The sequence below is a fragment of the Curtobacterium sp. VKM Ac-2861 genome (assembly GCF_013204965.1).
Taxonomy (GTDB): domain Bacteria; phylum Actinomycetota; class Actinomycetes; order Actinomycetales; family Microbacteriaceae; genus Curtobacterium.
This window is the reverse complement of record NZ_JABMLA010000001.1, coordinates 972638-1061656: the sequence shown is the minus strand read 5'-3', so window position 1 is coordinate 1061656 and position 89019 is coordinate 972638. Positions and strand designations below refer to the sequence as shown.

General features: G+C 71.4%; 81 protein-coding genes and 3 tRNA genes (1 of these 84 running past the window's edge). 68 read left to right on the top strand and 16 right to left on the bottom strand.

Annotation, left to right across the window (positions count from 1 at the left end; genetic code table 11):
* Window positions 1-171: 171 nt before the first annotated feature.
* The 9 genes from gltX to HQQ88_RS19800 all read left to right on the top strand — a co-directional run bounded on the left by gltX (window position 172) and on the right by HQQ88_RS19800 (window position 14762).
* Window positions 172-1659 carry a glutamate--tRNA ligase gene (gene gltX / locus HQQ88_RS04785; protein WP_123937652.1) on the top strand — a complete coding sequence of 496 codons (1488 nt, stop codon included), beginning with the start codon at window positions 172-174 and terminating at the stop codon, window positions 1657-1659.
* A 10-nt stretch (window positions 1660-1669) separates the two neighbouring features.
* A complete protein-coding gene (locus tag HQQ88_RS04780) occupies window positions 1670-2668 on the top strand; it encodes an NAD(P)/FAD-dependent oxidoreductase (RefSeq protein WP_173168748.1) in 999 nt (332 codons plus the stop codon).
* A gap of 45 nt (window positions 2669-2713) precedes the next feature.
* A tRNA-Gln gene (locus HQQ88_RS04775) sits at window positions 2714-2785 on the top strand.
* 339 nt (window positions 2786-3124) lie between these two features.
* The gene (locus HQQ88_RS04770; RefSeq protein ID WP_173168747.1) at window positions 3125-5935 is read left to right on the top strand and encodes an alpha/beta fold hydrolase; all 2811 of its coding nucleotides are present in this window, start codon (window positions 3125-3127) and stop codon (window positions 5933-5935) included.
* 399 nt (window positions 5936-6334) lie between these two features.
* A complete protein-coding gene (locus tag HQQ88_RS04765) occupies window positions 6335-7276 on the top strand; it encodes a glycosyltransferase family 2 protein (RefSeq protein ID WP_173168746.1) in 942 nt (313 codons plus the stop codon).
* On the top strand, window positions 7273-8235 hold the full coding sequence (locus HQQ88_RS04760) for a glycosyltransferase family 2 protein (RefSeq protein WP_123294830.1): 963 nt from the start codon (window positions 7273-7275) through the stop codon (window positions 8233-8235). The genes HQQ88_RS04765 and HQQ88_RS04760 overlap by 4 nt, the downstream gene beginning before the upstream one ends.
* Complete coding sequence (locus HQQ88_RS04755) at window positions 8232-11783, top strand: glycosyltransferase (protein ID WP_173168745.1); 3552 nt, start codon at window positions 8232-8234, stop codon at window positions 11781-11783. The genes HQQ88_RS04760 and HQQ88_RS04755 overlap by 4 nt, the downstream gene beginning before the upstream one ends.
* Window positions 11770-13758 carry a PIG-L family deacetylase gene (locus HQQ88_RS04750; protein WP_173168744.1) on the top strand — a complete coding sequence of 663 codons (1989 nt, stop codon included), beginning with the start codon at window positions 11770-11772 and terminating at the stop codon, window positions 13756-13758. The genes HQQ88_RS04755 and HQQ88_RS04750 overlap by 14 nt, the downstream gene beginning before the upstream one ends.
* A complete protein-coding gene (locus tag HQQ88_RS19800) occupies window positions 13755-14762 on the top strand; it encodes a glycoside hydrolase family 16 protein (RefSeq protein ID WP_173168743.1) in 1008 nt (335 codons plus the stop codon). Before HQQ88_RS04750 ends, HQQ88_RS19800 begins: the two co-directional genes overlap by 4 nt.
* A 42-nt stretch (window positions 14763-14804) precedes the next feature.
* Here the strand turns inward: HQQ88_RS19800 and HQQ88_RS04740 are convergent, their stop codons facing one another.
* The 4 genes from HQQ88_RS04740 to HQQ88_RS04725 form a co-directional block, all read right to left on the bottom strand.
* Window positions 14805-15986 carry a glycosyltransferase family 4 protein gene (locus tag HQQ88_RS04740; protein WP_133937172.1) on the bottom strand — a complete coding sequence of 394 codons (1182 nt, stop codon included), beginning with the start codon at window positions 15984-15986 and terminating at the stop codon, window positions 14805-14807.
* Entirely contained in the window at window positions 15983-17527 is a 1545-nt protein-coding gene (locus HQQ88_RS04735; protein WP_173168742.1) for an oligosaccharide flippase family protein, read from the bottom strand. Before HQQ88_RS04735 ends, HQQ88_RS04740 begins: the two co-directional genes overlap by 4 nt.
* Entirely contained in the window at window positions 17524-18438 is a 915-nt protein-coding gene (locus HQQ88_RS04730; RefSeq protein ID WP_111086034.1) for a beta-1,6-N-acetylglucosaminyltransferase, read from the bottom strand. The genes HQQ88_RS04735 and HQQ88_RS04730 overlap by 4 nt, the downstream gene beginning before the upstream one ends.
* A 130-nt stretch (window positions 18439-18568) precedes the next feature.
* The gene (locus tag HQQ88_RS04725) at window positions 18569-18793 is read right to left on the bottom strand and encodes a hypothetical protein (protein WP_133937168.1); all 225 of its coding nucleotides are present in this window, start codon (window positions 18791-18793) and stop codon (window positions 18569-18571) included.
* 182 nt (window positions 18794-18975) lie between these two features.
* Here HQQ88_RS04725 and HQQ88_RS04720 point away from each other — a divergent pair, with 182 nt between their 5' ends.
* Window positions 18976-20268, top strand: coding sequence for a glycosyltransferase family 2 protein (locus tag HQQ88_RS04720; protein WP_173168741.1), 1293 nt, complete (start codon window positions 18976-18978; stop codon window positions 20266-20268).
* A 161-nt stretch (window positions 20269-20429) separates the two neighbouring features.
* Here the strand turns inward: HQQ88_RS04720 and HQQ88_RS04715 are convergent, their stop codons facing one another.
* Complete coding sequence (locus tag HQQ88_RS04715; RefSeq protein WP_173168740.1) at window positions 20430-21749, bottom strand: glycosyltransferase; 1320 nt, start codon at window positions 21747-21749, stop codon at window positions 20430-20432.
* Window positions 21750-22044: 295 nt separating this feature from the next.
* On the opposite strand from HQQ88_RS04715, the gene HQQ88_RS04710 reads away from it, so the two are divergent.
* The 12 genes from HQQ88_RS04710 (at window position 22045) to HQQ88_RS04655 (ending at window position 30344) form a co-directional block, all read left to right on the top strand.
* Window positions 22045-23328: an ABC transporter substrate-binding protein gene (locus tag HQQ88_RS04710; protein WP_123937663.1), complete on the top strand. Its 1284-nt coding sequence runs from the start codon at window positions 22045-22047 to the stop codon at window positions 23326-23328.
* A gap of 156 nt (window positions 23329-23484) precedes the next feature.
* Window positions 23485-24462, top strand: coding sequence for a carbohydrate ABC transporter permease (locus tag HQQ88_RS04705; protein ID WP_123294820.1), 978 nt, complete (start codon window positions 23485-23487; stop codon window positions 24460-24462).
* A 95-nt stretch (window positions 24463-24557) separates the two neighbouring features.
* Window positions 24558-25370, top strand: coding sequence for a carbohydrate ABC transporter permease (locus HQQ88_RS04700; RefSeq protein ID WP_248705126.1), 813 nt, complete (start codon window positions 24558-24560; stop codon window positions 25368-25370).
* Between the two features lie 5 nt (window positions 25371-25375).
* On the top strand, window positions 25376-25846 hold the full coding sequence (locus HQQ88_RS19180; protein ID WP_216833970.1) for a hypothetical protein: 471 nt from the start codon (window positions 25376-25378) through the stop codon (window positions 25844-25846).
* Window positions 25847-25867: 21 nt separating this feature from the next.
* Entirely contained in the window at window positions 25868-26908 is a 1041-nt protein-coding gene (locus HQQ88_RS04690) for a LacI family DNA-binding transcriptional regulator (RefSeq protein ID WP_173168738.1), read from the top strand.
* A 139-nt stretch (window positions 26909-27047) separates the two neighbouring features.
* On the top strand, window positions 27048-27683 hold the full coding sequence (locus HQQ88_RS04685) for an MBL fold metallo-hydrolase (protein ID WP_173168737.1): 636 nt from the start codon (window positions 27048-27050) through the stop codon (window positions 27681-27683).
* 433 nt (window positions 27684-28116) lie between these two features.
* A tRNA-Glu gene (locus tag HQQ88_RS04680) sits at window positions 28117-28192 on the top strand.
* A 33-nt stretch (window positions 28193-28225) separates the two neighbouring features.
* A tRNA-Glu gene (locus HQQ88_RS04675) sits at window positions 28226-28301 on the top strand.
* Window positions 28302-28368: 67 nt separating this feature from the next.
* On the top strand, window positions 28369-28776 hold the full coding sequence (locus tag HQQ88_RS04670) for a RidA family protein (protein WP_123937667.1): 408 nt from the start codon (window positions 28369-28371) through the stop codon (window positions 28774-28776).
* A 136-nt stretch (window positions 28777-28912) separates the two neighbouring features.
* Complete coding sequence (locus HQQ88_RS04665) at window positions 28913-29356, top strand: CrcB family protein (RefSeq protein ID WP_131879853.1); 444 nt, start codon at window positions 28913-28915, stop codon at window positions 29354-29356.
* The gene (gene crcB, locus HQQ88_RS04660; RefSeq protein WP_173168736.1) at window positions 29353-29742 is read left to right on the top strand and encodes a fluoride efflux transporter CrcB; all 390 of its coding nucleotides are present in this window, start codon (window positions 29353-29355) and stop codon (window positions 29740-29742) included. Before HQQ88_RS04665 ends, crcB begins: the two co-directional genes overlap by 4 nt.
* Window positions 29739-30344 (top strand): histidine phosphatase family protein, encoded by a 606-nt coding sequence (locus tag HQQ88_RS04655; RefSeq protein ID WP_123937670.1) that lies wholly within the window; start codon window positions 29739-29741, stop codon window positions 30342-30344. The genes crcB and HQQ88_RS04655 overlap by 4 nt, the downstream gene beginning before the upstream one ends.
* Window positions 30345-30528: 184 nt before the next feature.
* On the opposite strand, the gene HQQ88_RS04650 is transcribed toward HQQ88_RS04655, so the two are convergent.
* Window positions 30529-31596: an FUSC family protein gene (locus HQQ88_RS04650; RefSeq protein ID WP_131846386.1), complete on the bottom strand. Its 1068-nt coding sequence runs from the start codon at window positions 31594-31596 to the stop codon at window positions 30529-30531.
* A 167-nt stretch (window positions 31597-31763) separates the two neighbouring features.
* On the opposite strand from HQQ88_RS04650, the gene leuC reads away from it, so the two are divergent.
* The 6 genes from leuC to HQQ88_RS04620 all read left to right on the top strand — a co-directional run bounded on the left by leuC (window position 31764) and on the right by HQQ88_RS04620 (window position 38294).
* Window positions 31764-33224, top strand: a complete 1461-nt coding sequence (gene leuC, locus HQQ88_RS04645) for a 3-isopropylmalate dehydratase large subunit (protein WP_173168735.1) — start codon at window positions 31764-31766, stop codon at window positions 33222-33224.
* The gene (gene leuD, locus HQQ88_RS04640) at window positions 33224-33820 is read left to right on the top strand and encodes a 3-isopropylmalate dehydratase small subunit (protein WP_111086049.1); all 597 of its coding nucleotides are present in this window, start codon (window positions 33224-33226) and stop codon (window positions 33818-33820) included. Before leuC ends, leuD begins: the two co-directional genes overlap by 1 nt.
* Window positions 33820-35187 carry a UDP-N-acetylglucosamine 1-carboxyvinyltransferase gene (gene murA, locus HQQ88_RS04635; RefSeq protein ID WP_123294811.1) on the top strand — a complete coding sequence of 456 codons (1368 nt, stop codon included), beginning with the start codon at window positions 33820-33822 and terminating at the stop codon, window positions 35185-35187. Before leuD ends, murA begins: the two co-directional genes overlap by 1 nt.
* A gap of 98 nt (window positions 35188-35285) precedes the next feature.
* Entirely contained in the window at window positions 35286-36059 is a 774-nt protein-coding gene (locus HQQ88_RS04630; protein ID WP_131846547.1) for a 1-acyl-sn-glycerol-3-phosphate acyltransferase, read from the top strand.
* Window positions 36060-36138: 79 nt separating this feature from the next.
* Window positions 36139-37152 (top strand): NAD(P)H-dependent glycerol-3-phosphate dehydrogenase, encoded by a 1014-nt coding sequence (locus tag HQQ88_RS04625; RefSeq protein WP_111086095.1) that lies wholly within the window; start codon window positions 36139-36141, stop codon window positions 37150-37152.
* 32 nt (window positions 37153-37184) lie between these two features.
* Window positions 37185-38294: a D-alanine--D-alanine ligase family protein gene (locus tag HQQ88_RS04620; protein WP_367916976.1), complete on the top strand. Its 1110-nt coding sequence runs from the start codon at window positions 37185-37187 to the stop codon at window positions 38292-38294.
* Between the two features lie 16 nt (window positions 38295-38310).
* Here the strand turns inward: HQQ88_RS04620 and HQQ88_RS04615 are convergent, their stop codons facing one another.
* A complete protein-coding gene (locus HQQ88_RS04615) occupies window positions 38311-38796 on the bottom strand; it encodes a DUF3515 family protein (RefSeq protein WP_123937673.1) in 486 nt (161 codons plus the stop codon).
* Window positions 38797-38820: 24 nt separating this feature from the next.
* Between HQQ88_RS04615 and thiL the strand changes: the two genes are divergently transcribed.
* Entirely contained in the window at window positions 38821-39816 is a 996-nt protein-coding gene (gene thiL / locus HQQ88_RS04610) for a thiamine-phosphate kinase (protein ID WP_173168734.1), read from the top strand.
* Between the two features lie 84 nt (window positions 39817-39900).
* Here the strand turns inward: thiL and HQQ88_RS04605 are convergent, their stop codons facing one another.
* Window positions 39901-40464 carry an RsmD family RNA methyltransferase gene (locus tag HQQ88_RS04605; protein WP_123937675.1) on the bottom strand — a complete coding sequence of 188 codons (564 nt, stop codon included), beginning with the start codon at window positions 40462-40464 and terminating at the stop codon, window positions 39901-39903.
* 86 nt (window positions 40465-40550) lie between these two features.
* Between HQQ88_RS04605 and HQQ88_RS04600 the strand changes: the two genes are divergently transcribed.
* From HQQ88_RS04600 to HQQ88_RS04570, 7 genes are all read left to right on the top strand, one after another.
* Window positions 40551-42779 (top strand): ATP-dependent DNA helicase RecG, encoded by a 2229-nt coding sequence (locus HQQ88_RS04600; protein WP_173168733.1) that lies wholly within the window; start codon window positions 40551-40553, stop codon window positions 42777-42779.
* Window positions 42780-42822: 43 nt separating this feature from the next.
* A complete protein-coding gene (coaD, locus tag HQQ88_RS04595; RefSeq protein WP_173168732.1) occupies window positions 42823-43308 on the top strand; it encodes a pantetheine-phosphate adenylyltransferase in 486 nt (161 codons plus the stop codon).
* A 154-nt stretch (window positions 43309-43462) separates the two neighbouring features.
* Complete coding sequence (locus HQQ88_RS04590) at window positions 43463-44020, top strand: DUF177 domain-containing protein (protein WP_308222030.1); 558 nt, start codon at window positions 43463-43465, stop codon at window positions 44018-44020.
* Window positions 44021-44075: 55 nt separating this feature from the next.
* On the top strand, window positions 44076-44279 hold the full coding sequence (rpmF, locus tag HQQ88_RS04585) for a 50S ribosomal protein L32 (RefSeq protein ID WP_017888273.1): 204 nt from the start codon (window positions 44076-44078) through the stop codon (window positions 44277-44279).
* Between the two features lie 13 nt (window positions 44280-44292).
* Window positions 44293-45018 (top strand): ribonuclease III, encoded by a 726-nt coding sequence (gene rnc / locus HQQ88_RS04580; protein WP_254066829.1) that lies wholly within the window; start codon window positions 44293-44295, stop codon window positions 45016-45018.
* 4 nt (window positions 45019-45022) lie between these two features.
* Window positions 45023-45994 (top strand): bifunctional DNA-formamidopyrimidine glycosylase/DNA-(apurinic or apyrimidinic site) lyase, encoded by a 972-nt coding sequence (mutM, locus tag HQQ88_RS04575; protein ID WP_131879837.1) that lies wholly within the window; start codon window positions 45023-45025, stop codon window positions 45992-45994.
* 68 nt (window positions 45995-46062) lie between these two features.
* On the top strand, window positions 46063-49869 hold the full coding sequence (locus HQQ88_RS04570) for an AAA family ATPase (RefSeq protein WP_173168731.1): 3807 nt from the start codon (window positions 46063-46065) through the stop codon (window positions 49867-49869).
* 205 nt (window positions 49870-50074) lie between these two features.
* Here the strand turns inward: HQQ88_RS04570 and HQQ88_RS04565 are convergent, their stop codons facing one another.
* Window positions 50075-51103, bottom strand: a complete 1029-nt coding sequence (locus HQQ88_RS04565) for a TerC family protein (protein WP_111086101.1) — start codon at window positions 51101-51103, stop codon at window positions 50075-50077.
* Window positions 51104-51320: 217 nt separating this feature from the next.
* Between HQQ88_RS04565 and ftsY the strand changes: the two genes are divergently transcribed.
* Entirely contained in the window at window positions 51321-52190 is an 870-nt protein-coding gene (ftsY, locus tag HQQ88_RS04560) for a signal recognition particle-docking protein FtsY (RefSeq protein WP_173168730.1), read from the top strand.
* A gap of 59 nt (window positions 52191-52249) precedes the next feature.
* A complete protein-coding gene (locus HQQ88_RS04555; RefSeq protein ID WP_139199230.1) occupies window positions 52250-52408 on the top strand; it encodes a DUF4175 domain-containing protein in 159 nt (52 codons plus the stop codon).
* Window positions 52409-52570: 162 nt separating this feature from the next.
* Here the strand turns inward: HQQ88_RS04555 and lipA are convergent, their stop codons facing one another.
* Both lipA and lipB read right to left on the bottom strand, forming a co-directional pair.
* Window positions 52571-53554 (bottom strand): lipoyl synthase, encoded by a 984-nt coding sequence (lipA, locus tag HQQ88_RS04550; RefSeq protein ID WP_173168729.1) that lies wholly within the window; start codon window positions 53552-53554, stop codon window positions 52571-52573.
* On the bottom strand, window positions 53551-54297 hold the full coding sequence (gene lipB, locus HQQ88_RS04545; RefSeq protein WP_173168728.1) for a lipoyl(octanoyl) transferase LipB: 747 nt from the start codon (window positions 54295-54297) through the stop codon (window positions 53551-53553). The genes lipA and lipB overlap by 4 nt, the downstream gene beginning before the upstream one ends.
* Window positions 54298-54386: 89 nt before the next feature.
* Between lipB and HQQ88_RS04540 the strand changes: the two genes are divergently transcribed.
* A complete protein-coding gene (locus HQQ88_RS04540) occupies window positions 54387-55037 on the top strand; it encodes a hypothetical protein (RefSeq protein WP_173168727.1) in 651 nt (216 codons plus the stop codon).
* Window positions 55038-55086: 49 nt separating this feature from the next.
* Here the strand turns inward: HQQ88_RS04540 and HQQ88_RS04535 are convergent, their stop codons facing one another.
* Window positions 55087-55881, bottom strand: a complete 795-nt coding sequence (locus HQQ88_RS04535; protein WP_173168726.1) for a nucleotidyltransferase domain-containing protein — start codon at window positions 55879-55881, stop codon at window positions 55087-55089.
* 70 nt (window positions 55882-55951) lie between these two features.
* Between HQQ88_RS04535 and ffh the strand changes: the two genes are divergently transcribed.
* Complete coding sequence (gene ffh / locus HQQ88_RS04530) at window positions 55952-57505, top strand: signal recognition particle protein (protein ID WP_111086061.1); 1554 nt, start codon at window positions 55952-55954, stop codon at window positions 57503-57505.
* A gap of 181 nt (window positions 57506-57686) precedes the next feature.
* On the opposite strand, the gene HQQ88_RS04525 is transcribed toward ffh, so the two are convergent.
* Entirely contained in the window at window positions 57687-58826 is a 1140-nt protein-coding gene (locus tag HQQ88_RS04525; RefSeq protein ID WP_173168725.1) for a glutamate--cysteine ligase, read from the bottom strand.
* A gap of 119 nt (window positions 58827-58945) precedes the next feature.
* On the opposite strand from HQQ88_RS04525, the gene aroA reads away from it, so the two are divergent.
* From aroA to trmD, 8 genes are all read left to right on the top strand, one after another.
* Window positions 58946-62206: a 3-phosphoshikimate 1-carboxyvinyltransferase gene (gene aroA / locus HQQ88_RS04520; RefSeq protein ID WP_173168724.1), complete on the top strand. Its 3261-nt coding sequence runs from the start codon at window positions 58946-58948 to the stop codon at window positions 62204-62206.
* Window positions 62207-62214: 8 nt separating this feature from the next.
* Complete coding sequence (locus tag HQQ88_RS04515) at window positions 62215-63372, top strand: acyl-CoA dehydrogenase family protein (protein ID WP_173168723.1); 1158 nt, start codon at window positions 62215-62217, stop codon at window positions 63370-63372.
* An 83-nt stretch (window positions 63373-63455) separates the two neighbouring features.
* Window positions 63456-64301 (top strand): SDR family oxidoreductase, encoded by an 846-nt coding sequence (locus HQQ88_RS04510; protein WP_173168722.1) that lies wholly within the window; start codon window positions 63456-63458, stop codon window positions 64299-64301.
* A 4-nt stretch (window positions 64302-64305) separates the two neighbouring features.
* Window positions 64306-66426: an FAD-dependent oxidoreductase gene (locus HQQ88_RS04505; protein WP_173168721.1), complete on the top strand. Its 2121-nt coding sequence runs from the start codon at window positions 64306-64308 to the stop codon at window positions 66424-66426.
* Window positions 66427-66590: 164 nt separating this feature from the next.
* Window positions 66591-67004 carry a 30S ribosomal protein S16 gene (gene rpsP / locus HQQ88_RS04500; protein ID WP_111086066.1) on the top strand — a complete coding sequence of 138 codons (414 nt, stop codon included), beginning with the start codon at window positions 66591-66593 and terminating at the stop codon, window positions 67002-67004.
* 3 nt (window positions 67005-67007) lie between these two features.
* Window positions 67008-67244 carry an RNA-binding protein gene (locus tag HQQ88_RS04495; RefSeq protein WP_111086067.1) on the top strand — a complete coding sequence of 79 codons (237 nt, stop codon included), beginning with the start codon at window positions 67008-67010 and terminating at the stop codon, window positions 67242-67244.
* A 19-nt stretch (window positions 67245-67263) separates the two neighbouring features.
* On the top strand, window positions 67264-67809 hold the full coding sequence (gene rimM, locus HQQ88_RS04490) for a ribosome maturation factor RimM (protein ID WP_123294799.1): 546 nt from the start codon (window positions 67264-67266) through the stop codon (window positions 67807-67809).
* A 5-nt stretch (window positions 67810-67814) separates the two neighbouring features.
* Complete coding sequence (gene trmD / locus HQQ88_RS04485) at window positions 67815-68507, top strand: tRNA (guanosine(37)-N1)-methyltransferase TrmD (RefSeq protein WP_173168720.1); 693 nt, start codon at window positions 67815-67817, stop codon at window positions 68505-68507.
* A 142-nt stretch (window positions 68508-68649) separates the two neighbouring features.
* Here the strand turns inward: trmD and map are convergent, their stop codons facing one another.
* Window positions 68650-69441, bottom strand: a complete 792-nt coding sequence (map, locus tag HQQ88_RS04480) for a type I methionyl aminopeptidase (protein ID WP_173168719.1) — start codon at window positions 69439-69441, stop codon at window positions 68650-68652.
* A 167-nt stretch (window positions 69442-69608) separates the two neighbouring features.
* On the opposite strand from map, the gene rplS reads away from it, so the two are divergent.
* The 9 genes from rplS (at window position 69609) to HQQ88_RS04435 (ending at window position 76829) form a co-directional block, all read left to right on the top strand.
* The gene (gene rplS, locus HQQ88_RS04475) at window positions 69609-69965 is read left to right on the top strand and encodes a 50S ribosomal protein L19 (protein ID WP_123294796.1); all 357 of its coding nucleotides are present in this window, start codon (window positions 69609-69611) and stop codon (window positions 69963-69965) included.
* 133 nt (window positions 69966-70098) lie between these two features.
* Window positions 70099-70842 carry a signal peptidase I gene (lepB, locus tag HQQ88_RS04470; RefSeq protein WP_173168718.1) on the top strand — a complete coding sequence of 248 codons (744 nt, stop codon included), beginning with the start codon at window positions 70099-70101 and terminating at the stop codon, window positions 70840-70842.
* Window positions 70839-71537 (top strand): ribonuclease HII, encoded by a 699-nt coding sequence (locus tag HQQ88_RS04465; RefSeq protein ID WP_123294794.1) that lies wholly within the window; start codon window positions 70839-70841, stop codon window positions 71535-71537. Before lepB ends, HQQ88_RS04465 begins: the two co-directional genes overlap by 4 nt.
* Before the next feature lie 248 nt (window positions 71538-71785).
* On the top strand, window positions 71786-72109 hold the full coding sequence (locus HQQ88_RS04460; RefSeq protein WP_111086072.1) for a DUF2469 family protein: 324 nt from the start codon (window positions 71786-71788) through the stop codon (window positions 72107-72109).
* 105 nt (window positions 72110-72214) lie between these two features.
* Window positions 72215-72562, top strand: coding sequence for an Lsr2 family protein (locus tag HQQ88_RS04455; protein WP_111086073.1), 348 nt, complete (start codon window positions 72215-72217; stop codon window positions 72560-72562).
* 152 nt (window positions 72563-72714) lie between these two features.
* Window positions 72715-73104, top strand: coding sequence for a YraN family protein (locus HQQ88_RS04450; protein WP_123294793.1), 390 nt, complete (start codon window positions 72715-72717; stop codon window positions 73102-73104).
* Window positions 73101-74624, top strand: coding sequence for a YifB family Mg chelatase-like AAA ATPase (locus HQQ88_RS04445; protein ID WP_173168717.1), 1524 nt, complete (start codon window positions 73101-73103; stop codon window positions 74622-74624). The genes HQQ88_RS04450 and HQQ88_RS04445 overlap by 4 nt, the downstream gene beginning before the upstream one ends.
* Entirely contained in the window at window positions 74621-75865 is a 1245-nt protein-coding gene (dprA, locus tag HQQ88_RS04440) for a DNA-processing protein DprA (RefSeq protein ID WP_173168716.1), read from the top strand. The genes HQQ88_RS04445 and dprA overlap by 4 nt, the downstream gene beginning before the upstream one ends.
* A 25-nt stretch (window positions 75866-75890) precedes the next feature.
* Window positions 75891-76829 (top strand): tyrosine recombinase XerC, encoded by a 939-nt coding sequence (locus HQQ88_RS04435; RefSeq protein WP_367916975.1) that lies wholly within the window; start codon window positions 75891-75893, stop codon window positions 76827-76829.
* Between the two features lie 175 nt (window positions 76830-77004).
* Here the strand turns inward: HQQ88_RS04435 and HQQ88_RS04430 are convergent, their stop codons facing one another.
* Window positions 77005-77595 (bottom strand): M23 family metallopeptidase, encoded by a 591-nt coding sequence (locus HQQ88_RS04430; protein WP_173168714.1) that lies wholly within the window; start codon window positions 77593-77595, stop codon window positions 77005-77007.
* Window positions 77596-77962: 367 nt separating this feature from the next.
* Between HQQ88_RS04430 and HQQ88_RS04425 the strand changes: the two genes are divergently transcribed.
* The 10 genes from HQQ88_RS04425 to HQQ88_RS04380 all read left to right on the top strand — a co-directional run bounded on the left by HQQ88_RS04425 (window position 77963) and on the right by HQQ88_RS04380 (window position 86747).
* Complete coding sequence (locus HQQ88_RS04425; protein WP_111086085.1) at window positions 77963-79405, top strand: sugar porter family MFS transporter; 1443 nt, start codon at window positions 77963-77965, stop codon at window positions 79403-79405.
* Between the two features lie 312 nt (window positions 79406-79717).
* Window positions 79718-80644: a 30S ribosomal protein S2 gene (gene rpsB / locus HQQ88_RS04420; RefSeq protein WP_111086086.1), complete on the top strand. Its 927-nt coding sequence runs from the start codon at window positions 79718-79720 to the stop codon at window positions 80642-80644.
* 82 nt (window positions 80645-80726) lie between these two features.
* On the top strand, window positions 80727-81554 hold the full coding sequence (gene tsf, locus HQQ88_RS04415; RefSeq protein WP_111086087.1) for a translation elongation factor Ts: 828 nt from the start codon (window positions 80727-80729) through the stop codon (window positions 81552-81554).
* A gap of 126 nt (window positions 81555-81680) precedes the next feature.
* Window positions 81681-82400: a UMP kinase gene (pyrH, locus tag HQQ88_RS04410; RefSeq protein ID WP_111086088.1), complete on the top strand. Its 720-nt coding sequence runs from the start codon at window positions 81681-81683 to the stop codon at window positions 82398-82400.
* Window positions 82401-82447: 47 nt separating this feature from the next.
* Window positions 82448-83002, top strand: coding sequence for a ribosome recycling factor (gene frr / locus HQQ88_RS04405; protein WP_111086089.1), 555 nt, complete (start codon window positions 82448-82450; stop codon window positions 83000-83002).
* 65 nt (window positions 83003-83067) lie between these two features.
* Window positions 83068-84012, top strand: coding sequence for a phosphatidate cytidylyltransferase (locus HQQ88_RS04400; RefSeq protein ID WP_123294841.1), 945 nt, complete (start codon window positions 83068-83070; stop codon window positions 84010-84012).
* Window positions 84013-84102: 90 nt separating this feature from the next.
* Window positions 84103-84651, top strand: a complete 549-nt coding sequence (locus tag HQQ88_RS04395; RefSeq protein WP_111086090.1) for a DivIVA domain-containing protein — start codon at window positions 84103-84105, stop codon at window positions 84649-84651.
* 60 nt (window positions 84652-84711) lie between these two features.
* A complete protein-coding gene (locus tag HQQ88_RS19385; RefSeq protein ID WP_254066828.1) occupies window positions 84712-85689 on the top strand; it encodes a lytic transglycosylase domain-containing protein in 978 nt (325 codons plus the stop codon).
* Window positions 85690-85701: 12 nt separating this feature from the next.
* A complete protein-coding gene (locus tag HQQ88_RS04385; protein ID WP_235035894.1) occupies window positions 85702-86004 on the top strand; it encodes a hypothetical protein in 303 nt (100 codons plus the stop codon).
* On the top strand, window positions 86001-86747 hold the full coding sequence (locus HQQ88_RS04380; RefSeq protein WP_173168713.1) for an alpha/beta family hydrolase: 747 nt from the start codon (window positions 86001-86003) through the stop codon (window positions 86745-86747). The genes HQQ88_RS04385 and HQQ88_RS04380 overlap by 4 nt, the downstream gene beginning before the upstream one ends.
* A 91-nt stretch (window positions 86748-86838) precedes the next feature.
* Here HQQ88_RS04380 and HQQ88_RS04375 read toward each other — a convergent pair whose 3' ends face one another.
* Window positions 86839-88677: a hypothetical protein gene (locus HQQ88_RS04375; RefSeq protein WP_173168712.1), complete on the bottom strand. Its 1839-nt coding sequence runs from the start codon at window positions 88675-88677 to the stop codon at window positions 86839-86841.
* 184 nt (window positions 88678-88861) lie between these two features.
* On the opposite strand from HQQ88_RS04375, the gene HQQ88_RS04370 reads away from it, so the two are divergent.
* Window positions 88862-89019 carry the 5' end (the start) of a hypothetical protein gene (locus HQQ88_RS04370; protein ID WP_173168711.1) on the top strand. Its footprint extends 1585 nt past the window's final position, so the window shows 158 of its 1743 coding nt (coding positions 1-158); it begins with the start codon at window positions 88862-88864; its stop codon lies beyond the right edge, outside the window.

Here is an 89019-nt window from a genome sequence, read left to right as displayed (position 1 = left end):
GGAAGCTAAGCCTCTCAGCGCCGATGGTACTGCAAGGGGGACCTTGTGGGAGAGTAGGACGCCGCCGGACTTAACGTTGCAACACCAGGGAACCCCTGACCAGCACTGGTCAGGGGTTTTCTGCGTTCACGGGGGCTCTCGAGCAGGGCGTGACGGTAGCATTGGCGGGTCATGACTGCGCCATTCACCACTGCTTCCGGGTCCGAGATCCGCGTCCGTTTCTGCCCGAGCCCGACGGGGACCCCGCACGTGGGGCTCATCCGCACGGCGCTCTTCAACTGGGCGTACGCACGCCACACCGGCGGCAAGCTCGTGTTCCGCATCGAGGACACCGACGCCGCGCGGGACAGCGAAGAGTCCTACGCGCAGATCCTCGACGGCCTGCGCTGGCTCCGGCTGGACTGGGACGAGGGCGTCGACGCCGGCGGTGAGCACGGACCGTACCGGCAGTCGGAGCGGACCGCGATCTACGACGACGTCATCGCGAAGCTCAAGGCGTCCGGGCACATCTACGAGTCCTTCGTCACGCCCGAGGAGATGGAGGCCCGCAACAAGGCTGCCGGGCGCGATCCGAAGCAGGGCTACGACAACCACGAGCGGGACCTGTCCGACGACGAGCGTCAGGCGTTCCGCGACCAGGGCCGCGAGCCGGCGCTGCGACTCCGGGTCCCGGACCGTGACCTGAGCTTCGACGACCTCGTCCGTGGCGAGATCACCTTCAAGCAGGGGACGTTCCCGGACTTCGTGGTCGTCCGGCCGAACGGCAAGCCGCTGTACACGTTCACGAACCCGGTGGACGACGCCCTGATGGGCATCACGCACGTCCTGCGCGGCGAGGACCTGCTGTCGTCGACCCCGCGGCAGATCGCCCTGTACGAGGCGCTGTACGAGATCGGGCTCGCACCGGCGATCCCGGTGTTCGGTCACCTGCCGTACGTCATGGGCGAGGGCAACAAGAAGCTCTCGAAGCGCGACCCCGAGGCGAACCTGTTCCACCACCGCGACGCCGGCATGATCCCCGAGGGGCTCGTCAACTACCTGGCCCTGCTGGGGTGGTCGATCGGCGCCGACCGCGACGTCTTCTCGATCGACGAGATGGTGGCGGCGTTCGACGTCACCGACGTCAACCCGAACCCGGCGCGCTTCGACCACAAGAAGGCCGAGGCGATCAACGGCGACCACATCCGGTTGCTCGAGCCGTCGGACTTCCGCTCCCGGCTCCTGCCGTACCTGACCGACCTCGTGGCCGACCCGCCGACCGCGGAGCAGACCGAGGTCCTGACGAAGGCGGCGCCGCTCGTCCAGGAGCGCATGCAGCTGCTCGGTGAGGCCCCGGCGATGCTCGGGTTCCTGTTCACCGCCGACGCCGACCTGGTGGTCGAGGACGACGCACTGGCATCGCTCAAGGGCGACACCGGCGCCGTGCTCACGGCCGGCATCGCGGCGCTCGAGCAGCTCGACGACTGGCGGACCGAGGCGATCGAGGGTGCCCTCCGCACGGCGCTCATCGACGACCTCGGGCTGAAGCCCCGGGTCGCCTTCGGTCCGCTGCGCGTGGGGGTCTCCGGACGCCGGATCAGCCCGCCGCTCTTCGAGTCGATGGAGATCCTCGGCAAGGAGTCCACCCTGACGCGGCTCCGCGCCCTCGCGGCCCGCTGAACGGCGAACGATGAGCACCGCGGGAAGCGCTGCAGGACCCACGGACGCAACGAGCACCCCGGTCGTCCACGACGTCGCGGTCATCGGTGCCGGACCGGCCGGCTTGAGCGCTGCGCTCAACCTGGTGCGGGCGAAGCGCACGGTGCTCCTCGTCGACGCCAACCGGCCACGCAACGCCGCGACCCTGCGGTCGCACGGCTTCCTGACGCGTGACGGGATCTCCCCGCTCGAGCTCCGGAAGCTCGGTCGCGCCGAGGTCGAGGAGTACCCCGAGGCGACGATCGTGCAGGCCGTCGTCGACCTGGTGACCCCCGACGCCGACGGGTGGCGGCTGCACGGGACCTGGCGTGGTGCCGAGGTGGACGCGCGGGCGCGGACCGTCGTCGTCGCCACGGGGCTGCGCGAGGAGTTCCCGGCACTGCCGATGCTCCGTGCGTTCTACGGCACCGCGGTGCACAGCTGCGTCGAGTGCGATGCGTACGAGAAGGCGGGGGAGCCCCTCGCGTTCATCTGCGAGACCGACGACGTCGTGGACCGGGCACTGCTCATCGCGGCGTGGGCCGACGACCTCATCGTGTACACGAACGGTGTCGCCCCGCTCGACGACGCGGGGCGAGCACGGCTGGTGCGTGCCGGTGTCGTGGTCGACGAACGGGTGATCGAGGACCTCGAGGGCGACCGGACCGGCATGACCGGGGTCCGGTTGGTCGACGGCCACGTGGAGCCGCGGACCGGCGGGTTCGTCCGGCCGACGTGGCACGCCGACCTCGACTGGCTGCGCTCCGACACGCCCGGTGCGCCGACAGCCCCGGAGCGCGATGCCCACGGACTCCTCGTCGTCGACCGGGTCGGCCGGACCACGGTTCCCGGGCTGTACGCCGTGGGGGACGTGACCCCTCCCGGGCCGGAGCAGCTCATCGTCGCCGCCGGGCACGGTGCCACGACGGCCGCGGCAGTGCACCGAGACCTCGTGGGTGGTCTCGTGGACCTCCGGGATGCTGTACAGTAGTTGATCGTGCCCCGGACAACGGGGACAGAAGGCCAGCAGGCCTTTTGGGGTATGGTGTAATTGGCAACACAGCGGTTTCTGGTACCGTCGTTCTTGGTTCGAGTCCAGGTACCCCAGCACTCGAAGAACAGCCCCCGGGATCCCCGGGGGCTGTTCTCGTCTCCGGACTCGTGCGCCGCCATCGCCTCCATCGGCGATCCACAGGCTCCGGACTGCGCATTCCGAGGTTGCGCGGAACCGCACGATGCTCCGCGCCCACCCGGGCCACCCGCTGCCCTGGACCGTCCCCGTACGGGGGCCGGGCACGCTGGCGGAGGTGCACCGGGCCTCCCGGTCGGGTTGCGTGACCCCGCACCCCGCGCGACACGGCTCGTGGGCCGTACCGCGTCGGACGTACCGTCGCAGGACCGGCGCGGGACCCGCGGCGGCCCGCCGACGAGCATCCGAGGTGTCATCGTGACCTCCGCCGACCCGCTGACGACGACCGAGCACTGGACCCACCGCGCCGCGATCCCGCTGGCCGACGACCACTCCGTGCTGGACCGCTGGGACCGTGTGGTCGCGCTCCACGGCGACGCCGCTGCTCTTGCCGGGGACGGCCGTCCCTACACGTTCACCGAGGCGGACCGGGCGGCGCGCGACCTCGCGTCGGTGCTCGGGGCCGAGCTCGGACCCGACGACCACAGTGGTGCCGGCGTCGGCGCCGTGGCCGGTGGGGCATCGAAGCCGGTCGGCGTCATGGCGGGCCAGACCACCGAGGCCGTCGTCGCGATCCTGGCGCTCGTCCGGGCGGGGCGCACCGTGGTGGTGCTCGACGAGCACCTGCCAGCCGTCCGCCTCGGACACGTCGCACAGCTCGCCGGGGTCGACCAGATCGTGGCGGACACCGCGCGCGCCGACCTGGCGGCGACCGTCGTCGCCGACCGTGACGGCCGGGTGCACGCACTCGACGAGCTGATCGAACGACGCGGCGAGACCGCGGGCAGCGAGACCGCGGGCAGCGAGACAGCGGGCAGCGAAACAGCCGGCGGCGAGACAGCGGGCAGCGAAACGCCGACGGACACAGCGGCCGACGCGCCCGACACCCGCCCGGGCGGCCACGACGCGTTCGCGATCGTGTTCACCTCCGGCTCGACGGGCATGCCGAAGGGTGTCGTGCTGACGCACCGGCAGCAGCTCGCGAACGCCGAGCAGGACGCCGTCGCCCTCGGCACCGGACCCGGTGACCGCCTCGGCGTGGTCCTGCCGCTGTCGTTCGCCGCCGGTCTGCTGTTCTCGTTCGACACCCTGCTGAGCGGCGGCAGCGTCGTGCTCCTCGAACCCCGCGAGCTCGGGGTCGAACGCCTGCTCGCACGGTTCGCCGCCGACGGCGTCAACGTCCTCGTCTGCACCCCGCACCTGCTGCGCTCGATCGTCGGCTCGCAGACGGCACCCGGGGCGCAGGCGTCCGGGGCGGGTCCCGCGCTCGGCGGCCTCCGCTTCCTGATGACCACCGGCGAGGCGGTGACCGGTGCCGACATCGCCGCCGCCCGACCGCACCTCGACCCGACGACGCTGCTACTGAACGCCTTCGGGTCGAGCGAGACCGGCTGCGTGGCGTACTGCCCCGTGGAGCCCGGTGCCCCGGTGCCCGAGGGCGTGGTGCCCGCTGGGTGGCCGCTGCCCGGCAAGCAGGTGCTCGTGCTGCGCGAGGACGGCAGCCCCGCCGGCCCGGGGGAGACCGGCGAACTCGTCATCGTCTCCCAGGGCTTGACCGCCGGGTACTGGGGTGCCCCGGAGAAGACCGCCGAGCGCGCCGGACGCACCGACGACGGTACGCCGACCTGGCGCCAGGGCGACCTGGCCCGGATCGAGCCGGACGGCCGGCTCGTGCTGCTCGGACGCTCCGACGACGCCGTCAAGGTCCGCGGGTACCTCGTGGAACCGAGCGAGGTCGAGGCGGCGCTCCGCGCGATCCCCGAGGTGCACGACGCCGTCGTCACCGCGCAGGTCGACCCGCCCGCCGTCACCCGCCTCGTCGCGTACGTCGTCGGCCGTCCGGGCCAGCGCACGCCCGCGCCCGCGGCCCTGCGCCTGGCCCTGCGGGACCGCCTGCCGGAGTACATGGTGCCGGCGTCGATCGTGCCGATGACCGAGCTGCCGCGGAACGAACGCGGCAAGGTCGACCGGGCCGAGCTGCCGGGTGCACCGAGCATCGAGACCGAGATGGTCGAGGGCGAGTACGACCAGTGGGAGCTCGTGGTCGGGCAGATCTGGGCCGAGGTGCTGGGCCTGCGCGGCGTCCACCTCGACGAGGACTTCTCGGCCCTCGGCGGCGACTCGTTGTCGGCGGAGGAGATGCTCGCGCTCGTGCAGAGCCGTCTCGGCATCGACCTGCGCTCGTCGGACGTCCTGCAGCACCCCACGCTCCGGGCGTTCGCCCGACGGGTGCGGAGCGGCACGACGGCGCTGCCGAGCCACCCCGACGTGGTCAAGGTGTCCGGCGCGCGCGAGTCCGGCCGTCCGCCGGTGTTCTGCTTCGCCGGCGGTGGTGCGCTCGCCCTGACGTTCCTGCCGTTGTCCCGCTACCTGCCCGAGCACGACGTGTACGCGTTCCAGCAGCACGGCCTCGAGCGGCGGGGCATGCCGGACTGGAGCATCCAGGCCAGCGCCCGCCGGTACGTCGCCCTGATGCGCATCGTGCAGCCGCGCGGACCGTACCTGCTGGTCGGCCACTCGCTCGGCGGACTGATCGCGCTCGAGATCGCCCGGCTGCTCACCGAGAGCGGCGAGCAGGTCGAGCACGTCGCGCTGCTGGACACCTACCTGCCGCGGACCGGGGCCGAGGGGGTCCGGAAGCACTTCGGACGGCTCGAGCCCCGCGAACACCGCAACCCCGCCGTCCGTGTCGTCGGCCAGCGCCTCGCCGGGGCCGTCCGGCGGGTCATGCCGTCCGGCATGTCGTGGGGCGAGCACGTCGCGAAGCGCGCGCGGGCCTACAGCGCTGGTGTGCTGCGGCACGGCGGGCAGAAGGACTTCGACGCCTTCTTCGACCAGGCCGAGCTCGTCACCCGGCGGCACCACCCGACGCCGTTCCACGGACGGGCGACGTACGTGCTCGCCGATGCGAACCCGGACGCGACCGGCTGGTCCGCGCTGCTGCGCGGGCGGACCGAGACCGTGCGGATCGCGGCCGAGCACAGCTCGCTGCTGCGGGAACCGCACGTGGCCGACCTCGCGACGGCGCTGCGTGCGGCGTTCGCGACGGAGGGCGCTGCCCGGGACTGAGCCGGGTGACGGACGGGAGGCGCGGGGCCAGCTGGCACACCTCCCTCGCAGGCTCGGTCGGCGCGCCCCGCGCAACGCTTCGCGTTGCCGCTCTGCGGGGCGCGCCCGTCCGTCTGCCCCTGCGTCCACGGCACGCGGCCGGCGCGGTGTTGCGGGTTTCCGTATCCGCGGCCGAGTGTCCGCAATGGACCGCACCGCGCATTGACCGCCTGCCACCCCGCGACGATGGTTGGACACGCGGGGGAGAGTACCCACTCACCTGCGAAGCCGGCGGCGTCGTACCCGCGTCCCGCTGCTCGACCGACGACGGTCACCGTCGTCGATGCGTCATCCGAGGACGCGCCGCTCGTCACACGAGCCACAACCCGACAGCAACCCTGACCCGACAGGACCGCGCCCATGCCCGCACGTACCGTTCGCCCTGCAGACCCGAGGGTCTCCGTCGTCATCCCGGCGCGGAACGAGGCCCGAAACCTCGAGATCATCCTGCCGAAGCTCCCGCCGGTGTACGAGGTGATCCTGGTCGACGGCAACTCCGTCGACGACACCATCGCCACCGCGCAGCGCGTGATGCCCGACATCCGCGTCGTGCACCAGACCCGCAAGGGCAAGGGCAACGCCCTCGCCTGCGGGTTCGAGGCCGTCACCGGCGACGTCGTCGTCATGTTCGACGCCGACTGCTCCGCCGACCCGGACGAGATCCCGCGCTTCGTGCAGGCGCTCGTCGAGGGCGCCGACGTCGCGAAGGGCACCCGCTACTCGCTCGGCGGTGGCAGTGACGACATCACGATCGTCCGCAACCTGGGCAACCGTGGCCTGAACATGCTCTGCAACATCATCCTCGGCACCCGCTACAGCGACCTCTGCTACGGCTACAACGCCTTCTGGGCCGACGTCCTGCCGGAGATCGGCCTGCTGTCCTCCGAGCTGCCGAAGCCGTCCGACGGCTCGATGCTCTGGGGCGACGGGTTCGAGATCGAGACCGTGCTCACCTGCCGCTGGTCGGCCGCCGAGCTCGCGATCACCGAGGTCCCCAGCCACGAGAAGCTCCGCGTGCACGGCTCGAGCAACCTGAACGCCGTGACCGACGGCATCCGGGTGCTGAAGTCGATCATGCACGAGCGTCGTCGCGCCGCGATCGGCCGCTCCGAGGTCCGTCGCGCCGCGATGAGCGTCGTGCCGCCGGCCGAGCAGCTGGCCGCCGCACCGCACGCTTCCGCACCGCACGCTTCCGCACCGCACGCTCCGGTCCACGCGGCCGGGCACGCCCCGCTCGGCGCGCACGCCCCGCACGGCGCCCCCGTCGCGGCCGTCGCCAGCCTCGAGGAGGAAGTCGCGTGACGACCGTCGCGGTCGTCATCTGCGCCTACACCCAGCAGCGCTGGGGCGACCTGCAGGACAGCGTCGAGTCCGCCAAGCGCCAGCCCGAGGCCCCCGAGGTCGTCGTCGTGATCGACCACGAACCCGAGCTCCTCGCCCGCGCCGCGGCGCGCTGGCCCGAGCTCCGCGTCGTCCCGAACACCGAGGACCGCGGCCTGTCCGGTGCCCGCAACACGGGCGTCGCCCTCACCGACGCCGACGTCGTCGCGTTCCTGGACGACGACGCGACGGCCGACCCGGACTGGCTCGGCCACATGCTCACCGCCCTCGAGGACCCGGACGTCGTCGGCGTCGGCGGCCGGGCCACACCGTCCTGGCCCACCGCCACCGGTGCCGGCCCGTACGCCGACGAACTCCTCTGGATCGTCGGCTGCTCCTACCGCGGCCTGCCCGAGACCCCCGGCGACGTGCGCAACGTCATCGGCTCGAGCATGGCGTTCCGCCGTGACGCGATCATGCTCGCCGGCGGGTTCCGCTCCGGCATCGGCCGCGTCGGCAACCAGCCGCTCGGCTGCGAGGAGACCGAACTCTGCATCCGCATCGCCCAGGCCCGTCCGGGTGCGCGCATCCGCCACGAACCGCGCTCGAACGTCTCGCACCGGGTCTCCCCGGACCGCGTGACGATGCGCTACCTGCGCCGTCGCAGCTACTACGAGGGCATCTCGAAGGCCGTCCTGAGCCGTCGCGTCGGCACGGGTGACTCGCTCGCCAGCGAGTCGACGTACCTGACGAAGGTCATCCCCGGAGCGGTGCTGCGCGAACTGCGCCACATCGGTCGCGGCGGTGCCCTGCGTGCCTTCGCGATCGTGCTCTCCGTCGCGTCGACCGTTACGGGCTACGCCGTCGGTCGGGTCCTCGGCGGCGTCGTCGTCCGCACCCCGGCGGCCGCCCCCGTCCCCCAGCCGGTGGGGACGCGGTGACCCGCGCGACCCTGGCGATGGTCATCTCGCCGATCGTGACCGGGCCGCTGTCCCCGACGTGGGACGGCGCCCTGTGGGTCGGCGAGGTCGACCGCGCCGACGTGCACGCGTCCAGCCACCGTGACGTGGTCGCACTCGAGGGCGCCGCGGGCTACCGGCGCGCTCGACTGCTCGTCCGCGACCACGGCGAGCCGCTCGGCTTCGTCGAGGCGGACATCACCGAGCGTCGCCGCATCGGTGGGACCATCGACGTCCGCACCCTCCAGCGCGCGATCCGGCCGATGCCGGTGCCCGAGCGTCGGCCGGCAGCAGGTCTGGTGCTGCCGTCCGTCACCGTGGTGCTCTGCACGGACGGGGCCGCTGGCACCACCATGCGGTCGGTGCTCGCCAACGAGTACCCCGACTTCGACGTCGTCGTCGTCTCGCACGGCGCCGACGACAGCGGCACCGCGACGGTCGAGATCGGCGGGCGAAGCGTCACCACGATCGCCGCGCCGACCGGTGGCCTCGCCGCCGCCCGCAACGCCGGACTCCTCGCCGCGAGCGGCGAGGTCGTCGCGTTCGTCGCCGAGGGCGCCGTCGTGGACGGTGACTGGGTCGCCGCGTTGGCCACCGCGTTCGCCGCGGACCCCGACGTCGCCTGCGTCACCGGGCTCGTCCCGAGCGCTGAACTGCGCACCCCCGCGCAGCGCTGGCACGACGACCGCACCGCAGCTGGCCGCACCGTCCGCCGTCGGGTGTTCCGCCTCGACGGCACCGACGACGCGCCCCCGCACCACCCCTTCGCCGCCGCTGCCTACGGCACCGGTGACAACCTCGCCGTGCACCGCGCGACCGCGCTCCGGATCGGCGGCTTCGACACCGCCTTCGGACCGGGCACCCGCGTCGGTGCCGGCGACGACCTCGACCTCTTCACACGACTGCTGTTCGCCGGATCCGCGATCGCCGTCGAACCGGCCGCCATCGCGTGGCAGCGATCGGCGGACGACGTCGCGTCGCTCCGCGCCGCTGCAGCCGCGCACGGCCACGGACTCGGAGCCTGGATGACCAAGAACGCCATCGACCGCGAGTCGCTCACCGCATCGGTGGACGCAGCGCCCGAGGCGCTCAGCGCCTTCGCACGACTCGGCCTCGAGCAGGGCGACCGTGCGACGGACATCGCCGGCGACCAGCCCGGTGACGCGGACCGCGTGCCCGACGCGGTCGACGCCGAGTTCGCCGCCACCCAGCGGCGGCTGCGCGGGGTCGAGCAGCGCTCGGTCCTGACGGCGCCGTTCCTGGCGCTCGTCGAACGACTGCGTGGTGGTGGCACGATCGACCGGAACGCCCGCGGTCGCCACGAGCTCCGGCACGGTCTGGCCGCGGCCGGTCCCGCCCGCCCGCTCGCGGTGGACGCGATGAGCCCGATCGCACGACTCACCGCAGCGGCGATCGTCGTCCTGACGCTCCTCGTCGCCGGGGTCGCCGCGATCGCCGGACTCCCGGTACTGCGGGGGAGTGCGATCGGCGTGTACCTGTTCGCGCTGCTCGGCGTCGCACCCCTGCTGCTCGTCCGCCCGATGCCGCTGGCACGCTTCAGCGTCTTCGCGGTCACGGCGTCGCTCGTCGGCACGATCGGCATCGGCTACACGATGGCGACGTTCCAGCTCTGGAACCCCACGGTGCCGTTCGTCGGGGTCGTCGTGCTCACCGCCGTCGCCCTGGCGATCGCCGTGCCGCGTGACGTCGCCGAACTGCAGCGCGCCCGCCTCGAGCCGGCCGCCGAGGGCGCCACGGCCCGGCGCTGGACCACCACCAACACCGTCACCGCCGGCTCGGTCGTCGGCCTGCTCGTCATCGTCGTCGCCGCGCTCACACACATCGGCGACCCGGTGCCGGACGGGCTGTTCGGGTCGCTCGGCCCCGGCCTGGTCATCGGACTGGCGATCGTCGTCGCCGCTGCCGTCGTCGCCCTGGTGCGCGGTCGCGGACTCGCGATCCCGGTCGTCGTGCTCGGCGGGTCGATCCAGCTCGCACAGGCCATCACCTACGGCATGCCCACCGTGATGGCGGCCGCCCGTCACATCGGCGTGCTCGAGTACATCCGCCGCTGGGGTTCGACGAACCCCGCCGCCGACATCTTCCAGACGTGGTCCGGCCTGTTCGCCGGCGGCGCCTGGGTCGCGGACGTCGGCGGGATCGACAACGCGATGACCATCGCCGCGTGGGTCCCCGTCCTGCTGGCCTTCAGCACGACGATCGCCGTCGGGGTCCTGGCCGCCAACTGGCTGCCGGGCAACCGTCGCCCCTGGATCGCCGCGTTCCTGACCGCGATGACCGGCTCGCTCAACACGACGTACTTCTCGCCGCAGTCGGTGGGCATCCTGATGTCCCTGGTGATCCTCGTGCTGGCCGTCGGCCCGCTGCGACGCACCGCGGTGACCGCCGCCGACGGCGTCCGCTCGACGATCCTGCGGGCCCGCCGCGTCGGCCTGTCGCGGATCATCGCCATCACGCTGATCGGCATCGTGCTGGTCGTCACCCACCAGATCTCGCCGTACCTGACGGTCGCCGCACTCGTGACGCTCATCGTGTTCCGACTGCTCCGCCCCTGGTGGCTCCCCGTCGTGGTGCTCGTCCCCGCCGTCGGCTTCGCCCTGCTGAACGACGACATCCTCGGCAAGTTCCTGTCCCTGGGAGCCGTCGGCAAGGTGCTCGACAACGTGCAGCCGCCGTCGCACGACATGACGGTCCTGCCGAAGCCGCTCGTCACACGGCTCGCGTTCGACATCCCCGCGGCAGCCCTCGTGGTCCTCGGCCTCGTCGCCGTGATCACCGTGCTGATGCGCCGCGACCGCGTGCACTGGGGACTGCTGGCCACGGCGGCGAGCCCGATCTCGCTGCTCGTCGCGACGAACTACGGCCAGGAGGGCATCTTCCGCGTCGTGCTGTTCGCGACACCGTGGATCGCGATCCTGGCGGCGGGGCTCCCGATGCCCAGCGGCCGGCTGGCTCCCGTCGGTCGACTCGTCACCCGTGCGGTGCGGCCCACGGCGGTCAAGGTCGTCATCGCTGCGGCCGCGGTCGCCGCGATGGTCGGCATCGGCGCGTTCGGTCAGACCGCCCTCGACTGGAACCGCGTCCCGACGCGCAGCCAGTCGGCGGCGACGCAGTTCTACGACGCGACCGCGCCGAAGGGCTCGATGATGCTGCTGACCGGTTCGGCGAACGCCGTCCCGAGCAACACCGGCGCACGCTACTTCGACGTCGGGGCGCTGTCCCGCGAGGTCCTCGGGGCGTACCCGGAGCCGGAGGGCTACGACGCCGAGGCCGACGTGTCCACGATGACCCGCCAGCTCGTCCTGGACTGGCCGGCGACGAAGTACTACGCACTGGTCGCCGAGCCCTTCGGCGCCTACGACGAGCGGTACGGGTACCAGACCGACGCCGACTACCAGGAGCTCGCGGCCGCGATGGCCGACTCGCCCTACTGGAAGCGCGTCTTCGGCTCCGGCACCACCGCCGTCTACGAACTGACCCCGGCAGGACTCGCACATGCCACGGACTGAACACCGCACGACCCGGGCCTCCCGGCGGACGTGGCGCACGCGCGCCGCGTCCGCCGCGGCGGTCCTGGGGGCCCTGGCGGTCGTCGTCGCCGTCATCGCCGGACCCGGCGGTGCGATGTCCGCCGACGCACGAGGCCGGAAGACACCGCCGCCGAGCACACCGACCAGCACGCCCACGCCGACGCCCAGCAGCACACCGACGGGTGGCACGGCCGCCGCGAACGCCGACTGCAGCGCCGGCCGGGTCCTCACGATGGTGGCGCACGCCGACGACGACCTGCTGTTCTCCGGAACCGAGCTCCGCGCCGACATCGACGCCGGCAAGTGCGTCCGCTCGGTCATCGTCACCGCCGGTGACGCCGGCAAGCCCGCCTGGTACTGGCAGTCCCGCGAGAACGGGTTGATGGCGTCGTACGCGTCGATCGCCGGCGTCTCGTCGAACTGGACCGCCGGGCAGCTCTCGGTCGCCGGCCACACGCTCCGCACGGCGACCCTGGCGACGGCCCCGCGGCTCAGCCTGGTGTTCCTCGAGCTGCCGGACGGCAACATCGACGGCTCCGGCTTCGCGGCCACGGGCGGCGAGAGCCTGGAGAAGCTCTACGAGGGCCAGATCAGCACGATCCACACCGTCGCCGGGGCAGCCCAACCGACGTCCTTCTCGCTGACCGACCTGCGCGCGACGTTCTCCGGGCTCGTCACCGGGTACGTGCCGACCGAGATCCACACGCTCGACCACGGCGGCACGTACGGCGACGGCGACCACAGCGACCACCACACCGTCGCGTACCTCGCCGACCAGGCGCAGTCCGCGTACACGGCGGCGCACACTTTCACGGGCTACCTCGGGTACCCGATCGCGGACCGCCCGTCGAACCTGAGCTCCGCGCAGACGGCCGCGAAGGCCGCCGCCTTCTTCGCCTACGCCGCGTACGACGGTGAGACCTGTGGTTCCACCTCCGCCTGCGCGTCGCGCCCGGAGGGCTCCTGGCTGAGCCGGCAGTACGCCGTCGGCTCGTCGGCCCAGCCCCCGACGGACCCGCCGACCTCGCAGGGCACCGACGTCACCGCCGGCGCGACCGTCACCGCGAGCGCCGAGAACCCGGCCGACGGTCAGACCGCCGTGAAGGCCGTCGACGGCGTCGTGAGCGGCTACCCGGACGCCCCGACGGCCGAGTGGGCGGCGCCCGGTGGCCGAGCGGGCACGTGGATCCAGCTGAACTGGTCCGCGGGAACCACCCTGCAGGAGATCGACCTGGCCGACCGGCCGAACAGCGACGACCAGGTGACCGGCGGCACGCTGACGTTCTCCGACGGCACCAGCGTCGCCGTCCCGTCGCTCGACAACGGGGGAGCCGTGCAGCGCGTCGCGTTCAGCGCCCGCCAGGTCACCTGGGTGCGGTTCACGGTCGGTTCCGTGAGCAGCACGACCCGGAACGTCGGCCTCGCCGAGATCCGGGCGTTCCGGCCGGCGGACACCACGCCGACGCCCACCCCGACACCGACGCCCACGCCCACACCCACACCCACGCCGACGCCGAACCCGACGCCGACGCTGTCGGACGTCACCGGGTCGGCCACCCCGACCGCCGCGTGGGACGACCAGTCCACCGGGCAGACCGTCGCGAAGGCCGTCGACGGTGTCGTGTCGGGCTACCCCGACAACCCGACGGCCGAGTGGGTCGCCCCGTGGGGCCGGACCGGGGTGTGGATCCAGCTGGACTGGGCCGCCTCGCAGCACCTCGGTCGGATCGTCCTGAACGACCGCCCGAACAGCTCGGACCAGGTCACCAGCGGCACCCTGACGTTCTCGGACGGCAGCCAGGTCGCGGTGGGCACGCTGCCGAACGGCGGCGACGCCCTGACGGTCGACTTCACCCCGCGTGACGTCACCTGGGTGCGGTTCACGGTGACGGGCGTCTCGAACAGCACCGGCAACGTCGGTCTCTCCGAGATCCGCGCGTGGACGACCGGGTGACCGACGAGCAGGGCGACGGCCAGGAGGCCCGCCCCACCTGGTCGGAACACGTCGCCGACGACGCGGCATCCGCCCACGGCGCCCCACCGGCACACGGTCGCGGCCTGTCCCGGCACCGGCCGCCGCGGCGCCCCGGCACCCGCCGGACCGCGCTCGCGGCCGGCGCCCTGCTCGTGGTTGCCGGCATCGTCGCCGGCACCACGACCGCGACCACCACGGCGAACGGTGACGACGTGACCCTCGACGACCCGAGCGGCGTCTCGATGCCGAGCTCCGAGCCCGAGGGGTGGACCCGGGTGTTCGGCGAGGACTTCGCCGACGCCGCCACGAACCGGACCTTCGAGTCCCGGTACTCGGACCGGTTCGTCGCGTACCACGGGTTCGCCGACACCGCGGGGACGGGGCGCTACCAGGCGTCCACCCTGTCGACGCACGACGGCGTGCTCGACGTGCGCCTGCGGACCACGCGCGCCGGGGTGCCGCTGGCGGGCGGTGTCGTGCCGCTCGTCGACGGCGAGTGGGGCGGGCAGACCGCCGGCCGGTACAGCATCCGGATGCGCAGCGACGAGGTCGACGGCTACGGCGTCGCCGTGCTGCTGTGGAGCGACGAGAACCTGTGGTCGGACGGTGAGATCGACTTCCCCGAGGGAGCGCTCGGTGCGCCCGCCTGGCTGAACGTGCACTGCCTGGCCGACCCCGCCGAGAAGTGCATCCACCAGCAGACCGAGGCGTCGCTGCAGGACTGGCACACCTACACGATCGAGTGGACCGCCGACCGGATGTCGTTCCTGGTCGACGACGAGGTCGTCGGCACGACCACGGAGAACATCCCGACCGCTCGGATGCACCTCGTGGTGCAGGCCGGGTCGAACGACGGGAACCCACCGGCGGACGCCGCCGGGTCGCTCCTCATCGACTGGATGACGATCGACGTGCCGGCGGACGGTGCCGCGCCGAGCGCGTCGCTGCCGGACGACACCGCGACGACGGACCCGAACGACTGAGCGGTGCCGACGTCGTCGTCGGCACCGCTCGGTCGTCGTCCGTCAGCGCTTTGCGTGCGCCTCGAGCGCCCGGAGCAGGGCCGCGACGTGCCGCTCCCGGCCGTACCGGTCCCGCACCCAGGCGCGGCACCGGTCCGCGAGTCCCGGTTCGGTCTCGGCCGCGTGCAGCGCCTCGAGGACCTTGTCGGCCAGCGCGGCGGTCTCGGTGGGGTCGACGGTGAAGCGCGTCCACTCGCCGCTGAGGATCTCGGCGGTGCCGCCCGACGCCGCCGCGACGACGGGGCGTCCGGTGGACATCGCCTCGACGACCACGCGGCCGAACCCCTCGGGCTCGATGGAGGGTGCCACCACGACGTCGGCGGCGTGCAGCAGGGGGACGACGTCGTCGCGCTCGGGCACCACGACCACGGATCCCTCGGGCAACGCGGCGATCGCGCGGTGCACGGCGGGGGCGTCCTGCGGGTACAGCGCACCCGCCAGGACGAGCACCGGAGCCGGGGCGGGCGGTGTGCCGGGCCCGACGAGGACGCGGGCCGACGCGTGGACGCGACCCCACGCCTCCAGGAGGGCCAGGACGCCCTTCGACCGCGTGAGCCGTCCGTAGTAGAGCACCACGGGGCGGTCCTGGTCGAGGCCGAGCGCAGCGCGTGCTCGGCGTGTGCTCGCCGGCGTGGCGGCGGGGAACGCCGCGGTGTCCACGCCGTTCGGGACCACGTCGACGCGGTCCGGCGGCGCACCGACGGCGGTCCAGGCGCGGGCCATCGCCGCCGAGACCGCGAGGTACCGGGTCCGGCCGCCGGCGAACGGGCCGAGCCGACGGTAGTTCGGGGCGTGGTGCAGGTGCACGGCCAGGGGGACGCCGGACACGAAGGACACGACGCGGCCCCACGGCAGGAACTCCGGACGGTTCAGCCACAGCACGTCCGGGCGTGACCGGCGGAGGCGCAGGCCCTCACGGACGAAGCGGAACACGTCCGTCGGGGCGGTCCGGATGCCGAAGCGGTAGTCGCGGGCGTGGCGCAGTCGGACACCGAGCCGGTCGAACACCGCGCGGCCCTCGTCCGGGTCGCCGTCCGGACCGGCGCGGTGCCACACCTCGACGTCGTGGCCGGCTGCGACGAGCTCGCCGACGTCCTCGACGACGCAGCGTTCGACACCGCCGGTGATGGCGAGTCCGTTGGTGGCGACGACGACACGCAGCGGACGTGGGGTGGGACGGGTCATGCGGATCCTCCGCGAGCGAGTTTCAGGCGGCGGAAGAACCAGGGCAGGCACGCGGCGACGCCGACGATGCGCACGATGTTCCACGCCAGGTCCTGCGGCGGGAGGAGCGAGGCCGCAGCGACGACGATCGCGATCGCGATGGCGAGCAGCACTCGGCGTCGGGGGCCGCGCCACTCACGGCGGTCCGGCAGGGAGGCCTGCTGCAGCGCGGCGAGGATGGCGTAGGCGATGACCGTGGCGATGCCCGCGCCGACGATGCCGGTCAGGGGCACCAGCACCAGGTTCGCGGCGATGTTCACGACACCGGCGACGGCGCCGATGACGCCGACCGTCACGCCGCGGCGCTCGACCAGCAGGAGCCGGCCGGTCGCACCGCTCGCGACCACCGGGAACGCGGTCAGGGCGACCACGAAGACCACGACGGTGAGGGACTCGACCCGGTACGACGCCGGGGCCAGGATCGGCAGTGCTACCGGCGACACGAGCGTCACGGCGACGAGCACGGGGGCGAGCAGCATGTAGAGCTCGTCCCGGGCGTGCATGGCGAGCCGGCGGCGGGCCACGGCGTCGCGGAGAGCGGCGAAGTGCGGCGCCCAGGCCTGGTTCGTGAAGGTCAGCAGCAGGATGACCGCGGAGCCGACGACGTAGGCGATCTGGTAGCGGGCCACCTCGTCGGCACCGAGCAGACGCTGCACGACGAGCCGGTCGCCGGCGTTCAGGACGAAGTACGACAGGCTGCCGAGCGCGATCGGGACACCGAGCTTGAACGCCCGGATCGTGGTGCGGTGGTCGAACAGACCGCGGACGCGCGGCTTCGTGGCGATGATGCCGATGACCATCGCGGCACCCTGCGCCACGACCCCGCCCCACGCGTACGTGGTCGCGTCAGCGTGCACGGCGGCGAGGAGCCCGAGACCGATGATCGACCCGCCGACGGACGACAGCAGGCTCGTCACGGCGAACACGCGGATGCGGTCCTGGGCGACGAGCAACGCGAGGGACAGCTGCACGATCGCGGCGGGCCCGGTCCAGAGCACGGCGACCAGCAGCAGGGGGTGCTGGTCGACGAAGCCCGCGGCGTCGCCCCAGAGCGGGATCGACACCAGGGCGAACACGGTGACGGTGACCGCGGTGACCATGCCGACGAACATCAGGCCGCGGGCACGCCGGTCGTCGCCGTCCTCCGCGCGCTGCAGCACCGACGCCTGGTCGATGCCGCAGACGGCCACGACCACCAGGGCCTGGTACAGCGCGATCGCCGAGGCCAGCACGCCGAACTCGGCCGGTGGCATCAGGTGCGCGAGCACGGGGGAGATCAGCGAGCTCACGACGAGCTGCATCGACCAGACGACCACGTACAGCAGACCGCGGCCGAACAGGACGGACGAGCCGCGTGCGACGGCGATCGAGTCCGTGTCGGTGGACAGCGCGCCGGGGGCCGCGGGCTGCACGGACGCCTCGAGCTCGTCGTCGTCGGGCTGTGCCGCCAGCGCAGCCGCCTCGGCCGCACGCGCCTCGCGTCGGGTCTGGGGGACGGTCACTGTGCCACCACCACCGGCTGGTCGTCGGCGGACGTGCGGAGCCCGAAGGTCGCGTCGACCACGTCGAGCAGGTCGGTGCTCCGGGACGTCGAGAACTTCCGGGCGAACACGTACGGGGTCGACTGGTCAGCCGCGGTACGACGCTCCAGCACCCGGCCGGCGTCCTCGATCCCGAGCCACGGCGGGCTCTTCTGCTTCGTGCCGTCCCACCCGATCCACCAGAGCGGCTGCACCGCGTGGGCGTCCGCGAAGTCCGGGGTGAACGCCGGGGTCAGCAGGACCGACGGCACGAAGGTCTCGTCGCCGATCCACACCCGCTCCCAGAACGCCACCAGGTCGGGGCGCCCGTCGAACACGTCGACGACCCCCTGCGCGTGGTGGCGGGCCAGGACCTTGAGCTGCGAGCCGCCGCCGAACACGACGTCGCGCGGGACCCGACGGGGGACCGGCAGGCGCAGCATGTGCTTCCGCCACGCCCAGTGCCGGAACCGCACGCGCGACCGACCGCCGTCGCGACCCCACGCGGGGTGCGGGAGCGGCTTCGCCTCGACGAACGACCGCCCGGGGTTCGCGGTCAGGAGCGCCGAGATCTCGTCGGCGTCGGCCAGCGGGTAGTCGCTGCCGGTCAGCAGCGCCACGTGCGTGGCGTCCGTCTGCGCCAGGGCAGCACGGTAGCCGGCGACCTCGGCCGCGACGTTCTCCCACTTCGCCCACCCGGTGCGCATCCGTGGCAGCACGTGCACCCGTTCGGGCAGGCCGGCGGTCATCGCCTCGAAGACGTCGTCGTCGGTGCTCGCGTCGCAGTGCAGGAACACCGGGAACGGGTCGAGCGCCGCCACGAGCCGACGGACGTGCGTCGGGTCCTCGTGAGCGAGGACGATGCACGCGAGTGGCGTGGGAGTGATGGCCATGTCCGCGACGCTAAGCGGGCCCGGCAGCACCGACAAGGGAGGTCGGGACCACCTGCGGGGGAACGGCGGTTTCCCGCAGGCGCCCCCCGATCGAGGGGGTCGCGAGGGGGATCGCGCGAGGGGGATCGCGTCAGCGGGCGCGGCGGAACTTCGGGCAGTCGCAGAGCGCGCAGTCCGTTCCCGGACGGTAGTGCTCGTGTGCCGCCTGGGCGTGCCCGCACGTGCCGCACGCGGCGTCGTCGGCATCGAGGTGCACCACGACGAGGTCGGACGCTTCGGGGTCCGGAACCAAGTGCAACGTCGGGCGTGGACGCCTGGTCAGGCCGAGCCGGTCCATCGTTCGGGCCAGCGGCATGCGTCCTCCTCGTGTCCGGCGGGGACCGGGGTCGCACCGGCGGGTCGACCGGCGTCTCCCGCGAGTCTAGTGGCGGCAAACCGCAGCCTCCCCGCATCCTCCGAGCATCGCGGTTGACCCCCTGTCGACGCGCGCGGAGCATTGCCACGTCCACCCGACCAGACCGGCCCGACGGGACGAACATGACCGACCACACCACCACCGCGGAACGAGCCCTCACGCTCGACCCCGCGATGCCCTCGCCCGACGCCCCCACCTGGGTCGGAGCTGCCTGGGTCGGCGCCGTCGACCGGTCCGCAGCGCTCGCCGCCGACACCGTGCACCTCGCCGGCGCCGGCGGCTTCCGCCGCGCCCGCCTCATGGTGCGCGACGGCCGCGACGTCGCCGGGTTCGTCGACGTGCGCGTCGACGACCGCGGGGCGGTGGACCCGGCCGAGCTGGGACCGGCCCTGCGCCGGTTGCCGCCCCCGGGCCTCCCGGTCGACGCCCCCGCGGACGGCGCACGCGTCTCCGTCGTCATCGGTACCCGCGAGCGCCCCGTGGCGCTCGCCCGCGCCGTGCGCTCCGTCCTCGACTCCGCGTACGACGACTTCGAGCTGTTCGTCGTCGACAACGCGCCCGTCACCAGCGGCACCCGCGACGTCGTGGCCGCCGTCGACGACCCGCGCGTGCACTACGTCCTCGAGGCACGCGCCGGCGTCTCCCGCGCCCGCAACGCCGGCCTCGCCCGCGCCACCGGCGGCATCGTCGCGTTCATCGACGACGACGTCGTCGTCGACCGCCACTGGATGGCCGCCATCGCCGCCGCTTACGAGCGCGACGCCGACGTCTGGTGCGTCACCGGACTCGTCCCCAGCGGCGAGCTCCGCACCCCCACACAGCGCTTCTTCGACGAGCGGGTGACCTGGGCGCGGAACCTCGAGCGCCGGGTGTACCGCACGTCCGCCCCGCCCGTCGACGAGCCCCTGTTCCCCTTCACCGTCGGCGCGTTCGGCACGGGCGCGAACATGTCCGTGCGCCGCGACGCCGTCCGCCAGCTCGGCGGCTTCGACGTCGCCCTCGGCCCCGGCACCCGCGCCCGAGCCGGTGAGGACCCCGACCTGTTCACCCGCGTCCTGCTCGCCGGTGGGGCGCTCGCCGTGGAGCCCTCGGCCGTCGTCTGGCACGAGCACCGCAAGGACCGCGCCGCGTTGCGCTCGCAGGCGATCGGCTACGGCACCGGGCTCGGCGCCTGGGTGACGAAGCTCGTGCTGCGGCCCTCGACGGCGTTCGCGGTGCTGCGGCGTGCGGCCGGCGCGCTCCGGCGGCTCGGTGCGCTCGGGCAGGGTGCCGACGAGCGCCCCGTCGACGCGAGCGGCGGCTGGCCCGTCGACGCCGATTTCACCGAGGCGACGCGCGGGCTCAAGCGCGCCGAGCTGACGGCCGCGCTGGGCGGGCCGTGGCGGTACGTGGCCGGGCGGCTGACCGCGCGCTGAGGCGCGGGCGCCGGGCGCGGCTGGCCGGCACGCCGGCACCGGCTTTGCGACAGAGCACGCGTCGATCGACGCGTGCTCTGTCGCGTTCCGCGTGCGCGGCAGGGCGGACGGGAGGCCCGTGGCGACACTGCCACGGGCCTCCCGTCCGTCATGCTGCGCGACTACGGCCGGAAGCGGCCGGCCTCGACGTCGCGCCAGCGGCGTCGGCTGCGGAACCAGGCGGCCGGGCCGGCGGGGAACCCGCGCAGCTCGTGGTACGCCAGGGTCTTCGGGATGCGCGTGGTCGAGGCGTCGTTGGTGACCTCGGTCGCGGCGTCCCGGCGTCCGGCCAGGCGGGAGAGCATCTGCTTCGACTTGACCTTCGCGGCGAGCGGCATCAGGCGGGCGAGGACGGCGACGTGCCGCTTGTCCTTCGCGGCGAGCGCGAACATCAGCGCGGTGAAGCCGACGCCGTTGCCGTGCAGCTGCTTGTGCAGGTCCTCGATGGTCTGGCGGTGCCGGTGGTGCACGACCGCGCGGGGCTCGAAGCCGATCTTCCCACCGCGCCACAGCGTCTCGATGAACATCGCCAGGTCCTCGCCACCACGGGCGGGGGAGCCGGCGCCGAGGGTGTGGTCGAAGCCGCCGACGGCCTCGATCAGGGTGCGACGGTAGGCCATGTTCGCGCCGGCGCCGTACGCGCCGATGCCGTAGACGGCGAAGTGCTTGAGGACCTCGCCGGACGGGGTGACCGCCGAGACGCGGGCGTGCCGCATGGTGCCCTGCACGTCGTCCGGGACGATCGTCACGGGCGAGAAGGTGCGCTCGGCGCTGAACCCGCCGTAGTACGCCTCGTACCAGATCTGGGCGGGGGTGGTGAGCTCGCTCGGCAGGATCACGCCGGTGACGGCGTCCAGGCCGGGCTCGCTGACGAACCGGGACCCGATGGCGCGGAGCCACTGCGGGTCGACGCGGACGTCGTCGTCGGTGAAGGCGATGACGTCGCCGGTCGCGGCGGCGACACCGGCGTTCCGTCCGGCGGACAGACCGGGGCGGCGTTCCTCGACGAGACGGACGTTCCGCCCGGCGAGCATCGCGGGCAGCGCGTCGCCGGCGGGGACGCGGACGCGGTTGTCGACGAGGATGACCTCGTGCCGCGGGTAGTCGAGGTGCTCGAGGACGTCGAGCAGCTTGCCGAGGTCCTCGACGCGGTCGACGATCGTGGACACGACGACCGAGATGGTCGGCAGGTCGTCGTCGGACACCGCGGGGACGTCGGCCAGGACGGTCTCCTGCAGCGCCTCGAGGGCGCGGGCCGCGTCGGCGGGGTCGTCGGTGAGCAGCACGTCGAGGGTGCCGGTGGGGTGGCCGCCGCGGTAGCCGATCACCATGGCGGACTCGCCGGTCTCGTCGGCGACGAGACGGGGGAGCGGGGCGTCGAGGTCGACGCCGATGACACGGCGCGGTGCGGGCACGGTGTCGGCGGTGTGGATGGTGGCCATGTGGTGGACGCTACGTGGGGCCGTGGGTGCGGACAACGGCGCGGGACACCGGTGGCGGGGTTCATGCGGAGTTCCGCAGTGGCGCGCAGGGGTCCCTCGAACGAGGGTGAGCGCTCACCCAGGAAGTCACCGGGACTTCCAAGGTCACGCTCAGGTCACGGAACCGATGCAACCGGTTGCGGAACCCCTGCGGCGGGCGTAGCTTCCTCCACCAGCAGGCAGCGGCGCCTGCTCCAGGGCAGTGTCGTCGAACCCGATCGATGCCCCCTGGTGATCTCAATGAGGAGACAACGCTGTGAAGACAACACGCTCCAGGGTGCGGTTCGCATCCGTTGCCGGGGTCGCCGTCATCGGCCTCGTGCTCACCGGCTGCTCGAGCGGGAGCTCCGGCGCCGGCTCGGACGACGCCAAGAGCGGCCAGGACAGCCGCGGGCCCATCACCTACGTGCAGGGCAAGGACAACTCGAACGTCGTCCGCCCGCTGATCGCGAAGTGGAACAAGGCCCACCCCGACGAGAAGGTCACCTTCAAGGAGCAGTCCGACCAGGCCGACCAGCAGCACGACGACCTCGTGCAGCACTTCCAGGCCAAGGACGCGAACTACGACGTCGTCGACGTGGACGTCGTCTGGACCGCCGAGTTCGCCGCGAAGAGCTGGCTGACGCCGCTGACCGGTGACATGAAGATCGACACCTCGAAGCTGCTGCCGGCCACGGTGAAGACCGCGACCTACAACGACACCCTCTACGCCGCCCCGCAGACCTCGGACGGCGCACTGCTCTACTACCGCAAGGACCTCGTCAAGACGCCTCCGACCACGTGGAAGGAGATGATGGCCGACTGCCAGATCGCGAAGGACAAGGGCATCGGCTGCTACGCCGGGCAGTTCGCGAAGTACGAGGGCCTGACGGTGAACGCCTCCGAGGCGATCAACGGCTCCGGTGGTTCGGTGCTCAGCAAGAGCGGGGACCCGGACGTCGACACCTCGGACGCCAAGGCCGGCCTGCAGAACCTGGTCGACGCGTTCAAGGACGGGAACATCCCGGCCGAGGCGATCACCTACCAGGAGGAGCAGGGCCGCACGGCGTTCGAAGCCGGCAAGCTGCTGTTCCTGCGCAACTGGCCGTACGTCTACAACCTGGCGAAGACCGACGGTTCGAGCAAGGTCAAGGACACGTTCGGCATCGCGCCCATCCCGGGTGCGGACGGCACCGGTGCCTCGACGCTCGGCGGCCACAACGCCGCGATCAGCGTGTACTCGAAGCACAAGGCGACGGCGCACGACTTCCTCGAGTTCCTCATCTCGAACGACACGCAGAAGTTCTTCGCGACGCAGGGGTCGCTCGCCCCGGTCGTCGGTGACCTCTACACCGACTCCGAGCTGACGGCGAAGCTGCCGTACCTGCCGACGCTGCTCAAGTCGATCGAGTCGGCGGAGCCGCGGCCGGTCACGCCGTTCTACCCGGCGGTGACGAAGGCGATCCAGGACAACACCTACGCGGCGCTCAAGGGATCGAAGTCGGTCGACGAAGCCATGAAGGACATGCAGGACGCCCTCAAATCGGCGACCAGCAGCTAGCGACACGCGGCGCACGCCGCATCGGACTGGAGGCACGGTGCCATCCCGGCACGTGCCTCCAGTCCGCCCCTACTTGCGTTCCGACACCCCCGGCAAGGAGGCCGACACGTGTCAGCAGCAACCGAGATCCCCGCAGCCATCCCCAACCCGACGGGCATGGAACCGAAGCGCCAGCGGCGCAAGGGCGGACTCAACGCCGAGCACGGCCGGTGGGCCGTGTACCTCATCGGCCCGACGATCCTGCTCCTCGCGATCGTCATCGGCTACCCGGTCGTCAGCGCGATCATCCAGTCGTTCCAGCTCGACCAGGGCCTCGACAAGGCCACCGGCCTGTTCGTGCAGGGCGGCTTCGCCGGCGTCACGAACTACGTGCACTGGCTCGGGCAACGATGCGGGAACACCGCGTGCCCTCCGGGCAGCCTCGGCTCCCAATTCTGGGTGGCCTTCGGCAACACGTTCTTCTTCACCGCGGTGACCGTCGTCCTCGAGACCGTCATCGGGCTCTGGATGGCGATCATCATGAACCGCAACTTCAAGGGCCGCGCGCTCGTCCGTGCCGCGATCCTGGTGCCGTGGGCGATCCCCACCGCCGTCACCGCGAAGCTCTGGTACTTCATCTTCGACGCGAACGGCGTCCTGAACCACGTCATCGGCCACCAGGTCCTCTGGTTCTCCGACGAGTGGGCATCGCGGTTCGCGATCATCATCGCGGACACCTGGAAGACCACGCCGTTCATGGCGCTGCTCATCCTGGCGGGGCTGCAGTTGATCCCCGAGGACGTCTACGAGGCCGGCAAGATGGACGGCGCCTCGACGTTCCAACGCTTCGTGCTCATCACGCTGCCGCTCGTGCGGCCCGCCCTGATGGTCGCCGTGCTGTTCCGCGTGCTCGACGCGCTCCGCATCTACGACCTGATCGCGATCATGACCGGTGGCGGCGGTGGTTCCGGCAACGCCACGGTCTCGTTGTCGGTGCTCGTCGTCGACCAGATCCGGCAAGGGTTCAACGCCGCATCGGCACTCTCCACCATCACCTTCCTCATCGTGTTCATCGTGGCGTTCGTCTTCGTCCGGTTCCTCGGAGCCAACGTCGTCCAGACGCAGGCCGCCCAGCAGAAGGGTGAACTCAAGTGACCCTCGCAGCCGACCGACCCCGGTCAGTGCCAGTCCCCGGCGAACGTGCTAGCGCACGCGCCGAAGTCCGGGTCCGCCGGGACACCGGCCCGCGCATCCGCACCGCTGTGCAGGCGATCGTCATCGCCGTGTGGTGCCTCCTGCCGTTCTACTGGATGGTCGTCACGAGCTTCCGCGACGTCGGGTTCACCTTCGACCCGACGCCGTGGTTCACGCACGTGACGCTCGACAACTACGCGACGGCGTTCTCCACGTCGCTCGGCAACCACCTCGGCCGGGCGCTGCTGAACAGCGTCTTCATCGGTGTGGCCGTGACGATCATCGCCCTGCTCGTCGGCACCACGGCGGCGTACGCCCTCGCCCGCCTCGAGTTCGGCGGCAAGTCGCTCATCGCCGGCGCGATCCTGGCGGCGTCGATGTTCCCGGGGGTCGCGCTCATCTCCCCGCTGTTCCAGCTCTTCACGGACATCGGGTGGATGGGGACCTACCAGGCGCTCATCCTGCCGAGCATCTCGTTCGTGCTGCCGCTGACGGTCTACACGCTCGCGTCGTTCTTCCGCGAGATGCCGTGGGACCTCGAGGAAGCAGCGCGCATCGACGGCTGCACCCGCGTGCAGGCGTTCCGGCGGATCATCCTGCCGCTCGCCGCCCCCGCGGTGTTCACGACGGCGATCCTGGCGTTCATCTCCAGCTGGAACGAGTACCTGATCTCCTCGCAGCTCTCGAGCGACGCGACGCAGCCGGTGACCGTGGCGATCGCCTCGTTCGCCGGGTCGCAGCCGCACCAGGAGCCGTACACGGCGGTCATGGCCGCGGGCACGATCGTCACGATCCCGCTCGTGATCCTGGTCCTCATCTTCCAGCGACGCATCGTGGCCGGCCTCACCGCCGGTGGCGTGAAGGGCTGACGACCATGGCACAGCGCGGACCCACCCGGCCCACGGCCCGGACCGAAGAGGCGATCGGCTTCGTCGGCATGTTCGGCATCCTGTTCCTCGGCGCCACGGTGTTCTGCGAGGTCACCGGTCGACCGGCACTCGGCTGGGCACTCACCCTGCTGGTGTGCGTGCTCGGGGTCGTGGCGCTCGACCGGTGGCGGGTGCGGGTACTCCGCCGCCACGCGGTCGTCGACGGGGCCACCGACGGCATCGGTGCCGCTCCTGCCGTCGCCCCCGTCCGCACCGCTCGCGGCGACGACACCCGTCGTCAGCCACGGCGCTCGGCGGACGGGCGGGTGCACCAGCACAGCGGGTGGGACGAGCTCGCACCGGCCGGTCGTCGTGCACCGCACCGGGCGCGCCGGACCGCAGCGGCCGTCGCGCAAGCCGCCCCCGGCACTGCAGCCGACCGTCCGGCGGGCGTGACACACGGTACGGACGGCTGACGGGCCTCCCGGGTCGCATCGATGGGGATCCAGGAGATCGCGACCGTCACGGGACTGTCGAAGTCCACGGTGTCGCGGGCGCTGCGCGGGATGGAGAACGTGGCGGAGACCACGATCGACGAGGTCCGTCGTGTCGCCGACGAGCTCGGGTACGTCCCGAGCTCGGCGGCTGCCGGCCTCGCCACCGGGCGGCAGCGCGCCGTGGGCGTCGTCGTCCCGGTGATCGACCGGTGGTTCTACGTCAAGGCACTCGGCGGCGTCGACGCGGAACTCCGGCGGGCCGGGTACGACCTCGTGCTCTACAACCTGGGCGGGCCGGGCGGCGACCGCGACCGGGCGTTCCGACGCTCGATGCTGCGGCACCGTGTCGACGCCCTCGTCCTGCTGTCCCTGGTGCTCGACGCAACCGAGCGTGCCGAGCTCGAACTCACCCGGCACCCGATGATCGTCATCGGCGGACCCGCACCGGGCCTGCGGAACATCGGGGTCGACGACCGAGCCGTCACCCGGATCGCGGTCGACCACCTGTGCGGCCTCGGCCACCGACGGGTCGCCTACGTCGGCGGGCAGGACGAGGCCGGCATGAACGTGGCGGTGCCGCACCTGCGGAGGGACGGGTTCGTCGACGCGATGCGGGCCGCCGGACACGCGGTGCCGGACCGGTGGCTGCTCGACGGGCGGTTCTCGTTCGCCGGCGGCCTGGCGGCGGGGAACGCGCTGTTCGGCGGGCGCGCCGGTGCCGGTGCTGGTGCTGGTGCTGGGGCCGGGCTCGATCGCCCGACTGCCGTGTTGTGCGCGTCGGACGAGATGGCGCTCGGGGTGCTCCTCGCCGCCGGGCAGGCCGGGCTGTCGGTGCCGGGGGACGTCTCCGTGATCGGGATCGACGGCCACGAGTACGGCGCCACCGTGGGCCTGACGACCGTGGCACAGGACCCGGAGGCGCAGGGGCGGGCAGCGGCGCGGGCCGTGCTCGCCGAGGTCGACGGCGGCGCTGCCGGAGCGATCGTCGCGGCGCCGGCGCACCTGGTGGTGCGGGGGACGACGGGGCCGCCGCGGGGGTGAGGGTGTGGGGGGCGTGGCGGCGTGGCGGACTCGACTCGGAACGACGATCCCGATGTCGAACGACAACGGAGACGTCGTTCCGAGTCGGCCCCCGCCCGAGCCCGAGCCCGCCCGGCCCGCCGCGGGTAGCGTCGCCCGCATGGAGGTCACGAAGCTCGAACACGCCTGCCAGATCCTGTCGGACGGCGACGCCCGCCTGGTGCTCGACCCGGGCGACTTCACCCGCCCCGTCGACACGACCGGGGTCGTCGCGATCGTCGTCACGCACGAGCACCCCGACCACGTCACGCCGGAGCAGCTGCACCGGATCCTCGACCGGAACCCCGACGCCGTCGTGTTCGGCCCCGAGGGCGTCCGCGCGGCGCTCGCCGACTCCGGCATCGCGGTCGAGGTCGTCACCGACGGGGACCACCGCACCGTCGGCCCGTTCGCGCTCGACTTCCACGGCACCCGGCACCAGATCATCCACTCCTCGGTGCCGATCGTCGACAACACCGGCGTGCTCGTGAACGGCAGGCTCTTCCACCCCGGCGACTCGTACACCGACCCGGGCGTGCCGGTCGAGGTCCTCGCGGCTCCGGTCGGCGCCCCGTGGCTCAAGGTCGCCGAGATGATGGACTACGTCGCCGCGCTCGCCCCGGCCCGCGCCTACCCGATCCACGAGGCCACGCTCTCCGACATCGGCTACGGCATGCACACCGGGCGGCTGCGCGAGGCGCTCGCCCCGCACGGTTCGCTCGAGATCCTGCGGCCGGGGGAGTCGCTCACGGTTTGACGGCGCGGGACCGCGCCGGACCGCGCCGTGGTCGCTTCGTGAGCAGAAATGGTCGGGTGGGACCGACCGACGCGACCATTCCTGCTCACGAAGCGCGGCCCCGGACGTGCGCGCGGTCGGACGGGAGGCGCGTGGCGGGCCCGCCACGCGCCTCCCGTCCGATGGGCGGTCGCGTCCACGGCCGCGCGACCGATGCGTGCGCATGATGCGACAGAGCGCGCGTCGTTCGACGGGTGTTTCGTCGCTCGGTGCGCACGCAACGGATGCGTGTGGCACGTTGCGACAGAACGCTCGTCGTTCAACCGGTGTTCTGTCGGAATCTGCACGCGCAGCGAGCGCCGTATGCCGGGCGCGGCATGGCGGCACACCCGGGCGACACGCCTCGTTTTGGCGCGATGCGCGGCTTGTGCAATACTTGTCGAGTTGTCGGAACGGCCCCATCGTATAGCGGCCTAGTACGCTGCCCTCTCACGGCGGTAACGCGGGTTCGAATCCCGCTGGGGTCACCACAGGTGACATGCTCCGAGTCCGACAACAGCCGCGGCCCCATCGTATAGCGGCCTAGTACGCTGCCCTCTCACGGCGGTAACGCGGGTTCGAATCCCGCTGGGGTCACCAGCACCACGAAACCCCCGACGAGCTCCGGCTCGTCGGGGGTTTCGTCGTCGTGTGCCAGGCTGATTCCGTGTCCAGTGCCGTCCAGCTCATCCGGTCCGCAGCGCTCAGCGACGTCGCGGAGTACGCCTACGCGTCCACCGTGGCGGCCGGGACACGGCTCGTGTTCCTCGCGGGGGCGTGTCCGCTCGACGAGCACGGCGCGACGGTCGCCGTCGGTGACGTGGCCGGGCAAGCCGCGCAGTGCATCGCGAACCTGCGGACGGCGCTCGCAGCCGCCGGCGCGGGGGTCGACGACCTGGTCCAGACGCGGGTGCTCGTCGCGACGACCGAGCAGCAGGACCTCGTCTCCGCCTGGGACGTCGTCCGCGCCGCGATGGGAGACCACGACGTGCCGAGCACGCTGCTCGGCGTGACCGTCCTCGGCTACGACGACCAGCTCGTCGAGGTCGAGGCGATCGCCGCCGTCGCCGACTGAGCAGTACGCTGGACGGGTCGTCAGACCCGGCAGTGGGGCCTGCCGGACCCAACCGCGCACGAAGCGCCAACGGTCCCTATCCCGAGAACACCGCACGCGCGGAGACGATCCGGCGTGCTCGGCGATAGGAGTACCGATGACCGATGCGCGACCGCCGCACCTCCGCTGGCGCTTCCTGGCCCTCGTCGCACTCGGCGGCGCGATCGGGACCGCGATGCGCGCACTGCTCGCCGAGGCGTTCCCCGGCCACGACGGCATCAGCTGGGTGATCCTCGCGATCAACGTCGTCGGAGCCTTCTGTCTCGGGCTCCTGCTCGAGGCGCTCGCGCTGCGTGGCCCCGACGTCGGAGGCCGCCGCACGCTGCGGCTGCTCGTCGGCACCGGCGTGCTCGGCGGCTTCACGACGTACAGCACGCTCGCCGACGACACCGCGCAGTTGCTCGACGTCGGCCGGTGGGGTGCGGGCAGCGGGTACGCGCTGCTGTCCGTCGTCCTCGGGCTCGGCGCCGTCGTGCTCGGGGTGTTGATCGCCGGGCGGCTCCGGCCGCGTCCGACCGGCCCGGACGGAGGCGCGTCGTGAACCCGCTCGAACTGCTGCTCGTCGCCGTCGGCGGGGGAGTCGGAGCCGCGCTCCGGTTCCTGCTCGACGGACTCGTCAAGACGCGCACGTCCCGCTCGCGGACTGCCGGGTTCCCGCTCGGGACCGTGCTGATCAACGTGTCGGGATCGCTCGTCCTCGGGCTGCTTACCGGCCTCGGGCAGGCCGGGACGATCCCGCTCCCGGCGGTCGCGGTGCTCGGGACGGGCATGATGGGTGGGTACACGACGTTCTCGACGGCGAGCGTCGAGACCGTCCAGCTCCTCCGATCCGGCAAGCCCCGGCTCGCCGTCCTGCACGGCCTCGGGATGCTCGTCGTCTCGGTCGGCGCAGCTGCGCTCGGCCTCTGGATCGGAAGGAACTCATGACCTCGGAACGCCCCGGCGAACTCGTCCTCGTCCGTCACGGAGAGACGGAGTGGTCGAAGAGCGGGCAGCACACCGGCCGCACCGACATCCCGCTGACGGACAACGGTGTCGAGCAGGCGAAGCGCGCCGGCCGGTACCTGGCCGACCGCTCGTTCGCGTTGGCCCTGTCGAGTCCGCTGCAGCGTGCCCGCGACACCGCGCACCTGATCGGCGTCGACCCCGAGCTCGACGAGGACCTGTACGAGTGGGACTACGGCGCGTACGAAGGGCTCACCACCCCGCAGATCAAGGTGCTGCGCCACGGGCCGTGGGACCTCTGGACCGATGGAGTACCTGCCGGTGACACCCCCGGTGAGAACGCCGCCGAGGTCCGGGTCCGCGTCGAGCGCATCCTGAACCGCGCTCGTCCGGTGCTCGCCGAGGGCCAGGACGCCGTGTTCGTCGCGCACGGCCACGTGCTGCGTGCCCTCGGCGCCGCGTGGATCCGGCTCGCGCCGCAGGACGGTGCCGTACTGAAGCTCGGTACCGCATCGGTCAGCGTCCTCGGGTACGAGCACGGCCGCCCGGTCATCGACGCCTGGAACATCCAGCCCCGCGACTGACGCGCCGGCCGCGGTCCGTGGGTGCGGTCTGCGAGAGCGACAGTTCCGCGCCCCCTCAGCTGGTCAGTCCCGCGAGAGCGACAGAGTTGCGCGAACAGTTCGCGGAGATCTGTCGCTTTCGCGACCGGGTCGCGCCCCGACCGGACGGGAGGCCCGTGGCGACGCCGCCACGGGCCTCCCGGCCTCAGACGGTACGGATCGCGCTCGTGGCACCCAGGGCTCGCCCGCGCCGCCGCTCGATCGCACGCCCCACGAACAGCAGCCCGACGCTGACGAGCGCACCGAGGGTGGTCTGCGCGACCCGGTCGAGCGCGAGGAGCTCCGGGGCCTCGGGCAGGCTCAGCCACGACACGGCGAGGGCGAGCGGGGTCAGGAACAGCAGGCAGACGGCGTAGTTCCGGGCGACGAAGATCTCCGCGAAGAACTGCCCCACGACGGCGATGACGACGATCCACCACGCCGACGGCTCGAGCAGCAGGATCCCGACGGCGATCACGGTGCCGCCGATCGTGCCGATGAAGCGCTGGAACGCCCGGATCACGGTGTGCCGCTGGCGGAGGGCGGGCAGGGTCGACACCACCGCGATGACGGCCCAGTACGGGTGCCCGAGCCAGGGGATGGTCGACGCCACCGCGCCGGCGACGAGCGACCCAACGACGTTGAGCGCCACGGTCTCCCACAGCGCGGCCGTGCGGAGGATGCCGAAGCCGCGCTCCTTGAGCGGCGCCAGCGGCCGGAACCGGTGCGGGGCGCGCGGGTGCCACACGTGCCGGATGACGAACCCGGACATCGCGACGAGCCACGCCCAGACGACCGAGCAGACGATGATCGTCGCGACGAGCGGGACGTCCGCGGGCCTGAGCGGCACGAGGGCGGAGACCACGAACGCGAAGACCGGGAAGATCGGCTGCGCGGGGATCGTCCGCAGGGTCGACAGGGTGCAGACCGCGACGACGAGCACGACGACGAGCCCGGTCGCCTGCAGCCAGAGCGGCGAGCCGAGCAGGGCGACGCCGATTCCCGCGAACATGCACAGGGTCTGCAGCGCACCCGCGACGCCCGTGGTGACGGCGCGCTGCCGGTACGGCTCGGTCGCCCCGAAGATCGCGGTGAAGCCGGCGAACATCGCGAACGCGGCGTAGCCCGGCATCCCGAGGGCGATGAGCAGCGCCAGTGGTGCACCGCCCGCGATCGCTGCGCGCGCCGCGCCCTCGAGGTTGATCGTCCGGGTCGAGTGCGCAGGTGTCGTCATGTCCCGACCATCTTCCCACCGCGACGGGTGTCGTCGAGTCGCCACGGGCCTCCCGGTCGACCGTCGCACCGCGTGGAGAACGCGACGACGCGTTGGTATACCAATGGTAGAGTCGCCTGATCGTGCCGCGGTCGCGGCGCAACGACGAGAACGAGGGAGTCGAGCTCATGGGTAGGACGCTCGCCGAGAAGGTGTGGGACGACCACGTCGTGGTCAAGGGTGAGGACGGGAACCCGGACCTCCTCTACATCGACCTCCACCTCGTGCACGAGGTCACGAGCCCGCAGGCGTTCGACGGCCTGCGCCAGGCCGGGCGCCCGGTGCGCCGGCTGGACCTGACGATCGCGACCGAGGACCACAACACCCCGACGCTCGCGATCGACCGCCCCATCGCGGACCCGACGAGCCGGATCCAGATCGAGACCCTGCGCCGCAACTGCGAGGAGTTCGGGGTCCGCCTGCACTCCCTCGGCGACAAGGAGCAGGGGATCGTGCACGTCGTCGGCCCGCAGCTCGGCCTGACGATGCCCGGCATCACCGTCGTCTGCGGCGACTCGCACACCAGCACCCACGGGGCGTTCGGGGCCATGGCGTTCGGCATCGGCACCTCCGAGGTCGAGCACGTCCTGGCCACGCAGACCCTGCCGCTGAAGCCCTTCAAGACGATGGCGATCACGGTCGAGGGCACGTTGCGTCCGGGCGTGACCGCGAAGGACATCATCCTGGCGGTCATCGCGAAGATCGGCACCGGCGGCGGACAGGGCTACGTGCTCGAGTACCGCGGTTCCGCGATCCGTGCGCTCTCGATGGAGGGCCGGATGACGATCTGCAACATGTCGATCGAGGCCGGTGCCCGCGCCGGCATGGTCGCCCCCGACCAGATCACCTACGACTACGTGCAGGGCCGCGACCACGCCCCGACCGGTTCCGACTGGGACGACGCCGTCGCGTACTGGGACACCCTGGCGACCGACGACGACGCCGTGTTCGACGCGGAGGTCTTCATCGACGCCGACGACCTCGAGCCCTTCGTCACCTGGGGCACCAACCCCGGCCAGGGCGTCTCGCTGTCGGAGAACGTGCCTTCGCCTCTCGACTTCGAAGACCCGAACGACCAGGCCGCTGCGCAGCGGGCCCTCGACTACATGGACATCGCCGCCGGCACCCCGATGAAGGACATCGCCGTCGACGCGGTCTTCATGGGCTCGTGCACGAACTCGCGCATCGAGGACCTGCGGGCCTTCGCGTCGATCATCCAGGGCCGCAAGAAGGCCGACGGCGTCCGGGTCATGGTCGTGCCGGGGTCCGCCCGGGTGCGGCTCGAGGCCGAGGCCGAGGGGCTCGACGTCGTGATCAAGGAGTTCGGCGCCGAGTGGCGGTTCGCCGGGTGCTCGATGTGCCTCGGCATGAACCCCGACCAGCTCGCACCGGGGGAGCGCTGCGCGAGCACGTCGAACCGCAACTTCGAGGGGCGCCAGGGCAAGGGCGGGCGCACCCACCTGGTGTCGCCGCTCGTCGCCGCCGCCACCGCGATCCGCGGCACGCTGTCCAGCCCGTGGGACCTGGCGACCGACGACGCACTGGCGGACGTGACCGACACAGCGAACACCACCGAGGGGACCTTCTGATGGACAAGATCACCACCGTCACCGGCATCGCCGCCCCGCTCAAGCGGTCGAACGTCGACACCGACCAGATCATCCCCGCGGTCTACCTCAAGCGCGTCACGAAGACCGGCTTCGAGGACGCCCTGTTCTCCGGCTGGCGCCAGGACCCCGACTTCGTGCTGAACCAGCCCGAGTACCAGGGCGCGAAGGTCCTGGTGGCCGGCCCGGACTTCGGCACCGGGTCGTCCCGTGAGCACGCGGTCTGGGCACTGCGTGACTTCGGCTTCGCGGTCGTCATCTCGCCCCGGTTCGCCGACATCTTCAAGGGCAACGCGGGCAAGCAGGGACTGGTCACCGCGATCGTGACCGAATCGGAAGTCGAGCGGCTCTGGGCCGAGATCGAGCGGAACCCGGGGGTGTCGGCGACCGTGGACCTGGTGGCGCAGCGCGTGTCGCTCGGGGATGTGGACGTCCCCTTCGAGATCGACGCTTACACTCGTTGGCGGTTGATGGAAGGGCTCGACGACATCGGGCTCACCCTCCGTGACGAGACCTCGATCACGGAGTTCGAATCCCGCCGCTCCAGTTGGCGGCCGAAGACATTGCCGGTGAAGTAGTGAACTCTCTCGTACAGGACGCAGCGGCCGCAGGGGCGCGCGTGGGCCTCAAGTCGGACGAGATCGTCATCCGCGGGGGCAAGCCGCTCGTGGGGCGCATCGAGGTCCGCGGGGCGAAGAACCTCGCGACCAAGGCCATGGTGGCGTCGCTGCTCGGTGACACCCCGTCGATCCTCAAGGACGTCCCGGACATCTCCGACGTCAAGGTCGTCCGTGGGCTGCTCGAGGTGCACGGCGTGCGCATCACCGATCCTGCACGAGGCGAGCTCATCCTCGACCCGGCCAACGTCGAGTCGGCGCACTTCGCCGAGATCGACGCCCACGCCGGCTCGAGCCGCATCCCGATCCTGTTCTGCGGCCCGCTGCTGCACAAGCTCGGCGAGGCGTTCATCCCCGACCTCGGTGGCTGCCGCATCGGCGACCGCCCGATCGACTTCCACCTCGACGCGCTCCGGGCAATGGGGGCCGTCGTCGACAAGCAGGTCAACGGCATCCACCTGACGGCTCCGAACGGGCTGAAGGGCGCGTCCATCGAGCTGCCGTACCCGAGCGTCGGCGCGACCGAGCAGGTCCTGTTGTCGTCCGTCCTGGCGACCGGCGTCACGGAGCTGCGGAACGCGGCGATCGAGCCCGAGATCATGGACCTCATCGCGATCCTGCAGAAGATGGGCGCGATCGTGTCCGTCGAGCCGAACCGCGTGATCTTCATCGAGGGCGTCGAGTCGCTGCGCGGCTACACGCACCGTGCGATCAACGACCGCAACGAGGCAGCCAGCTGGGCCTCCGCCGCGCTCGCCACCGACGGTGACATCTTCGTCGAGGGGGCGAACCAGCAGGAGCTCATGACGTTCCTCAACGTCTTCCGCAAGGTCGGCGGCGGTTTCGACGTGCAAGAGGACGGCATCCGGTTCTACCGCGAGCGCGACACCCTCAAGCCCGTCGTCATCGAGACCGACGTGCACCCCGGCTTCATGACCGACTGGCAGCAGCCGCTCGTCGTGGCGCTGACCCAGGCCGAGGGGCAGAGCATCGTGCACGAGACCGTGTACGAGAACCGCTTCGGCTTCACCGACGCGCTGAACGAGATGGGCGCCGACATCGTCGTCCACAAGGAGGGGCTGCCCGGGCACGACCGCCGTGTCGCCCGCCGTCCGTTCGAGCAGGCCGCGGTCATCACCGGTCCGACGACGCTGCACGCGGCGAACGTCCGGGTCCCCGACCTCCGCGGTGGCTTCAGCCACCTCATCGCGGCGCTGACCGCCGACGGCGAGTCCCACATCACCAACGTCGGCATCATCAGCCGCGGCTACGAGCACTTCATCCCGAAGCTGCGGAAGCTGGGCGCCGACTTCGACTTCGCGGGTTAGTCGCGGTGTCGGTTCCGCAGCCGGGTGACGGTCCGTCGCGTCCGGGTGACGGCCCGTCGGGCCAGGGCGATGGCCGGGAGGCCCGTGGTGCGTCCGCCGTGCAGGTCGCGACCGGCCTGCCGGTGCGTGGACGGCGGTGGAAGCGTGGGGAGCTCAACCCCGCGTTCCGCATCGTGGCGTCGATCGTCATCCCGACGTTCCGGTTCTCGTCGAACTACCACTGGTACGGCCCGAACCGCCTGCCGGCGGACGGTGCCTTCGTGCTCGCCCCGAACCACTTCACGAACATCGACCCGCTGGTCGTCGGCACCGCCGTCTACATCAGTCGGCGGGCCCCGCGGTTCCTGGCCAAGGCCTCGCTGTTCAAGGTGCCCGTCTTCGGCAAGCTCATGTCCGGCATGGGGCAGATCCCGGTCGAGCGCTCCGGTCGCACCCGGTTGAGCGACCCGCTCGGCGGCGGGCGGTCGCTCATCGAGCAGGGTGGGGCGATCATCGTCTACCCCGAGGGCACGCTCACCCGCGACCCCGACCTGTGGCCGATGCGCGGCAAGACCGGTGCCGTCCGCATCGCACTCGAGAACGACGTGCCGCTGATCCCGATGGCCCACTGGGGCACGCAGGGCATCATGGCGCGCTACTCCAACAAGCTCCGCCTGTTCCCGCGGTCGCGCGTGGACGTCATCGTCGGCGACCCCGTCGACCTGTCCGCCTACCGTGGCCGGCCGATCGACCAGCAGATGCTGACCGAGGCCACCGAGCTGCTCATGCAGCGCATCACGGAGCTGCTCGAGCAGCTCCGTGGCGAGCAGGCCCCGACGACCCGCTGGGACCCGGCGGCGAACAACCAGAAGGAGACCGGCCGGTTTGAGTGACCTCCGCCCGCACGACGATCGTCCCGACCCCGTCGCAGCAGCGCCGGGTGCCTTCGACACCGCCGCGATCCGGGTGGTGATGCAGTCCACCGACAAGCCCCGCGTGGCGGTCATCGGTGCCGGCAGCTGGGGCACCACGTTCGCGAAGGTGCTCGCCGAGGGCGGTGCCTCCACGGTCGTGTGGGCCCGCCGTCCCGAGGTCGCCCGCGAGATCACCGAGACGAAGCGGAACTCCGACTACCTGCCCGGCATCAACCTGCCCCGCACCCTCACGGCGTCGACGTCGCTCGAGCAGGTGCTCGACGGCGCCACCCAGGTGTACGTGTCGGTGCCGTCGCAGACGCTGCGCTCGAACCTCGACGCGATCCGCGAGCTCCTGCCCGCCGGTGTCCCCGTCGTCAGCCTGATGAAGGGCGTCGAGAAGAGCACCGGCCTGCGGATGAGCGAGGTCCTGCTCCAGGGACTCGGCATCGACCAGGACCGCATCGCCGTCGCGAGCGGACCGAACCTGGCGCTCGAGATCGCCCGCCGGCAGCCGACCGCCGCCGTGGTGTCGTCGTCGAGCGTGGAGACCGCGACCGCTGTCGCCGCGGTCGCGACGAACCCGTACTTCCGGTCGTTCATCAACACCGACGTCATCGGCACCGAGTTCGGCGGCGTGCTCAAGAACCTCATCGCCGTGGCGATCGGCATCGTCGACGGCGTCGGCTACGGCGAGAACACCAAGGCGTCGATCATCACCCGCGGCCTCGCCGAGATGACCGAGTTCGCGGTGTCGCTCGGCGCGCAGCCGTCCACCCTGTCGGGCCTCGCAGGCCTCGGTGACCTCATCGCCACCTGCCAGTCGCCGTTGTCCCGGAACAACACCGCGGGGCGCCTGCTCGGGCAGGGGTACCGGTTCGACGAGGTCGTGCGGCAGATGAACCAGACCGCCGAGGGCCTGGCGTCCGTCGCACCGATCCTCGAGCTCGCCGCCGCGAACGGCGTCGACATGCCCATCGTCAGCCAGGTCGGCGAGGTCCTCGCCGGTAGGCTCGATCCGCGCAACATCGCGCCGCACCTCACCGAGACCGACGAGCCCCAGGGCGAGTGACCGGTCCCGCCTCGAGTCACGAAGGGACTCCCGTGCCCACGATCCCCGAGGGAACCGACGTTCCCACGACCACCGTCGCCGTCCTGTTCGGCGGGCGCTCGAGCGAGCACGAGATCAGCTGCGTGACCGCCGGCGGCATCATGGACGTCGTCGACCGCACCGAGTACCAGATCGTCCCGATCGGCATCACGAAGGACGGCGCGTTCACGCTGCAGTCCGACGACCCCTCGCAGTGGGCGATCCGCGACGGCTCCCTGCCGACCGTGCCCGACAACGGCACGCGTGTGGCGTTCCCGACGTCGCCGGCGACGAACGAACTCGTCGTCTCGCACCCGGACGGCTCGGTCACGACCGTCGCCGTCGACGTGGTGTTCCCGATCCTGCACGGTCCGTTCGGCGAGGACGGCACGATCCAGGGCCTGCTCGAGATCGCGGGTCTGCCGTACGTCGGTGACGGCGTGCTCGCGAGTGCCCTGGCGATGGACAAGCACGTCGCGAAGGCCGTCCTCGAGCACGCCGGTCTGCGGGTCGCTCCCTGGACGACCGTGCTCCGCCGCGAGTGGGCGGCCGACCCGGTCGACGTCGCCGAGGCGATCGCGGCGCACGGCTGGCCGCTGTTCGTGAAGCCGGCACGCGCCGGGTCGAGCATGGGCGTCTCGCGCGTCGACGGCCCCGACGAGCTCGGCGCCGCGATGGACCTGGCGTTCGAGCACGACTCCAAGGTGATCGTCGAACCGCGGGTCGTCGGCCGCGAGGTCGAGGTCGCCGTGCTCGAGGGCCGCGACGGTGCGCCGCGCACGAGCCTGCCCGGCGAGATCGTCGTGGCCGAGGACGGCTTCTACGACTTCGCGTCGAAGTACCTCGGTGGCGACGAGTCCCTGCTGTGCCCGGCGCCGCTCACCGAGGCGCAGACCGACGAGATCCGGTCGATCGGTGCTCGTGCGTTCGAGGCCATCGGTGGCTCGGGGCTCGCCCGGGTCGACTGCTTCCTGACCGACGACGGCTTCGTCGTGAACGAGGTCAACACGATGCCCGGGTTCACCCCGCTGTCGATGTACCCGCGCTGCTGGGCGGCGTCGGGTGTGTCCTACGGCGAGTTGGTCACCGAGCTCATCGAGCTGGGGCGCGCCGCCGTCCGCTGACGCTCGGCGGGGTGTGTCAGCCCTGCACGTCGGAGGGGTCCAGGCACTTGTGCCCGTCCTCCGGCAGCGTCGACACCGCCGTCGCGATGTCCTGCAGCACGGCGCTGCCGGTCTTCGACGTGTCGACGACGACCTGCACCGCGGGGGACCGTCCGAACGTCGTGTAGACGATCTGCTTGCCGCGGTCGTCGCGGATCCAGTCGACCGACCCGAGCGTGAAGCACGGCAGGTCGGACACGGTCGGCACGGCCACGCCGCAGTGGTACAGCGCGGCCTCGGGGTCGCCCCAGGCCGCGGTGGACTGTGCGTTGGTGTTCCGCAGGTCGTACGTCGAGTCGACGGTCGCGGGCAACCGCACCTGTGCTGCCGCGCACGCCGCTGCGTTCGCGGAGGGTGCCGCGCTCATGCCGACGGAGTTCGTGCACCCGGTCAGCCCTGCCGCGAGGGCGATCACGACCCCCGCGATCGCGAGGGTGCGAGGGGTGCGGCGCGCGGTGTCCATCGCCGTCCAGGCTACCGTTCTCGTGTGGACGCGACGTACGACGCCTGGGCCGGACCGACCGTGGGGGAGCTCGGTGAGCTGGTCGTCCTCGACCGGATCACGAGCCGGCTGCCGGCGGGCTCGCCGCTCGTGGGGCCCGGGGACGACTGCGCCGTCGTCGCCGCTCCCGACGGCCGGTTCGTCGTGACGACGGACATGATGGTGCACGGCCCGGACTTCCGGTGGGCGTGGTCCTCGCCCGAGGACGTCGGCTGGAAGGCCGCCGCGACGAACCTGTCGGACGTCGCGGCGATGGGTGCGGTGCCGAGTGGCCTCGTCATCGCCCTCGCCGCACCGCAGGACACCCCCGTGGCGGTGCTCGAGGGCATCGCGGACGGGTTCCGTCTCGCTGTCGACGCCCTCGCGCCCGGATGCGGTGTGGTCGGCGGTGACCTCTCCACCTCGGCGACCTTCACGGTGGCGGTGACGGCGTTCGGCGACCTCGGTGGTCGTGCCCCGGTGCTCCGGTCAGGGGCTCGTGCGGGGGACGTCGTGGCGGTCTCCGGCGAACTCGGCCGTGCTGCCCGCGGGCTCGCACGACTCTTCCGTGACGGCGTGGACGCGCAGGGCGAGCCGGACCGTGCAGCGACGGTGGCGAGCGGTGCGGACGCCGATCCCGGCGTCGACCGCCAGCGCCGCCCCGTGCCCCCGATCAGCGACGGGCCCCTCGCTGCTGCGGCCGGGGCGACGGCGATGCTCGACCTGTCCGACGGCCTGGCGATCGACGCCGGGCGGCTGGCCCGTGCGAGCCGGGTGACGCTCGACCTCGATGCCGACGCCCCGCTCGACGAGGTCGCGCTGCACGGTGGCGAGGACCACGGCCTGCTCGCGACCTTCCCCGCCGAGGCACTGCTGCCGGGTGGCTTCCGCCGCATCGGAGTCGTGCGCGACCGCGGCGACGCGGACCTGCTGCGCGCCGGCTCCCCGGTGCCGACGACCGGCTGGGACCCCTACGCCGACTGGGACGGCGCCGCCGGCTGACCCACCCGGCCCGGTCGTCGACCCGGTACGACACCATCGACGTCGTACGACGTCGATCATGTCGTTCTGAGTCGCCCGCGCGGCTCAGGACGCGGCGGCCACGGCCTCCCACGCCACGGTCTCGCCGTAGCTGCGCTTGCTGAACGGCTCGAGCCCGGCGGGCCACGTCGGTTCGGCGGAGCGCTTGCTCCGCTCGACGACCACCACGGCACCGGCGGTCAACCGCGGCACGAGCGTCTCGAGCACCTCGGCGATCTCGTGCTCGGTCACGTCGTAGGGCGGGTCGATGAACACCAGGTCGAACGTGCGCACCGTCCCGCGCAGGTACCCGAGCACCGGCTGCGGCTGCACGTCGATCCGCACCCCGGGGATCCGCTGCTGCACGGCCTTCGCGTTCGCCCGGCACGCCTGCGCCGCGGCCGACGCGCGGTCGACCAGCACGACCTCGACCGCACCGCGCGACGCCGCCTCGAGCCCGAGGGCACCGGTGCCGGCGTAGAGGTCCGCGACGGAGGTGTCGTCGACGAGCCCACGGGCCTCGAGCGACGAGAACAGCGCCTCGCGCACCCGGTCGCTCGTCGGCCGGGTGCCGGACTTCGGCACACGGAGCGTCGTGTTGCCGGCGGCGCCGGCGATGATGCGGGTCATGCAGCCACCGTATCGGCCGGCGGCGTCGTCCACAGGCCGGACGGGAGGCACGTGGCACGTCGGTCGTGCCCGGTACCGTGGTGTCCGTGGTCACCACCGGAACCCCCGCTGCGCCGGCCGCGCCCGACCTCGGTCCGGCGCCCCTCGACGCGCGGCTCGCGAACGTGCTCGGTGGTCGGACCGCGTCCGCGATCCAGAAGGCGTTCGGCCACCGCACGGTGGGTGAGTTCCTCGAGCACGCACCCCGGCGCTACGCCGAGCGCGGCGCCCTGACGGCGCTCGACTCCCTGGCGATCGGCGAGCCGGTCACCATCGTGGCCGAGGTGGTCGACGTCCGCGAGCGCACGATGCGCGCCCGTCGCGGATCGATCCTCGAAGCGAAGATCGGCGACGGCAAGGGGCTGCTCACCCTGACGTTCTTCAATCAGGGCTGGCGCACCAAGGACCTGGTGCCCGGTGCCCGCGGCATCTTCTCCGGCAAGGTCAGCGACTACCGCGGTGCGCGCCAGCTCGCCCACCCGGACTACGAGCTCTTCGACCCCGACGACCCCCGCGCCACGGCCGACCCGGGTTCGGACGAAGCGATCCGGTGGTCGCGGCAGCCGATCCCGATCTACCCGGCGACGGCGTCGCTCACCTCGTGGCAGATCGCGAAGTCGATGGGGATCGTGCTCGACACCCTGCCGGACCTGCCCGACCCGGTACCGGCCTCGGCGCGTAGCCGGCTCGACCTCGTCCCGTTCCGTCGGGCACTCGAGCTCCTCCACCGCCCCGAGAAGGTCGCGGACTTCAAGCGCGCACAGGACGCCCTGCGCTACCGCGAGGCGTTCGTGCTGCAGACCGCCCTGGTGCAGCGCCGGATCCGCGCCCGACGCACCGCGGCGACCCCGCGGGTGGCGGCTCCCGGTGGCATCCTCGAGCGCTTCGACGCCACCCTGCCGTTCACCCTGACCGACGACCAGCGTGCCGTCGGTGCCGAGATCGACACCGACATCGCCCGCACCTGGCCGATGCACCGGCTGGTGCAGGGCGAGGTCGGCTCGGGCAAGACCCTCGTGGCCATCCGCGCCATGCTCACGGTGGCCGAGTCCGGTGGGCAGTCCGCCCTCATCGCCCCGACCGAGGTGCTGGCCGCGCAGCACCTGCGGTCCATCGTGAAGTTCCTCGGACCGGACCTGGCGGCCGAGCTCCGACCGGTGATCCTGACCGGGTCGCAGTCCACCGACGAACGCCGACGGGCCCTGCTCGCCGCGGCGTCGGGCAGCTCGCGGCTCGTGGTCGGCACCCACGCCCTGCTCGGCGACCGCGTCGACTTCGTCGAGCTCGGGCTCGTGGTCGTCGACGAACAGCACCGCTTCGGCGTCGAGCAGCGTGAAGCGCTCCGGACGAAGGGCGCAACCCCGCCGCACGTCCTGGTGCTCACCGCCACCCCGATCCCACGCACCGTCGCGATGACGGTGTTCGGTGACCTCGACGTCTCGACGATCACCGGGCTGCCCTCCGGTCGTGCGGGCGTCGAGACCTTCACGGTCCCGCTGGCGGAGCACCCCGGGTGGGAGTCCCGCATCTGGTCCCGGATGGCGGAGGAGCTCGACAAGGGGCGTCAGGCCTTCGTGGTCTGCCCCGCGATCGACGACGCCCACGCCGAGGACGACGGCGAACCCGCGCCCGCCGAGTCCGAGGACGACGCCCCCAAGCGCGCCCCGGCGACCGTGCTCGCCACCGCCGAGCGGATGCGCACGATGCCCGTGCTCGACGGCCGGCGGATCGCGGTGCTGCACGGCCGGATGACGGCGGACGAGAAGGACCGCGTGATGACGTCCTTCGCCGCCGGCGACCTGGACGTCCTCGTCGCGACGACCGTGATCGAGGTCGGTGTCGACGTGCCGAACGCCGCGATGATGGCCGTGCTCGACGCCGATCGCTTCGGCGTCTCCCAGCTGCACCAGCTGCGCGGCCGCATCGGCCGTGGGCAGTGGGCGGGCGTCTGCCTGCTCGTCACCACCGCCGAGCTCGAGACCACCTCGCGCGAGCGCGTCGACGCGGTGTCCGCCTCGGACGACGGCTTCGAGCTCGCCCGGGTCGACCTCGAGCTCCGGCGCGAGGGGGACGTGCTCGGCGAGCGGCAGTCGGGCGGCCGGTCGTCGCTGAACCTGCTGCGCGTGGTCGAGCACGCCGACCTCATCGTGGACGCCCGTGGCGAAGCCGAGCGGGTCCTGGAACCCGATCCCGAGCTCGACGGGTCCCCGGCCCTGCGTGAGGCACTGGCACGCCGCCTCGACGAGTCCGACGCGGCGTTCCTCGGCAAGAACTGACCCCGAGCCGGACGCACCGGCACGGACCGGTATCGTCGCTGCCATGGCGCAGATCGCGGTGGTCCCCGGTTCCTTCGACCCCGTCACGCTCGGTCACCTCGACGTCATCGGTCGAGCTGCCGGGCTGTTCGACGAGGTGCACGTGCTCGTGGTGCACAACCCGGACAAGAAGCCCGCGATGTTCGAGGCGGTCGACCGCGTCCGGCTCATCGAGGAGTCCCTGGCCGAGGTCGGCACGCCGGGAACGGTCCGGGTCGGGGAGTGGACCTCCGGGCTCCTCGTCGACTACTGCCGGCAGGTCGGGGCCAAGGTGCTCGTCAAGGGCGTGCGGTCGGGCGAGGACGTCGCCTACGAGACCCCGATGGCGATCATGAACCGGCACCTCGCCGACGTCGAGACCGTGTTCCTGCTGCCCGACGCCTCGCGCTCCCACGTGTCGAGCTCGCTCATCCGCCAGGTGTCGACGCTCGGCGGCGACGTCACCCCCTACGTGCCGAGGGCCGTGGCGGCAGCCCTCGCCGCACGCTGAGCCGCACGCTGAGCCGCACGCTGAGCCGCATGCCGAGCCGGAGGCCCGGCCGGCCGACGCGCGGACACACCCCCGCCTGCCTCGACTCTCGGCTGCGTTCACGCTAGGGTTGACGATCGTGTCTTCCCACGTGAACAGCCCCTACGCCCTGCGCGTGCGCGACCTGGCGCACCGTCCGGGCGAGATGCGCGAGCACTCGCTCGACATCGTGGTGCCGGACGCGCTGGGAGCCGGTGTGATCGCGGTGCGCGAAGGTGCTCCGCTGCGCATCGACCTGCGGCTCGAGGGCCTGCACGAGGGTGTCCTCGTGTCCGGTCACGCCTCGGCCGACGCGACGGGGGAGTGCTCGCGCTGCCTCATCGACATCAGCGAACCGGTCGAGGTCGATTTCGCCGAGCTGTTCGCGTATGATGCCTCGGAGGATTTCGACTTCTTCGTTCGCGATGACCACGTGGACTGCGAACAGGTCGTTCGAGATGCGGTGGTGCTGGCGCTGCCGTTCCAGCCGGTCTGCCGACCGGACTGCCCAGGCCTCGACCCGGTGACGGGCGAGCGACTGGCCGACCTCGATGAGCAGCCCGTTCACGAGACCCTGGACCCGCGCTGGGCAGCCCTGACCGGCATCCAGCTCGAAGCAGCCGAGCGTGCCGCCCACGGCGACACCACCGACACGAAGACCACCGAGGGCGAGGAGCGGGCCGAGGCCGAGTAGGCCCCGACACCGCCAGCCCCCGTACCGACCACCGACCAACCGAAAGAGATTCACCATGGCCGTTCCCAAGCGCAAGCAGTCCCGTGCGAACACGCACGCCCGTCGTTCGCAGTGGAAGGCCACGCCGATCCAGCTCGTCAAGACGATCGAGAACGGTCAGGTCACCTACAGCCTCCCGCACCGCGCGAAGGTCGTCGAGGACTCGGCCGGCACCCCCCTGTACATGGAGTACAAGGGCCGCAAGGTCGCCGACGTCTGATCGGACCGAACGCATGACGACGACGTCCGGCACCACGGGGTCCCGCCCCGTGGGGCCGGACGTCGTTCGTCTGCAGGGCCAGCTCGGGGTCGACATCGACCTCGAGCTGCTCCAGCTCGCCCTGACACACCGCTCCTACGCCTACGAGCACGGGGGCATCAAGCACAACGAGCGCCTCGAGTTCCTCGGCGACTCGATCCTCGGCCAGGCCGTGACCGTGAAGCTCTACCGGTCCTTCCCCGACCTCGACGAGGGTGACCTCGCGAAGCGTCGCGCCAGCCTGGTGTCGACGGTCGCGCTGGCGGAGATCGCCCGGATGATCGGGCTCGGCCAGTACCTGCGCCTCGGCAAGGGCGAGGAACAGACCGGCGGCCGCGACAAGTCGTCGATCCTCGCCGACACCGTCGAGGCCGTCATCGGTGCCACCTACCTGTCCGCGGGCCCCGACCCGGCGACCGACCTGGTGCTCCGCCTGGTCGAGCCGCTGATGATCGACCCCGACCGCTTCGGCGCCGCGATGGACCCGAAGACGAGCCTGCAGGAGCTCGCGGCGAGCCTGTCGCTCGGCAACCCGGCCTACCGCGTCACCGAGACCGGCCCGGACCACGACAAGACCTTCAGCGCGACCGTCGTCCTGCAGGGCGAGGACATCGCCGTCGGCACCGGCTCGAGCAAGAAGGCGGCCGAGATGTCCGCGGCGCTCGACGCCTGGACCCGGCTGTCCGGCCGAGCGGCCTGACCGCGTGCCCGAACTCCCCGAGGTCGAAGTCGTCCGCGCCGGCCTCGAACCCGCGGTCAGCGGCGCTCGGGTGCTGCACGTCGACGTCGTGGACGAGCGCGCGCTCACCCGGCACGACGGCCCGGCCGAGGACTTCGCCGACCGCCTGACCGGTCGCACCATCGCCGCAGCGGTCCGTCGGGGCAAGTTCCTCTGGATGCCGTTGCAGCCCGAGCACGAGGGCGACCGGCCCGAAGCGCTCGTCGCCCACCTCGGCATGAGCGGCCAGATCCTGCTCGGCCGCGATCGCCCGGCGGCGAAGCACCGCCGCATCCTCATCGACGTGCAACCCGCCGGCACCGACCGCGACGGCACCGCCGAACCCGCGGTCGAGCTCGAGTTCGTCGACCAGCGCACCTTCGGCTCGATGGCGATCGACGCGATGGTGCCGACGGTCGACGGCGCCCCCGCCGGGTTCGCCGGGCACGTCGACGCATCGGACCCCGACGCCGTGTGGCGCCGGAGCGTGCCGCAGCAGGTGTCGCACATCGCCCGCGACCCGCTCGACCCCGCGTTCGACGACGACCGCTTCACCGCCATCGCCCGGAAGCGTTCGAGCGGCATCAAGCGGATCCTGCTCGACCAGGGCGTCGTGAGCGGCATCGGGAACATCTACGCCGACGAGTCCCTCTGGGCTGCGAAGCTGCACTACGACCGACCGGCCGAGCGGCTGACCCGTGCCGACCTCGCACGCCTGCTGCACGAGGTGCGCAGTGTCCTCCGGCGTGCGCTCGAGGACGGCGGGACGAGCTTCGACGCCCAGTACGTCAACGTCAACGGGCAGTCCGGGTACTTCTCGCAGCGGCTGAACGTGTACGGACAGCAGGGGAAGCCCTGCCCGCGCTGCGGCACGACGATCGTGCGTGAGGCCTTCATGAACCGGTCGAGCCACATCTGTCCCGTGTGCCAACCGCGTCCCCGCGCCCGCACGCGTTAGCCTGACGCCCAGCAGCACAGCCCAGCAGCGGCCCCGCCGCAGCACGCGTGAGCACACCCGGAGACCGCATGTACTTGAAGAGCCTGACCATCAAGGGGTTCAAGTCCTTCGCGCAGCCGACGACGTTCGCGTTCGAGCCGGGCGTCACGTGCATCGTCGGCCCGAACGGCTCGGGCAAGTCCAACGTCGTCGACGCCCTGGCCTGGGTGATGGGGGAGCAGGGGGCGAAGACCCTGCGCGGCGGCAAGATGGAGGACGTCATCTTCGCGGGCACCTCGACCCGCGGGCCGCTCGGCCGTGCCCAGGTGCTGCTGACGATCGACAACACCGACGGGCTGCTGCCGATCGACTACTCCGAGGTGACGATCGCACGCACGCTGTTCCGCAACGGCGGCAGCGAGTACGCCATCAACGGCGAGAACTGTCGGCTGCTCGACGTGCAGGAGCTCCTGAGCGACACCGGCCTCGGGCGGGAGATGCACGTCATCGTCGGGCAGGGGCAGCTCGACAAGGTCCTGCACGCCACCCCGGAGGACCGCCGCGGCTTCATCGAGGAAGCGGCCGGCATCCTGAAGCACCGTCGCCGCAAGGAGAAGACCCTCCGCAAGCTCGACGCGATGCAGACGAACCTGACCCGCCTGTCCGACCTCGCGGGCGAGATCCGTCGCCAGCTGAAGCCGCTCGGACGCCAGGCCGAGGTCGCCCGCAAGGCCCAGTCCGTCGCCGCCGTCGCGCGGGACGCCAAGGCCCGCATCCTGGCCGACGACGTCGTCCGGCTGCGCCGCGAACTGCACGACCACCAGGAGGTCGAGGCGGGCCGCAAGTCCGAGCGCATCGTCCTGACCGAGCGACTCGACCAGACCCGGGTCCGCCAGCAGCACGTCGAGCAGAGCATGGTCGGCGATGACGTCGATCGCGCCCGGACCGTGGTGCACCGCCTGGAGAGCGTGCAGGAGCGCCTGCGCGGGCTGTCCAGCCTGGCGAACCAGCGGCTGATGTTCCTGGCGCAGCAGGCCGACGCCCCGCAGCAGGGCCCCTCGATCACCCCGGAGCGGGTGGCCGGCGTCCGTGCCGAAGCCGATCGGCTCGCCGCCCGCGCCGACGAGATGCAGGGCGGTTCCGCCGAGACCGCCCGTGCGGTGCAGGCCGCCCGTGACGCCCTCGACGCCCTCGACGAACGCATCGCCGCGCAGGCCGCCCGCGTCTCGCAGCACGACCTCGAGGCGCAGCGGCTGGCGAACGCCGTCGACGTGGCCCGGTCGAAGCGCGGGTCCACGGTGGCGGACCGTGAGCGTCGCGGGCGGGCCCTCGCCGAGGCGGGCGAACGCGCCGAGCGTGCGACCGCGGCCCTCGCCGAACTCGGCACCGATCCGTCCGAGGGCGTCGACGACGAGGCCCTCGCCGCCACGCTCCAGGCGGCTCGTGCGCAGCTGGAGACCGCGCAGGCCGCACGCGACGAGCAGCGCGACCGGCTGCACGCCCTCGAGCGCGAGCGGGACGCCCTCGACGCGCGGGTCGCGGCGCTCGGCATGTCGATCGACGTCCGCGACGGTTCGCAGGCGCTCATCGACGCTGGACGCGCGGGCATCGTCGGGCGTCTGGCCGACGCGCTCACGGTGACGCCCGGGTTCGAGGGTGCCGTCGCCGTCGCGCTCGACGGGCTCGCGGATGCCGTCCTCGCCGACGACCGTGCGGTCGCGCTCGACGCCGTCGACCACGCCCGCTCCGCGGACATCGGTCGCATCGACGTCGTCGTCGCGGACGCCGAGGTCGTCCCCACGGACCTGCCGGACACGCTGCCGGCCGGTGTCCGCCGCGCCCTCGACCTGGTGCAGGGCCCGCCGGCGATCGCCGCGATCCTGCGGAACACCCTGATCGCGGAGACTGCCGACGACCAGGGCGCGAACGCGGACACGCTCGACCTGGAGGCCGTGCTCGCCGCCGCCCCGCACGCGACGGTCGTCACCCGGTCCGGTGACCTCGTGCGCGCCGTCCGCGTCACCGGCGGCGGGGAACGCGTGACCTCGCGGATCGAGCTCGTCGCGGAGCGCGACGACGCCGTGACGCGACGCGACGCCATCAGGGCGGACGCCGAGGACGCAGCCACGGGCCTCCAGGCAGCACGCACCGCCGTCGAGGACGCACGCCGCCGTGCGGACGAGGCCGACGCGGCATCCCGCGCGCACGCGAAGGCGACGGCCGAGTACGACCGGGCCAGCGCCTCGACGCGGGCGAAGGCCGAGAACGCGGCGGCCGAGGTGGAGCGCCTGCGTGCCGCCCTCGCCGAGACCGACGGCGCCGTCGAGCTCGTCGACGCCGCCCTGGCAGAGGCCGAGGCGGCGCACCGCGCGTTCACCGAGCAGGAGCGACCCGTCGTCGACGCCTCCGAGCGTCCGGGCCTGCAGGACGCACTCGAGGCCGCACGCGCCGCCGAGGTCGAGCAGCGCATCCAGGTGCAGACCGTGCGCGAGCGCGTCCGCGCCGAACGGCACCGCGCCGACCAGCTCGAACGGCAGCTCGAGGCCGAGCGCGCGGCGGCAGAGGAGGCAGCGCGTCGTGCGGTGATCCGCCGCGGGCAGATCGAGACCGCCGAAGCCGTCCTCGCCGACCTGCCGGGCGTGCTGGGCGCCGTCGACCGGTCGCTGGCCGAGGCACGCGTGCAGCTCGCGACCGAGGAGTCCGAACGGTCGAAGCGCAACACCGAACTGCAGGCGATCCGGAACGAGGAGCGCGAGCTCCGCGACCGGCTGCAGACCATCACCGACGGCGTCCACTCGCTCGAGATGGAGATCTACGAGAAGAAACTGCACGTGTCGGGCGTGCTCGACCGGGCGCTGAGCGACCTCGGGTTGACCGAGGCCGTGCTCGTCACCGAGTACGGGCCGACCGTGCCGGTGCCGATCGACGTGCTGGTGGACCCGCGGGTGCTGGCTCGGAAGCACCGCGACGCCGAGCGCGCGGCAGCTGCCGCGGCGGGCCTCGACGAGCCGGCGGACGGTGACACGGCGCCGCACAACGAGGCCGCGACAGACACCGACATCGCCCCCGGCGACGACGGCACGGCGGACCTCGACACCAGCCCCGGCGACGACACGGTGGCGCTCGTCGACGCCGAATCGACCCTACCCGGCGGCCCCGCCCTGCCCGAGTTCGACGTCACCGACGAGGTCGACCCCGCCGACGTCGAGACCGTGCCGTACGTCCGCGCCGAGCAGGAACGTCGCCTGCAGGCCGCCGAACGCGACCTCGGCCGGCTCGGCAAGGTGAACCCGCTCGCGCTCGAGGAGTTCCAGGCGCTCGAGCAGCGGCACGCGTTCCTCGCCGAGCAGCTCGAGGACCTGCAGAAGACCCGCACCGACCTGATGACGATCATCGACGAGCTCGACACGAAGATGCAGACGATCTTCGAGTCCGCGTTCAACGACACGAAGGACGCCTTCGACGTCATCTTCCCGATCCTGTTCCCGGGCGGCTCCGGCTCGATCAACCTCACCGACCCCACCGACCTGCTCGGCACCGGGATCGACGTGCAGGTGAAGCCCGCCGGCAAGAAGATCGATCGCCTGACGCTGCTGTCCGGTGGCGAGCGGTCCCTGGCCGCAGTGGCGCTGCTCGTCGCGATCTTCACCGCCAGGCCGTCGCCGTTCTACATCATGGACGAGGTCGAGGCCGCCCTCGACGACGCCAACCTCGGTCGCCTGCTGACGGTGTTCGAGCGGCTCCGCGAGTCCTCGCAGCTCATCGTCATCACGCACCAGAAGCGCACGATGGAGATCGCCGACGCCCTGTACGGGGTGTCGATGCGGCAGGACGGCGTGTCCGCCGTCGTCGGCCAGCGGGTGCAGAAGCGCGAGCCCGCCGACGCGGTCGCGTAGCCGGCTGGCTGGCTGGCTGGCTGGCTGGCTGGCTGGCCGAGACTTGCGCTGAGCGACAGTTCACGCGCCCCGGAGCGCGTGAACTGTCGCCCAGGCCGAGACTCGGCGCGCGCGGCCCGAGACTCGGGGACGGACAGACGGGAGGCACGGTGCCAGCTGGCACCGTGCCTCCCGTCTGTGTTGCCGCCCGTCCAGGGCGTGACGCTTACTCCGCGTCGGCCGCGACCGACTCCTTCGGCTCGCCCGTCGGGGTGAGCCCGCGCTCCTGGCGCTTCTTCGAGACGACCAGCGAGGCGGTCGTCGCGACCGCGATGGTCAGCAGGATGAAGCCCAGCGAGAACCAGATCGGGATCTCCGGCGCCCACTCGATGTGCTCGCCACCGTTGATGAACGGCAGCTCGTTGACGTGCATGGCGTGGAAGACGAGCTTCACACCGATGAAGCCGAGGATGACCGCGAGGCCCTGGCCGAGGTAGATCAGGCGCTCGAGCAACCCGGCGATCAGGAAGTACAGTTGCCGCAGCCCGAGCAGCGAGAACGCGTTCGCGGTGAACACGATGAAGGCGTCCTGCGTGAGCCCGAAGATCGCGGGGATCGAGTCGAGCGCGAACAGCACGTCGGTCAGACCGATCGCGACCATGACGAGCAGCATCGGGGTGAACAGGCGCTTGCCGTCGACCTTGGTGGTCAGGCGGTCGCCGTCGTAGTGGTCCGACGTCGGGATGATGCGCTTCAGGATGCGGATCAGGCGGGAGTCGCCCTCGTCGCCGCCGTGGTCGTTGCCGCTGCGGGCCTGCGACCACGCGAGCCAGAACAGCAGCGCACCGAACAGGTAGAACACCCACGAGAAGTTCTCGATGATCGTGACGCCGAGGGCGATGAAGATGCCTCGGGCGACGAGGGCGATCGCGACGCCGACGAGCAGGACCTTCTGCTGGAACTCCTTCGGCACGGCGAAGCTCGTCATGATGATGAGGAAGACGAACAGGTTGTCGACCGACAGCGCCTTCTCGGTGAGCCACCCGGCGAAGTACTCCCCGCCGGCCTGTCCGCCGCCGAAGACCAGGATGCCGAAGCCGAACAGGATCGCGAGTCCGATGTAGAACACGGACCAGAACGCGGATTCGCGGATGTGCGGCACGTGCGGAGTACGCACGTGCGAATAGAAGTCGAACACCAGCAGGGCGAGGATGCCTGCGATGGTGAGGAGCCAGACGAAGAGTGGGACGTCCACGGTTTCCTTCAGGTAGGGCGCGCCGCTGATGTGCGGGTACGCCGAGGCCTGAAGGTCTCTTCCGCCGTGTCGCACCGGAACCGGTGCTGCACGACCGGCGCCCCGGGTCCGGATCGTTCCGGGCCGTACTGACGGGGTCACCGAGAGGGAATACTCCCCTTCGTGAGACCGAGCATACCGGGCACAGCGGACATGCGCCGCGCTCTAAGCTGGGAGCATGGCGAGTTCCTGGTCACTGTCCTCACGGCTGCGCGGCCTCTTCCAGCGCAAGACGATCGACGAGACCACGTGGGAGGACCTCGAGACCGCGCTGATCGGCGCCGACTTCGGTCCGGACATCTCCGAGGCGATCATCGAGGACCTGCACGCGCGCGTCGACCGCTACGGCACGACCGACCCGGCCGACCTGCAGCGCATGCTGCGTGAGGTGCTCGAGGAACGGATGTCGAAGCTCGACACCACGCTCAAGCTCAGCGCGCGGCCCGCCGTCGTACTCGTCGTCGGGGTGAACGGCGTCGGCAAGACCACGACGATCGGCAAGTTCGCCAAGTTCCTGAAGACCTACGACCGCACGGTCCTCGTCGGTGCGGCCGACACCTTCCGTGCTGCCGCGGTCGAGCAGGTCGCGACCTGGGCCGAGCGCGCCGGCGTCGACGTCGTCCGCCCCTCGCAGCCCGGGCAGGACCCGGCCTCGGTGGCGTACCAGACCGTCGAGAAGGCGATCCGCGACAACACCGAGATCGTGGTCATCGACACCGCCGGCCGCCTGCACACGAAGGCAGGCCTGATGGACGAGCTGACGAAGATCAAGCGCGTCGTCGAGAAGCAGACCGAGATCAGCGAGGTGCTGCTCGTCCTCGACGCCACCACCGGGCAGAACGGCCTGGCCCAGGCGCAGGCGTTCATCGAGGGCGCCGGGGTCACCGGCCTCGTCATCACCAAGCTCGACGGCTCCGCGAAGGCCGGGTTCGTGCTCAGCGTGCAGGAGAAGACGGGCATCCCGATCAAGCTCATCGGGCAGGGCGAGGGCATCAACGACCTGACCGGTTTCACCCCGCACGTGTTCGTGCAGAACCTCGTCGGCTGATTCCGGGTACTGTCTCCGCAGTACAGGGATCGTCCAGGTACACCGGAAGGAGCCCTTCAATGCCAGCACTCCTGATCATCGCGATCATCGTCGGCCTCGTCCTGCTCTTCAGCGGCATCTTCGTCGGTGCGCTGAAGTTCCTGCTGTGGGTCGGGATCGTCCTCATCATCCTGGCCGTCATCGGCTGGCTCCTCAGGAGCATCCGCGGTCGCGCATAGCGCTCGCGTCGCCCTGAACGGGCGGATGGACGAACGGGAGGCACGGTGCCAGCTGGCACCGTGCCTCCCGTCTGTCCGTGGTCGCGACCAGTGCCGCGAAAGCGACAGACTGCCGCGAACTGTCGGCGGAGATCTGTCGCTTTCGCGGACCGGTGGACGGCTTCAGACCGCCTGGCGACCCGGCGCCGCGTCGAGCAGGTGCGACAGGTGCTCGGGAACCGAGCCGCCGCGCGCGACCGTGGCGCGCGCCCACAGGCGTCCGGCGCGGTACGACGACCGGACGAGCGGGCCGGCGAGGACCCCGGCGAAGCCCATCTCCTCGGCGACCTCACGCAGCGCGACGAACTCCTCCGGCTTGACCCACCGCGCCACCGGCAGGTGCCGCGGCGACGGGCGGAGGTACTGCGTCAACGTGATGATGTCCGTGCCGGCGTTGAACAGGCGCTGCAGGGCGTCCTCGATCTCGATGCGCTCCTCGCCCATGCCGAGGATCAGGTTCGACTTCGTGACGAGCCCGGCGTCGCGGCCCTGCGTGATGACGTCGAGGGAGCGCTCGAACGTGAACGCCGGTCGGATCCGCTTGAAGATCCGCGGCACGGTCTCGACGTTGTGGGCGAAGACCTCGGGGCGGGCGTCGAACACCTGGCCGAGCTGGTCCGGGCGGCCGTTGAAGTCCGGCACCAGGATCTCGACGCCGGTGCCGGGGGAGTGCTCGTGGATCTGGCGGATGGTCTCGGCGTAGAGCCAGGAGCCGCCGTCGGGCAGGTCGTCGCGGGCGACGCCGGTCACGGTGGCGTACTTGAGTCCCATGGACACGACCGAGTCGGCGACCCGGCGGGGCTCGTCGCGGTCGAGCGGCTCGGGCTTGCCGGTGTCGATCTGGCAGAAGTCGCACCGGCGGGTGCACTGCGAGCCGCCGATCAGGAACGTGGCCTCGCGGTCCTCCCAGCACTCGAAGATGTTCGGGCAGCCGGCCTCCTGGCAGACGGTGTGCAGCTGCTTGTCCTTGACCAGGGCGGACAGCTCGCGGAACTCCGGGCCCTGGGTGGCACGGGTCTTGATCCACCCGGGCTTCGTCTCGATCGGGGTCTCGGCGTTGCGGGCCTCGACGCGGAGCATCCGGCGGCCTTCGGGGGCGAGGGTCATACGAGGGTCTCCTGTCGTGCGGGCGCGGTGCTGGGGGACGTGGTGTCGGCGGTCGTGATGCGGGCCGTCGTGGTGCACTGAGCGGCGCTGCCGATCCGCTGGCCGGTCCGCATGCCGTGCTCGGCGGCACGGATGCGGTCGACCACGACGTCGGCGAGGTCGGCGACCGTGACGGGACGCCCGGCGGCGGCGCTCAGCGTCGTCACCCCGGCGTCGGCGATGCCACACGGCACGATCGCGGCGTAGGCGTCGAGTGCGTTGTCGCAGTTGATCGCGATGCCGTGGGTCGTCACGCCCTCGGCGACGTGCAGCCCGATGGCGCCGACCTTGGCGGGCGGAGTGCCGTCCGCTCCGCGGACCCAGGCGCCGCTCCGGCCGTCGATGCGCCGCGCGTCCACCCCGACGGTCGCCGCCGCGTCGATGATGACCTGCTCGAGGTCGCGCACCCACGCGACGACGTCGATCGGAACGGCCAGCCGGACGATCGGGTAAGCCACGAGCTGCCCGGGGCCGTGCCAGGTGATGCGTCCGCCGCGGTCGACCTCGACCACCGGCGCGCCGTTCGTCGGCAGGTCGGACGGCTCGGTGCGGCGGCCAGCGGTGTACACGGACGGGTGCTCGCACAGCACGAGAACCCCGGGGGAGCGGCCGGCGATGACGTCGGCGTGGAGGTCCCGCTGCAGCGCGAGTCCCTCGGCGTAGTCGAGCAGCCCGGCAGGCCGCACGATCTCGAGTTCCGTCATGCTGGCGAGCCTACGACGGTTTCTGGACGGAGTGAAACAACGCGGACGACCTTGACCTGAACCGTGGTTGAGGGCTTCGGATGGCGGACATGGACATCCGCCAGGCACAGCTCGCCACCCGCTCGCTCGACGACACCGCCCGGTTCTGGGAACGGCTCGGGTGCCCGGTCGACCGCGCCGACGGAGTGGTCGAGGTCGTGGTGGGGTCGACGCGGCTCCTGTTCCGGGAGCTGCCGGAGATGACCGGCGCGCTGCACCTCGCGATCACGATCCCGGCGGGCACGTTCGCTGCGGCTGCCGAGTGGATCGCCGAGATGGCGACGGTGCTGGTCGACGCCGACGGCCGTGACGAGTTCGAGGGCCCGCCGAACTGGAACTCGCGATCGGTGTACTTCGAGGGTCCGGATCAGCAGCTGCTCGAGCTGATCGAGCGTCGGGACCTCGTCGCGGCCACACCCGCGTCCGCCGTCCCGCTCCTGTCCGTCAGCGAGGTCGGCATCGCCGTGCCGGACGTCCTCGGGGCCGTCGGGACACTGCGCCGCGCCGGACTCGAGCCCTACGCCAACACGCCAGGCGAGGGCTTCGCCGCGGTCGGTGACGTCGACGGCCTCGTCATCCTGGTGTCGACGGAGCGGCGCTGGTTCCCGACCGCTGACCGCCTGCCGTCGACCGCGCCGGTGGTCCTCGACGTCGGGCTGGACACCCCGGTCGAGCTCACCGAGGGGGTCGTGCTCCGCTGAGCCGTTCTGCGCCGCACCGCGCCACCCGCCCCGCGCCGTCCGGTCGTCGTCAGCGCAGGCGGTCGAGCTCGCCGAGGAAGTACGCATCCGCTCGGGCGTACGCCTCGACCGAGGTGTTCTCGGGCGGCAGGTCGTCGAACGGCCGCGCCAGGTCGAGTTCCGCGTCGACGAAGCGGACGAGGACCTCGGGTGGGGTACCGGCGCCGACCTCGCGCGTGCGTGCCTTCACCGCGATGAGTTCCGTCGTCGCCTCCGTCACCGCACGCTCGACCGTCGACTCGGCGAGCAGCGTCGGCAGGTCCATCGGCGGCATGGCGCTCTCCGGGTGGTCCCGCAGCCACCGGAGCGAGGCCGCGGTCCGGAGCACGTAGAAGAACCGCTTCAGCGTGATCTCGCGCTCGTACTGCCGCGCGGCGACGTGCAGGTAGTGCCGGCCGATGCGCCCGCGGTCGGCCACGCTCGCGACGAACGCCAGGAGCCGGTCGCGGAAGGCATCGTCACCCGCGTACACGATCGGTGAGCGCAGCCACTCGCCGACCGTCGCGTTCCCGTTCACGGCGAGGCGGACCGTCTTCGCGAGGTCCCACCCGTTGACGTCGAACACCTTGTCCAGCGGTGTCTCGATGACGTCGCGGCTGGGCCAGAGCGACAGGTAGTCGTCGCGCCGTCGCACGTACAGGAACCGGCAGTCGTAGTCGCTGTCGGGCGACGGGAAGCCCCAGGCGCGACTGCCGCTCTCGATCGCCCACGGGATCGTCACACCGAGGTCGGACTGCAGGCGCGCGAGCCGCCCATCGATCTCGGCGACCACCGCTGGGTCGAGGTCCTCGGGGACGGCGCGCATGCCTCGACGATACCGAGCGTCGGACACCTGATCAGGGAACCTGCTCGTGAACCAGTAGAATCGACGGATCATGGCGCAATTCGGTTCACTCTCCGATCGGCTGACCGAGACCTTCCGCAATCTGCGGAGCAAGGGTCGGCTGACTCCGTCCGACGTCGACGGCACCGTCCGCGAGATCCGGCGGGCGCTCCTCGACGCCGACGTCGCGCTCGAGGTCGTCAAGGCGTTCACCGCTTCCGTGCGCGAGCGTGCCCTCTCCGACGAGGTCAACCGCGCGCTGAACCCGGCGCAGCAGGTCGTCCAGATCGTCAACGAGGAACTCGTCGGCATCCTGGGCGGGCAGCAGCGTCGCCTCGAGTTCGCGAAGAAGCCGCCGACGGTCATCATGCTCGCGGGTCTGCAGGGTGCCGGTAAGACCACCCTCGCCGGCAAGCTCGGCAAGTGGCTCAAGAAGGACGGCCACACCCCGATGCTCGTCGCGGCCGACCTCCAGCGTCCGAACGCCGTGCAGCAGCTGCAGGTCGTCGGCGAGCAGGCCGGCGTCCACGTCTTCGCGCCGGAGCCCGGCAACGGCGTCGGTGACCCGGTCAAGGTCGCCAAGAACGCCATCAAGGCCGCGGTCGACCAGCAGTACGACACCGTCATCGTGGACACCGCCGGTCGTCTCGGTGTCGATGCCGAGCTGATGAAGCAGGCCGCGAACATCCGCAAGGCCGTCGACCCCGACGAGGTCCTGTTCGTCATCGACGCGATGATCGGTCAGGACGCCGTCGTCACGGCCCGCGCGTTCCAGGAAGGCGTCGACTTCACCGGTGTCGTGCTGTCGAAGCTCGACGGCGACGCCCGCGGTGGTGCGGCTCTGTCGGTCGCGAGCGTCACCGGTCGCCCGATCATGTTCGCCTCCACGGGTGAGGGCCTCGACGACTTCGAGCCGTTCCACCCGGACCGCATGGCGAGCCGCATCCTCGACCTCGGCGACATCATGTCGCTCATCGAGCAGGCCCAGTCGGCCTTCGACGAGGACGAAGCCCGCGCGGTCGCCGAGAAGATCGCGTCCGACTCGTTCACGCTGAACGACTTCCTGCAGCAGATGCAGCAGCTCCGCAAGGCTGGCTCGATCAAGGGCATGCTCGGCATGCTCCCGGGCGCCAAGGGCATGCGCGAGGCACTCGACAACTTCGACGAGCGCGAGATCGTGCGCACCGAGGCGATCATCCAGTCGATGACGCCCAAGGAGCGCGAACTCCCGAAGCTCCTCAACGGCTCGCGCCGACTCCGCATCGCCAAGGGTGCCGGCTCCACGGTCACCGAGGTCAACGCCCTCGTGAACCGGTTCGAGCAGGCCGCGAAGATGATGAAGACCGTCGCCCGTGGTGGCGTGCCGCAGATGCCGGGCATGGGGCCGATTCCGGGCATGCACGGCGGCAAGAAGCAGCAGCAGGGCGGCAAGAAGAAGTCGAAGGTCGGCAACCCCGCCAAGCGTGCGGCGATCGCCGCCGGGACGGCTGCCGCTCCGCAGCAGGCGCCGAAGGGCTCCGGCCTCGGCCTCGGCGGTGCCGCCAAGGGCGGCAAGGCGCCGACCGAGGAAGAGCTCGCGAGCCTGCAGAAGTTCCTGGGTCGCTAGTCGCGACCCCTGACGGACGGGAGGCCCGGTGCCAGCTGGCACCGGGCCTCCCGTCCGTCTGCGCGCACGTCGCGACGTTCCTTCCCAGAACGGTCGCGATGGAAAGCGGAATCGGGCGTACCCGGTCGGAAAAAACGACCCGGTACGCCCGATTTGACCAGCTACGCCGAACGACCCGGGCTCACAGGGACTCGCGGAACTCCGTCACCAGGTGGCGGACGACCTCGCGCAGGTCGCCGCCGTGCTCCTGCGCGACCCGGAGCTGCCGCTGGTACGACGCGCCGTTCGAGATCATCGTGTCGAGGTGGTGCAACTCCTGCTGGCAGCCGAGCCGCTCGGCCACCGGGTCGAGACGCTGCACCAGGTCGTGCACCTCGTCGGTCACGAGCCGCTCGTCGCCGGCGGCGTTCGTGATGATCTCGGCCTCCATGCCGTAGCGGGCGGCGCGCCACTTGTTCTCGCGGATGAACCACGGCTGCATCGTCGGCAGGGTCTCGCCGGCGTCGAGTCGGTCGGACATCGCGGTGACCAGGCACTGCACGAGCGCGGTCACGGCGCCGACCTCGTGCAGGGTCGAGATGCCGTCGGAGACCCGGTTCTCGAGCGTCCCCCACTTCGGCGACGGGCGGATGTCCCAGCGCAGGTCCTTCACGCTGTCGATGACGCCCGTGTGCGTGAGGTCGCTCACCACCTCTTCGAAGTTCGCCCAGGCGCCGAGTGCCGGCGGCAGGCCTCCGGTGGGGAGCTGCTGGAACATGAGGGCCCGGTTCGAGGCGTACCCGGTGTCGATGCCGGCCCAGAAGGGGCTCGATGCGGTGAAGGCCTGCAGGTGCGGGACGTACGCGAGCATCGCGCCGAGGATCGGCAGGGCCTTGTCACGGTCGTCGATGCCGACGTGCACGTGGACGCCCCAGATGAGCATCTGCCGACCCCACCAGCGCGTCCGGTCGATCAGGGTCGTGTAGTGCTCGCTGTCCGGGGTGATCTCCTGCTGGTCCCAGACGGCGAACGGATGCGTGCCGGAGCACATGACCTGGGCGTCGAGCGGCTCGGCGGCGTCGATGAGCTCGCCGATGATGCCGGACAGCTCGCTCGTGGCGTCGCGGACCCGTGAGTGCACGCTGGAGACGACCTCGACGGTGTTGGTCAGGAGTTCCTCGGTCACCCGCTCGCGGTCGCCGAGTCGTTCGTGCACGGCCGCGATGACCGCAGGGGCACGGGGCGCGAGGTCGCCGGTCGACAGATCGACCAGCGGGAGCTCCCACTCGACGCCGATGGTCGACGGAGGGGACTCGGTGAAGCGGATGTCCATGCTGTACATCCTGCCCGGAAGGTTGTCGGACACGCACAACGACGGCGGCTTCTGGTCGTGCGGATCCGATTCACAGTAGTTCCACACCGGGCGTACCGTTGATATGTACAGAGCAGGAAGAGGTACGCATGCAGTTGGTCGTGCGCGGCACGTCCGCACCCCTCGTCGGGGAACTCGACGTCCCCGTCTCGAAGTACCACGCGCACCGCGCGCTGGTGCTCGCGTCGCTGGCGAAGGGGACGAGCATCGTCTCCGGCATCAGCGCCACCCGCCAGGTCGAGTGGACCGTCGGCACGCTCCGCGCCCTCGGCGTCGACGTGAGGCGTCGCGGGGACGAGTACCACGTCACCGGGCTCGGCGGCCGGTACGAGGCCACCGACGTCGTCGACCACGGGTCCCGTGGCGCCGACGGCATCCTGAACATGGGGTCCTCCGGCACCACCCTGTACTTCATGACGGGTCTGGCGTCGCTCGCCGACAAGCCGATGACGCTCGTGGGCATGAAGTACTTCCAGCGCCGGCCCATCAAGGCGCTGCTGACCTCGCTGACCCAGATGGGCATCGAGCTCGAGGCGACGAACGACTGCCCGCCCGTGACCGTCCAGCCGAAGCGCCCCCGCGGCGGCGACGTCACGATCGCCGGCACCCTGTCGCAGTGGGTCTCCGGCCTGCTCCTCGTGGCGCCGTTCGCCGAGCAGGAGACCCGGATCCACATCACCGGCGACCGGCTCAACGAGCAGCCCTACGTCGAACTGACCGTCCGGATGATGCGGGAGTTCGGCCTGACGGTCGAGGTCTCCGACGACTGGCTCGAGTACCGGATCCCGGCGAACCAGCAGGCCACCCCGCACGACTACGTCATCCCGCCGGACATCGGCTCCGCCGCGTTCGGCATCGCCGCGGCCGGCATCCGCGAGTCGAACCTGCTCCTGCGCGGCATGACGGCCTTCACCACCGCCGAGACCGACCACCCGGAGAGCGAGTTCCTCGACCTCGCGACGGCGATGGGCGTCCCGATGCGGATCGACGAGGAGACCGGGTTCGTGCGCATCGAACACGACGGTTCCCCGCTGCGACCGCTCGACATCGACTGCCAACCGATCCCCGACCTGCTACCGGTCCTGTCGACCATGGCCACCTTCGCCGAGGGCACCACCCGGCTGTGGAACGTCGCCCACATCCGGTTGAAGGAGTCCGACCGCGTCGCGGCGATGCTGCAGCTCAACCGCATGGGTGGTCGGGCCGAGCAGGGCGCCGACGAGCTCCGCGTCACCGGTGTCGGGGCCGAGGGACTCCACGGCGCGCAGATGTCGTCGTTCAACGACCACCGGGTCCTGATGTCACTCGCCGTCGCTGCCTCGAAGGCGCGCGGTACCTCGGGGCTGACCTACCCGCGGGCCTACCGGATCTCGTACCCGACGTTCCTCGAGGCGATGAACTCCGTCGGCCTCGACATGGAGGTCGGCGACGCCCTCGCCGCGCAGATCGCCCGCGACGACCGGGCCGACGCGGCCGAGGCCGCCGCGATCGCGGACGCGCGCACCGACCTCGGCGAGCGCACCGATGGCGGGCGCGCCGATGGCGAGCGTAACTACGGCGAGCGCACCGACGGCGAGCGCGCCGACGGCGAACAGCACCCGGTCGCGCCCACGACCCCGGAGCCGCTCGCACTCGCCGGTGTCGACGCGGACCCCCTCGTGCTGAGCGAGAAGGTCCGCGCGCTCGCGACCACCGATCCCGACGGCCTCGCGGTCATCGAGGTCGGCGGCGCAGCACCCGTGAACACCACGTGGCGGGAACTGCAGGACGAGGCCGACAAGGTCTCCGCGCTCCTGCTCGAGCTCGGGGTCCGCAGGGGCGAGTCGGTCGCCATGCAGTTGCCGAACTGGCGCGAGTTCGTCTCCATCACCCTCGGGGCGATCCAGATCGGGGCCGTCGCGACGCCGATCATGCCGGTGTTCGGACCGCGCGAGACGACGATGACGCTCGCCCGGTCCCGCGCCCGTGTGGTGTTCCTGCCGAACGTGTTCCGCAAGCGCCGGCCCGCGCTCGAGCTCCTCGACGTCATCGACGAGGCGAAGGCGCAGCAGCGTCGGCTGTCGGTCGAGCACGTGATCGTGCTCCGGTCCGAGGCGCGCGGCCAGGTCGACGCCCCGACGAACCAGCCGCCGCTGCCGGCCGACGCCCTGGACCGGGTGGCCACGAGTGACTGGCACTGGCGCTACTTCGACAACGCCCTCGACGCCGTGCACGTGGACGTCGACGAGATCACCTCGCGCGCGCCGGGCCCCGACGACGTCTGCCAGCTGCTGTTCACGAGCGGGACGACGGGGGAGCCGAAGGGCGTGCAGCACCCGCACCGCACCCTCGGGCTGGCCACGGCCATGCACGTCGCGCAGTCGGGCTTGACGAGCGCGGACCGGATCTACATCCCGTCGCCGCTCGCGCACCAGACCGGGTTCCTGTACGGCATGCTGCTGGCGTTCCGGCTCGGTGCGCCGCAGGTCATCCAGCCGGTGTGGGACGGCACCGTCGCGCTCGAGCAGGCGTTCGGCGTCGCGAAGGCGTCGTTCGTGCAGTGTGCGACCCCGTTCCTGACCGACCTCGTGGACCTGGTCGAAGCGGGTGCCGCCCAGCCCGAGTCGCTGCGGATCTTCGTGCCGACCGGTGCCGCGGTGCCGCGGGCCCTCGCCCAGCGGGCCGCGACGGTGCTCGGCACGGCCATCCTCGGCGCGTTCGGTACGAGCGAGACCTGCCTCGGCGCCCTGTCCAGCCCGATCGACGACCCGGCGGCAGCGTACGGGCACGACGGTCGTGCGCTGCCGGGCATCCGGATCCGGATCGTCGACGACGAGGGCCACGAGCTCCCCGCCGACACCGAGGGCAACTTCGAGCTGCACTCGCCGACGATGTTCGACGGGTACCTCGACCGCCAGGACCTGACCGACGACGTCTTCACCGAGGACGGCTGGTACAAGACCGGCGACCTGGCGAAGGTCGACGCGAACGGCTTCCTGTCGATCACCGGCCGGATCAAGGACGTCATCAACCGCGGTGGCGAGAAGATCCCGGTCGTCGAGATCGAGAACCTGCTGTACCAGCACCCCCTGGTCACGGACGTGGCGATCGTCGCGATGCCGGACCCCCGACTCGGTGAGCGTGCGTGCGCGTTCGTCGTGCCGGCTGCCGGTGCCGAGCGGCTCGACTTCGCGGCGATGCAGCAGGCGCTCGACAAGGCGGGCGTGAGCAAGTACTACTGGCCAGAGCGGCTCGAGTCCATCGACGAGCTGCCGCGCAACGCCGTCGGCAAGGTCCAGAAGAACGTCCTGCGTGAGCAGGCAGCCGCGCTCGTCGCCGCGAGCACCACGAAGGAGAACGAGACACGATGACGCTGGTCATGGAAACCGCCACCGAATCCGCCTTCCAGCAGCTCAAGGCCGAGGTCACCGAGTGGGTTCGCGGCCGCGGTGAGGAGTGGGCGGACGAGATCGAGCGCACCGGCCGGGTCGCCCCGGAGCTGTTCCAGGAGCTCAAGGACAACGGGTGGCTCAGCCTCGCCGCCCCGACCGAGCTCGGCGGACGGGCCATCCCGTTCTCGCGCTACCTCGAGATCATGGAGATCGTCTCGCGTTCGCACGCGTCGATCCGGATGCTCGTGCACGTCATCAACGGCACCTGGCGCGCGATGGCCCCCTACGCGACGCCGGAGCAGATCGAGCAGGTCGTCAAGCCGAGCGTCGCGGGTGACAAGCTCGTCGCGTTCACCCTGACCGAGGCCACGGCCGGCACCGGCGCGGACATCCGCACCACCGTCCGCCGCGAGGGCGACACCTACGTCATGAACGGTGAGAAGCACCTCATCACGTTCGGCGTGCAGGCCGACTACTGGCTCATCGCCGCCCGCCTCGAGGGCACCAGCGGCCAGGACGGCACGGTCGCGTTCCTCATGCCGAACACCGGGCTGCCGGGTGCCGAGGTGATCGACGACTCCGACACCATGGGCATCCGCGGCACCGACCACGCGATCCTGCGCTTCACCGACGTGCCCGTGCCGGCCAGTGCGCTGCTCGGCGCCGAGGGGCAGGGGCTCGAGGTCGCGCTCGGCGGCTTCCTGCTGCCGAGTCGCGTGTCCGTCGCGATGAGCGCCGTCGGCCTGGCCGAGCGTGCGAACGAGCTCGCGGTCGAGTACGCGAACAAGCGCGAGACGTTCGGCAAGCAGCTCTCCAGCCGCCAGGCGATCCAGTTCTACCTGGCCGAGAACTACGCCGACATCGCCGCCGCCCGCGCCCTGGTGCTCGAGGCCGCCCGAGCCTACGAAGAAGACCGCCCCGACGCGGGCACGCTGTCCAGCGCCTCGAAGATGGTCGCGGTCGACATGCTCGCCCGCGTCACCGACAAAGCCCTGCAGGTGCACGGCGGCCAGGGCTACTGGAAGCGCAACGCGATCGAGCGCGTCTACCGCGACGCGCGCGCGCAGCGCTTCGAAGAGGGCACCAACGAGATCCAGAAGCTGGTCGTCGGCCGCGCCGTCGTCACCGGCAAGGCCGGGTTCTAGACAGCAACCACCCACCGGACGGGAGGCCCGTGGCGGGCCCGCCACGCGCCTCCCGTCCCTCCCCACGCACGTAGAGGACCGCAGTGACCGACAACACCAACGCACCCATCGCACTGATCACGGGCGCTTCGCGCGGCATCGGCCGCCTGCTCGCGCAGAAGCTCGGCCAGCGCGGCGTGACCGTCGTGGTCACGTACAAGGGCAACGCCGACCTGGCCGAGGAGTCGCTGGCCGACGTCAAGGCCGCCGGCGGCGACGGGATCACCGCGCAGGTCGACATCGAGCAGCCGGAGTCGATCGACGGCCTGTTCGACCTGGTGCGGGACACCTACGGCCGCCTCGACATGTTCGTCGCGAACGCCGCCGCCAGCGCGTTCAAGCCGGTCAAGGAACTGAAGCTGCACCACCTGGACCGCAGCTACGCCACCAACGCCCGCTCGTTCGTGCTCGGGGCGCAGCGTGCCGCCGAGCTGATGGACCGCGGTGGGCGCATCGTCGTCGTGACCTCGTACGGATCGCTCCGCGCGTTCCCGACCTACGCCGCGCTCGGCGCCGCGAAGGCCATGAGTGAGTCGTACATGAAGTACATGGCGGTCGAGTTCGGTCCGCGCCAGATCACGGTGAACGCGGTCAACGGTGGCCTCATCGACACCGACTCGCTCGAGTACTTCTACACGAAGGTCCCCGGGCAGGCGCCGATCGACTCGGTGTTCGAGAAGCTCCCACTGCAGCGCCCTGGCACCGCCGACGACATGGCGGACGCCGTCGACTTCCTGCTGTCGGACAAGGCCGGGTACATCACCGGGCAGGTGCTGTCGGTCGACGGCGGGCTGACCGTGATCGCGCCGCCGTTCTGGGCGGACACGACGTCGCCGCTGCGCGACGCGGTGCTGCCTGCTGACGACGCGGCTGTCGACGGGGCAGAGTAGGGGCATGAGCACCGTCGCCCTGCCCGAGCTCGCCGTCGTCGCCTCGCCGTGGACACTCGGCCCCCTGACCCTTCCCAACCGGGTGGTCATGGGGTCGATGCACACCGGACTCGAGGTGCACGACGACGGTGGGGCCGGCATGGCGGCGTTCTACCGCGAACGTGCTGCCGGCGGTGCCGCGTGCATCATCACCGGCGGCATCGCGGTGAACGACGAGGCCCGTGGCGGCCCCGACTTCGCCGTGTTCGGTGTCGGGGGAGCGGACGAGCGGTTCCGCGCCGCGGTCGACGCCGTGCACGAGGAGGGCTCTACGATCCTCGCGCAGCTGTTCCACGCCGGGCGGTACGCGCTCGCCGCGGGGATGGTCGACCGGCACGGGGAGCCCCAGCGCGTGGTGGCGCCGTCGGCCCTGCCCTGGGCGGCCGCCCGCGGTGTGGTGCCGACCGAGTTGACGCCGGCCGAGATCGAGCGCACCATCGAGGACTTCGCCGCCGCGGCCCGGTCCGCGCGGGACATCGGTTTCGACGGCGTCGAGATCATGGCGTCCGAGGGATACCTCATCAACCAGTTCCAGTCGCCGCTGACGAACCTGCGTGACGACGAGTGGGGCGGTTCGCCGGAGCGTCGACGGCGCTTCACGGTGGCGGTCGTCGAGGCAGTTCGTGCAGCGGTGCCCGACCTGGCCGTGACGATCCGGCTCTCCGGCGCCGACCTGATGCCCGGGTCGTCGACCGAGGACGACGTCGACGCCCTGGTGCACGACCTGCTGCCGCTCGGGCTCGACGGCATCTCGGTGGGGATCGGCTGGCACGAGTCCCGCACCCCGACCGTGCAGGCCGCCGTGCCGCACGGTGCCTGGCTCGCCTACGCCGCGCGCATCGCCGGGCTCGTGCGCGGCTCGTCGTACCCCGACGTCCGGGTGATCGCGTCGAACCGGATGACCGACCTGCGCGACGGTGAGACAGTCCTCGCCGACGGGACCATCGACGCCGTCGCGCTCGCCCGACCGTTCCTCGCCGACCCCGCGCTCGTGAACCGGTCGCTCGCGGGCCGCTTCGCCCTGGTGAACACGTGCATCGGCTGCAACCAGGCCTGCCTCGACCGCTCGATCATCGGAGCACCCGTGTCCTGCCTGGTGAACCCGCGCGCCGCCCGCGAGGTCGCCTTCCCCGCGCGTCCGACCACCGACCCGAAGCGCGTCGACGTCGTCGGCGGGGGACCGGCCGGTCTCGCCGCTGCCGTCGACGCCGCCCGACGGGGCCACCGCGTCACCGTGTGGGAAGCCGCCGACCGGCTCGGCGGCCAGTTCGGCCTCGCCGCGCTCGTCCCCGGCAAGGAGGACTACGCCGCCACCGTGCGGGCTGCCCGCGCCGAGCTCGACGAGCGAGGTGCCACGGTGCGCCTCGGGCGCCCGGCCACGACTGCGGACCTGGCCGACAGCGACGCCGTGGTGCTCGCCGCCGGGGTGGTCCCGCGCGACGTCGACGTCCCCGGTGCACACCTACCGCACGTCCTGTCGTACGAGCGGGCTCTGCGCGATGGCGTGCCGGCCGGCACCGTCGCGATCATCGGCGGTGGTGGCATCGGCGTCGACACCGCGGCGTTCCTGACCGAGTCGCCGGACGAGTCGGTCCGCGCCACCGAGTTCGCGGCGCGCTGGGACCTCGACGTCTCCGAGGAGCTCGTCGGCGACGTCCCCCAGCGGCTGCCCGCTGCGTCGCGCACGATCCGGCCGGGCTCCGACGTCACCGTGCTCCGCCGATCGGGCAAATTCGGGCAGGGCGTCGGGATCACCTCGCGCTGGGTCGCCATCGGTCGCCTCCGTGACGCGGGGGTGCGCATGGTCGGCGGCGTGCAGGAGTACCTGCGCATCGAGCCCGGGGCCCTCTGGATCCGCGACGAGCACGGCGAGGAGCGCGCGATCCCGGCGGACACCGTCGTGGTCTGCGCCGGGCAGGAACGCGCGATCGACACCGAGGGTGACGCGCGTGATGGACTCGTGACGGGCCTCCAGGCCGCCGGTGTGCCGTTCGCCGTCGTCGGCGGCGCACGCGACGCGCGGAGTGTGGACGCGGTCCGCGCGACGTCCGAGGCCCTCGAAGCGGTCCGGCGACTCGCGCCGTAGCGCGTCGGCTCGCATCGCGGCCCGGAATCTGTAAGAATGAACGGTCGAATCGCCGCAGCTCGACCCTCTATCCAGCTGTGAGCGATCTCTCTCGAGCTTTCACCGTGTGTGCCCCCACGCCCGCGGTTCCAGTTCAACCACAACGTAAGCAAACAGGAGCAATTGTGGCTGTCAAGATCCGTCTGAAGCGTCTCGGTAAGATCCGTGCGCCCTACTACCGCATCGTCGTCGCCGACTCGCGCACCAAGCGCGATGGTCGTGTCCTCGAGGAGATCGGTCAGTACCACCCGACCGAGGAGCCCTCGGTCATCAAGATCGAGTCCGAGCGTGCGCTCTACTGGCTCGGCGTCGGCGCACAGCCGACCGAGCAGGTCGCGGCCCTCCTCAAGCTGACCGGCGACTGGGCCAAGTTCAAGGGCGAGAAGGACACCGCGTCCAAGGTCAAGGTCGCCGAGCCGAAGCAGGCCTTCCAGGTCGACTCCTCGAAGAAGGCCGTCCTCAAGCCGAAGTCGGAGAAGACGGCTCCCGCCGCCAAGACCGACGACGCCGAGACCGCCGACGAGACGACCGAGGCGTAGTCCTTGCTCGAATCCGCGCTGACGCACCTCGTCAAGGGGATCGTCGATCACCCTGACGACGTGCGCGTCGCCAGCTCCACCTCCCCGCGGGGCGAGGTCCTCGAGGTGCGCGTGCACCCCGAGGACCTCGGCCGCGTGATCGGTCGTGCCGGGCGGACCGCCAAGGCACTCCGCACCCTCGTCTCGGCCCTGGCCGACGGCAAGCGGGTGCGGGTCGACGTGGTCGACACCGATTCCTAGGGAGACGACCCAGCTCCGGGTGGGTCGAATCACGAAGGCACACGGGCTCAAGGGCGGTATCAAGCTCGAGCTCTACACCGACGACCCGGATCGTCGGTTCACCCCCGGTGCCACGTTCACGCTCCAGGTCCCCGACGACTCACCGTGGTCGGGCAAGACCCTCGAGCTGGACGAGCTCCGCTGGTACAACGGTCACCCCGTCGCGTTCTTCGCGGGGATCGACGACCGCACCGGCGCCGAGTCGCTCGCCCGGATCATCCTCTGGGTCGAGCAGGACGCCGACGCCGAGACCGGCGAGGACGACGCCTGGTACGACCACCAGCTGGTCGGGCTGAAGGTGCTGCGCGACGGCGTCGAGGTCGGCACCGTCGCTCGGGTCGACCACATGCCGGCGCAGGACCTGCTCGCGATCGACACCCCGTCGCGCGGCGAGGTCCTCGTGCCGTTCGTCGCGGCGATCGTGCCCGCCGTCGACATCGCGTCCGGCACCGTCACGGTCACGCCGCCACAGGGTCTGTTCGAGGACCCCGAGGACACCTCCCGGCCCGAGACGGTCACGGACTAGCTGCCGTGCGGATCGACATCGTCACGATCTTCCCGGAGTTCTTCTCCGTGCTGGACGTGTCCCTGCTCGGCAAGGCCCGCTCCGGTGGGCTGCTCGACCTGCACGTGCACGACCTGCGCTCCTGGACGACCGACCGGCACCGCACCGTCGACGACACCCCGTACGGCGGTGGCGCCGGCATGGTGATGAAGCCGGAACCGTGGGCGCAGGCGCTGGACGCCCTGCTGCGGCCGGACGGCTCGTCGACCCTCGTGGTCCCGACGCCCGCAGGCACGCCGTTCACGCAGTCCATCGCGCGTTCGCTCGCGTCGACGTCCGACCACCTCGTGTTCGCCTGCGGGCGGTACGAGGGCATCGACGCCCGCGTCTTCGAGTGGGCGGCGTCACGCTGCTCGGTTGTCGAGCTCTCGCTCGGTGACTACGTGCTGAACGGCGGCGAGGTCGCGGCGATGGCCATGATCGAGGCCGTCGGACGACTCGTCCCCGGCGTCGTCGGCAACCCCGAGTCCCTGGTCGAGGAGTCCCACGAGGACGGCCTGCTCGAGTACCCCTCGTACACGAAGCCCGCCGTGTGGCGTGACCACGCCGTGCCCGAGGTGCTGCTCAGCGGCCACCACGGCAAGGTCGCTGCGTGGCGGCACGAGCAGCAGGTGGAGCGGACGCGGCGCGTCCGGCCGGACCTGCTGCCGCCTGCCTGACGGGCTGCGGCCGGCCGGTCGGTTTTCGCGCTGAGCGACAGTTCTCGCGGTGCGTTCCCCGTGAACTGTCGCTTTGGGGCACTGGTCGCGACCAGTGACGGACGGGAGGCGCGGGGCGGGACCGCACCGCGCCTCCAGCCCCTCAGCTGGTCGGGTCGGCGCGCTGGGCGCGACGCAGGGTCAGGACCTCGGGTCCGGCCTCGGTGACCGCCACCGTGTGCTCGACGTGCGCAGCACGTGAGCCGTCGACGCTCCGGAGCGTCCAGCCGTCGTCGTCCTGGTACAGCTCGTCGGTGCCCTGCATGAGCCACGGCTCGATCGCGACCACCAGGCCCGGCCGGAGCTTCAGACCGCGCCCGGGTCGCCCGTCGTTCGGCACGTGCGGGTCGCCGTGCATCGTGTGACCGACACCGTGCCCGCCGAACTGCAGGTTGACGCTGTAGCCCGCCTCCTTCGCCACGTGCCCGATCGCGTGCGAGACGTCGCCGAGCTTGCTGCCCGGAGCAGCCTGCGCGATGCCGGCAGCCAGGGCGCGCTCGACGGTCGAGATGAGCGTCTGGTCCTCGTCGCGGGGCGTCCCGACCTGCACCGACACGGCGGAGTCCGCCACCCAGCCGTCGACGCTCGCGGCGAAGTCGAGGCTGACGAGGTCGCCGTCCTGCAGCACGTGGTCGAACGGCAGACCGTGCAGCGCCGCGTCGTTCACCGAGGTGCACAGGTTCTTGCCGAACGGCGACTTGCCGAACGAGGGGTGGTAGTCGACGTAGCAGCTCTCGGCGCCCCGTTCGGCGATCATCCGCGCGGCGACGCGGTCGAGCTCGAGCAGGTTCACGCCGACGTCGACCGTGGCGAGCAGTTCGTCGAGGACGTCGGCCACGAACCGACCGGCGACGCGCAGTCCGTCGAGTTCCGTGGGGGTGCGCAGTTCGATCATGGGTCCATCCTCGCTGTTTTGCCCCCGGCGTTCTGTGTGGCAGTATGGATCGCTGTGCCCTGGCTGGACTCTGCCACGGGGGAGTCGCCGACACCGGGCAAGCACCACCACTTCATCAGACATCGATCCGCGGCGACCCGTGTGCGTCCGCAGAGAGTAGAACAGCCATGAGCCAGCTCCTCGACAACGTCGACGCAGCATCGCTGCGGACCGACGTCCCGGACTTCCGCGCCGGTGACACCATCAAGGTGCACGTGAACATCATCGAAGGCACGCGCTCGCGTATCCAGGTCTTCCAGGGTGTCGTCATCGGCCGCCAGGGCCACGGCATCGGCGAGACCTTCAAGGTCCGCAAGGTGAGCTTCCAGGTCGGCGTCGAGCGCTGGTTCCCGGTGCACTCGCCGATCATCGACCACATCGAGATCGTCACCAAGGGTGACGTCCGTCGCGCGAAGCTCTACTACCTGCGCGAACTGCGCGGCAAGGCAGCCCGCCGCAAGATCAAGGAGAAGCGCGACGCCTGATCGCCTTCACAGTGAGCGCCTGCGAGCCGGACGCCGCTGCTGGCCCCTCGCCGATGTACGGTTGTGCATCGACGGGGGGCTTTCCCTTTGCGCCCGCTGAACCCGGGCGGGCACGGTGTGAACGAGAGCGGAAATGACGGACACGACTGAGGAATCCGGGCGCAGGCCCCGGCCCGAGAAGCAGCGCAACGGGATCCTCACATTCCTCCGCGACCTCGTCATCATCTTCATCGCGGCGCTGCTCGTGTCGTTCTTGGTCAAGACGTTCCTGATCCGCTCGTTCTACATCCCGTCGGCGTCGATGGAGAACACGCTGCAGATCAACGACCGTGTGATCGTCAACGAACTCGTCCCGGGTGTCGTGGCGCTGAAACGCGGCGACGTCGTCGTGTTCAAGGACCCGGGTGGATGGCTCGCGGGGTCCGAGGTGCCGAGCGTCACGCCGGACACCCAGCCCGCCAAGGCGATCGACTGGGTCCTGACGCAGATCGGCCTCGGGACGGGCGACAGCGACGACCACCTCATCAAGCGCGTGATCGGTCTGCCGGGGGACAAGGTCTCCTGCTGCAACGACCTCGGGCAGATGTCGGTGAACGGCGTCCCGATCAAGGAGCCGTACCTCAAGCTGCCGGCCGGCGCTCCCGCGTCGGCGACCGACTTCTCCGTCACCGTGCCGAAGGGCACCATCTGGGTCATGGGCGACAACCGCAACGACTCCAAGGACTCCCGCTACAACGGGGACACGCCGTCGAAGGGGTTCGTGCCGGTGTCCGACGTGACCGGCCGCGCCTTCGTGATCTCCTGGCCGACGAGCCGCTGGACGTGGCTCGACGACCACCCCGAGGTGTTCGCCGGGGTGGAGGAGCGCGACCAGTGACCCCCGTCCGCCCCTCCCTCCGCGTCGAGAAGCGGCTGCTGGCCGAAGGCCGTGTCACGGTCATCGGGATGGACGAGGTCGGACGCGGTGCGATCGCCGGCCCCGTCGGCGTGGGCGTCGCGGCCGTGACGATCGACGTCGGGCGGGTCCCGCAGGGTCTGGCCGACTCGAAGCTGCTGTCCGCCACCCGCCGGACGGACCTGGTCCCCGTGGTGACCCGGTGGGCGCGCACCGCCGTCGGCATGGCGTCCGCCGAGTACGTCGACCGGCAGGGGATCGTCCCGGCGCTCGGAGCCGCAGGGGCGCAGGCGCTCGAGTCGCTGGTCGCCGGTGGCCTGTCGCTCGACGGCGCCGTCGTCGTGCTGGACGGGTCCTTCGACTGGCTGTCCCGTGCCGTCCCCGCTTCGCTCCGTCCGACGACGGACCCGCTCGAGGTCGTCGTGCAGGTCAAGGCCGACCGGGATTGCGCCTCGGTCGCCGCGGCGTCGATCGTGGCGAAGGTCGCGCGGGATGCCCTGATGATCGCGGCCCACGACGAGGCACCGCACTACGCCTGGGCGTCGAACAAGGGTTACGGCTCGACCGCGCACTACGACGCCATCCGTGCGGTCGGGGCGCACGCACTGCACCGGAAGTCGTGGTTGCACCAGGCGTCGAGCGTGTCACTCGAGGGCTTCGACGCGCTCGTCAGCTGACGCGCTGCGGTCGGCCCCGGCTGTCTTGCCTGTGGCCCGCGAGGTTCCGAAATCTCGGCATCTCGGCCCATGCCCGGTGCCGCCGCGGAACCTCGGCGGAGCGCACACGGCGTGTTGTGGAACCTCGGTGAGCTCGTTGGGGAGCAGCCGACCTCGGGGTCGTTCGACCTTCACGTCCGCGGCGCTGGGCCACACGGCTGAGGGGTGGTCGCGCACTGGTGCGACTGCCGCCGTAGACTGTGGGCGCAATGGATGAGGACGAATTCGACGACTACGACCGCGAGGTCGAGCTGGCCCTGTACCGCGAGTACCGCGACGTCGTGTCGCAGTTCCGCTACGTGGTCGAGACCGAGCGGCGTTTCTACCTGGCGAACGAGGTCGAACTCGTGCGCCGGGACACCGAACACGATTTCTACTTCGAACTGACGATGAACGACGTCTGGGTGTGGGACGTCTACCGTTCCGACCGGTTCGTCAAGGGCGTCCGCGTCCTCACGTTCAAGGACGTGAATGTCGAAGAACTGACATCGCGAGAACTCGAACTGCCGAAGGAACTCGCACTCGACGAGTGATCGTCAATTCCGGTGCATTCGGCGAATCGCCGGTGATCGGTGACGTGCCGGAATTCCACGCGCTATTCTGGTCGGGATTTCCCGTCCAATGAACAGGAGCCGCGCATGGCACAGAAGGTCACCGTCCAGCTCGTCGACGACCTCGACGATTCCCCCATCACCACCGGTGAAGGTCGCACGGTCGAATTCGGTTTCGACGGCTCGTCGTACGAGATCGACCTGACGAACGACAACGTCGACAAGTTCCGCGAAGCGATCTCCGACTACATCGCCGCAGCGCGCAAGGTCTCCGGTCGTCGCACCGGCAGCACGGCGCCGAAGTCGGCCCCGAAGCGTGGCAACTCCGAAGAGCTCGGCAAGATCCGCGAGTGGGCGAAGGAGAACGGCTACGAGGTCTCGACCCGTGGTCGTATCTCGACCCAGGTGCAGGAAGCGTACGCAGCCGCACACTGAGCCGCTGTCGACGAAGGACCCGGATGATCGCGATCACCCGGGTCCTTCGTCATTCCTCCCCAAGGGCGATCGTCGTCGTCTGATTCCACAGAGTCTTCGTCGGTGCACATCCTCGCTGCCGTTCCCGCGATCGTTGCCGTGGAGGCAATGACATGGAACAGAAGCTGCACGATCGCCCTGGACGAACACTCCGGAACGGCCGCCTGGGGCGGTTCGGCGAGGACCAGGCCGTGGCGTGGTTGCACGAACGGGGTTTCCGGGTCCTCGAGCGGAATTGGCGGTGCGCCCGGGGCGAGATCGACATCGTCGCGTGGGATTCCTGCACACTCGCGTTCATCGAGGTGAAGACGCGATCCGGTACGACGACGGGGCATCCGTTCGAGGCGATCACGGCGACGAAGCTCACGCGGATGCGACGACTCGTGGCCGAGTGGTTCGACGCCCATCCGGAGGTGTCGGCACGCGCTATCCGCATCGACGTGGTCGCGGTCCACGTCGACGGCCCGCGGACGGCCGTGCAACACGTGGCGGGTGTGCTGTGACGGGCATCGGCCGTGCTGCGGCCGTCGCCCTGCTCGGCGTGACCGGGCGCCGGATCGAGGTCGAGGCCCACCTGACCAGCCAGCTGCCCGCCTTCAGCATCATCGGACTGCCGGACACTTCGCTCGGCGAGGCGCGCGAGCGAGTCCGTGCCGCCGCTGCGAACGCCGGGTGTCCGTTGCCGGCTCGTCGGATCACGGTGAACCTCACGCCCGCGGCGATCCCGAAACGGGGTTCCGGGTTCGACCTGGCGATCGCGATGGCCGTGCTCGCCGGCGCCGGACTCGCACCCGACGTCAGTGAGCGGATCGTCTACATCGGGGAGCTCGGTCTGGACGGTCGGGTCCGACCGGTCGCCGGAGTCATCCCGATGTTGCTCGCCGCCCGCGACGCCGGGGCCGACCGAGTCGTGCTGCCGATCGGCAACCTGCCCGAGGCCCGCGTGGTCGACGGCGTGCGCACCACCGCGGTCGACTCACTCCGTGCGGCTGCGATCGACGCCGGCGCGCTGCTGCCGCCGGTCGAGGTCGACGCGGTGCTGCCGGTGCCGGTGCCCTCGGTCCAACGCCCGGTGGCCGAACTGTCGGACGTCGTCGGGAACCCGATCGGGGTGCGCGCCGTCGTCGCCGCGGCGGCCGGTGGGCACCATGTGCTCCTGCTCGGTCCACCCGGTGCCGGCAAGACGATGCTCGCGGAGCGCCTGCCCGGGCTCCTGCCCGACCTCGACGACGCGACCGCGCTCGAGGTCGCCGCCGTCCGGTCCGTCGCCGGACTCGGGCCGGCGTCGTGGAGCACGAAGCCCCCGTGGGAGGCCCCGCACCACTCCGCGTCGGCGATCTCCCTGATCGGCGGCGGCTCCGGTGTGCTGCGACCCGGAGCAGTGTCGCGGGCGACCGGCGGCATCCTGTTCCTCGACGAAGCACCGGAGTTCCCCCGTGCGGTGCTCGACGCGCTCCGCCAGCCGCTCGAGTCCGGTCGGATCACCATCCACCGGGCTGCGGGCGCCGCCGAGTTCCCCGCGCGGTGCCAGGTCGTGCTCGCTGCCAATCCCTGCCCGTGCGGCAACGCCGGCGGAGCGCACGGCCAACCGTGTGAGTGTCCGCCGAGTGCGGTCCGGCGCTACCTCGGGCGGATGTCCGGACCGCTGCTCGACCGGATGGACATCCGGGTGCTCGTGCCCCGGGTGACGACCGGGAAGATGCGTGGTGCCGACGGGAACACGCCGACGACGGCCGAAGCCCGCGCCGGCGTCGCCGCGGCCCGCGCTCGGATGGCCGAACGCCTCCGGGACACCGGGTGGACGAAGAACGCCGAGGTCACCGGAGCCTGGCTCCGGGCGGACGGTCGGATCGAACCCGGTTCGACCACCGAGCTCGACCGGGCGCTCGACCTCGGCACCTTGACCATGCGGGGGTGGGACCGGGTGATGCGGCTCGCGTGGACCCTCGCCGACCTCGAAGCGGTCGACCGTCCGAGCAGAGCACACGTCCGGGGTGCTCTTGCCCTGCGGAGCGCACTGTGAGCGGCGTGGGGCCCGGCCACGGCAGCGAACTGCTGGCCGCGATCCGACGGGTCCTCGGGGCCGACGGAGTGTCGGACCCGGTCCAGACCGCCGCTCGGGTCGCGTGGTCCGTGATCGTGGAGCCGGGGGACTCCGTCGCCGGTGAGCTCATGGCGGCCCTCGGGTCGGAGCGCGCCCTCGGCTCGGTCCTGCTGGCAGCCGACGGTGCGTTCGAGGATCTGCTCGACGGGTGTGTGGAGGCCGGCGTACCCGGTGCGGAGGATCCTGATGCGTTCGCCGGTGTCCTGCACACGGCCATCGACCGGTGGCGACCGCGCTTGGTCCGGTCCGACGTGGCCGACGTCGTCGCCTCGGCCGAAGCCGTCGGGGCACGACTGCTCGTGCCCGGGTCCGCTGGGTGGCCGACGGCGATCGACGACCTCGGTCCCCACGCACCGCTCGTGCTCTGGACGCGCAGCGCCACGGGTGTCGGCGACGGGGCACCCGCGCTGGCCGTGGTCGGGTCGCGGGCGAACACCATCGCCGGGGCCGAAGCAGCCGCCGAGATCACCTCGTCCGCCGCGGACGCCGGCTGCACGATCGTCAGCGGCGGCGCCTACGGGATCGACGCGGTCGCACACCGGGTGGCGATCGCCGCAGGGGCCCCGACGATCGCGGTCCTGGCCGGGGGGATCGACCAGCTCTACCCCGCCGGCAACGTCCAGCTGCTCCACAACGTCGCTCGGCAGGGCGCCCTGGTGGCGGAGTCGGCGCCGGGGACCCGCCCGACCCGATGGCGCTTCCTGGCCCGGAACCGGTTGATCGCCGCCCTCGCCGATGCTGCGGTCGTCGTGGAGGCCGGTGCGCGGTCCGGTGCGCTCAACACCGCGCACCACGCCGGGCAGCTCGGTCGCCCGGTGTTCGCCGTCCCGGGAGCGTTCGCGTCCTCGGCGTCGGTCGGATGTCACCGACTCGTCGCACAGGGCCGGGCGCAGCTCGTCGTGCACCCGGGGGACCCGGTCGCCGCGATGCGTCCCGTGGCCGCATCCGGTGTGACCGCGGCGGCGGACGAACCCCTCGTGTCGGTCCAGCGCGATCCCGAGGTCGTCCGGGTCCTCGACGCGCTCGGCCGTCGTGCCCTGCCAGAGGCCGAGATCGCTCGACGGTCCGGGCTGTCCGGAGCGGCGGTGGCGGATGCTCTCGCGCTCGCGCAGTTGCAAGGGCTCGTGGCGCACAGCAGCGGCGGGTGGGGCCGCGCATGACGTCGGCCAGCCGTACGCTGACGACGTGGCGGACCGAGCAGAGCAGAAGGAAGAGCGACTCGTGGCAGCGGTCGACTCGTTCCTCGGGCACGCTCGACACGCCAGGGGGCTCAGCGAGCAGACGCTCCGCGCGTACGCGAACGACCTCGAGCAGTTCGTCGGGTTCGCCGCGCGACGCGGCGTCGTCGGCATCGACGGGGTCGACCTCGAACTCCTCCGTGACTGGTTGTGGGAAGCCGACCAGCGGGGGCTCGCACGGTCGACGATCGCCCGCCGGTCGTCGTCGGTGCGGGCATTCACGCGGTGGGCGAGCGAGACCGGGGTGACCGCGATGGACGCCGGCGTGCGGCTCCGTGCACCGAAGGGCGGCTCGCACCTGCCGCGGGTGGTGTCGGCCGACCAGGTCCGTGGGTTGCTCGACGGCCTCGCGGCCCGTGCAGCGACCGACGATCCCGGTGCGCTGCGGGACCTGGCGCTCGTGGAGCTGCTGTACGCCGCGGCCATCCGGGTGAGCGAGCTCGTCGGCATCGACGTCGCCGACGTCGATCGCGGGCGGCTCACGGTCCGCGTGCTCGGGAAGGGCGGGAAGGAGCGGGTCGTGCCGTTCGGTGTCCCGGCCCGTGACGCACTCGAGGCGTGGACGTCGCGGGGGCGTCCGACCCTCGCGGCGCGGGCCGACGTACCGAGCACGGCACTGTTCCTCGGTGACCAGGGTGGCCGGCTCGGGGTGCGCAGTGCATACCGCGTGGTGGCTCGCCTGCTCGGGGACCTTCCCGGCGAAGGGCCGAGCGGACCGCACACCTTCCGGCACACCGCGGCGACGCACCTGCTCGACGGGGGAGCGGACCTGCGGGCGGTCCAGGAACTGCTCGGGCACGCGAGCCTCGGGACGACGCAGATCTACACGCACGTTTCCTCAGCGCGGCTGCGCGAGGTCTACCGGACGGCCCACCCGCGCGCCTGACGGCGCGACCGCCGGACCGGCGCCGTGCCCCGCGAGCGACCGTCGGACCGGCGCCGAGCGACCGCCGGACCGGCGCCGCGCACTCGTGCGGCTGCGCGGCGTCGGAACGTTGGAACGGCGCGACCGTTACGTCGCACGTGGAAGTCGCCCGTCGCCCACCGCTCGTCGCCGTCGCTCACCCCGGCCAAGCGGACTCCGGCAACAGCACGGGCCACTCGGCCGAGGGAAGGTACGACGTCGGGTCCACGTAGCGGCCGTCGATCCGCGCGCCGAGGTGCAGACACGGTGCCGAGGCCGGGCAGTGCCCCACGGACACCCGGCCGACCGGATCACCCTGTCGGACATCGTCCCCGGCGGCGACGAGCGGCTGCACCGAGTCGAGGGTGCTGACGAGCCCGCCGCCGTGGTCGACCGTCACGACGCTTCTGCCGCCCACCGGTCCGGCGAACGCCACCGTGCCGTCGTCGACCGCCGCCGCAGTCGTGCCGAGCGGCGCCGGGACGTCGAGCCCGCGGTGACCGGCGGCGTAGTCGTCGGACGGCGGCTCCCACCCGCGGTCGACCACCCGCGTGCCGGTCGGCCAGACCCACGGTTCGGCAGCACGAGTCGCCGCCGTGCCATACCGGTGGTCGCGCAGGTCCTCCGGCGCGGGCACGGGTGCGGGCAACGACGCGGTGGCCGTCCAGAACGCCCCGAGCATCCCGATCACCACCACCATCGCGGCGACCGGAGGGCGCCGAGTGCCGGAGCCGGGGAACAGGAGCATGCCGTCACTCTGTCCGCCACGGACCGGCCACACGACCGAGGTGAGGCGGTCCGTGGAGGGTGGGGCGGGCCTCCCGGCCTGTGGAGGGACGACGCGACCGCAACGAACGAGCATGCGGACGCGTCTCGCGACGAAGCACGAGGTGATCACCGCGTGGACTGTCGGAACGGTCGTGCGCAAGCCCACGCCCACACCCCGACCGCCCCGCCCGGCCCCGCGCACCGAGCGCACCCGGTTATGACCACATCCACCACGAGGAGTACAGTCGGGGCCGCTCCGGACCACGCAACGCCGCACGGACGGCGAACGAGCCGACCGCCGGGGCACCGTGCCCACAGCAGCACGGCCGGCAGAACCCAGGAGCATCGTGTCCAACACAGCCACCGGGCACGGCGAGGACCGTGCGTTCAAGGGGAAGGTCACCGCGTTCGCCATCGCAGCAGCGGTGGGCGGTTTCCTCTTCGGCTTCGACTCGTCGGTCATCAACGGCGCCGTCGAGGCCATCAAGGGCGAGTTCGGCCTGTCCGAGGCGGCGAGCGGCTTCGCCGTCGCTTCCGCGCTCATCGGCTGTGCGTTCGGCGCCTACTTCGCGGGTCGACTCGCTGACCGCTGGGGTCGCACCCGGGTGATGTTCTGGGCCGCGGTGCTGTTCCTGGTGAGCTCGATCGGCTCCGGCTTCGCGTTCGCCACGTGGGACTTCGTCCTGTGGCGTCTCGTCGGCGGCCTCGGCATCGGTACGGCCTCGGTGATCGCGCCGGCGTACATCTCCGAGGTCTCGCCGAAGGCGATCCGCGGGCGCCTGGCCTCGTTCCAGCAGCTCGCCATCACGCTCGGTATCTTCGCCGCGCTGCTGTCCGACCAATTCTTCGCCGTCACCGCCGGTGGCGCCTCCGAGGTCGTCCTCGGCCTGCCGGCCTGGCGCTGGATGTTCCTGGTCGGCGTGATCCCGTCGGTGGTCTACGGCATCCTGGCGATCACGCTGCCGGAGTCGCCGCGGTACCTGCTCGCCAAGGGGCGGACGGAGGACGCCCGCGCGGTCATGACGAAGATCGTCCCGCGCGACACGGTGAACACGAGCCTGGAGGAGATCCAGGACGGCATCAAGAAGGAAGCCAACGAGAAGAAGGGCTCCATCCGGGGCAACCGCTTCGGCCTCCAGCCCATCGTCTGGGTCGGCATCATCCTGGCCGTGCTGCAGCAGTTCGTCGGCATCAACGTGATCTTCTACTACTCGACGACGCTCTGGCAGGCGGTCGGGTTCAAGGAGAGCGACTCGTTCCTCATCTCCACGATCACGTCGGTGGTCAACGTCGCGGTCACGTTCATCGCGATCTTCCTGGTCGACAAGGTCGGTCGGAAGCCGCTGCTCGTCACCGGTTCCGCCGGCATGTTCGTGTCGCTGGCGATGGTCGCGATCGCGTTCTCGCAGTCGACGATCGTGGACGGCAACCCGAGCCTGCCCGGCTCGTGGGGCGTCATCGCGCTCATCTTCGCGAACCTGTTCGTCGTGTCGTTCGGTGCGACGTGGGGCCCGCTCATGTGGGTACTGCTCGGCGAGATGTTCCCGAACCGCATCCGCGCCACGGCGCTCGGCATCGGTTCGGCCGCCAACTGGGTCGCGAACTTCATAGTCACGATCACCTTCCCGGTGCTGTCCGGCTTCAACCTGACGGTCACCTACGGCATCTACGCGCTGTTCGCGCTGATCTCGTTCTTCTTCGTCATCGCGAAGATCCCGGAGACCAAGGGGCGCTCGCTCGAGGAGATGGGCATCTCCGCCGAGGGCGACACGGTGAACGCGAAGGCGTGATCAGTCGCGTCTGAGACACCCAGAACACCGGACAGGAGGCCCGGATCACGTCAGCCGGTCGGCGCGCGTGATCCGGGCCTCCTGTCTGCTAGCATTTCCCCAGCAGTGCGCTGATGCGCGCTGACTTCGCGTGTCCACAGGGTCGTCAACGGTTCGCCGTCTCCGGCCCGGCACTCGACCACCGGTCCCGCTCTCACGAGCGGGCGGTCGCGTGCCAGGACACCAGGGATCACGACCTCCGGTCGTGCTCGACACAACCGCAACAGGGGCACGGCACAGCTGCGCTCCGAGAACACAGAAGGAGGACGGCACATGGCCGTCGTCACCATCCGCCAGCTGCTCGACAGCGGCGTCCACTTCGGACACCAGACCCGTCGGTGGAACCCGAAGGTGAAGCGCTTCATCCTGGCCGAGCGCTCGGGCATCCACATCATCGACCTGCAGCAGTCGCTGGCCTTCATCGACCGCGCGTACGACTTCGTCAAGGAGACGGTCGCGCACGGTGGCACGATCCTCTTCGTGGGCACCAAGAAGCAGGCGCAGGGCTCCATCGCCGAGCAGGCGACCCGCGTCGGCCAGCCGTACGTCAACCAGCGTTGGCTCGGCGGTCTGCTCACGAACTTCCAGACGGTCTCCAAGCGCCTCGCGCGCATGAAGGAGCTCGAGGAGATCGACTTCGACGACACGACGAAGGGCTTCACCAAGAAGGAGCTCCTCATCAAGAAGCGCGAGCTGGACAAGCTCCACAAGACCCTCGGTGGTATCCGCAACCTCACGCGGACCCCGAGCGCGCTCTGGATCGTCGACACCAAGAAGGAGCACCTCGCCGTCGACGAGGCGCAGAAGCTCGGTATCCCGATCATCGGCATCCTCGACACCAACTGCGACCCCGACGAGATCACGTACCCGATCCCGGGCAACGACGACGCGATCCGCTCCGTCGGTCTCCTCACCCGCATCGTCGCCGACGCCGCGGCCGAGGGCCTGAAGACCCGTCACAACGGTGGCGACGACGAAGAGGCCGCAGAGCCCCTCGCCGAGTGGGAGCAGGAGCTCCTCGGTGGCGACGCCGCGACGCCGTCCGCCGACGCCGCTCCCGAGGGTGCGACCGTCGAGGAGAACAACGCTGACGCGCAGGTCGCCGCGAAGGAGATCGGCGAGCCGATCGCCGACGACGCGAAGAACGCGGAGCCGACGGCCGAGGCCGAGGCAGCCGCGGAGACCACCCCCGCCGAGTGACCTGTCGCAGGCGCCGGACCCGATCGGGTCCGGCGCCTGCGTCACCACTCTCCACACACGTACCGTCCAGAAAGGACAGTCAATGGCAAACTTCACCGCTGCTGACGTGAAGAAGCTCCGCGAGGACCTCGGCGCCGGCATGATGGACGCGAAGAACGCGCTCGTCGAGGCCGACGGCGACTACGACAAGGCCGTCGAGCTGCTCCGCATCAAGGGTGCGAAGGCCGTCGCCAAGCGCGACGACCGTGCCACCTCCGAGGGCGTCGTCGTCGCGAGCTCCGAGAACGGCGCCGCCACGGTCGTCGAGCTCGCGAGCGAGACCGACTTCGTCGCGAAGAACGAGAAGTTCACGACGCTGGCCGACAAGGTGCTCGGGGCCGTCGCGGCCGCCGGTGCAGCTGACGTCGCCGCCGCGAACGCCGCCCCCGTCGACGGCAAGACCGTCCTCGAGGTCGTCAACGAGTCGGCCGCCGCACTGGGCGAGAAGCTCGAGGTCCGCACGGTCCGCCGTGTCGAGGGCTCGGCCTTCGAGATCTACCTGCACAAGACCAGCCAGGACCTGCCGCCGCAGATCGCCGTCGTCATCGCGTACGAGGGTGACAACGCTGCCGAGGCCCGTTCGATCGCCCAGCACGTCGCGTTCGCGAACCCGACGTACCTGACCCGCGACGAGGTCCCGGCCGACGAGATCGCCAAGGAGCGTGCGACCGTCGAGGCGATCACGCGCGAGGAGGGCAAGCCCGAGGCTGCGCTCCCGAAGATCGTCGAGGGTCGGGTGAACGCCTACATCAAGCAGGTGTCGCTCCTCGACCAGGACTACGCGAAGGACAACAAGATCTCCGTCGCGAAGGCCGCCGAGAACGCCGGCATCACGATCCAGGGCTTCGCCCGCGTCAAGGTCGGCGCGTAACGAACCCGTGACGGGGTCAGGAACCAACCAGGTTCCTGGCCCCGTTTTTCGCGCCTCCGGGCGCGACACACACGCGACACATCCGCGAGTACATTTCCACGAGACCACGACGAAGGGTGCGATCAGATGACCGACGAGAAGACCGGACGACGCCGCGTACTGCTGAAGCTGTCGGGAGAGGCCTTCGGGGCCGGATCGCTCGGCGTGAACCCCGACGTGATCGGGGCCATCGCCAAGGAGATCGCCGTCGCCGCGCGCGAGGTCGAGATCGCGATCGTCGTCGGCGGGGGCAACTTCTTCCGCGGCGCCGAGCTCTCGCAGCGCGGGATGGACCGCGGCCGTGCCGACTACATGGGCATGCTCGGCACCGTGATGAACGCGCTCGCCCTGCAGGACTTCCTCGAGCAGGCCGGGGCCGCCACGCGCGTGCAGTCGGCCATCGCGATGACCCAGGTCGCCGAGCCGTACATCCCGCGGCGCGCCGAGCGGCACCTCGAGAAGGGCCGCGTCGTCATCTTCGGCGCCGGGGCCGGTCTGCCGTACTTCTCGACCGACACGGTGGCCGCGCAGCGAGCACTCGAGATCAAGGCCGACGAGGTCCTCGTCGCCAAGAACGGTGTCGACGGCGTGTACACGGCGGACCCGAAGAAGGACGCCACGGCCGAGAAGCTGCACCACGTGACCTACCAGGACGCGCTCCTGAAGGGTCTGAAGGTCGTCGACGCCACCGCGTTCTCGCTCTGCATGGACAACGGCATGCCGATGCACGTCTTCGGCATGGAGGGCGACGGCAACGTCCAGGCCGCCATCCGTGGCGAGCGCATCGGCACCGTGGTCAGCAACTGACCCGCACCGCTGACTAGACTCGACGCCAGTACCGAAGGAGTAACACCGTGATCAGTGATGTCCTGACCGAAGCCACCGAGAAGATGGCGAAGGCTGTCGAGGTCGCCAAGGACGACTTCTCGACCGTCCGCACCGGCCGCATCAACGCGGCGCTCTTCCAGAAGATCCCGGTCGAGTACTACGGCACGCCGACGCCGCTCGCGCAGCTCGCGTCGCTGCAGACGCCCGAGGCCCGCACGCTCATCGTGACGCCGTACGACAAGACGGCGCTCAAGGAGATCGAGCGCGCCATCGCGACGTTCCCGAACCTCGGCGCCAGCCCGACGAACGACGGCGACATCGTCCGCGTGACGATCCCGGAGCTCACCAAGGACCGCCGCAAGGAGTTCGTCAAGCTCGTGCGGACGAAGGGCGAGGACCACAAGGTCGTCATCCGGAACATCCGCCGCAAGGCCAAGGACGACCTCGACGCACTCAAGGGTGAGATCTCGGACGACGAGATCTCGCGCGGCGACAAGGACCTCGAGGCCCTGACGAAGAAGCACGTCGACCAGATCGACGAGTCGCTGAAAAAGAAGGAAGCCGAACTCCTCGAGGTCTGATGCGCCGCCCGGACCAGGGCGGTGAACGCCCCACAGCAGAGCACGGACCCGACCAGACCGGGCCCGTGAAGAAGGGGCTCCGCCAGGACTTCGATGCGCGTGCCCGAGCGGCCCGCACCGACTTCGAGGCGCAGCTCCGGCAGCGCAAGGCCGACTTCGGTGCGCGCAACGAGGCCCTGACGGCGCGTACCGGGCGCAACCTGCCGGCGGCGATCGGCATCGCGCTCGCGTTCGCCGTGGTCATGCTCGGCACGCTCCTCATCTGGCCGCCGTCGTTCATGGTCGTGGCGGCGTTCCTGCTCGGCGTGGGCGTCTACGAGCTCACGAGCGCCATGCGCTTCGCCGGCCGGGACGTCCCGCGGATCCCGAGCGTCGCCGTCGCGATCGCGATCGTGCCGGCGGCGTTCCTGCTCGGGCAGGTCGCGGCACTCTTCACGCTGCTCGGCGGCATCGTCCTGATCAGCCTCTGGCGTCTGGTCGAGGTCGCGCTCTCGCGGCAGAAGCCGTCGGCCGGCGACGTGTTCCGCGACGTCACGAACGGTCTGTTCGTGCAGGCGTACATCTCGCTGCTCGGCGCCTGTGTCGTCCTGCTCTCCGCGCAGTCGCAGGGCAACCTGTGGGTGATCGGCTTCATCCTGGTCGTCGTCGCCGTCGACACCGGTGCGTACGCCACCGGGTTGAACCTCGGCAAGCACCCGATGGCGCCGCGGATCAGCCCGAAGAAGACGTGGGAGGGCTTCGCCGGATCGGTCGCAGCGAGCATCATCGTCGGCATCCTGGTCGCCTGGCTCATGCTCGGCCTGCCGTGGTGGACCGGCGTCGTGCTCGGCGTGCTGATCTCCGGGTCCGCGACCCTGGGTGACCTCACCGAGTCGATGATCAAGCGCGACCTCGGCATCAAGGACATCTCGTCCTTCCTGCCCGGGCACGGCGGACTGCTCGACCGCATCGACAGCATCTTGCCGTCGGCCGCCGTCGCCTACGTGCTGTACCTGATCGTCAACCACTGACCGACCTCGATCGACCTCGTCGGCCCACCCTGAGCGCCACCCTCAGCGCGTCCAGGTTGTGCCACGGGTCGGGACTGGCAGAATGACGCCGTGGCCACCACCTTCCCGACCGCAGCCCGCTCCGCCCTCGGATACGACGTCGACGAAGTCGAGCGTTTCCTCGAGGACGCCCGTCGTGCGTACTCCGCCGACGACAGCGCCCCCGGCATCGAGGCTGCGAAGATCCGCGCCACCGCGTTCTCGATGCGCAAGGGCGGCTACTCCACCTCGCACGTCGACGCAGCGCTGGAGCGCCTCGAGGACGCCTTCGCGGCCCGGGAGCGCGAGCGGGAGATCGGGGACGCCGGACAGAAGGCCTGGTACGCCGAAGCCCGCACGAAGGCCTCCGACGTCGTGGCCCGCCTCGAGCGCCCGGACGGACAGCGGTTCAACCGGGTGAGCGTGCTCGGCACCGGCTACCACCCGAAGGACGTCGACGCGTTCGCGGCCCGCCTCGGTGGCTACTTCCGCGAGGGCAAGCCATTGAGCCTCACCGAGGTGCGGTCGATCGTGTTCCGCCCGAAGCACGGCGGCTACCGCGAGGGCCAGGTGGACGCGCTGCTCGACGCCGTCGTCGAGGTCATGCTCGCCGTCCGCTGACGACGCGCTGCACCCAGGTGCTTCGCTTTCCGTGATCGTTCCGTTACCCTGGTCCTACTCATGGGCAGGCACACGGCAGACCACAGCTCCGACCGCGATCCCCGCGAGCACCTCAGCCTCCAGGCTTCGGGTGAGCGCCGCGCGGCACTGAACCGAACCCGTACGGCGGACACCTCGGTGCTCGACGCGAACCCGCAGGTCCTGCCGGAGACCGGTCCCGTCGCGACGCCGAAGTCCGTCGCAGCGAACCGCGTGTCCGACGAACGCATCGCCGCGTTCGCGCACGAGGCCCCCGCGGCCCGGGTGGACCCGCGTGCCGCCAAGCAGCGCACCGCGACGGCCCAGCAGCCGAGCCGTGGCGCAGCCGCCGCGGTCAACGCCTTCGCACGGAAGCGTTCCTCGGTTCCGGCGTTCTCGTTCGTCGGGGTCTTCCTCTTCGTCGGGGCGTCGCTCTTCAACCCGCTCCAGGCCGACGTCGCGCAGGCCGCGGTCGACACCCCGGTGCTCGTGAAGACGCCGCAGGCCCCGCAGCAGTACACCGCGCACGGCACCTACGGCGACGCCGCTGCCGACCGTGACGGCTACGGCGTGACCGTGCCGGCGCCCAAGGTCGTCAAGCCCGTCGTCGAGGAAGAAGCCGACGACGCCACCACCGACGAGACGACCGACGCCGCCGCGACCGAGACCGAGAGCGTCTCCGCCGCGAACACGCTGGCCGCCGTGGCCGCGACGCCCGACGCGGGCAGCGCACAGGCCATCGCCCTGCAGCTCGTCACGGCCCGGGGCTGGGGCACCGACCAGTACAACTGCCTCGTCTCGCTGTGGAACAAGGAGTCCGGCTGGCGGGTGAACGCCTACAACCCCAGCGGTGCGTACGGCATCCCGCAGGCGCTCCCGGGCAGCAAGATGGCGACCGCCGGTGCCGACTGGCAGACGAACCCCGCGACGCAGATCACGTGGGGTCTCAACTACATCGCCGGTGTCTACGGCACGCCCTGCGGCGCCTGGGGCCACAGCCAGGCGAACAACTGGTACTGATCGGCAGTTGGGGTGCCGCGCAGCAACCGGCCGCGGCGTCCCCGTGGTCGCGACGTCGAGCCTGACGAGGACACCGGCCTCGATCGGCTGATGAGCTCGTGGAAGCGCACCGAGGTGCGTCGCGGGCGGGAGTACCTCGTCCAGCCCGTCTCCGCGGCGTCGGCGCAGAAGGAGTACGTCTGCCCCGGGTGCGGCGGTACGGTCCTGCCCGGTACCGCACACGTGGTGGTCTGGCGTTCCGACGGGGTCCTCGGCGACGCTGCTGACCTGGCATCACGCCGACACTGGCACAACCACTGCTGGAGCATCGCATGAGCGAGCACACCGAGCCCGACGGCGAGATCCGCTCCGCCTCGCAGCTGCCCGCTCGCCGCACCGACGTCGAGCTCGTCACCGACGACCACCTCACCCTGGTCGGGGAGCTCGCCGAACCGGAGTCGCGCCCGGCACGGGGCACCGTCGTGACGCTGCACCCACTGCCGACCGCGCACGGCTTCATGGATTCGCACGTCCTCAAGAAGGCCGCCGCGCGTCTGCCGGCCCTGGCGGACATCGCGGTCCTGCGTTTCAACTTCCGGTCGGTGACGTCACCGCGCGGCACGTCCGAGGGTGTGTTCGGCGAGGGGGTCTCCGAGGGCTTCGACCTGCGCGCCGCCGTCGCCGAGGTGGTCGACCGTGGTCTGCCGACGCCGTGGTTGGTCGGGTGGTCCTTCGGCACCGAGGTGATCCTCAAGCACGCGCTGGAACACGTCGAGGCCGGCACCGTGGCGGGCGTGGTCCTGCTCTCGCCGCCGCTGCACCGCACCACGGAGGATGAGCTCGCGCGCTGGGCAGCCGTGGACGTCCCGGTGGTGGCCCTGGTGCCCGAGCACGACGACTTCCTGCAGCCCGACGAAGCGATCGCCCGGTTCGCCGTCGCCCCGAACGTCCGGGTCGTCCCGATCGAGGGCGCGAAGCACCTGTGGGTGGGGGAGCGCTACGTCCGGATCGTCCTCGACGCCGTCGCCGACCTCGTCGTGCCGGGCAGCGCGCCGCTGCCGACGCACTGGCCGGTCTGACGGCACTCGCCGGTCCGACGCACGGTACGTACCCACCTCGGTGCGGTGGGCCGACCGGGAGGCGCGACCCGCGCCTCCCGGTCGGGTCGCGTCAGCGTTCGGTCGCGTCCACTGCGTCGTCGGCTGCTCCGGGCGCGGTGCCGGGTGCGGTCCCCAGCAGGCCGGTCGCGTGCGTGAGCACGCCGCGCAGGTTCTCCAGGTAGCCCGCAACGGCCTCGCGCTCGGTGCGGATCGCCGACAGTCGGTCCTCGGCCTCGGCGGTGATGGCAGCCGTGCGCTCCTCGGCATCGGAGACCATCCGGTGCACGCGGTCCTGGGCATCGGCGACGATGGTGCGGGCGTGCTCCTGCGCGTCGGCGGTGCTGGTGCGCTCGAGGTCGTCGGCTTCCTGCTGGAGCCGCTCGGCGCGCTCTCGGGCCTCGGTGGCACGGCGCGTGGCCTCGGCGAGCTGCAGGTTCGCCTCGTCGAGGTACTTCTGCGTCTCGGTGACGGTCTCGTGGTGCTTCTGCAGGTAGTCCTGCTCGGCGTCGTCCCGGCGTGAGGCGAGCTCGGACTCGAGGGTCGTGCGGGCCTCGTCGCGCTCGCGGGCGATCTCGGCGCGGGCCTCGTCGCGTTCCTTCGCCAGGTCGGCGCGGGCCGTGTCGATCTCCTGACGGAGGGCGGTGCGCTCCGCCTCGAGCGCGTCGAGTTCGGCGGAGCGACGGTCGGCGATCTCGGTGTCGACCTCGGCGTGCTCGCGTTCGCGGCGGGCGGCGAGCGCGTTCTCGTGCTCGCGGTCCGCGCGCTCGGCGGCGGCCTCGGCCTCGGCACGCTCCCGGGCGATGCGGGTGTCGTGCTCCTCGAGCTCGCGGGCGATCCGGTCGGCGGTCTCCTGCACGAGCCGCTCGTTCTCGATGCGCGTCTGCTCCTCGTCGACACGCAACTGCGCTCGCACCGCCTCGGCTTCCTGCGCGAGGGCCGTGCGCGCCGAGGCGAGCTCCCGGTCCCACTCGGCGCGGGCGGCCGCGAGTTCCTCGTCCACGACGCGGCGGCGGTCTTCGAACTCACCGTCGATCTCGGCGCGGCGGCGGTCGACCTCGGCCTGCAGCTCGGCGCGACCGGTCTCGATCGCCAGGGCGTGCGCCTGCTGCTGCTCGTCGCGCTCGCGGTGCCACGCGGCGCGCCCCTCGGTGACCTCGCGCTCGAGTGCCTCGCGGCGGGTGGCCTCTTCGTGGTCGAGGTCCTCGACCCGGCGGGCGTGGTCGGCCTCGAACACCGAGCGGCGGTGCTCGGTCTCGCGGTCGAGGTCGGCCGCTGCCGTACGGGAGTCGGCCGACTCGCGCTGGGCGATCTCGCGCAGCTCGGCGACCTCGTGCTCGACCTGGGCGCGCAGGGCGTTCGTCTCGCGGATGGCGACGGAGCGGACCTCTGCGGCCTCGGTCACGGCGGCGCCGCGGATGGCAGCGGCCTCGTTGCGGGCGTCCTGGGTGAGCAGGCCGGCCTCGGCGCGGGCACGCTCGACGGTGTCGGCGGCCTCGGCACGCGCGCGGGTGAGTTCGTTGGTGGAGCGGGTGCGGGCGTCCTCGAGGGTGTCGCGGGCTTCCTCCTGCGCCTCGCGCACGGTGCGGTCGGCCTCGGCCCGGCTCGACGCCCGCAGGCGCTGTGCGTCGATGTCCGCCTGGCTGATGAGACGGGTGGACTGCTCCTCCGCCACGCGCAGGGTCGACTCGAGTCGCGTGCCCAGGCCGCTGTAGGTGGGGGTGCCGGCCTCGTCGAGTTCGCCCTGGAGCTCGGAGACGCGGGACTGCAGGAGACGGATCTCCTTCGCGGCGTCGGCACGGTCGGTGTTCGACTTGATGAGCTCACGGCGCAGGTCGTTCAGTGAGCGGTCGACGTCGTCGCGGCGGTACCCGCGCAGCTCGGTCCCGAACTCGGCCTCGTCGTTCGCCACGTGTCGCTCCTGGGTGCTCGGCGGAGGGCCCGATCCGGCCCGCGGTCGATTGTAGTGGTGGCCCGACGGGGTCGTCTGAGTCCCGCGACAGCCCGGATGGATGCGCTGCTCAGCCATGCTCGCTATCCTGAGTCGCTGATTCGCGCGCCGACATCCCCACCCCGGCGCGGTAGGGAGAGTGTTCGTGCGATTCGTCCTGGCGATCGTCAGTTTCGTCATCGGCCTGCTGCTCGTCGCGTTGGCGGTCGGACAGCGGACCGTGTTCGCTCCGCCGTCCTCGCTCGTCGCGGACAGCTCGACCACCAGCTCTGCTCCGGTCACCGTGATCCCCGGGTCGACGCT

What these genes read in the sequence shown, in the direction of transcription:
- gltX (WP_123937652.1), top strand. Translation starts at nt 172, where the DNA reads ATGACTGCGCCATTCACCACTGCTTCCGGGTCCGAGATCCGCGTCCGT.
- HQQ88_RS04780 (WP_173168748.1), top strand. Translation starts at nt 1,670, where the DNA reads ATGAGCACCGCGGGAAGCGCTGCAGGACCCACGGACGCAACGAGCACC.
- HQQ88_RS04765 (WP_173168746.1), top strand. Translation starts at nt 6,335, where the DNA reads ATGCCCGCACGTACCGTTCGCCCTGCAGACCCGAGGGTCTCCGTCGTC.
- HQQ88_RS04750 (WP_173168744.1), top strand. Translation starts at nt 11,770, where the DNA reads ATGCCACGGACTGAACACCGCACGACCCGGGCCTCCCGGCGGACGTGG.
- HQQ88_RS04740 (WP_133937172.1), bottom strand. Translation starts at nt 15,986, where the DNA reads ATGACCCGTCCCACCCCACGTCCGCTGCGTGTCGTCGTCGCCACCAAC.
- HQQ88_RS04730 (WP_111086034.1), bottom strand. Translation starts at nt 18,438, where the DNA reads ATGGCCATCACTCCCACGCCACTCGCGTGCATCGTCCTCGCTCACGAG.
- HQQ88_RS04725 (WP_133937168.1), bottom strand. Translation starts at nt 18,793, where the DNA reads ATGCCGCTGGCCCGAACGATGGACCGGCTCGGCCTGACCAGGCGTCCA.
- HQQ88_RS04720 (WP_173168741.1), top strand. Translation starts at nt 18,976, where the DNA reads ATGACCGACCACACCACCACCGCGGAACGAGCCCTCACGCTCGACCCC.
- HQQ88_RS04715 (WP_173168740.1), bottom strand. Translation starts at nt 21,749, where the DNA reads ATGGCCACCATCCACACCGCCGACACCGTGCCCGCACCGCGCCGTGTC.
- HQQ88_RS04705 (WP_123294820.1), top strand. Translation starts at nt 23,485, where the DNA reads ATGGAACCGAAGCGCCAGCGGCGCAAGGGCGGACTCAACGCCGAGCAC.
- HQQ88_RS19180 (WP_216833970.1), top strand. Translation starts at nt 25,376, where the DNA reads ATGGCACAGCGCGGACCCACCCGGCCCACGGCCCGGACCGAAGAGGCG.
- HQQ88_RS04690 (WP_173168738.1), top strand. Translation starts at nt 25,868, where the DNA reads ATGGGGATCCAGGAGATCGCGACCGTCACGGGACTGTCGAAGTCCACG.
- HQQ88_RS04685 (WP_173168737.1), top strand. Translation starts at nt 27,048, where the DNA reads ATGGAGGTCACGAAGCTCGAACACGCCTGCCAGATCCTGTCGGACGGC.
- HQQ88_RS04665 (WP_131879853.1), top strand. Translation starts at nt 28,913, where the DNA reads ATGACCGATGCGCGACCGCCGCACCTCCGCTGGCGCTTCCTGGCCCTC.
- HQQ88_RS04655 (WP_123937670.1), top strand. Translation starts at nt 29,739, where the DNA reads ATGACCTCGGAACGCCCCGGCGAACTCGTCCTCGTCCGTCACGGAGAG.
- HQQ88_RS04650 (WP_131846386.1), bottom strand. Translation starts at nt 31,596, where the DNA reads ATGACGACACCTGCGCACTCGACCCGGACGATCAACCTCGAGGGCGCG.
- leuC (WP_173168735.1), top strand. Translation starts at nt 31,764, where the DNA reads ATGGGTAGGACGCTCGCCGAGAAGGTGTGGGACGACCACGTCGTGGTC.
- leuD (WP_111086049.1), top strand. Translation starts at nt 33,224, where the DNA reads ATGGACAAGATCACCACCGTCACCGGCATCGCCGCCCCGCTCAAGCGG.
- HQQ88_RS04625 (WP_111086095.1), top strand. Translation starts at nt 36,139, where the DNA reads ATGCAGTCCACCGACAAGCCCCGCGTGGCGGTCATCGGTGCCGGCAGC.
- HQQ88_RS04615 (WP_123937673.1), bottom strand. Translation starts at nt 38,796, where the DNA reads ATGGACACCGCGCGCCGCACCCCTCGCACCCTCGCGATCGCGGGGGTC.
- HQQ88_RS04605 (WP_123937675.1), bottom strand. Translation starts at nt 40,464, where the DNA reads ATGACCCGCATCATCGCCGGCGCCGCCGGCAACACGACGCTCCGTGTG.
- coaD (WP_173168732.1), top strand. Translation starts at nt 42,823, where the DNA reads ATGGCGCAGATCGCGGTGGTCCCCGGTTCCTTCGACCCCGTCACGCTC.
- rpmF (WP_017888273.1), top strand. Translation starts at nt 44,076, where the DNA reads ATGGCCGTTCCCAAGCGCAAGCAGTCCCGTGCGAACACGCACGCCCGT.
- rnc (WP_254066829.1), top strand. Translation starts at nt 44,293, where the DNA reads ATGACGACGACGTCCGGCACCACGGGGTCCCGCCCCGTGGGGCCGGAC.
- HQQ88_RS04570 (WP_173168731.1), top strand. Translation starts at nt 46,063, where the DNA reads ATGTACTTGAAGAGCCTGACCATCAAGGGGTTCAAGTCCTTCGCGCAG.
- ftsY (WP_173168730.1), top strand. Translation starts at nt 51,321, where the DNA reads ATGGCGAGTTCCTGGTCACTGTCCTCACGGCTGCGCGGCCTCTTCCAG.
- HQQ88_RS04555 (WP_139199230.1), top strand. Translation starts at nt 52,250, where the DNA reads ATGCCAGCACTCCTGATCATCGCGATCATCGTCGGCCTCGTCCTGCTC.
- lipA (WP_173168729.1), bottom strand. Translation starts at nt 53,554, where the DNA reads ATGACCCTCGCCCCCGAAGGCCGCCGGATGCTCCGCGTCGAGGCCCGC.
- lipB (WP_173168728.1), bottom strand. Translation starts at nt 54,297, where the DNA reads ATGACGGAACTCGAGATCGTGCGGCCTGCCGGGCTGCTCGACTACGCC.
- HQQ88_RS04540 (WP_173168727.1), top strand. Translation starts at nt 54,387, where the DNA reads ATGGACATCCGCCAGGCACAGCTCGCCACCCGCTCGCTCGACGACACC.
- HQQ88_RS04535 (WP_173168726.1), bottom strand. Translation starts at nt 55,881, where the DNA reads ATGCGCGCCGTCCCCGAGGACCTCGACCCAGCGGTGGTCGCCGAGATC.
- ffh (WP_111086061.1), top strand. Translation starts at nt 55,952, where the DNA reads ATGGCGCAATTCGGTTCACTCTCCGATCGGCTGACCGAGACCTTCCGC.
- HQQ88_RS04525 (WP_173168725.1), bottom strand. Translation starts at nt 58,826, where the DNA reads ATGTACAGCATGGACATCCGCTTCACCGAGTCCCCTCCGTCGACCATC.
- aroA (WP_173168724.1), top strand. Translation starts at nt 58,946, where the DNA reads ATGCAGTTGGTCGTGCGCGGCACGTCCGCACCCCTCGTCGGGGAACTC.
- HQQ88_RS04515 (WP_173168723.1), top strand. Translation starts at nt 62,215, where the DNA reads ATGGAAACCGCCACCGAATCCGCCTTCCAGCAGCTCAAGGCCGAGGTC.
- HQQ88_RS04505 (WP_173168721.1), top strand. Translation starts at nt 64,306, where the DNA reads ATGAGCACCGTCGCCCTGCCCGAGCTCGCCGTCGTCGCCTCGCCGTGG.
- map (WP_173168719.1), bottom strand. Translation starts at nt 69,441, where the DNA reads ATGATCGAACTGCGCACCCCCACGGAACTCGACGGACTGCGCGTCGCC.
- rplS (WP_123294796.1), top strand. Translation starts at nt 69,609, where the DNA reads ATGAGCCAGCTCCTCGACAACGTCGACGCAGCATCGCTGCGGACCGAC.
- lepB (WP_173168718.1), top strand. Translation starts at nt 70,099, where the DNA reads ATGACGGACACGACTGAGGAATCCGGGCGCAGGCCCCGGCCCGAGAAG.
- HQQ88_RS04460 (WP_111086072.1), top strand. Translation starts at nt 71,786, where the DNA reads ATGGATGAGGACGAATTCGACGACTACGACCGCGAGGTCGAGCTGGCC.
- HQQ88_RS04455 (WP_111086073.1), top strand. Translation starts at nt 72,215, where the DNA reads ATGGCACAGAAGGTCACCGTCCAGCTCGTCGACGACCTCGACGATTCC.
- HQQ88_RS04450 (WP_123294793.1), top strand. Translation starts at nt 72,715, where the DNA reads ATGGAACAGAAGCTGCACGATCGCCCTGGACGAACACTCCGGAACGGC.
- HQQ88_RS04430 (WP_173168714.1), bottom strand. Translation starts at nt 77,595, where the DNA reads ATGCTCCTGTTCCCCGGCTCCGGCACTCGGCGCCCTCCGGTCGCCGCG.
- rpsB (WP_111086086.1), top strand. Translation starts at nt 79,718, where the DNA reads ATGGCCGTCGTCACCATCCGCCAGCTGCTCGACAGCGGCGTCCACTTC.
- tsf (WP_111086087.1), top strand. Translation starts at nt 80,727, where the DNA reads ATGGCAAACTTCACCGCTGCTGACGTGAAGAAGCTCCGCGAGGACCTC.
- pyrH (WP_111086088.1), top strand. Translation starts at nt 81,681, where the DNA reads ATGACCGACGAGAAGACCGGACGACGCCGCGTACTGCTGAAGCTGTCG.
- HQQ88_RS19385 (WP_254066828.1), top strand. Translation starts at nt 84,712, where the DNA reads ATGGGCAGGCACACGGCAGACCACAGCTCCGACCGCGATCCCCGCGAG.
- HQQ88_RS04380 (WP_173168713.1), top strand. Translation starts at nt 86,001, where the DNA reads ATGAGCGAGCACACCGAGCCCGACGGCGAGATCCGCTCCGCCTCGCAG.